Genomic DNA, 113,105 nt, shown 5'->3' with positions numbered 1-113,105 from the left:
ATATCGATGCGTTCGCGGCCGGTGAGCTTGAGCTGCTTGCGGTCCTGTCCGGCGCTGAACTGCAGTGGCAGCACGCCCATCCCCACCAGGTTGGAGCGGTGGATGCGCTCGAAGCTCTCCGCCAGCACCGCCTTGACCCCCAGCAGGTTGGTGCCCTTGGCGGCCCAGTCGCGGCTTGATCCGGTGCCGTATTCCTGCCCGGCGATCACCACCAGCGGCGTGCCTTCGTCGCGGTAGCGCATCGCCGCGTCGTAGATCGCCAGCTTCTCGCCGCTGGGCACATGCAGGGTGTTGCCGCCTTCTTCGCCGCCAAGCATTTCGTTGCGGATACGGATGTTGGCGAAGGTGCCGCGCATCATCACCTCATGGTTGCCGCGCCGCGAGCCGTAGGAGTTGAAGTCCTTCGGTTCCACACCCTTGGCCCGCAGGTAGCGCCCGGCGGGGCTGTCGGCCTTGATGTTGCCGGCGGGGGAGATGTGGTCGGTGGTCACCGAGTCGCCCAGCAGTGCCAGGATTCGTGCGCCATGGACATCGGCGATGCTCGGCGGTGGTCCGGAAATGCCTTCGAAGAACGGTGGATGCTGGATGTAGGTGGAATCGTCCTGCCAGACATAGGTCGCCGCCTGCGGCACCTCGATGGCCTGCCATTGCGCGTCGCCGGCAAAGACCTCGGCGTATTCCTTGTGGAACATCGCCGTGTCCACTTGCGCCACGGCGGCGGCGATTTCCTGCTGGCTCGGCCAGATGTCCCGCAGGTACACCGGCTGGCCATTGGCGTCGTTGCCCAGCGGGTCGCGGCTGAGGTCCAGGCGCACGCTGCCGGCCAGGGCATAGGCTACCACCAGCGGCGGCGAGGCCAGCCAGTTGGTCTTGACCAGCGGATGAACCCGACCCTCGAAGTTGCGGTTGCCCGAAAGCACCGACGCCACCACCAGGTCGGTCTGGGCAATGGCTTCCTCGATCGGCTCGGCCAATGGCCCGGAGTTGCCGATGCAGGTGGTGCAGCCGTAGCCCACCAGGTCGAAGCCCAGTTCATCGAGGTAGCGGGTCAGGCCGGCGGCGGCATAATAGTCGGTGACCACCTTGGAGCCGGGCGCCAGCGAGCTTTTCACCCACGGCTTGCGCTTGAGGCCCTTTTCCACGGCCTTTTTCGCCAGCAGGCCGGCGGCCATCATTACGCTGGGGTTGGAGGTGTTGGTGCAGGAGGTGATGGCGGCGATCACCACGGAGCCGTCTTTCAGTGGATGCTCGGCGCCGTCGAGGCTGAAGCGGGTCTCGCCCGGCTGGTCGCCCGTGGCGTTGGCGCGCCGTACGTTGAGGCCGAGGAAGTCGTCGAAGGCCTGGCTGACACCGGGCAGGGCGACCCGGTCCTGCGGCCGTTTCGGCCCGGCCAGGCTGGCCTGCACTTCACCCATGTCCAGCGCCAGGCTGTCGCTGAACAGCGGCTCCTGGCCCGGCAGGCGCCACAGGCCCTGGGCCTTGCAATAGGCTTCGACCAGCTCCACCGTCTCGCTCGGGCGGCCTGACAGGCGCAGGTACTCCAGGGTGACGTCGTCCACCGGGAAGAACCCGCAGGTCGCGCCGTATTCCGGGGCCATGTTGGCCAGGGTGGCGCGGTCGGCCAGCGGCAGGTCGGCCAGGCCGTCACCATAGAATTCGACGAATTTGCCCACCACGCCTTTCTTGCGCAGCATCTGCGTCACGGTCAGCACCAGGTCGGTGGCGGTGATGCCCTCGCGCAACTTGCCGGTGAGCTTGAAGCCGATCACTTCCGGAATCAGCATCGACACCGGCTGGCCCAGCATCGCCGCCTCGGCTTCGATCCCGCCCACGCCCCAGCCGAGCACGCCGAGACCGTTGATCATGGTGGTGTGGGAGTCGGTGCCCACCAGGGTGTCGGGGAAGGCGAAGGTGCGGCCGTCTTCGTCGCGGGTCCAGACGGTGCGGCCGAGGTATTCGAGGTTGACCTGGTGACAGATACCGGTGCCCGGCGGCACCACGCGGAAGTTGTCGAAGGCGTCCTGGCCCCAGCGCAGGAAGGCGTAGCGTTCGCCGTTGCGCTGCATCTCGATATCGACGTTCTCGGCGAAGGCGGCGGGGCTGGCGTAGCTGTCCACCATCACCGAGTGGTCGATCACCAGATCCACCGGCGACAGCGGATTGATCCGCTGCGGATCGCCGCCGGCCTGGGCCATGGCCGCACGCATGGCGGCGAGGTCGACCACCGCCGGCACGCCGGTGAAGTCCTGCATCAGTACCCGCGCCGGGCGGTACTGGATCTCGCGGTCGGAGCTGCGTTCCTTGAGCCAGTCGGCCAGGGCGCTGAGGTCGGCGCCGGTGACGGTCTCGCCGTCTTCCCAGCGCAGCAGATTCTCCAGCAGCACTTTCAGCGACATCGGCAGGCGCTGCAGGTCGCCTAGCTGACGGGCGGCCTCGCTGAGGCTGTAGTAATGGTAGTGACGGTCTTTCACCGTCAGGGTCTTGAGGGTTTTCAGGCTATCGAGCGAGGACATCTACCAACTCCTTCTGGGCCGGTAAGCGGCTTTCTTCGCTGCTGTTGCCGCTTCACCGCCTCTGTGACAGTCCGCACGGCACGGACCTGGCTGAACAGTCAGGTTAGTCCTGTTTCATACGCCTGACCCTGTACTGGACCGACGGGGCGTGTCGCCGGTTCCGAAAGTCCTTTATCATTCGCCGATTTTCCACCGGGGCGGCTTGCGCCCGGTCAAGGTTGGGGCGCCACCGCCGCCAGCCGTTCTGGAGTGAGTGATGAATACCCTGTTCATGCATTGCCGGCCCGGTTTCGAGGGTGAGGTCTGTTCCGAGATCAGCGAGCACGCCGCACGCCTGGGCGTTGCCGGTTATGCCAAGGCCAAGCCGCAGAGCGCCTGCGCCGAGTTCATCTGCAACGATGCCGAGGGCGCCGAGCGGCTGATGCGCGAACTGCGCTTCAAGGACCTGATCTTCCCGCGCCAGTGGGCCCGTGGCAGTTTCGTCGAATTGCCGGAAACCGACCGCATCAGCGTGCTGCTGGAACACCTGGCGGACTACCCGGTAGCCGGCAGCCTGTGGCTGGAAGTGATGGACAGCAACGACGGTAAGGAGCTCTCGACCTTCTGCCGCAAGTTCGAGGGGCCGCTGCGCAAGGCGCTGCTCAAGGCCGGACGCCTGCTGGACAATGGCCCCGGCGCACGCCTGCTGCTGACCTTCGTCAGTGGCCGGCGGGTGTTCCTCGGCGTCGCCGACGGCAACAACTCGGCCATGTGGCCGATGGGCATCCCGCGCCTCAAGTTCCCCCGCGAGGCCCCGAGCCGCTCGACCCTCAAGCTGGAAGAAGCCTGGCACCACTTCATTCCCCGCGAGCAGTGGGACCAGCGCCTGTCCGACGACATGACCGGCGTCGATCTGGGCGCCGCACCAGGCGGCTGGACCTACCAGCTGGTGAAGCGGGGCATGCTGGTGACGGCCATCGACAACGGGCCGATGGCCGAGAGCCTGATGGACACCGGGCTGATCCAGCACCTGATGGTCGATGGCTTCACCTGGAAGCCGAAGCAGACCGTGGACTGGATGGTCTGCGACATCGTCGAAAAGCCCGCCCGTACCGCGGCGATGATCGAGGAATGGCTGGGCGACGGGCATTGCCGTGAAGCCGTGGTCAACCTGAAGCTGCCGATGAAGCAGCGCTATGCCGAGGTCCGGCGTCTGCTGGACCGCATCGAGGAAGGCTTCAAGGCGCGCAAGGTGAAAGTCTCGATCGGCTGCAAGCAGCTTTATCACGACCGTGAGGAAGTGACCTGCCACCTGCGCCGTCTCGACCTGAAGTCGCGCTGAATTCGCTTACTAAATACGGAGTCCCGAATGACCGATTTCACTCCAGATGCCGTGCTCGACGCCACCGGCCTGAACTGTCCTGAGCCGGTGATGATGCTGCATCAAGCCGTGCGCGATATCGCCGCTGGCGGCCTGCTCAAGGTGATCGCCACCGATCCGTCCACCCGCCGCGACATTCCCAAGTTCTGTGTCTTCCTCGGCCATGAACTGGTGCAGCAGGAAGAAGAAGGCGGTACGTACCTGTACTGGATCCGCAAGAAGGCCGACTGACGCCCGGCCGGGAAGCGGTGCCCCGCGCCGCCTTCCCGGCATCGGTCGGACCCACACCGCTGTTTGTTACTCCGCGCTGTTTCTTCCAGTGACGCTTGCCTGACTGAGGTGCACGAAATCGGTGCGCCGACGCCAGCAGACGCTGAGCGATCCCTTGCCCTCCGGACCTCGCTTCCAGCTGGCCCACAGGTTGCTAGCGAAATGCCATTGCCTTTGACCGGAAACGTTTGCGAGAGCGTTTCCGGTTGCCAGGGGCCTCATGCGCGGGAGTGGGAAATGATCGGTCTGTTGTCGCCGGGTATGCGTTTGCTGGGGCGTTTTGGCTTTGCGCGCAAGTTTCAGGTGTTGTTCCTGCTGTTCATGCTGCCGCTGATGTTCAGTCTCTGGCTGATCGGGGCGGATTACCGCGCCCGGCTGGCGGTGATCGCGGGCGAGCAGTCGGGGGTTCGCCAGTTGCAGGCGGTCGATGAACTGGAGCGCGAGTTGTCGGCCCAGCGCTACCGTGCGGCGCGCTGGAAGGCGGTCGATATCCTGCGCGAACCCACCGCCGAAGCGCGTCAAGTCATGGGCGAGATCGATGCTGCCGTTCCGCGGATCGAGCAGGCGCTCAGGCAATTGGGCGATGTGCTGGACAAGGAGCAGGCCGGCGCCGACAGCCGGGCACGTCATGAAACCCTGCGGGCCTCGGTCACTGGTCTGGACACCCAGTCATTGCGCGGTGTCGGCTGGTGGCCCGATGGCTACGATCGCTTCACCACCACCCTCGGTCACCTGCAAGCCTTGCGCGAACAGATCGCCATGGACACCGGGCTGATCCTCGACCCGTGGCTGGATACTTATCTACTGATGCAGCTGTCGACCCAGCAGACCCCGGACCTGATCGAGCGCATCGGCCGCATGGCCAGTATCGGCCAGACCTCGCTGGTGTCCGGCCAGTTCAGCCTGCAAAGCCGGTTGCAGATGCGTGACCTGCGCAGCCGCATTGGCGATGCCCGCGAGCAGATGGTCAAGATCGCGGGGTCGCTGCAGACCCGTCTGCCCCCCGAGCTGCAGGGCTGGGCCGCGCGCTATGAGGCGACCCTCAAGGTGCTCGATGCCGAGTTGAACGTGCTGGACGAGGGGGTGTTCGGCAGCGCCATCGTACTCAAGCCCGCCGACTTCGAGCGCAATGTCGGGCACCTGCTGGACGAGATGGCCGCCTTGCGCGAGCAGTCGCTGCAGGCCCTGGACCAGCGCCTGGGCGACTACCATGACCAGTCCAACCGTGAATTCATTCCCGTGGGCGTGACTATTGGCGTTCTGCTGCTGGTCGCCCTGTACCTGTTCGCCTGCCTGCAGGCGTCGATCCGTCGTAGCGCCAGGGGCATCACCACCCTGGCCGAGTCGCTGCGTGACGGCAACCTGTGCGTCGAGGTGTCGGTGCAAGGGCGCGACGAACTGGCCGCCATCAGCCAGGCGTTGAACGTCGCGGTGGTGCAGTTGCGCGCCAGCCTGCTGGGGGTCAACCATGAAACCCGGCAACTGGGCTCGGCGGTGCTGGCGCTCAACAGCCAGTCCAACGACACCCTGCAGGATGTCGAGAAGCAGCAACAGCAGATCAGCCAGATTGCCGCCGCCGCCACGCAACTGGCGGCGACGTCCCAGGGCGTGGCCAAAAGCTGCGAGCAGGCCTCCGACAGCGCCCGCCACACCCGCCTGATCGCCGAAGACAGCAACCGCGACAGCCAGCGCACCACCGACAGCATTCAGCAGCTCAATCGTCGTCTGGGCGAGACCGCCGAGGCGCTGGGGCGGGTGAGCGAACAGGGGCAGCAGATCCAGTCGGTGGTCGATGCCATTCGCGGCATTGCCGAGCAGACCAACCTGCTGGCGCTCAACGCCGCCATCGAGGCGGCGCGGGCCGGGGATCAGGGGCGCGGATTCGCCGTGGTGGCCGATGAAGTCCGCAGCCTGTCGCAACGTACCCAGGCATCCACGGCGGAAATCGCCAGCACCGTCGAAAGCCTGCGCAGCACCGTGACCCAGGCCGTGAGCCTGATGCAGGCCGCGTGCGACCAGGCGGTCCATGACGCGCACTCGGTGACCGGGCTGGGCGGGCGCCTGGAGGAGATCGCCAGTGCCGTGCAGGGCGTGACCGATACCCTGGCGCAGATTCTCACTGCTGTGGAAGAGCAGGCGGCCACCGCCGATGAGGTGAGTGGCAATATCCAGCAGGTGGATCAGGCGGCCGGGCGTTTGCTGGACGGCGCCCGTGCGGTGAACCAGGCGGCGGATACCCTGAGCAAAGGCAGCCGGGCGCTGAACGACAACACTGCGCGGTTCAGTCTGTAAGGCCGCAGCGTGGCCCCTTGTGTCTGGTTAGCCCTTGTCCGCCCGGCGAATGTGCCGGCGGGTGCAACGCACCAGGCGGATCGACAGCATCAGCGCGGCGCAGGTCAGGCCGGCGATCAGGCCTTGCCACAAGCCGCTCGGGCCGCTGGCCGGGCCGAGCACCTCGGTCAGGCCGAGCAGGTAACCCACCGGCAGGCCGATGCCCCAGTAGGCGAACAGGGTCAGGATCATGGTCACCCGGGTGTCCTGGTAGCCGCGCAGGGCGCCGGCGCAGATCACCTGGATGGCGTCGGAGAACTGGTACAGCGCGGCGAACACGATGAGCATCGCGGCAATCTGGATCACCGCAGTGTCGGGGGTGTAGATCGCCGCGATCTGCTCGCGCAGCAACAGGATCAGGCTGGCCGAGAAGGTGGCGAACACCAGCGCCGTGCCCAGCCCGACGTTGGCGGCGAAGCGCGCCTGGTACGGATCGCCGGCGCCCACCGCCTGGCCGACCCGCACAGTCACGGCCATGCCCAGCGAATAGGGAATCATGAACAGCAGCGAGCTGATGTTCAGGGCGATCTGGTGCCCGGCCACCACGGTCGGGCCGAGGCTGCCGATCAGCAGGGCGATCACTGCGAAGATGCTCGACTCGGCGAACACCGCGATGCCGATCGGCAGGCCGACGCCCATCAGGCGCTTGATCACCGCCCATTGTGGCCGGTCGATCCGCACCAGCACGCGGCTGCCGGCGTAGGCCGGAGCCCAGCGGCTCCAGGCAGCCATGCTCAGGGCCATGAACCAGCCGACGATGCCGGTGGCCCAGCCGCAACCCACGCCGCCGAGGGCCGGCATGCCGAAGTGGCCGTAGATCAGCACCCAGTTCAGCGGGATATTCAACAGCAACCCGCACAGGCCGATGACCATGCTCGGCCGCGTGCGGCCCAGCCCGTCGCTGTAGCAGCGCAGCACGTAGTACAGGGCGATGCCGGGGAAACCGAAGGCGATGCCGTGCAGGTAACCCATGCTCGGGCCGATCAGTTGCGGGTCCACTTTCATCAGGTGCAGGATCGGCTCGGCGCTGAGCAGCAGGGCGCTGGACAGCAGCCCCACCACCAGCGCCAGCCACAGCGCCTGGCGCACCAGCGGGCCGATCTCGCCATGCTGGCCGGCGCCGAAGCGCTGCGCCACCTTGGGCGTGGTGGCCAGCAGGATGCCGGTCATCAGCAGGTACACCGGAATCCAGATCGAGTTGCCCAGTGCCACGGCGGCCAGATCCTCCGGGCTGACCCGCCCGGCCATCACCGCATCGACGAAGCCCATGGCGGTGGTTGCCAGTTGCGCGACGATGATCGGCGTCGCCAGGTGCAGCAGGCCGCGAACCTCGGCGCGGATGCGGGCAGGGCGGGAGAGGGTGGTTGTCGCGGAAAGGGTCACTAGGTGGTCGTCCGGTGGCAGTGGGCAGAAAACCGGGCAGTCTACGCCCTGACGCTTCGGTCAGGAAATAGCGAAGTCCTGTGGAAAGGTTTCTGGAACGGTCCGCCACTCTGGGCCTAAACTGCGCTCCCCCACAGGAGAGCGCCATGCTGATAGTTGCCGACGAAAATATCCCGTTGCTCGATGCCTTCTTTGCCGGCTTCGGCGAGATCCGCCGTTATCCGGGCCGGGCCATCGACCGCGACTGCGTGCGCGACGCCGATGTACTGCTGGTGCGCTCGGTGACCCAGGTCAGCCGCGCCTTGCTCGAAGGCAGCAAGGTGCGCTTCGTCGGCACCTGCACCATCGGCACCGACCATCTGGATCTGGCGTATTTCGCCGAGGCTGGCATCCAATGGTCCAGCGCGCCGGGCTGCAATGCCCGCGGCGTCGTGGACTACGTGCTGGGCAGCCTGCTGACCCTGGCCGAGCTGGATGGCGCCGACCTGGCCTCGCGCACCTACGGTGTGATCGGTGCCGGCGAGGTGGGCGGGCGATTGGTCAAGGTGCTGCGCGGGCTGGGCTGGAAGGTGCTGGTGTGCGACCCGCCCCGGCAGGCGGCGGACGGCGGGGAATACGTCAGCCTGGAGCAGATCCTTGCCGAATGCGATGCCATCAGTCTGCATACGCCGCTGACCCGTTCCGGCGAGCAGCCCACCTGGCACCTGCTGGACGCCCCACGCCTTGCACGCCTGCGCGAAGGCGCCTGGCTGATCAATGCCGCACGGGGACCGGTCATCGACAACCGGGCTTTGCGCGACCTGCTGCTGGCGCGGGAAGACGTCCTGGCGGTGCTCGACGTGTGGGAGGAGGAGCCTCGGGTAGACCTCGAACTGGCCGACCTGTGCGTCATCGCCACGCCGCATATCGCCGGTTACAGCCTCGATGGCCGTCAGCGCGGCACGGCGCAGATCTATCAGGCGTTCTGTGCCTGGAAAGGCGAGGCGGAGCGGGTGAAGCTGAGCGACCTGCTCCCGCGGCCGTGGTTGTCCGGCCTGCAACTGGACGGTGCTACGGATCCGGCCTGGGCCCTGGCGACCCTTTGCCGCACGGTATACGACCCGCGCCGCGACGACGCGGACTTCCGTCGCAGCCTGAGCGACGACCCGGCGCTGCAGAAAGCCAACTTCGACCTGCTGCGCAAGGGCTATCCGGTGCGGCGTGAAATCGAAGGCTTGCGGGTGGGGATCGAAGGCGAGTCGCCGATGTTGCGTCAAATCGCACTGGCGTTGGGCTGTGTCCTCGACAACTGAGGCATCCCGCACACAGAAAAAACCCGGCGCGGGCGCCGGGTTTCGAATAGGTCAGGGTCTTTCAGCCCTTCTTCGCCGGCTTCACCCGGCTGTTTTCCAGTTCGCGGCAGGCCTGCTGGATCATCTGCTCGGTGATCGGGATCTCGCGCCCTTGCGCGTCGATGATCGAACCGCAGGCCGGGACCGGCTGCGCTGAACGTTGTTGGGTCGTACCGCTGCTATGCTGCAGGCTCATTTCCTGTCTCCTCTTCAGGTGGCTAGCCCAGTTTAGATCCGCCTGATGACCAGGCTGTTACAGCTCCATCGCTGCCTCATCATGCGAACGGACAGTCCACCAGAAAGTTCAGCCCGGAACCAGACGTACTTTAGACCGATGCGGTCTATGGTCTGCGCCGAACCGTTGTAATAGACGCCCATGGCAGCTGATTCACCTCCGGTGTAGGCTGTTTCCGGACCCGACAGACGGCAGCCTGCATGCTCACTCTTCTTTCTTCCCGCCAGCGTCATGCCTTGCAACTGGCCTGGCGATTCGTTCGCCCCTATCGCACCCAGTCGCTGCTGGCTTTGCTGGCACTGATCGTCACGGCCGCTATCACTCTGTCCATGGGACAGGGCATCCGCCTGCTGGTGGACCAGGGCTTCGTGACCCGCTCCGCCGAGCTGCTGGGCCAGTCCATCGTGCTGTTTCTCGGCCTGGTGCTGGCGTTGGCGGTGGGCACGTTCACCCGGTTCTACCTGGTCTCGTGGATCGGCGAGCGGGTAGTGGCCGATATTCGCCAGCAGGTGTTCGACCACCTCATCGGCCTGCATCCGGGCTTTTTCGAGCACAACCGCAGCTCCGAGATCCAGTCGCGGCTGACCGCCGATACCACGTTGCTGCAATCGGTGATCGGCTCGTCGCTGTCGCTGTTCCTGCGTAACGCGCTGATGGTGCTGGGCGGCATCATCCTGCTGTTCGTCACCAACCCCAAGCTGACCAGTATCGTGGTGCTGGCGCTGCCGCTGGTGCTGGCGCCGATCCTGATTTTCGGCCGGCGGGTCCGCAGCCTGTCGCGGCAGAGCCAGGACCGTATCGCCGATGTCGGCAGCTACGTCGCCGAGACCCTCGGCCAGATCAAGACGGTGCAGGCCTACAACCACCAGCCACGGGATCGCCAGCGTTTCGGCGAGACGGTGGAGGCGGCGTTCGCCACTGCCCGCAAGCGCATCATCCAGCGTGCCTGGCTGATTACCCTGGTGATCGTGCTGGTGCTGGGAGCGGTGGGCGTGATGCTCTGGGTCGGCGGCATGGACGTCATCGCCGGGCGGATCTCCGGTGGTGAACTGGCGGCTTTCGTTTTCTACAGCCTGATCGTCGGCAGCGCCTTCGGCACTGTCAGCGAAGTGATCGGTGAATTGCAGCGCGCCGCCGGCGCAGCAGAGCGGATTGCCGAGTTGCTGGCGGCGCGCAGCGAAATCGTCGCGCCGGTGGAGGGTGGAATACGCTTGCCCGAGCGGGTGCGCGGCGAGCTGGTGTTGCAGGATGTGCACTTCGCCTACCCATCGCGTCCTGACCGTCCGGCGATCGATGGCATCGACCTCAGCATCGAGCCCGGCCAGACACTGGCGCTGGTCGGTCCTTCCGGCGCGGGCAAGTCCACGCTGTTCGACCTGCTGCTGCGCTTCTACGACCCGCAGCGGGGGCAGATCCTGCTCGATGGCCAGCCGCTGACCCGCCTCGATCCCCAGGACCTGCGCCGGCACTTCGCCCTGGTGGCGCAGAGCCCGGCACTGTTCTATGGCACCGTGGAAGACAACATCCGCTACGGCCGGGCCGACGCCAGCTTTTCCGAAGTCGAGGCGGCGGCGCGCAGTGCCCATGCCCATGAGTTCATCCTGCAGTTGCCTGCGGGCTACCAGACTCACCTGGGGGATGCCGGCCTGGGCCTTTCGGGTGGTCAGCGCCAGCGCCTGGCGATTGCCCGGGCCTTGCTGGTGGATGCGCCGATCCTGTTGCTGGACGAAGCCACCAGCGCCCTCGACGCCCAGAGCGAGCACCTGATCCAGCAGGCGCTGCCGGTATTGATGGCGGGGCGCACCACCCTGGTCATCGCCCACCGCCTGGCGACGGTGCAGCATGCGGACCGGATTGCGGTGATCGATCAGGGCCGGGTGGTGGCGGTGGGGACGCACCGGCAGTTGATTGCCGAGAGCCCGTTGTATGCGAGGTTGGCGGAGTTGCAGTTTGGAGGGGATTGAGGCAGGGCGGGGTGTTGCGGCGGGGCGCTCGGCGGGGGTTTTTCTGCGCCCTCAAGATCTTTCGGCATGCGCATGCACCCCCCACCTCAATTTCTGACACTTCTGTGACAAATCCAGTAACGACTGTCACATTTCTGTAGCAATCCCCTGAGAGTATCTCGTTCAACTGTTGCGTAAGTGCTCGATGCAGTTTCGCTGCCGTCGCCTGATGGCAGCTTTTTTTTGCCTGTGATTCGAGGACATGGATGTCTTTGGCCGGCTTGCCCGCCTTTTTATCCTTTGTTCCGAGATCCCGCCGATGCCCCTGCGTACCTCCCTGAGACTGCAAATCCTCGCGCTGCTCGCCGGCAGCCTGCTGGCGATGCTGCTGATCGCCCTGGTGTGCTTTCGCCTGTTGTCCGCCAGCGTCGACGGCTACAGCCAGTTGGTAGACGGGCCGTTACGGGCCTCGCAGCAGGTCGACGAAGCCAACCTGCAGTTCAAGATCCAGGTCCAGGAGTGGAAGAACGTGCTGCTGCGAGGCAAGCAGCCGGCTGACCTGGACAAGTACTGGCAGCAGTTCCAGAGCCAGGAACGCCAGGTACAGGACATCCTCGGTCAGCTGGTACGGGAAAACGCCGACGACACGGCATTGCACACCCGCCTGACACAACTCAAGGACAGCCACCGTCAGTTGGGCGAGGCCTACGCCCGTGGTCGCGACGCGTTTCTGGCCGCCGGTGCCGACCCCTCGGCCGGCGACCTGGCGGTAAAGGGTGTAGACCGCGCCACCAGCGAGCAGATGAGTGCGCTGGTCAGTCAGCTGCGGGCCGCTGCCTCGGGCCAGGCCACTGATATCAGCGAGCAGGCCCGCCGTACGGTCTGGCTGGGGCTGCTGGTGATGCTGGCGTCGGCGCTGGCCATCGGCGTGCTCAGCCTGTGGCGGGTCAACCGCAGCCTGATCGAGCCGATCCGGCGTCTGATCGAATACGTTGCCCACCTCAGTCAGGGCCGCTTCGATGCCCGCGTCGCCAGTGACCGTCAGGATGAACTGGGGCGTCTGGCCGTGGCCGCCAACACCCTGCGGGATTTTCTTGCCGACACCGTCGGCCGCCTGCAGGACAACGCCTTTGAGCTGGAAAGCGCCAGCGGCGACCTGCGCACCCTGGCCGGCGGCATGGCCCGTGGCACCGACGATCAGTTCCAGCGCACCGACCAGGTGGCGACGGCGATGCACGAAATGTCGGCCACCGCCCAGGAGGTGGCGCGTCACGCTGCCGAAGCGGCCCGCGCTGCCGACGATGCCGACCACAGCGCCCAGGCCGGCGAGCAGGTGATGCAGGCGACCATCGACACCATTGCAAGGGCCAACCGTGAAATCACTGGCACCGCCGCCGTGATCCGTCACCTGGAGCAGGACAGCGGGCGAATCGGCAAGGTGCTGGAGGTGATTCGCGGCATTGCCGAACAGACCAATCTGCTGGCACTCAACGCCGCCATCGAGGCGGCGCGTGCTGGCGAAGCGGGGCGCGGCTTTGCCGTGGTCGCCGACGAGGTGCGCAACCTGGCCCAGCGCACGGCGTCGTCCATTGCCGAGATCAACCAGATCATCAGTGCCGTGCAATCCGGTGCGGTAGAGGCGGTGAAGGCCATCGAAACCGGCCAGGCCTGCAGCGAGGAGGGCGCCGAGCAGGTGCAGCGTGCCGGTGAGATGTTGCAGCGCATCACCCTGGCGGTGGAAGAAATCCGCGACATGAACCGGCAGATCGCCACGGCAGCGGAAGAGCAGACCAGCGTGGCCGAGGATATTTCGCGCAACCTGGTGGAAATCACCCGCATCGCCACCGACAACCAGAGCGCGGTGCAACAGACCGAGCGGGCCGGTCACCGCCTGCATGAGCTATCGGGGCAATTGGGCGCGGTCACTTCGCGTCTGTCTGCTTGAACGATTAATCTTGGGGGAAATCCGCCACTTTCCGGCAAATCTGTCTGAAGTGATGGCGGAATCCCGCCAGAAAAACCCGACAATATGGGGTGCGACCATGGGTCTCGCCTATTAGCCCTTGGTCGCTTCAAAGTTGGCCCGCTTCGTGCTTTAAGGCCGCGGCGGGCGAGATCCCGCATTTAAGACCATGGGCTGCCACGGCAGCCACGGCGATAAGACCGCACCCCGCATCTCAGATACCCCAGCCACCCTCCAGCAGCCCTGACTGACTGGCCGCGGGTGAGCAAAACCATAAAACGAGGGCGTGCACACGGGCGCGGCGGTCCAGCCAGTTACTTCACTTCAATTGGATGAATTATGAAAAAAATCCTATTGGCGCTCCTGTGCCTGAGCGTCATTGGTTGCTCCAAGCCCAGTGAACCGGAGAAGACCGTCGACGTCCTGCTGATCGGTGGCGGCATCATGAGTGCCAGCCTCGGCACCTACCTGCACGAGCTGCAGCCCGACTGGTCGATCAACATCTACGAACGCATGGACCAGGTCGCCGAAGAGAGCTCCAACGCCTGGAACAACGCCGGTACCGGTCACTCCGCCTTCTGCGAGCTGAACTACACCAGCGAAGCCGCCGATGGCTCCATCGACATCAGCAAGGCCGTTGGCATCAACGAACAGTTCGAGATCTCCAAGCAGTTCTGGTCCTACCAGGTCGAGCAGAAGGTACTGAACAACCCGAGTTCGTTCATCAACAACGTGCCGCACATGAGCTTCGTCTGGGGCGACAAGAACGTCGAGTTCCTCAAGAAGCGCCACGCCGCCCTGCAGCACAGCTCGTTGTTCCGTGGCATGGAATTCTCCGAAGACCACGCGCAGATCGCCCAGTGGGTACCGATCGTGATGGAAGGCCGCGCCGCCGACCAGAAGATCGCCGCGACCCGCATGAACATCGGCACCGACGTCAACTTCGGCGAAATCACCCGCCAGCTGGTGGGCTCGCTGACCAAGAGCGACAAGGTCAGCCTGAACCTGCGCCACGAAGTGCGTGACATCAAGCGCAACGCCGACAACACCTGGACCGTGGTGGTTGCCGACCTGGCCAACAAAGGCGTGGAAACCAGCGTCAAGGCCAAGTTCGTGTTCATCGGTGCCGGTGGTGGCGCCCTGAAACTGCTGCAGAAATCCGGCATTCCGGAAGCCGAAGGCTATGCCGGCTTCCCGGTTGGCGGCCAGTTCCTGATGACCGACAACCAGGACATCGTGTCCCGCCACAAGGCCAAGCTGTACGGCAAGGCGTCGGTCGGCGCGCCGCCGATGTCGGTTCCGCACCTGGATACCCGCATCATCGACGGCAGGGAAGTGCTGCTGTTCGGCCCGTTCGCGACCTTCTCCACCAAGTTCCTGAAAAACGGTTCGCTGCTGGACATGTTCGCTGCGCTGAACACCCACAACATCGGCCCGATGACCCATGCCGGCATCGACAACATCGACCTCAGCACCTACCTGATGGGCCAGTTGATGCTCAGCTTCGACGACCGCATGGCGGCGCTGCGCGAGTACTTCCCGAACGCGAAGAACGAAGACTGGAAACTGCTGCAGGCCGGCCAGCGCGTCCAGATCATCAAGAAAGATCCGGTGCATGGCGGCATTCTGCAGTTCGGTACTGAAGTGGTGGCTTCCGAAGACGGTACCATCGCGGCCCTGCTGGGCGCATCGCCAGGTGCCTCGACGGCTGCACCGATCATGCTGACCGTGCTGGAAAAGACCTTCAAGGACCGCATCAAGACCCCAGAGTGGCAGGCCAGGTTGAAGGAGATCGTTCCGACCTATGGTCAGAAGCTCAACAACAACCTCGAACTGACCAACAAGACCCGTCAGTGGACCAGCGACCGCTTGGGCCTGACCTTCGTACCGGTCTTGCCGGAAGAGGGTGCTGAACCGGTAGCGGTTCAGTAAGCGTGTTGCGCAGGGCAAAGCACGTCTTTGCCCTGCAGTCCCTCATCGCTGGCCATGCTCGCTGTGGGAGCCGGCGTTGCCGGCGATGAGGCCAACCCCGTCAACCTGTGACGGGCCTTGCTGCACTATTCAGTGCTTCTTCTTCCCCAGGTGATTGCCCAGCGCACCACCTGCCGCGCCACCCACACCCGCACCGATCGCAGCGCCAGTGCTGCCACCCAGTTTGTCACCCAGCAGCGAACCGCCCGCAGCGCCCAGGCCACCGCCCACGGCTGCCTTGGTCTTGCTGCCCTTGTTCGCAGCGACGGCGCTGCCGGCCGCGCCGCCGACACCGGCACCGATGGCTGCGCCGGTCTTGCCACCGATCTGTTGACCGACCACGTTACCCAGGGCGCCGCCCAGGCCACCGCCGAGTGCGGAGGTGCCATCACCCGCGAAGGCGGAGTGTGCGAACAACAGGCCCAGAGTGACGGCGACGAAAGTCTTGCGCATGTGAAACAACCTCGAGAAAGAACGTGCTTGCGGGCACGCGAAACGGAGCAGGCCGGGCATTGATGCACGGGATGCTCCAGGAAAATGACGGGAAACATGCACGAAAAAGCCCGCGATCAGCGGGCTCTTGCGTTGAGTGATTTGGTCGGAGAGACAGGATTCGAACCTGCGGCCTTCTCGTCCCGAACGAGACGCGCTACCTGGCTGCGCTACACTCCGATGAAGAAAATTCTACTCAAAATATTTCGTTCGACAAGCCCCCTGGGGGGGCAGCTTCAAGCGGCAAGTTTCAAGCTGCAAGAAAGAGCGGGGCTGCGGTGCAATCCTGTCTTGCAGCTTGCAGCTTGCAGCTTGCAGCTTGCAGCTCAGAGTTCCTTGACGGTGCGGATCTGGTCTTTGTTGACGCGGGTGCGCTTGCCGTCCAGTTGTTCGAATTCGTAGAAGCCGGAGTCTTCGTCGTAGTGCGGGGTGTCGACGGCCTGGATTTCACGTCCGTCGTTCAGGGTGATCACGGTCGGCGATGCGCAGCCGGCCAGTGCACCGAGGCCGAGGGCGAGCAGGAAGGCGGGAAGGGTCCGTTGAATCATGGTGAATCTCCAATAAGTAGGGCCGTGTATAGGGCTTCAGACGCAAACCGTTACAGCAAGTTCCTTGCGATGTTGAGCGTAGCGGTTATTTGCGTCATTGACCGGGCTCAATGCCGGGCCGGCCTGGCCGCGCGGGTCGCCCTTCCCTGTGATATAACACCGCCCATTCCCATCCTCGAACGGACCCAATGCCATGAAAGCCAAGGCCGACGCCCCCTTCGTGCCGCTCAACATCGCCGTGCTGACGGTCAGCGACACCCGTACCCTGGAAACCGACACGTCTGGCCAGGTCTTCGTCGACCGCCTCAGCGAGGCCGGTCACAACCTGGCGGCGCGGGTGCTGCTCAAGGACGATCTGTACAAGATCCGCGCCCAGGTCGCGACCTGGATCGCCGATGACGTGGTGCAGGTGGTACTGATCACTGGCGGCACCGGCTTTACCGGTCGCGACAGCACGCCCGAGGCGGTCGCCTGCCTGCTGGACAAGCAGGTGGATGGGTTTGGCGAGCTGTTCCGGCAGATTTCCGTGGCCGACATCGGCACCTCCACCGTGCAGTCCCGCGCGCTGGCGGGCCTGGCCAACGGCACCCTGGTGTGCTGCCTGCCGGGCTCCACCAATGCGGTACGCACCGGCTGGGACGGCATCCTCGGCGAGCAACTGGACAACCGCCACCGCCCGTGCAATTTCGTTCCGCACCTGAAGCAGGCTGCGCCTTGTGAAAGCCGTGGCTGAGGCGCCGGCGGCCAGGCCGCTGATGCCGGTGGAAGCGGCCCTGGAGCGCTTGCTGGCGCTGGCCGAAGCGGCGCCGATCCGTGATGTCGAAGACGTCGCTCTGGCCGAGGCCGAAGGCCGGGTGCTCGCGGCGGACCTGCACGCCACCCTCGACCTGCCGCCCTGGCCGAACAGCGCCATGGATGGCTACGCCCTGCGCGTGGCCGACTGGCAGGGCGAGCCGCTGCCGGTGAGTCAGCGGATTTTCGCCGGGCAGTATCCCGAGCCACTGCAACCCGGCACCTGTGCACGGATCTTCACCGGCGCACCGGTTCCGCAAGGCGCCGACTGCGTCGAGATGCAGGAAAACGCCGAGGTGCAGGACGACCAGCGGGTGCGCTTCACCGAGACGCTGGCGGTCGGGCAGAACATCCGTCCGCAAGGCCAGGAAACCCGTGCCGGCGAGCGCGTGCTGGAGAAAGGCACCCGCCTGGGGCCGATCGAGCTTGGCCTGGCCGCGACCCTGGGGTATGCCAGCGTGCAGGTGGTTCGCCGGGTGCGGGTCGCCGTGCTGTCCACCGGTGACGAGCTGGTGGAGCCCGGCCTGCCGCTGGGGCCGGGGCAGATCTATAACAGCAACCGCCGACTGCTGAGCAGTTGGCTGCAGCGCCTGGGTTGCGAGGTGGTGGATGCCGGCATCCTGCCGGACAACCTCGAACTGACCCGCCAGTGCCTGGGCGGCTTGCAGGCGGTCGACCTGATCCTGTCCACCGGCGGTGTGTCGGTGGGCGAGGCGGATTATCTCGGCGCCGCGTTGCGCGAGGCGGGCGAGCTGGCATTGTGGAAACTGGCGATCAAGCCGGGCAAGCCGCTGACGGTGGGCCAGTACAATGGCGTGCCGGTGATCGGTCTGCCGGGCAATCCGGCCTCGACCCTGGTGACCTTCGGCCTGCTGACCCGGCCGTACCTGTTGCGCCGCCAGGGCGTGCAGGCAGTCAAGCCGCTGCAATTCGCCGTACCGGCCGGGTTCGACTGGCCGAAAGCCGGCAACCGCCGCGAATACCTGCGGGCCCGTCTGGAGCAGGGCCGGGCGCTGATCTACCGCAACCAGAGCTCCGGCGTGCTGCGCAGTGCGGCGTGGGCCGAGGGGTTGGTCGAGGTGCTGGAAGGCACTACGCCGATGCAGGGCGATACCGTGCAGTTCATTCCGTTGAGCGAGTTGCTTGGCTGAAAGGTGAGGGTGTCGCTGAGGGCCTCATCGCCGGCAACGCCGGCTCCCACAGGGGGGGAGCTGGCTTTGCCAGCCAGGGACGCCTCAGGAAGCCGGAATCACCCCTCCCGCGACATTCCCCATCGCTACAGGGCGGCTGGCCAGCCGCGCATGAATGCTTTCCAGTTGCGCCGCCGCCACGCTCCAGTCATGCCGTTCGCGCACGAACGTCCGCCCGGCTTCGGAAAGCTGGCGCATGCGCTGCGGCTGATTGAGCAGTTGGGTGATGATCAGTGCCAGATCGTCACCTTCATTGCCGCCCAGGTAGTGCTCGCCACACCGCACCTGCAACCCGGAAACCCCTTCCCGCGTCGTGACCACCGGCAGCCCCGCCGCCATGGCCTCCAGCAACTTGATCTTGCAACCGCCCGGCCGACGCATCGGTGCGAAGAACAGTGCCGAGTGGCGCTGCAGCTCACGCAGGTCCGGCAGGTAGCCGACCCACTCGATCCGTGGATCGTCCCAGCGCAGTTTCCAGTGCGCCGGCAGCGCGTGGCCGACGATGGCCAGGCGTATCGCCGGGTTGCTCTGCCAGACCTGCGGCATGATGTCTTCCAGCGCCCATTCGATGGCTTCCAGGTTGGTGCAGTGCTCGAAGTTGCCGACGAACAGCAGGCGCTGGCTGCGCGGGCAGGGCGCGATGTCCTGGTAGTGCTCGCAGTCCACGCCGTTGACCACGACCCGGGTTTCCCGGCCGGTCAGTTCGCTGAGTTGCTGGGCGTCGTAGGGACTCACCGCCAGCACGTCGCTGGCCTGGCGCAATACCCGGGTTTCCCAGCGCCGGTAGCGCCAGCCGTCGAAGCTGTTGAAGGGCCGCAGCCATAGCGGCAGACGGTCCTGGCAGGCGGCTCCCTTGCACCATTCGACCTGATGTTCGCTGACGATGAAGGGCAGGCCGCTGGCCTGCAGCGCCCGTTCGAATGGCTGGAAGCTGTAGCTGTGCTCGATCTGGATCACATCCCAGCGCTCGCGCAGCAGCGCTTCGAAACGGTGGCGCAGGTGCGGGGCGAGGCCGTTGATGCTGGCGCGCATCGGGTAGCTGGCGTTGATGGCCGCCAGCAGGTTGAGCGGGCTGTGCAGCGGTCGCCTGGGCACCACGATGAGCCGTTCCACCAGCGGCATCAATGCCTGTCGCGCGGGTTCGCTGAGGGGGACTTTGGACTGGGCCAGCAGGGTGATGCGATGACCTCGCTGCGCAAGGCCGCGCAACAGGTTGAACTGGCGGGTCTTGCTGCCGCTGGTGGTGGGCCAGGGCAGATAGGGCAATGTCCAGAGTACGCGCATGACGCTTCCTCGCTTGCCGGACGGGCGTGGGGGGTGGAACACGAGCGGCCGCTGCGTCTGCGGCCGCTGTCGGGGTTCGTCAATAAGTCGGCTTTCCGATTTTTTGCTCGAGTTTTTGCCAATTATTTGTCGAAGCATGGTCGCGGCCGGAGGATCTTTCCATGTCATTCGTAAGATTGCAGAACTTTAATTGCCGAATGTGCAGCAACTCCCTGTCAGGCGCGGTCGAGATGGGGAGTTGAAATCTGCTACGGGAGGGGAGCTTCGATGAGCGAGCGCAAGGCATTGCTGATTCTGCATGGCAAGCAGGCGATGAACGAGGACGTCCGCGCCGCGGTGCATGCCCTGCGCGAGCGAGGCTGGCAACTGGACGTGCGCCTGACCTGGGAGGGCGGCGACGCCCAGCGGCTGGTGGATGAAGCGCTGGCCGCCGGCTACCCGCAGCTGGTGGCCGGCGGTGGCGACGGTACCTTGCGTGAGGTAGCTCACGCGATGGCCCTTGCCCGGAGTGATGCCAGCCTGGTCCTGCTGCCACTGGGCACCGCCAACGACTTTGCCCGTTCCGCCGGCATTCCCCTGGAGCCCGAGGCGGCGCTGGCGCTGTTGGAGGCGCCGGCTACGTCGATCGATCTGGGAGAAGTGAGCGGCGAGGTATTTCTCAACATGGGCACCGGCGGTTTTGGCAGCCAGGTCACCGCGAACACCTCGGAAGACCTGAAGAAAGTCCTCGGCGGGGCAGCCTATCTGTTTACCGGCTTGACCCGTTTCAGCGAACTGAGCGCCGCCTCGGTCAGCCTGCAGGGGCCTGATTTCCATTGGGAAGGCGAGTTGCTGGCGCTGGGCATCGGCAACGGTCGCCAGGCGGGCGGCGGGCATGTGCTGTGCCCGGAAGCGCTAGTGGATGATGGTTTGCTGGATATCAGCATTCTTCCGGCGCCCCAGGAGGTGGTGGGGACGCTGCGGGATCTGCTCAGCGGTGGCCTGGGGCTGGACAGCCTGTTCGTGCGCACGCGCCTGCCCTGGGTCGAGATCAAGGGCTCGCAGGGGCTGGACATCAACCTCGATGGTGAGCCGCTGCAGGGTGACAGCCTGCGCTTCCGGGTACTGCCCGGTGCGCTGAACGTGCATATGCCGGCGGATTCGCCGTTGCTCAGTCGTCGAGGCTGATGATCTGCTCGCGCACGGCGTACAGAACCAGGCCCGCCACGTCGTAGATCTGCAGGCGTTTCATGATCTGCGAGCGGTGGGTTTCCACGGTCTTCACGCTCAGGCCCAGGCCGTTGGCGATCTCCCGGGTGGACTTGCCACGCACGATCAGGCGCAGGATTTCCAGCTGGCGCGCGGTGAGGCTGTGTTTCTCCACTGTTTCGTTTTTCTGCCCGCGCAGCAGCGCCTGGTTGATCACCGCGTGGGCGATGGCCGGGCTCAGGTAGCGCTCATCGGCGCTGAGGGCAGCCAGTGCCTGTTCCAGTTCGGTGGCGGTGGTGTCCTTGAGCAGGTAGCCGTGGGCCCCGGTTTCCAGCGCCTGCATGATCAGTTGCGGGTCGGTGTGCATCGACAGGATCAGCACCTTGCAGCGGCTGCCTTCGGCCTGCAGCTGGCTCAGGGCGTCGAGCCCGCCCATGGAGCGCATCGACAGGTCGAGCAGGACGATATCGGGGTCCAGTTCGTGGACCAGGCCGACCAGTTGGCTGCCGTCGCAGGCTTCGCCCACCACGGTGTAGCCGGGGATGTCGGAAACCAGGGCGCGAACGCCGGCACGGATCAGGGAATGGTCGTCAACCAGCAGCAATTTACAGGTCATGAAGTCTTACTTGATTGGGCGCGTTCACGCGCACGAGGAGGCCACGGGAACAGGGCGTCGATCCGCGTGCCCTGTCCGGGCTCGCTGTGGACCGTGAGGCTGCCGTTGAGCAGGTTGGCCCGCTCGGCCATGCCTGCCATGCCGCACTGGCCTTCCTCGCCAGGGTGAGAAGAGGGCAGGAAACCCTGGCCATCGTCGCTGATCGACAGCGACAGCCCCTCGGGCTGGCGCTGGAATCGAACGATCAGGTTCTGCGCCCGGGCATGGCGCAGCACGTTGGTTACCGCTTCCTGCGTGATACGGAAGGCGGCCATGGCCATGTCTTCCGGGATGCCGTCCAGGCGGCTTTTGCACTCGAGGCTCCAGCGCACCTCGGTATGTTCCAGGGTGCGCAGCAAATGCGCGCGCAGACTGGCTTCCAGCCCAAGGCTGTTGAGTTGACGGGGGGCAAGGCTGGTGGCGAGGTTGCGCACGTTGGACAAGGTGTCGTCCAGGGTGCTGCGCAAGGTGTCGCAAGGTTCTTCGAGGTCTGCGGGCAGACGCCGGCGCAACCATTCGGCCTGCAGTTTGGCGGCGGTCAGCAGTTGGCCGATATCGTCGTGCAGTTCCCGGCTCAGCCGCTGGCGTTCGCTTTCCTGCACCTTGAGCAGGCGGTCGGCCAGCTCCTGCGGGGTCATCACCAGACTGTCCCGGGGCTTGCGCGAGAGGTACAGCACCGCCAGCAGGGTGAGCGCCTGCACGACCAGCCAGCCGGCCGGCAGGGGGCGGGCGCTCAGGTAGCAGACCAGGCCGGCCACCAGCGACGCCAGGCACAGCACGGCTGCGGACCCGTGCAGCAGGGCCATGCCGCGAGAGCAGCGGGTGAAGGTCTTGAGGCTTGAATGCACGGGAAATGAAGCCACTGAAGTATCACTTTTCAAAGCCAGTCCGGGGTTGATTGAACGGCTTTTGAGAAAGGCCTTCAACAACTTTTATCATCGTGCGGCATCGGGCAGCCTGGCACTTGTTTAGTGCACGGAAAGTATCTTGTTCCAGCACTGGCAAAGTCGGCGAGCGGCTCGGCGGCGCATGGTATCACTTCGGTCGCCAATGGTCGCGCGCCGGTCAGATTGTCGGTACGGTCAGGTTTTACAGGGTGGTACGGGCGTCCCGTTCTGGCGCGAATTCTAGCACTTTGCTATTACGGCTGGCGAACATGAACTTTCATTAAAAGGTCGGATGTACTTCCCTGATGCCACTGAAGTATCGGTGAAAGATCCCTCTTAGTTGCTGCCTGATGCAGTTTACCGGCCCTGGAATATGTATGCCGCGAACACTTGCGGTTTGCCAATTAGTTGGTTCCCGGTTGTATGCAATTGTCATTGCCCCGGCGCTGGCGGCGGCTCTGCCACGCACCCTGCAGGCGAACAATCAAGGCCGGGTTCAAGCGTTTTCGACGGGCAGACCGTTCGCAGTGAGCACCTGGTCCAGATGCTGGAGCAACTCCAGTTGTTCTGCAGTGTCCAGGTTCAGCGTGCCGGTGAAGGGGTCGATCAGTTCCACCTGCCAGGCCAGCAGGCACAGGCATGCCTCCAGCGTGCCCAGCGCCGCGCTGTGCAGGCGACTGCGATGGCCGGCGGGTTCCAGGCGTTCGCACAACTGGCCGCAGAAGCCGGCAATCTGCGACTGCCGGCAAGCGCTGGCCTTGTCCCTGAGGGATCCGAGGGTCTGTATCAGGCAATCACTGGCATCGGCATCCTCGCCGATCAGTTGAAAGTGGTGCAGGCACTCCTGCGCGCAGCCGAGCAGCCGGTGGGCATCCTCCAGGAAATCGTGCAGCGCGCTCATATCCGGTGAGTCGTTCAGCATCATGGCGCTCCTGTCACGCAGGGGCGGGAAGGCCGGAGACAGACGGGCGGCACGTCACGAGTGGAGGCTGGCCACAGCGAAGAAATAGCGAACAAAGGCCTGACTCCATTCATGCATTGAGAATGGCGTCACATTAATGGCTAACGGATATCACGCAAATCAGGTCTCACCCGATTGTTGGTAAGGGTTTCCCTGATGGGGATTTCAGGTGCGACACCGTTGCGGGGTCGTTGTGCAGGAAGGACTGTGAGCGCAGTAAAGCATGATGCTAAAGTGATATCAACGCCCCGCGAAGCATTTTCTGCCAGGGGTCAAGCTGTGACGCCAGCGGCCGATATAAGGCCGATGCTTATTTACCTTTTGCAACAAGCCTGGGGGATTCAATGGCTGGCATTCTCGACACGGTAGACCAAAGGACACAATTGGTAGGTGAGAACCGCCTGGAAATCCTCATGTTTCGCCTCGCGGGCCGACAGTTGTTCGCCATCAACGTGTTCAAGGTGCAGGAAGTCCTGCAACTGCCCAAGCTGACCCTGATGCCGCAGCGCCACAGCTACGTCTGCGGCGTCGTCAACCTGCGCGGCCAGACCCTGCCGGTGATCGACCTGTCCCAGGCCATCGGCATGCGTCCGCTGGAGCCGGGGCCGAACAGTACCATCATCGTCACCGAGTACAACCGATCCGTGCAGGCGTTCCTGGTGGGTGGCGTCGACCGTATCGTCAACATGAACTGGGAAGCCATCATGCCGCCGCCGTCCAGCGCCGGCCGCCAACACTACCTGACCGCCATCAGCAAGGTGGACGACCAGTTGGTGGAGGTGATCGACGTGGAGAAGGTACTGGCGGAAATCGTGCCGTACAACGCCAAGGTGTCCCGTGAAAAACTCGCCGACCCTATCCTGGCACAGGCCCGTGGCCGCGAAGTGCTGCTGGTGGATGACTCCACCGTGGCCTTGGCCCAGTTGCGCGAGACCCTGTCCCAGCTGGGCGTGAAGCTGCACGTGGCCAGTGATGGGCTCAAGGCGTTGCGCATGCTCAAGGGCTGGGCGGATGCCGGCGAGGATGTCTGCGAGAAGCTGCTGATGGTCTTCACCGATGCCGAAATGCCGGAAATGGACGGCTACCGCCTGACCACCGAGATCCGCAGCGACGCCCGTCTGCGCGGGCTGTACGTGGTGCTGCACACCTCGCTGTCGGGCAGCTTCAACGAGTCGATGGTGAAGAAGGTCGGTTGCGACAACTTCCTCTCCAAATTCCAGCCGGACCGGTTGGTGGACGTGGTGCGCCAGCGTCTGGAACTGGACAACGCGGCGGTCTGATCCTGGCCCGCTGTCCGGCGACGTTTGCCGGGCAGCGGTGTAAGCTTGCTTTCTTTTGCCAGGGAGCATGCCTTCATGCGTTTGAGTGCGCTTTATCGTTACCCGCTCAAGTCGGCCCGTGGCGAGGCATTGCAGCAGTCTTCCTGTGGACTGTTGGGGCTGACGGGGGATCGCCGCTGGATGCTGGTGGCGGCCGAGAACAACCGCTTCCTGACCCAGCGCGCGTTTCCGCAGATGAGCCAGCTGTCGGCACTCTACGCCGCCGACGGCGGGCTGCTGCTCGATGCACCGGGCTTGCCGACCTTGCACGTTGCCATTCCCGCGCCCGATGAGGCGCTGCGCGGCGTCACCATCTGGCGCGACACGCTCCAGGTACCGGACGCCGGTGATGCGGCGGCGCAGTGGCTGAGCACCTTCATGGGACGCGATGTGCGTCTGGTCCATGTGCCCGAGAAACGCACCCGCTACCTGCCGTCCGGCTACGGCACCAACGACGATCGGGTGGCCTTCGCCGATGGTTTTCCGTTGCTGCTGATCGGCCAGGCGTCCCTCGAAGACCTGAGCCAGCGTGTCGGCCGCTCGATGGAGATGATGCGCTTTCGTCCCAACCTGGTGATCGAGGGCAGCGAAGCCTTTGCCGAGGATGGGTGGAAACGCATCCGCATCGGCGAGCAGACCTTCCGGGTGGTCAAGCCTTGCGGGCGCTGCATCCTGACCACCATCGACCCGGCCAGTGGCGAGCGCAGCCCCGACCGCGAGCCGTTTGCCACATTGATGAACTACCGGCAGAAGGAAGGCGAGGCCATGTTCGGCCAGAACCTGGTGGCCGATGGCGAGGCCGTGCTGGAAGTGGGCATGCCGGTCGAGATTCTGGAATGAAAACGGGGCGCTTCGAGCGCCCCGTTTTTTTGCATCACTGATCGTCGAAGTAGCGTTCGTGCCAGTCCACCAGCGGCTGCGGCGAGTTGAGCTTCTGCCCATAGATCACTGCATAAGACAGCACGTTCTGCACGTACTGGCGGGTTTCGTCGAACGGGATCGACTCGACCCAGACATCGAAGCTCAGGTGATCCGCGCCCCGCAGCCACTGGCGAACGCGGCCGGGGCCGGCGTTGTATGCTGCCGAGGCCAGCACACGGTTGCCATTGAACTGGCCATGGACCTGACTCAGGTAGGCGGCGCCGAGCTGGATGTTCTTGTCCGGATTCAGCACCTGGGCCGGCGAGGCCAGCGGGATGCTGAACTTGCGCGCGGTTTCCTTGGCGGTAGCCGGCATCAGTTGCATCAGGCCGCTGGCGCCGACGCTGGAACGCGCGTCGTCCATGAAGGCGCTTTCCTGGCGGGTGATGGCGAACACCCAGCTCGAGTGCAGGCCGCGCACCTTGGCTTCGCGCACCAGGGTGTCGCGGTGGGCCATCGGGAAGCGGATGTCCAGGTCGTCCCAGTACTGCGCCTGGCTGATGGTGCGGATGGCCGGGAAGTACCAGCGCATTTCATAGGCGATACGCGCCTGGGCGACCATCTCGTCGCGGTTGAAATGACGGCTGACGTGGTACCACTCGCGGCGACCGTCGACAATCTGCCCGCGGGCATGGAATTCCAGCGCCCGGCGTACACCCGGGGTGTTGCGCACCTTGTTCATCAATTGCTGGCTGATCACCAGCGGCTTGTTGTTCAGCTGGTAGGGCGTCTGCGCGCGGTCGGCGGCGAGGAAACCGTAGAAGTCGCGCTCACGGGCTACGGTCTTGTACAGCAGTGGAATCTGCGGATTCTGCGGCTGCGCCAGTTCCAGGCTGCGGGCCTGCCAGTAGCGCCAGCGGTTGGTGCTGGCCAGGTCTTGCGGCAGGCGTTTGCTCAGCTCGTAGGCTTCTTCCCAGCGACCCAGGCGCAACAGCAGGCGCATACGCCATTCGCTGACGGTGTTGTCGCGCAGTTGCGGGTCGTAGCGGGTCATCAGGTCCAGCGCCCGCGGGTCGTAGCGTCGGGCGAGGGTAAGGCCGATTTCGTTGGCGATCGCGACTTTCTCCTGGGCGGAGAAATGCATGCGGTTGGCGTAGTCGTCCAGCAGCGCCATGGCCCGCTCCGGGTCCTGGCGGGCCAGGCGGCGCAGGCCGAGGCTGACCACATCGGACATGGCCTCGTTGACCGGTGTGAAGCGCGACGGCTGGTTGAGCAGTTCCGGTTTTTGCGCCACGTCGATCAGCAGGCGGCCCTGGGCGCCCAGGGTCGGCAGGGTTTTGACCAGGTTGTTGGCCAGGGCGTAATTGCGCGTCTGGGCGGCGAGCTTGGTGCGTTGCCAGCGCTTCTCTTCGGTCAGCTGGCCCTGGGCGGCCCACTGGTCGAACAGCACATCGCAGGCGGCCGGTTGCGACTTGCCCACCAGCCAGAGCTTTTCCGCGGTGGCGTAGCCTTCGGCGCGCAGGCCATGGCTCAACTGGTACTGGCCGTTGAGGCAGTCCAGTTCGGTGAAATTCATCTTCGGGTCGTAGTACTTGACGAAGGGCTGCCAGTCGCCGCGTTCGGCCAGCCAGCGCAACCAGCGCAGCTTCATCCAGTTGGCCTGGGGCAGGTCGCCATTCTTGGCGAGGAAACGCTCGATCTCGGCGTTGCTCGCGGTTTTCAGGCGGGCGGTCAGCTCGTCGTAGGCCAGGTACGGCTCCAGCGGGTAGTCCTGGAGCGCTGCGGCGTAACGCTGATAAGGGCCGGAATCGCCTTTGGCCAGCGCGCGCTTGGCTTCGTCGTACATCTGGCGTTGTTGGGCGAGATCGGCGGCCTGCGCGGCGCCGGCCACGGAAGCCGAGAGGAGCAGGCAGGATACGAGGTTGAGCAGGCGGCGCATGATACTTCCAGACAGTTGACCAAAACGAGTGTCGGCGTCGCCAGCACTGTGGGTTCACGGGCTTAAGCTTAGCCGTTTGCCCGCGCCGGATGAAAGCATTGTGCTTGTATCCGGACGTAATGTCGGTCCGCTCCGGCGGACGGCCGTGCTTACTGTGTTGCCGGGTCAACTCAGGTAGAATGCGCGCCCGCTTTCTGGAGAAAAACATGACCCTGCTCAAATTCAGCGATGTGTCCCTTGCATTTGGCACCATGCCCCTGTTGGACAAGGTGTCCTGGCAGATCGCCCGTGGTGAGCGGGTCTGCATCATCGGTCGCAACGGCACCGGCAAGTCCAGCATGCTGCGCCTGGTCAAGGGCGACCAGAAGCCCGACGACGGCGAGATCTGGCGCGCGCCGGGTCTGAAGATCGGCGAACTGCCCCAGGAACTGCCGGTGGCCGATGGCCGTACCGTGTTCGATGTGGTTGCCGAGGGCCTTGAAGGCGTCGGGGCCTTGCTCGCCGAATACCACCACCTGAGCCAGAACATCCACAGCGATGCCGATCTGGAAAAGCTCATGCATGTCCAGCAGGACCTCGAAGCCCGTGACGGCTGGCGCCTGCAACAGCTGGTGGACAGCACCCTGAGCCGCCTGCAGCTGCCGGCGGACAAGGCCCTCGCCGAGCTGTCCGGTGGCTGGCGCCGTCGCGTGCTGCTGGCCCAGGCGCTGGTCTCCGAGCCCGATCTGCTGCTGCTCGACGAGCCTACCAACCACCTGGATATCGGCGCCATCGCCTGGCTGGAAGATGCCCTGAGCGGCTTCAACGGCGCGGTGCTGTTCATCACCCACGACCGTTCCTTCCTGCAGAACCTGGCCACGCGCATCCTCGAGCTGGACCGTGGCGGCCTGATCGACTGGAACGGCGACTACGCCAGCTTCCTGGTGCACAAGGAAGCTGCGCTGGCGGCCGAAGAAACCGCCAACGCCCTGTTCGACAAGCGCCTGGCCCAGGAAGAGGTGTGGATCCGCCAGGGTATCAAGGCGCGCCGTACCCGCAACGAAGGCCGCGTGCGCGCGCTGAAGGCCTTGCGGGTCGAGCGCAGCGAGCGTCGCGAGCGCCAGGGCAAGGCCAACATCCAGTTGGACGTGGCGGAGAAATCCGGCAAGCAGGTGATGGTCCTGGAGAACGTCAGCTTCGCCCATCCCGGCGGGCCGACCCTGGTCAAGGATTTTTCCATGGTTCTGCAGCGCGAGGACCGCATCGGTCTGCTGGGCGCCAACGGTACCGGCAAGACCACCTTGCTCAAGCTGATGCTGGGTGACCTGCAGCCGACCGGCGGCAAGGTCGAGTCCGGCACGCGCCTGGAAGTGGCCTACTTCGACCAGTTGCGCAACCAGCTCGATCTGGAAAAGACCGTGATCGACAACCTGTCCGAAGGCCGCGACTTCATCGAGATCGATGGCCAGAGCCGCCATGTGCTCAGCTACCTCGGTGACTTCCTGTTCAGCCCGCAGCGGGCGCGTACGCCGGTCAAGGCGCTGTCTGGCGGCGAGCGTGCACGGTTGCTGCTGGCCAAGCTGTTCAGCAAGCCGGCCAACCTGCTGGTGCTCGACGAACCGACCAACGACCTCGACGTTGAAACCCTGGAATTGCTGGAGGAAGTGCTGTCCGGCTTCAAGGGCACCGTGCTGATGGTCAGCCACGACCGGGCTTTCCTCGACAACGTGGTGACCAGCACCCTGGTCTTTGAAGGCGAGGGCAAGGTGCGTGAGTATGTTGGCGGTTATCAGGACTGGATCCGTCAGGGCGGCTCGCCGCGCCTGCTGGGTGTGAGCGAAAGCAAGTCCGGCAAGTCGGAACTGAACAGCGCCGTGGTTGCGGCACCCGTGGCGGAGCCTGCGCCAGCGCCGGTCGCGGCACCTGCGGAAAAGAAAAAGCTCAGCTACAAGCTGCAGCGCGAACTGGAAGCCTTGCCAGGCCAGATCGAGGCGCTGGAGGAGAAAATCGCTGCGGTGCAGCAGCAGGTTTCCGATCCGGGCTTCTATCAACAGCCAATCGGGCACACCAGCAAGGTGCTGGCTGACATGGAGCGGATGCAGGGCGAGCTGGATACGCTGGTAGAGCGCTGGGCCGAACTGGACGGCTGAGGCGGGACGGGGCCCGGCGCATTGGCGTCGGGCCCCCTTGCATTACTCGGGTTTCTTTTGCAGGCGGACTGCGAGTACGTCGCAGGGCGCCCCGTGCAGTACGTCGTTGGCGGTTGAACCCAGCAGCAGCGCCAGGCCGTGACGGCCATGGCTGCCCACCACGATCAGGTCGCACCGCTGGTCCTTGGCCAGCTGGTGAATTTCCTGGCGGGGCTGGCCGTAGGTCAGGTGCGAGTCACCGCGATTGATTTCCGGGTACTTGTTGAACAGGCGATCCATGCGCTCTTTGGCCTGGTCGAACTGTTGCTGTTGCAGTTGCGACAGGTCCATCGGCACGTCACCGCCGAAGGCCATGGCCATCGGCTCGACGATATGGACCAGCGATACCTTGGCGTTGCTCGGGCCGGCCAGTTCGCGCGCACGCTTGATGACCGGATCGCACTCTTCGGTCAGGTCGACGGCAACCAGGATGTGTTCGTAGGGCATGAGAGGTTCTCCTGACAATCGTAATAAATGAAGTATGGGTCCGTTTCAGGCTGATCGCATCCGGATGCGGCTAACCCGCTCATTGGTAAAGTCTTGATAGGAATAACAGATATGACGGTCTGGGTAGTAGTGTCAATCCTTGCGCTGATTCTCAGCCCCCTGGCCTGGCTGTTGCCGTCGCGGCGCATGAGCGGACGAATGGCCCTGCGCCTGGAGGCGCGGCGCATGGGGCTGGCCATGCAACTGGCGCCGCAGACGTGGCCGCACTGGCTGCCCGAAGAGCCGCCGGCCACCTGTGCGCAATATCATCAGGCGCGGCGCAAGGGCAGCAGTGACAGTTGGTGTTATTGGCAGACCGCACCGGGCACCTGGCTCAATCAGTGGCGCGAGCCGTGCGAGGATCCGCGGTTGCTGGAGCAATTGGGTCGCCTGCCTGCCAGCGTGTACAAGGCTGAGGCCAATGGGCAGATGATCGCCCTGTGTTGGGGTGAGCGCGAGGATGCTGCTGTGTTGCAGGATGTTGCTCAGGTGCTCAAGGCGCTGGCATAAACACTTGCGCTTGTAGGTGTAGATGTAGGTGTCGGTTTTGTGAGCTTATCCATTGGATTTGGCGACGCTGCCGGCCCCTTCCGCCTTTACGGCGGCCCCCTTTGTTCTTGGACAAAGGGGGGCAAAACCGCTGGCTCCCACATACGGCCCTACGCTTCGCTCCGGGTCCCCTCGCTCCGGTGTCCTCCAGGGGCCGCGCGGCCACGATTTGCTGCGCAAATCTAAGACTCGCGCTCTTCGGCGACGCCGAAGGGGGCTGCGCCCCAGCCCCTTCCGAACACCTCCGCTCGGCCTCCTGAGGTCGCGTGTTACGGGCGGGGTTCTCAACGACGGATCTTCGAGATTCAGATCTGATTTTGATGTCCCAAAGAGCTGGAGCTTTAGCTCTGGCTTTTGCTCTTCATGCGCGTCAGTTCAGACGCCGCCAATTGCGACTTCAGCCGGCCGAGTGGAGGTGCCAGCAGCGTCGCTGCATGGAATGGATAAGCTCGCGACACCGACACCGACAATCCGGGAAGATCCATAAAAAAGCCCGTCCGGATCGCCGGACGGGCTGCAGGGGCTGAAAAAAAGGCCAGGCAGGCCGGGAAGTTTTCAGTAGCTCGCAGTGTAGTGCGCGAATGCTTTTCGCGCAGGGTCAAAATCCTTTCTTTTTTCTCCGCCACGATGTTTAAACCCGCCGGATCCTTTCGCTGGCGGGGGCGTCTATCGCTTACGTGAATGATGGTGGATCACCGTCATTGCGGATTGCTCAACTACTGACCACAAATGACTGGAAAGTCGCATTTGTCCAGTGCTTGCGGGGGTTTGACAAAGCCTTTCATTTCGGTAACTGTGTGCACACCCCAATCAAACGGGCGTATGAATTGAGCGTTTGTATTGTCAGAAAGCTCGTACAGAATCCCGACTATCGCGCTGACGGTCAGGTCTGAAGCCAAGGCAACAGTGGTCAGCGTGTACAGTTCAGCTTCCATATCGTGGAGATCAGTTGATGATTTACGAAGGTAAAGCCATCACGGTTAAGGCTCTTGAAAGCGGCATCGTCGAACTGAAGTTCGACCTCAAGGGTGAGTCCGTCAACAAATTCAACCGTCTTACCCTGAACGAACTGCGTCAGGCGGTGGACACCCTCAAGGCCGACGCTTCGATCAAGGGCGTGATTGTCAGCAGTGGCAAGGACGTCTTCATCGTCGGCGCGGACATCACCGAATTCGTCGACAACTTCAAGCTGCCCGAGGCCGAACTGGTCGCCGGCAACCTGGAAGCCAACCGCATTTTCAATGACTTCGAAGACCTCGAGGTTCCGACCGTCGTCGCCATCAACGGTATCGCCCTGGGCGGCGGCCTGGAGATGTGCCTGGCGGCCGACTTCCGTGTCATGTCCAGCAGCGCCAAGATCGGCCTGCCCGAAGTCAAGCTGGGTATCTACCCGGGCTTCGGCGGCACCGTCCGTCTGCCGCGCCTGATCGGTGCCGACAACGCGGTCGAGTGGATCGCCTCCGGCAAGGAAAACCGTGCCGAAGACGCGCTGAAAGTGGGTGCCGTCGATGCGGTGGTCGCGCCCGAGAAACTGCAGGAAGCTGCCCTCGACCTGATCAAGCGCGCCATCAGCGGCGAGTTCGACCACAAGGCCAAGCGTCAGCCGAAGCTGGAAAAGCTCAAGCTCAATGCCATCGAGCAGATGATGGCCTTCGAAACCGCCAAGGGCTTCGTCGCCGGCCAGGCCGGCCCGAACTACCCGGCACCGGTCGAAGCGATCAAGACCATCCAGAAAGCCGCCAACTTCGCCCGTGACAAGGCGCTGGACGTCGAGGCCGCCGGCTTCGCCAAGCTGGCCAAGACCTCGGTTGCCGAAAGCCTGATCGGCCTGTTCCTGAACGACCAGGAACTCAAGCGCAAGGCCAAGGCTCATGACGAGATCGCGCACGACGTGAAGCAGGCCGCCGTACTCGGCGCCGGCATCATGGGTGGCGGCATCGCCTACCAGTCCGCCGTCAAGGGCACGCCGATCCTGATGAAGGACATCCGCGAGGAAGCCATCCAGCTCGGTCTGAACGAAGCCTCCAAGCTGCTCGGCAAGCGCGTCGAGAAAGGCCGCCTGACCCCGGCCAAGATGGCTGAGGCGCTGAATGCGATCCGTCCGACCCTGTCCTACGGCGACTTCGCCAATGTCGACATCGTGGTCGAAGCCGTGGTCGAGAACCCGAAAGTCAAGCAGGCCGTTCTGGCAGAAGTGGAAGGGCAGGTGAAGGAAGACGCGATCCTGGCGTCCAACACCTCGACCATCTCCATCAACCTGCTGGCCAAGGCACTGAAGCGTCCGGAAAACTTCGTCGGCATGCACTTCTTCAACCCGGTGCACATGATGCCGCTGGTGGAAGTGATCCGCGGCGAGAAGTCCAGCGATGTGGCGGTCGCCACCACCGTCGCCTACGCCAAGAAAATGGGCAAGAACCCGATCGTGGTCAACGATTGCCCGGGCTTCCTGGTCAACCGCGTGCTGTTCCCGTACTTCGGCGGCTTCGCCAAGCTGGTCAGCGCCGGTGTGGACTTCGTCCGCATCGACAAGGTCATGGAAAAGTTCGGCTGGCCGATGGGCCCGGCCTACCTGATGGACGTGGTCGGCATCGACACCGGCCACCACGGTCGCGACGTGATGGCCGAGGGCTTCCCGGATCGCATGAAGGACGATCGCCGTTCGGCTGTCGACGCACTGTACGAAGCCAACCGCCTGGGCCAGAAGAATGGCAAGGGCTTCTACGCCTACGAGACCGACAAGCGCGGCAAGCCGAAGAAAGTCGCCGACGCCTCGGTGCTCGAAGTGCTCAAGCCGGTCATTTTCGAACAACGCGAAGTCACTGACGAAGACATCATCAACTGGATGATGGTCCCGCTGTGCCTGGAGACCGTGCGCTGCCTGGAAGACGGCATCGTCGAAACCGCAGCCGAGGCCGACATGGGCCTGGTCTACGGTATCGGTTTCCCTCCGTTCCGCGGCGGTGCGCTGCGCTACATCGATTCGATCGGCGTAGCGGAATTCGTTGCCCTGGCAGACAAGTACGCCGACCTGGGTCCGCTGTACCACCCCACCGCGAAGCTGCGTGAAATGGCCAAGAACGGCCAGCGGTTCTTCGGTTAAGCGCCCAACGGTATAGAGCGAGAGTAAAGATATGAGCCTGAATCCAAGAGACGTGGTGATTGTCGACTTCGGTCGCACGCCCATGGGCCGCTCCAAGGGTGGCATGCACCGCAATACCCGCGCCGAAGACATGTCCGCGCACCTGATCAGCAAAGTGCTGGAACGCAACGCCAAGATCGACCCGGCTGAAGTCGAGGACGTGATCTGGGGCTGCGTCAACCAGACCCTGGAACAGGGCTGGAACATCGCGCGCATGGCGTCGCTGATGACCCAGATCCCGCACACTGCCGCCGGCCAGACTGTCAGCCGTCTGTGCGGCTCGTCGATGAGCGCGCTGCACACCGCCGCCCAGGCGATCATGACCGGCAACGGTGACGTCTTCGTCGTCGGTGGTGTCGAGCACATGGGCCACGTCAGCATGATGCACGGCGTCGATCCGAACCCGCACATGTCCCTGTACGCCGCCAAGGCGTCGGGCATGATGGGCCTGACCGCCGAGATGCTGGGCAAGATGCACGGCATCAGCCGCGAGCAACAGGATCTGTTCGGCCTGCGTTCCCACCAGCTCGCCCACAAGGCGACCGTGGAAGGCAAGTTCAAGGACGAAATCATCCCGATGCAGGGCTATGACGAGAACGGCTTCCTCAAGGTCTTCGACTACGATGAAACCATCCGTCCGGACACCACCCTGGAAAGCCTGGCTGCGCTGAAGCCGGCGTTCAACCCGAAAGGTGGCACCGTGACTGCGGGCACCTCTTCGCAGATCACCGATGGCGCTTCGTGCATGATCGTGATGTCGGCCCAGCGCGCCCAGGACCTGGGCATCCAGCCGCTGGCCGTGATCCGCTCGATGGCGGTGGCCGGTGTCGATCCGGCGATCATGGGCTACGGCCCGGTGCCGGCGACCCAGAAAGCGCTCAAGCGCGCTGGCCTGACCATCGCCGACATCGACTTCATCGAGCTCAACGAAGCCTTCGCCGCACAGGCCCTGCCCGTGCTGAAGGATCTGAAAGTGCTCGACAAGATGGACGAGAAGGTTAACCTGCACGGCGGCGCCATCGCACTGGGCCACCCGTTCGGTTGCTCGGGCGCACGGATCTCCGGCACCCTGCTCAACGTCATGAAGCAGAATGGCGGTACCTTCGGCGTGTCGACCATGTGCGTCGGTCTCGGCCAGGGCATCACCACGGTCTTCGAGCGCGTCTGATCGCGCGGTTGACCAAACCGGGGCCTGGTGCCCCGGTTTTTGTTTTTTCGGATTTTTTTCTCAAGAGGGTCAGCGGCATGCAGATACAACCAGGCGTATACCGGCATTACAAGGGGCCTGAGTACCGTGTCTTCGGCGTGGCGCGACACTCCGAAACGGAAGAGTGGGTGGTCTTTTACCAGGCGCTGTACGGCGAATTCGGACTCTGGGTGCGACCCCTTTCGATGTTTCTGGAGTCGGTCGAAGTTGACGGCGAGCAGGTCCCGCGCTTTGCTTTGGTCGAGGCCGAGGCGGCACTGTTTTCCCGTCCGGATGGCACGGCTGACTGAACGCCCGTGCTTGACCTCACTCTATAGCCACTATATATAGCGGTGCCGCGTCAGGTACCTGCCGTGTTTTTATTTTCAGTATTCAGGAATTTTCCGATCCATGGGCAAATCGCTGGTCATTGTGGAATCCCCGGCTAAGGCCAAGACCATCAACAAGTACCTGGGCAGCCAGTACGTGGTGAAGTCGAGTATCGGCCATATCCGAGACCTGCCCACCAGCGGTTCGGCCAGCGCCAGCAAGGAACCGGCCGCCAAGCGCGGCAAGACTGCCGGCGAAGGTCCGGTACTGTCGCCCAAGGAGAAGGCCCGCAAGCAACTGGTCGCACGCATGGGCGTCGATCCGGACCACGGCTGGAAAGCCAAGTACGAGATTCTCCCTGGCAAGGAGAAGGTCATCGACGAATTGCGTCGTCTGGCCAAGGATGCCGACACCATCTATCTCGCAACCGACTTGGACCGCGAAGGGGAGGCGATCGCCTGGCACCTGCGGGAAGCCATCGGCGGCGACGACAGCCGCTACAAGCGCGTGGTGTTCAACGAAATCACCAAGAAGGCCATTCAGGAAGCGTTCTCCCAGCCGGGCGATCTGGACATCGATCGGGTCAATGCCCAGCAGGCCCGACGCTTCCTCGACCGCGTGGTCGGCTACATGGTTTCGCCGCTGCTGTGGGCCAAGATCGCCCGCGGCCTGTCTGCTGGCCGTGTGCAGTCGGTGGCGGTGAAGCTGGTGGTGGAGCGCGAGCGGGAAATCCGTGCCTTCATCCCGGAAGAATACTGGGAAGTTCATGCCGACCTCGGCACCGCCAAGGACGCCAAGGTGCGCTTCGAGGTGGCCCGGGAGAACGGCGAGGCTTTCAAGCCGCTCAATGAAGCCCAGGCCATGGCGGCACTGGAGAAGCTCAAGGCGTCCAGCTACAGCGTAGCCAAGCGCGAAGACCGTCCGACCAGCAGCAAGCCGTCGGCCCCGTTCATCACGTCGACCCTGCAGCAGGCGGCGAGCAACCGTCTCGGCTTCGGCGTGAAGAAGACCATGATGATGGCGCAACGGCTCTACGAAGCCGGCTACATCACCTACATGCGTACCGACTCGACCAACCTGTCGACCGACGCGGTGGAGATGGCGCGCACCTATATCGAGAACGAGTTCGGCAAGAAGTACCTGCCGGACGCGCCTGTCGTGTATGGCAGCAAGGAAGGCGCCCAGGAGGCGCACGAGGCGATCCGTCCTTCCGACGTCAATACGCACCCGAGCAAGCTCAGCGGCATGGAACGTGACGCCGAGCGTCTGTACGAGCTGATCTGGCGCCAGTTCCTGGCATGCCAGATGCCGCCTGCGCAGTACCTGTCGACGACCGTCAGCGTAAACGCCGGTGATTTCGAGCTGCGCGCCAAGGGCCGTATCCTCAAGTTCGACGGTTACACCCGCGTGCTGCCGCAGCAGAGCAAGCCCGGCGACGATGACGTCCTGCCGGAAATGAACCAGGGCGAAGTGCTCAAGCTGATCCAGCTCGATCCAAGCCAGCATTTCACCAAGCCGCCGGCGCGCTATTCCGAAGCGAGCCTGGTCAAGGAGATGGAAAAGCGCGGTATCGGTCGTCCATCGACCTACGCGGCGATCATTTCCACCATCCAGGACCGTGGCTACGTCACCCTGCACAACCGTCGCTTCTACTCCGAGAAGATGGGCGACATCGTCACCGAGCGCCTGTCGGAGAGCTTCTCCAACCTGATGGACTACGGCTTCACCGCCGGCATGGAAGAGAATCTCGACGATGTGGCCCAGGGCGAGCGTGACTGGAAAAACGTGCTGGACGAGTTCTACGGCGACTTCAGCAAGAAGCTGCAGGTTGCCGAAGCGGCCGAGAACGGCATGCGTGCCAACCAGCCGACCCCGACCGACATTCCGTGCAAGGAATGCGGCCGTCCGATGATGATTCGCACCGCGTCCACTGGCGTTTTCCTGGGTTGCTCCGGCTACAGCCTGCCGCCGAAAGAGCGCTGCAAGGCCACGGTCAACCTGGTGCCGGGCGACGAGATCGCTGCCGACGACGAAGGCGAGTCCGAGTCCCGCGTGCTGCTTGGCAAGCACCGCTGCCCGATCTGTGCCACAGCGATGGATGCCTACCTGCTGGACGAGAAGCACAAGCTGCATATCTGCGGTAACAACCCGGATTGCACCGGCTACGAGATCGAGGAAGGCAACTACCGGATCAAGGGCTACGAAGGCCCAAGCCTGGAATGCGACAAGTGCGGCAGCGAAATGCAGCTCAAGACCGGCCGCTTCGGCAAGTTCTTCGGGTGCACCAACCCCGAGTGCAAGAACACCCGCAAGCTGCTCAAGAGCGGCGAGGCGGCGCCACCGAAGATGGACAAGGTGGACATGCCGGAGCTCAAGTGCGAGAAGGTCAACGACACCTACGTGCTGCGTGACGGTGCATCGGGCCTGTTCCTGGCGGCCAGCCAGTTCCCGAAAAACCGCGAAACCCGTGCGCCGCTGGTGCTCGAGATCGTTCCGCACAAGCACGAGATCGATCCGAAGTACCACTTCCTCTGCGATGCCCCGCAGAAGGACCCTGAAGGCCGTCCGGCGGTGATTCGCTACAGCCGCAAGACCAAGGAGCAGTACGTGCAGTCCGAGGTCGATGGCAAGCCGACGGGCTGGCGTGCCTTCTACGACGGCAAGGCATGGAAGGTCGAAGACAAGCGCTAAGCGCTGGTCGTTGCGATTGAGGGCCGTGCCTGGCGTTGCCAGGCACGGCCTTTTTCATGGTGCCTGCTGTGTGGGTCCTTGCTTACGGCAGAGGCTTCCCTGAAACTGGCAGACCCCGCCCCGCAGCCCTATCGGAGAGCGCCTCAATGGCCCAGGAACTCTATACCCGCACCAATCAGAAAATCTTCTTTGCCGGCCTGGCGCTCGAGGGTCTGGGCAAGGCTCAGGAAAGCCGCGCGATGAATGCTCAGGCGCTGGTTCAGGCAGAGCGCGAGTCGGCCCTGTTTCACCTGTACGGCGCGCTACTGGGGCTGTGCCATGAGATCGCTGGTTTCTATCGGCTGCCTCAGGCCACCGCGCCACGGGCCGAACTGCTGCTGACGCCTCAGGTCCTGGAAAGCATCGCCATTCCTGAAATGGCCGAACTGGTGGAGCTGGCGCAGCAGCCGGAAACCTGGCTGGCGCAGTTGTTGAAAGCTTATTCCGATTTGTTCAAACCGCCGGTCGCGGTGAAAGCGCCAAAAGGTGATGTCACGCAGCCACTTATCCAGGCGGTGAGTCTGGACGAGCCCGTGGCGGCGCCGCTTTCGCGGGAGGCGCTGGAGGAATGGCGGCAGAATCTGAAGAAACTCACCGTTCGCTTCCGCGAGGGGTTGAGTGAGTGCTGATCGTGGCCGGCGCTGTTACAATGCCGGCCTTTCCTGGAGACTATTCCCCTTATGCCCACGTCCTTTCTAGAAATTGTCGAATTGCCTGATGGCCGAATCGAGCTGCGCCGCGCCGAGGACGAAGGGTCGTTGGTAACCCTGAATTTTTCCGAAGATGCCAAGGCGTTCCTGCAAGGGCAGCACGTCGAGGTGGCGAAAGCCATGCTCAGCGTAGGTGTGCAGATGGCGGGACGTCTGGTGGACGGCGAGATCGAGCGCGAAGAGGGGCCGCGGGTTCTGCATTGATGATGCCCGGGCTTCCTCGCAAGGAGGAAGCCGAACCTCGGTGACGGCAATCAGCCCAGACGGATATTCAGGCTTTGCGCGTTTCCAGCGTGCGCGGCGCGGGTCAGTTGCTGCCGGGCGGAGGTGCTGACCGGGTTCAACCAACTCACCACGGTGTGGCTGCGGCCAAGCCGCAGGGCATCGCAGGCCAGTTGCAGCGCGCTTTGATTGCCACGCGGCTGAAGGATCAGGATACGTTCGCGGTTGAGTCCGGCATCACGCAGCCAGGCCTGGGTCAGGGTTGCGGGTGGGGCGATAAGGGTCAGCCAGCGCGCATCCTGTTCTTCGCTCAGTTCGCGCAGCATGGGCGCCAGCAGGTTATGGCAGTGCTCCAGCGCACCACGGAAAGACAGCTCGCTGAACGCCTCCGGCTCATTGGCGGGACGGTTCGCCTTGTCGGCTTTCAGCTTGGGCAGGACCGGTTGGGCCAGGAATGCCTCGAACAGGGGTAACTGTGCTTGCTGGGGTGCTTGGGTAAACTGCATGACGCCTCCTGGTTACCGGCGAATGACGCCGACGCTCAAGCCCTCGATCACCAGATCCTGTTCTTTCAGGTTGACCTCGATGGGGGCGAATTCGGGATTTTCCGCGATCAGCCAGACTTTGCTGCCTTCACGCTTGAAGCGCTTGACGGTCACCTCGTCGCCCAGGCGGGCAACGACGATCTGGCCATTGCGGGCTTCGCGGCTGGTGTGTACGGCAAGCAGGTCGCCGTCGAAGATACCGACGTCCTTCATGCTCATGCCGTGGACGCGCAACAGGTAGTCGGCGCGCGGATGGAAGAAGGCGGGGTTGATGGCGCAGGATTCCTCGATGTGTTGCTCGGCGAGGATCGGTGCACCGGCGGCAACGCGACCGATGATGGGCAGGGTGTCATCGTCCGGCCGGGCTTCGAAGCCGGGAATGCGGATGCCGCGGGAAGCACCCGGTGTCATTTCGATGGCTCCCTTGCGTGCCAGGGCCTTGAGGTGTTCCTCGGCGGCATTGGGCGACCTGAATCCCAGTTCCTGGGCGATTTCAGCGCGGGTGGGCGGGAAGCCGTTGTCTTCGAGGCAGCGTTTGATAAAAGCCAGAATCTCAGCTTGGCGGGGCGTCAGTTTTAGCATGTCGATGGCTCTGTCTTTTTATACAGTGACTGGGATTATATACAGTGTCCTTGCAGCTGCAAGCCTTAAGCGGCAAGTGGCAAGAAAAAGCACGGCGTGCGCGGATGGCCTCTGTGATCTAATAGCGCCCCTGACTTGACAGTCACGGTCATGAAACGTATGTTTCAAACAACTGTTTGTCAGGTGGAATTTTCATGGCCCAGTCGGAAACCGTTGAACGCATTCTCGATGCTGCCGAGCAGCTGTTCGCGGAAAAGGGATTCGCCGAAACTTCATTGCGGCTGATCACCAGCAAGGCCGGGGTCAACCTGGCGGCGGTCAACTATCACTTCGGTTCGAAAAAGGCGCTCATCCAGGCGGTGTTCTCCCGTTTCCTGGGGCCTTTCTGCCAGAGTCTGGAGCGTGAACTGGATCGTCGCCAGGCGCGTCCGGAGCAGAAACCCACGCTGGAAGAACTGCTGGAAATGCTGGTCGAGCAGGCGCTCGTTGTGCAGCCGCGCAGCGGCAATGACCTATCCATCTTCATGCGCCTGCTGGGGCTGGCTTTCAGCGAGAGCCAGGGCCACCTGCGCCGTTACCTCGAAGACATGTACGGCAAGGTGTTCCGCCGCTACATGCTGCTGGTCAACGAGGCGGCCCCGCGTATCCCGCCCATCGAGCTGTTCTGGCGCGTGCATTTCATGCTGGGGGCCGCAGCGTTCAGCATGTCCGGGATCAAGGCGCTGCGCGCCATCGCGGAAACCGACTTCGGTATCAACACCTCCATCGAGCAGGTCATGCGTCTGATGGTGCCGTTCCTCGCCGCCGGCATGCGCGCCGATACCGGTGTCACCGATGAAGCCATGGCTGCCGCGCAGTTGCGCCCGCGCAGCAAGTCGAGCACCGTGCCGGCGCCGGCCAAGGCCTGATTCGCGACTGGGCGCGCCGCCTGGCTTCGGCTAAGCTAGCGCCCCATGCCAATTCTCGATCTGCTGCACATTTCTCTCGCCGACCAACGCCTCTACGGGTTCTCCGCAGGTCGTCTGGTCGTGCGTCTGCCGGTGTCCACGGCGCTCAAGGGGCCTGGTGAAAACAACGGTTCCGGCTGTACGCCACGCGGCCTGCACCAGGTGCGGGCGAAGATCGGCGGCGGCCTGCCCCAGGGTGCCGTCCTGCGAGGCCGGCGCTGGACCGGCGAAACCTGGACGCCCGAGCTGCACGCACAGTTTCCCGCACGTGACTGGATCCTCTCGCGCATCCTCTGGCTCAGCGGGTGCGAGCCTGGCCACAATCGCCTGGGTTCGGTGGACACCTTCCGTCGCTACATTTACCTGCACGGCACACCGGACAGCGAACCCATGGGTGTGCCGTTGTCCCATGGCTGCGTGCGCCTGCGCAACGCCGACCTGATGACGCTGTTCGATCAGGTTCCGGCCCATTGCCCCGTGCGAATAGAAGAAGCTGCCTGCCCGCAGTGGGCCGGCATTTCCCTGGATTGAAGGATCATTTATGAGTGCCAGCCTGCAAGGCTCCCTGATGGTGGACATCGCCGGTACCTGGCTGACCGCCGAAGACCGCCACCTGCTGCGCCAGCCCGAGGTGGCCGGCCTGATCATCTTTGCCCGTAACATCGACAGCCCGCGCCAGGTGCGCGAGCTGACCGCGTCGATCCGCGCGATTCGCCCGGACCTGATCCTTGCCGTCGACCAGGAAGGCGGGCGCGTGCAGCGCCTGCGCCAGGGCTTCGTGCGCCTGCCGGCGATGCGTGCCATCGCTGATAACGAGAACGCCGAGTACCTGGCGCAACAGTGCGGCTGGCTGATGGCAACCGAGGTGCTGGCCGTCGGCCTGGATCTGAGCTTCGCGCCCGTGCTCGACCTTGATCACCAGCGCAGCGCGGTAGTCGGCAGTCGGGCCTTCGAGGGTGATCCGCAGCGGGCCACCGTGCTGGCCGGCGCTTTTATTCGTGGCATGAACGAGGCCGGGATGGCCGCCTGTGGCAAGCACTTCCCCGGACACGGTTGGGCCGAGGCCGATTCCCATGTCGCCATTCCCACCGACGAGCGCAGCCTGGAGCAGATCCGTGCCGCCGACCTGGTGCCGTTCACCCGCCTGAGCGGGCAATTGGCGGCGGTGATGCCGGCCCATGTGATCTATCCACGGATCGACAACCAGCCAGCAGGCTTCTCGCGTCGCTGGCTGCAGGACATCCTGCGTGGCGAACTGGGTTTCGACGGGGTGATTTTCAGTGATGACCTGTCAATGGCCGGCGCCCATGTGGTGGGTGATGCCGTCAGCCGCATCGAGGCGGCACTGAGCGCCGGTTGTGACATGGGGTTGGTGTGCAACGACCGTGCGGCTGCCGAGCTGGCCCTGAGCGCCGCGCAGCGAATGCAGGTCAAGCCGTCGCCGCGTATCGCGCGGATGCGCGGCCAGGGCTTTGCCCGCACCGATTACCGCCAGCAACCTCGCTGGCTGGAGGCCCTCGGTGCACTGAAGCAGGCCCAGTTGATCGACTGATCGCTACGCCTGGTCCGCCGCCTGATCGCGGCGGGCCATTCATTTGACCTTCTTGCTCTCCGGCAGCGGCGCGAACAGCGCTTCGATGTCGTCCTCCGCCAATTTCCACTGGCCCGCCTCGTTGCCTTCCAGTAGCCCTGCCGCCAGGGCGGCCTTGTCTTTCTGCAGCTTCTGGATCTTCTCTTCCACGGTTCCGCGGGTGATCAGCTTGTAGACGAACACCGGTTTGTCCTGGCCGATACGGTAGGCGCGGTCGGTGGCCTGGTTTTCCGTCGCCGGGTTCCACCAGGGGTCGTAGTGGATCACGGTGTCGGCCGCCGTCAGGTTCAGGCCGGTGCCGCCGGCCTTGAGGCTGATCAGGAACAGTGGCGTCTCGCCGTTCTGGAACTGCTGCACCGGCGTGCGGCGGTCCTTGGTGTCGCCGGTCAGCAGGCTGTAGCGCACCTTGCGTTTCTCCAGTTCTTCTTCGATCAGCGCAAGCATCGAGGTGAACTGGGAAAACAGCAGGATGCGCCGGCCTTCGCTGAGCAACTCGTCGAGCATGTCCATCAGGCTGCCGAGCTTGCCTTTGTCCGATTGCGGGCCTTTGACCACGGCGCCTGCGACCAGGCGCAGGTCGCAGCAGACCTGGCGCAGTTTCAGCAGGGCGTCGAGGATGACGATCTGGCTGCGCGCCGCGCCGCTGCGGGTGATTTCGGCGCGGACCTTGCTGTCCATGGCCACGCGCACGGTTTCGTAGGTGTCGCGCTGGGCGTCGCTGAGGTCGACCCAGTGGATGATTTCGCTCTTGGCCGGCAGTTCCGTGGCCACCTGTTCCTTGGTGCGGCGCAGCAGGAAGGGGCGAATGCGCCCGGCCAGGTGGCTCATGCGTTCACTGTCACCATGCTTTTCGATCGGGGTGCGGTAGTCGCGGGCGAAGCTCTTGCTGTCGCTGAGCCAGCCGGGCATGAGGAAGTGGAAGATCGACCAGAGTTCGCCCAGGTTGTTTTCCATCGGTGTGCCGGTCAGGCACAGACGCTGGTTGGCCTTGAGCTCGCGGGCCGACTGTGCGGCCTTGCTGCCGGCGTTCTTGATGTTCTGGGCTTCGTCGAGGATCAGCAGGTGCCAGTCGATCGGCGTGAAGTGCTCCAGGTCCCGGGGTAACAGGGCGTAGGTGGTCAGCACCAGATCGTAGTCGCCCAGGTTGGCGAACTGCTTGGTGCGGCCCGGGCCATGCAGGGCGAGCACGCGCAATTGCGGCGTGAAGCGCTCGGCTTCGTCCAGCCAGTTGGGGATCAGGCTGGTGGGCATGATCGCCAGGGCCGGGCGCGTCAGGCGGCCGGCATTTTTTTCCGCGAGCACATGGCTGAGGGTCTGCAGGGTCTTGCCCAGGCCCATGTCGTCGCCCAGCAGGCCGCCGACGTCGAGCTCGCGCAGTGTCTGCAGCCAGCTGAGTCCTTCGAGCTGATAGGGCCGCAGGGTCGCGTTCAGGCCCTGCGGTGCTTGCACCTCGGTAAACGCCGCGCTTTTCAGGCGGCTGGCGAAGTCGCGCAGGCGCTCGCCGCCAAGCCAGGTCAGCGGGATGTCTTCCAGGTTGCTCAGGCGTGCCGCGTCCGGCGCGGCGAGGCGCAAGGTGCGCCCGTCGCTGTCGCTCAGGTACAGCTCGCCCAGCGTCGCCATCAGCGGCTTGATCCGCGAATAGGGCAGGGCGACCCGCGCGGCAGGGCTGCCGTGGCGATGGCGGTTGAGGTCGATCAGCAGGTGCTCGTCATCGCCGCGCTTGGCCAGTTCGCTGGCCCGCAGCAGTTCGGGGTTGGCCCGCAGCAGGTGCAAAAGGATCGGCAGCAGGCTGTGGCGCTCGCCATTGACGACGATACCCAGTTCCAGGTCGAACCACTGGTGGGCGGCGTTCTCCGCGATATCGGCGTACCAGTCGTCGACTTCCTGCAGGTTGAAGGCGAAATCCGCATGGATTTCCAGCTCCCAGCCAGCTTCGCGCAATGCCGGGATGCCTTCGCGGGCGAACGCCAGCCACTGCTGGTCGGTGTCGAGCAGGAGCAGTTCGCCGGCGCTTTCCGGCAGTGCCTTGCTCTGCCGTGTGGCGACCTTGAAGCCCCAGCGCTGCAGGGTTTTCCTGAAGCCTTGCTCGGCGGCCTTGTCGCGCTGGATGTGCTGGGTGGTGCTGCCCACCAGGCGGGTTGGTGACTTGCCGTCGGTGCCGCTGGCGCGCAGGCCGTCGTAGTTGAAGGAGAGCGCGGCCCGGTGCTGCAACTGGCGTTGCATGCGTCCGGTTTTCGGGGCGTAGGCGCTGAATTCGTGGCTGCCCAGGATCAGGTGGGCAACGGGGCGGAGATGGTCGATCGTTTCTTCCTGCAATTTCGTCGGGGTGGGGACTTGCTTGTTCAGTGCGCTCAGGCGGTGGCTGAGTTGTGCCACCAGCGGCTCCGGCACATCCGGGGCACGGGTCAGTTGCAGGGCGACGTAAGGGTCCAGGTCGTGCTGCAGGACGCCGGCTTGAAACTCACGGCCACTGAAGTAATAGAGCGGTTGCAGGGGAAATACCGTACCCACGGGTTCGCCGCCCTCGTACCATGAGCCGCGATAATCGCCGGTGTCCATGCGCACCCAGCGGAATTCCGCGTGCCGCGGTGGGCCCGGCTGCACGGGGGGCATGTCGATGTCGTACATCAGTCGGCCGGTGTCCAGTGCCTGCTGGAACAGTTCGCCATCGTGTGGTTCGTCGAGCGGGAAAATCATCTGGTAGCGGATTGACTTGCGGTTGAGGCGCAAGAGAATTTCTCGATCCTGGGGTGTTACGTACTTTGGGGGCTCGTACAGCAAGTCGTAGGTGGATTGCAGTCGGGAGAGCTTGATGCGCCCGTTGGCCTGGATGGTGCCTTTCATCACCTGGAGGGAGGTAATGTCGTTTTCGTAGTCGATAAGGTAATAGACGCCACGACCCTGCCGGTCGGCTTTTGGCGCGGCGGTGTCCGCGGGGTGTTTCTCGAGGTCGTCCAGCCAGGCCTGCAATCTGCTAGGCAGCTGCCCGCCAGGCTTGGGCGAGGCGGGCTTGTAGTACCTGAGAAAATGGAAGATCCCTGCGGCGCAATGCTTGCAGCTGTATCCCACCGGGCAGCTGCAGACTGTATCCAGCCAGTAGCCATCCGGTCTCAAACGGACCGACATGGTCTGTCGATAGATATTGCCACCTGATCCCCGGCAGGTCGTGCTGATCGTGTCGCCTTCGGCTTGCGAAAGGTTTACCCGGTCCTGTGTGGCGTAGTGGAACCCGCGCTCCAGAACCCTGTCGCTGAATTCGAGTTTCCACTGATCGTTGGAGGCCAGCAGGTCGAGCGCCTCGGACATCGGCTATTGCTCCATCATGGCCGGATCAGGCGCGGCGGTAGCGGGGGTGCCGGCCTTGCGGATTTTCAGGATCAGCGCCAGGTGCCCGCCGTCCAGATACGTCAGTTCGGCATTCTTGACGTTGCTGTTGCCCTGCCTGAACTGTTCGCTCTGGATCACGCCGCCATTGGCGTCGAACTGGTTCACCCACAGGCTGGCCTCGACGCTGAGGAAGCGACCTTCGCTCAGGCTCAGATTGCCTTCGATGGGGAAGTGGCCGAACTGCTCCTGACCATCGCTCAGGGCGATCTTCGAGCCTTCTGCGCCGACGGTCTGTTGCCAGGCGCGGTGCAGCAGCACGGTGTACTGGCTGTCGGCGGCCAGGCGTTCGGCTTCTCCGGTGAGGATCGGCTGGCGAACGTCGTACGGTTCGACGGCTTTGGCGCCATCGCTCCAGTTCTCCGGAGCGAACTGGCTGGTGATGGCCGGCACGGCGTTTTGCCGGACGAGGATCATCTCGACCACGTACTGGTTGTCGGCGAAGGCAGCTGGCGCGATCAGCGCCAGCAGCAGGGTCAGGTTGCGAAGGGCACGCATGGATATTCCTTAGGCGGTTTGCGGTGTCAGGCGCTCGAACAGCGCTTCCAGTGTATTGAAGCGTTCATCGGGGCGCTCCATGGGCACCATGAACTTGAATTGGGTCGCGCCTTCGAACTTGTAGCGCTTGGGCTGGCCCTGGATCAATTTGATCAGCACCAGTGGATCGACCGGAGTTTCGGCTTCGAACTCGATCTTGCCGCCGTTGGGGCCGGCATCGACCTTCTTGATGCCGAGCTTTTCCGCGTGCAGCTTGAGTAGGGTCAGCCGTACCAGGTTCTTGGTCGGCTCGGGCAGAAGGCCGAAACGGTCGATCATTTCCACCTGCAGGTCCTTGAGGCCGTCCTCGTCCACCGCCGAGGCGATGCGCTTGTACAGGATAAGGCGGGCGTGGACGTCGGGCAGGTAGTCCTCGGGAATCAGCGCCGGCAGGCGCAGGTTGATCTCCGGCCCGCCGCCCAGCGGCTGGTCGAGGTTCGGCTGGGTACCTTTGCGGATGGCCTTGACCGCACGCTCGAGCATTTCCATGTACAGGGTGAAACCCACTGCCTGGATCTGGCCGCTCTGGCCTTCGCCGAGCAGCTCGCCGGCTCCGCGGATTTCCAGGTCGTTTGTGGCCAGGACGAAGCCGGCACCGAGGTCCTGGGTGTTGGCGATGGCTTCCAGGCGCTTTTCCGCGTCGGCGGTGATCTGCTGGCGCGGCGGCGTCAGCAGGTAGGCGTAGGCCTGGTGGTGGCTGCGCCCGACCCGGCCGCGCAACTGGTGCAACTGGGCCAGGCCGAACTTGTCGGCGCGTTCGATGACGATGGTGTTGGCGCTCGGCACGTCGATGCCGGTCTCGATGATGGTCGAGGCGATCAGCACGTTGAAGCGCTTGTGGTAGAAGTCGCTCATCACCTGTTCGAGTTCGCGTTCGCGCATCTGCCCGTGGCCGATGCCGATACGCGCCTCGGGCACCAGTTCTGCGAGGTCGGCGGCGCACTTCTCGATGCTCTTCACGTCGTTGTGCAGGTAATAGACCTGGCCGCCGCGCAGCAATTCGCGCAGCAGCGCCTCCTTGATGGTGCTCTTGTTCTGCTCCATGACGAAGGTGCGCACCGACAGCCGCCGGGCCGGCGGCGTGGCGATGATCGACAGGTCGCGCATGCCCGATACCGCCATGTTCAGCGTGCGCGGGATCGGCGTGGCGGTCAGGGTGAGGATGTCGACCTCGCTGCGCAGCGCCTTGAGCTGCTCTTTCTGGCGTACGCCGAACCGGTGCTCCTCGTCGATGATGACCAGGCCCAGGTCCTTGAACTTGACGTCGTCCTGCAACAGCTTGTGGGTGCCGATGACGATGTCGATCTTGCCTTCGGCCAGGTCCGCCATGGCGGTGCTGACTTCCTTGGCCGATTTGAAGCGGCTCATCACCTCGACCGTCACCGGCCAGTCGGCGAAGCGGTCGCGGAAACTGTTGTAGTGCTGCTGGGCGAGCAGGGTGGTGGGTACCAGGATCGCCACCTGGCGTCCGCTGTGCACGGCGATGAAGGCGGCACGCATGGCCACTTCGGTCTTGCCGAAGCCGACGTCGCCGCAGACCAGGCGGTCCATCGGCTTGGCCGCGAGCATGTCCTCGCGTACCGCTTCGATGGCGTTCTGCTGGTCCGGGGTTTCCTCGAACGGGAAGCCGGCGCTGAAGGTGGCGTAGTCGGCGGCCGGATCGGCGAAGGCATAACCCTTGCGCGCCGCGCGGCGGGCGTAGATGTCGAGCAGTTCGGCGGCAACGTCGCGAACCTGCTCGGCGGCCTTGCGCTTGGCCTTCTGCCAGGCTTCGGAGCCGAGCCGGTGCAGCGGGGCGAGCGCGTCGTCGCTGCCGGTGTAGCGGGCGATCAGGTGCAGGTTGGCCACCGGCACGTAGAGCTTGGCGCCCTCGGCGTATTCGAGGGTGAGGAACTCGGCGGCCTGATTGTCGATTTCCAGGGTCGCTAGGCCCAGGTAGCGGCCGACGCCGTGGTCGATGTGCACCACCGGCGCGCCTTCGCGCAGCTCGGTGAGGTTCTTGATCACCGCGTCGTTGCTGGCGTCGCTGCGCTTCTCGCGGCGCCGGCGCTGCATCACGCGCTGGCCGAACAGCGGGCTCTCGGCCACCAGGGCCACGGCCGGGTCGTCCAGCAGCAGGCCTTCGTCCAGCGGGGCGATGGTGATCGCCAGACGGTCCTTGCCTTCGATGAAGTCGTGCCAGCCCTCGACGGTCTGCGGCCGCAGTTTCAGGCGCTCGAGCAACTCCAGCAGGACTTCACGACGTCCGGCCGACTCTGCGGTGAACAGCACCCGGCCGGGGAACTGGTCGAGGAATGCCGACAGTGCCGCCAGTGGCTGGTTGGCCTTGGCTTCGATGGCCAGGTTGGGCAGGCCGCGCGCCGGGAAGCGCTCGCGGCCGGCGCCGCTGTCGATGTCCTCGCTGCTGGCGACGATGCGCGGCCAGCCTTTGAGGCGGGCGAAGCAGTCCTCCACCGGCAGGAACAGTTCGGCAGGCGGCAGCAGCGGGCGGGTCGGATCGATGCGGCGTTCTTCATAGCGCCCGCGCACGTCGTTCCAGAAATGCTCGGCGGCCTGTTCCACACCTGGCAGCGAGAACACCTGGGTGTCCTGGGGCAGGTAGTCGAACAGGGTCGAGGTTTCGTCGAAGAACAGTGGCAGGTAGTACTCGATGCCTGCGGGGATGATGCCGCTGGTCAGGTCCTGGAAGATCGCGCTGCGGCGGAAATCGACGTCGAAACGCTCGCGGAAACGTGCCTTGAAGCGGGTCACGGCATCTTTCTGCAGCGGGAATTCCCGGGCCGGCAGCAGGCGCACCGAGTCGACCTTGTCGATCGAGCGCTGGTTTTCCGGATCGAAGGTGCGCAGCGTCTCGATCTCGTCGTCGAACAGGTCGATCCGGTAGGGCAGCTTGCTGCCCATCGGGAACAGGTCGATCAGGGCGCCGCGCACGGCGAACTCGCCGTGTTCGTAGACGGTGTCGACGCAGCGGTAGCCGCTGGCTTCCAGGCGGGTGCGCATCTGATCGACATCGAGCTTCTGGCCCACGTCCAGCACCAGGCTGCTGCCCAGCAGGAAGCGGGTCGGCGCCAGGCGGTGCAGGGCGGTGGTGATCGGCACCACGAGAATGCCGTGGTCCAGCTCCGGCAGCCGGTACAGGCTGGAAATCCGCTGCGAGATGATGTCCTGGTGCGGCGAGAACAGGTCGTAGGGCAGGGTTTCCCAATCGGGGAAGGGCAGCACCGCCAGTTCCGGCGCAAAGAAGCGCAGTTCCTGCTCCAGGCGGTCGGCGCTCTGGCTGTCGGCGGTGAGCAGCAGGGTGAATCGCTTGGCGGCACTGGCGGCCTCGGCGATGGCCAGGCTCAGGGCGGCGCCAGGCAGGTTGCCCCAGGTTTGTTTGCCGGCGGTGGCCGGAAGGTGCGGTAAACGCAGAACTGGCACGGGAGGTCGAGCTCCAGACGTTGCGACAAAGAGGCGAATTGTAACGGGCAGAGGGCCACGCTGTCAGGCTGGAAGCGGGGAAAAAGGCCGGTCTTGCGTGCACGACAGGCGCTCATTGCCCGATGCGCTGTGCGGCGTCATAATGTAGCCCCTTTTTTCTGTCCCTACATGTGGAAGGTTCCCGTGACTCAGAAGCCCGACCAGTGTCTTGGTGAGTGGATCGATCGTGAAGCACTTGCAGAAGCGATGATCCCGCTTATCGGTCAGCTCTACCGCAATAACAACGTGGTGAGCTCGATCTATGGCCGCAGCCTGATCAACCGTTCGGTGATCGCGATCCTCAAGGCCCACCGCTTTGCTCGCCATCGCCAGACCGACGAAACCGAACTGTCCGTCCACGAGACATTCCCCCTGCTCAAGGCCATGAGCGAGCTGAAACTGGGCGCCGCTTCGGTCGACCTGGGCAAGCTGGCCAACAAGTTCAAGCTGGAAGGCAACGGCCGCAGCGTCGAGCAGTTCGTGCGCGAAGAGCTGGCTGAGGTGGTTGGTCAGCAGAACGCTTCCGCACGCAAAGGCACTGACGTTGTTCTGTACGGCTTCGGCCGTATCGGTCGCCTGCTGGCGCGCATCCTGATCGAGAAGACCGGTGGTGGCGACGGCCTGCGCCTGCGTGCCATCGTCGTGCGCAAGGGTGCGACCAACGATCTGGTCAAGCGTGCCAGCCTGCTGCGTCGTGACTCGGTTCACGGCCCGTTCGACGGCACCATCACCGTCGACGAAGAGAACAACACCATCACTGCCAACGGCAACCTGATCCAGGTGATCTACGCCAAGGCACCGAGCGAAGTCGACTACACCCAGTACGGTATCGAAAACGCACTGATCGTCGACAACACCGGCGTATGGCGTGATGCCGAGGGCCTGGGCCAGCACCTGGCCTGCCCGGGCGCTGCCCGCGTGATCCTCACCGCACCTGGCAAGGGCGCGCTGAAGAACATCGTTCACGGCATCAACCACGGCGATATCACTGCCGACGACAAGATCATTTCCGCCGCCTCCTGCACCACCAACGCCATCGTGCCGGTGCTCAAGGCCGTGAATGACCAGTACGGCATCGTCAACGGCCACGTCGAAACCGTTCACTCGTTCACCAACGACCAGAACCTGATCGACAACTTCCACAAGGGCAGCCGCCGCGGTCGTGCCGCGCCGCTGAACATGGTCATCACCGAGACCGGTGCGGCTACCGCTGCAGCCAAGGCCCTGCCTGTGCTGAAGGGCAAGCTGACCGGCAACGCCATCCGCGTTCCGACGCCGAACGTCTCCATGGCGATCCTCAACCTGAACCTGGAAAAGGCTACCACTCGCGAAGAGATCAACGAGTACCTGCGCCAGGCCGCCATGCATTCGGACCTGCACAAGCAGATCGACTACGTGAGCTCCCAGGAAGTGGTTTCCACCGACTTCGTCGGTTCTCGCCACGCCGGTGTGGTCGACGCCGAGGCGACCATCTGCAACGACAACCGCGTTGTCCTGTACGTCTGGTACGACAACGAATTCGGTTACAGCTGCCAGGTTGTGCGCGTGATGGAAGACATGGCCGGTGTGAACCCGCCTGCATTCCCACGCTAAGCTTGCGGGTGTGTTGAAAAGAACGGGAGCCTTCGGGTTCCCGTTTTTTTTTGAGGGTGTTTTATGTTCGAGGGCCTCATCGCTGGCTTGCCAGCGATAGGGCCTCAAGTCCAGCACAGGAGGGCCGGTTTGAAAGCAGTCCTTGGTATCCTCTGCAGCCTTGTCCTGGCGGGCTGCGGCGAGCCCGACCCAGTCGAGCGCATCAGCGGCCCCACCATGGGGAGCACCTATACCGTGCAGTACGTGCCGCCGCCTCAGGGGCCGGATGCCGATCAGGTCCGGCAGGACGTCGAAGGCATCCTTGCCGGCCTCGACGCGCATTTTTCCACCTACCGCAGCGACTCCCTCATTGCCCGCTTCAACCAACTTCCCGCCGGCAGTTGCCAGGCCATGCCCGACGATGTGCTCAAGCTGGTACGCCTGGGTGAAGTGCTGTGGCGGGAAAGCGGTGGAGCGTTCGACCTGAGTGTCGAGCCGCTGTTGAACCTGTGGGGCTTCGGTCCGCAGGCGCGGGAAGAGAAGGTGCCCGACCCGCAGCGCCTGGCCGAGGTCCGCCAGCGGGTGGGGCAGGGTCATTTGCGCATCGATGGCGAGCGACTGTGCAAGGACATCGCCCTGGAACTGGACTTCAACAGCATCGTCGCCGGTTACGGCGTCGATCGCATTGTCGAGCGCCTGCGGGCGCTGGGGGTCGATAACCTGTTGGTGGAAGTTACCGGCGAGCTCAAGGCCGTGGGGCGCAAGCCCGATGGCAGCGCCTGGCGCGTGGGACTGGAATTGCCCCGCGAAGACCGCCAGATCGCCGAGCAGATCCTCTCGGTCGATGGCCTGGGGGTCTCGACGTCGGGTGACTACCGCAACTATTTCGAGGAGAATGGCCAGCGTTTTTCCCACACCTTCGATGCCCGTATCGGCCGTCCGGTGGCCCATGGGCTTGCGGCAGTGACGGTGTTCGATGGCTCCGCCCTGGTGGTCGACGGATACTCCACCGTGCTGTTGATCCTCGGGCCGGAGCAGGGCTGGGAGTTCGCCGTGGCGCAGGATCTGGCTGCGGTTTTCGTGATGCGTGCCGATACCGGTTTTGTCGCCCGTGTGACCCCGGCCTTCGAGCGAATCGTCGGTAAGGGCGATGCGCTGAACGAGAAATGAGTGTCTTGCATGTAGTGCAGAGAAAAATAGCCTACGACGCGACCAAGGGTTAATGTGCGCGCCGTTCAAGCTTGATTAGACTGCACCCGAATTTTTTCATGACCCCCTTGGGGGCCGTGATGCCCCGGTCGCCGGCGTGGTGCCCGGGCCTGTTCTGAAGGAGTACGCATGGCTGTCTACAACTACGACGTAGTGGTGCTGGGTTCCGGCCCCGCAGGAGAAGGGGCGGCAATGAATGCCGCCAAAGCAGGACGCAAGGTTGCGATGGTCGATAGCCGTCGTCAGGTCGGCGGTAACTGCACCCATCTGGGCACCATCCCGTCCAAGGCCCTGCGTCACTCGGTGCGCCAGATCATGCAGTTCAACACCAACCCGATGTTCCGGGCCATTGGTGAGCCGCGCTGGTTCTCGTTCCCCGACGTTCTGAAAAGCGCCGAGAAAGTCATCTCCAAGCAGGTCGCCTCGCGCACCGGCTACTACGCCCGCAACCGTGTCGACGTATTCGTCGGTACCGGCAGCTTCGCCGACGAGCAGACCGTCGAAGTGGTCTGCGCCAATGGCGTGGTCGAGAAGCTGGTGGCCAAGCACATCATCATCGCCACCGGTTCGCGTCCGTATCGCCCGGCCGATATCGACTTCCACCATCCGCGCATCTACGACAGCGACACCATCCTCAGCCTCGGCCACACCCCGCGCAAGCTGATCGTCTACGGTGCCGGCGTGATCGGTTGCGAATACGCCTCGATCTTCAGCGGCCTGGGCGTATTGGTAGAACTGGTGGACAACCGTGGCCAGTTGCTCAGCTTCCTGGACTCGGAAATTTCCCAGGCCCTGAGCTACCACTTCAGCAACAACAACATCACCGTTCGCCACAACGAAGAGTACGAGCGGGTCGAGGGCCTGGACAACGGTGTGATCCTGCACCTGAAGTCGGGCAAGAAGATCAAGGCCGACGCCTTGCTGTGGTGCAACGGCCGTACCGGCAACACCGACAGGCTGGGCCTGGAGAACATCGGCATCAAGGTCAACAGCCGCGGCCAGATCGAGGTCGACGAGGCCTATCGCACCCAGGTGCCGAACATCTATGGCGCCGGCGACGTGATCGGCTGGCCGAGCCTGGCCAGTGCCGCCCATGACCAGGGTCGCTCGGCGGCCGGCAGCATCGTCGACAACGGCAGCTGGCGCTTCGTCAATGACGTGCCGACCGGGATCTACACCATTCCGGAGATCAGCTCGATCGGCAAGAACGAGCAGGAACTGACCCAGGCCAAGGTGCCCTACGAAGTGGGCAAGGCCTTCTTCAAGAGCATGGCCCGTGCGCAGATCGCCGGCGAGCCGCAAGGCATGCTGAAGATCCTGTTCCACCGCGAGACCCTGGAGATCCTCGGCGTGCACTGCTTCGGCTACCAGGCGTCGGAGATCGTGCACATCGGCCAGGCCATCATGGACCAGCCGGGTGAGCGCAATACGCTGAAGTACTTCGTCAACACCACCTTCAACTACCCGACCATGGCCGAGGCCTATCGGGTGGCTGCCTACGACGGCCTCAACCGGCTTTTTTGAGCGGCTCCGGCCGGTGGCCTGAGCCGGCCGGGGAGATCGATTTCAGCGATTCCCGAGGGTGGCAGTGGCCAAACCGGGAAAGTCTGTAATCAGGCTGTCCACGCCGAAGTCAGCGAGCCTGCGCATCAGCGCCGGTTCGTTGACTGTCCATACCGACACATGCAGCCCCTGGCGCTGGGCCTTGGCCAGGCGTTCGGGGCTGCAGTGCGTCCAGTTCAACGCCAATAGCTCGCAGCCATAGTTCTGCGCGACCTTCAGCGGGTCGAGCCAGGTATATTCCGCCACCAGTCCGCGAGAAACGTCCGGAACCAGTTCCTGGGCGGCGCCGAGGACTTCCCGCGAGCTGGAGGTGATGGTCACCTTGTCCAGCAGGCCGAAGCGCTGGGCCATTTCGCGGATCGCCAGCACCGTGGTGGCGGCCCGGGTGCGCGAGGCGCTCTTGACCTCCAGTTGCCAGTGCTCGAAGTCGCACTTCTCGAACAGCTCTTCCAGTCGCGGGATGGGGCAGGGTTGCACCCAGCCCGGCCCGCCGCTGCGTGCGTCGTAGGTCACAAGCTCGGCGGCGCTGTGTTCGACCACCTTGCCGCGACGGCCGGTGGTGCGCTTGAGCGTCGGGTCGTGAATGACCATCAGCTCGTTGTCGGCGGACAGGTGCAGGTCGAGTTCGCAGCGTCGGACGCCGTGTTGCAGGCACTGCTGGAAACTGCTCAGGGTGTTCTCGGGGGCTTCGCCCTTGGCGCCACGATGGCCGTAAATCTGGGTCACGTTTGTTCCTTCAAGAAAGACTGGGGACTGAAGCTCAGGAGGCCGGCGGATCGTTCTGTTCCAGGGCCTGGCGGCGTTGTTGCTGTTGTCGTTGCAGGATATAGCGCGCCAGCAACTGGCGCTGGGCGTCGCTGATGTCGACGAATTCGGTGCCGATGTCGTAGCGCCCGTCGGCGAGGGTGTCGCAGTGGGTGATCCGCGCCCGCAGCAGCAGGCCGGAGGCGCGAGGCATCAGGACCATCTTCACTGCCACCCGGCTGCCGGGCGCGAAGGCTTCGGTATGCTTGAACTCGGCGCCGCCTTCGGAAAGGGTCACCGGCTGCGGGGCGCCGATCTCGCCGATCAGGGTCTGTGCGACCACGGCACTGAGCAGGTCGATGCGTTTGTTCTGGGCCTTGAGGAAGGCCGCCAGGGTGCGATCCTTCTCGCTGAGCTGGCGCAGCAGGTGCTGGGATTCGAACTCGCTCAGGTGCAGTTCGCTGAGCAGATTGAACAGCGGAGAATCATCTTGCAACAAGTCCGTGCCCAGGGCGTCGGCCGCGCTCAGCGGGGTAATTTCCAGTGCGATACGGTCCTCGATACGGTAGTATTCGCGGCGATCTTCTTCATCTAGTGTCGACATGGCGAACCCATGGTAGCGGCGGTGGTCTGAGTGTAAATCCGCCGTCCAAGCCCCGCCACAAGGACGTTCCTCTTTCATCCGAACAAGCCCCGACATGTTCAGACCTCTTTTCGTATACATCGGCACGCGCTACACCCGTGCCAAGCGGCGCAATCACTTCGTTTCGTTCATTTCCCTGACCTCGATGATCGGCCTCGCCCTTGGCGTGGTGGTGATGATCGTGGTGCTGTCGGTGATGAATGGCTTCGATCACGAGATGCGTACCCGCGTGCTGGGCATGGTCCCCCATGCCACCCTGGAAACAGGCCAGCCCATCAATGACTGGCCGGCCCTTGCCGATAAAGTGAAGCAGAATGCATCGGTGCTGGAGGCTGCGCCCTTCACCCAGATGCAAGGGCTGCTGACCCACGAGGGCAAGGTACAGAAAGTCCTGCTCAACGGTATTGACCCGGTGCAGGAGCGCAAGGTTTCGATTATCGGCGACTTCATTCGCGAAGGCCGTCTCGAAGACCTCGCGCCCGGCGAGTTCGGCATCCTCATCGGCGACAAGGCGGCGGCCAGGCTGGGCGTCGGCATCGGCGACAAGGTGACGTTCGTCGCCCCCGAGGTGACGGTGACACCGGCCGGCATGTTCCCGCGCATGAAGCGTTTCACCGTGGTCGGCACCTTCCACGTCGGCGCCGGCGAGATCGATGGCTATCTCGGCCTGACCAACCTGTCCGACCTGTCGCGCCTGCACCGCTGGAAGGCCGACCAGGTCCAGGGGCTGCGGCTGAAGTTCGACGACCTGTTCCAGGCCCCGCGCAACGCCTACAACATCGCCCGCGAGCTGGGCGACCGCGAGTACTACACCCGCGACTGGACCCGCAGCTACGGCAACCTGTACCAGGCGATCCGCATGGAAAAGGCCATGATCGGCCTGCTGCTGTTGCTGATCGTCGCGGTGGCGGCGTTCAACATCATTTCCACCCTGGTCATGGTGGTGAACGACAAGCGCGGCGACATCGCCATCCTGCGTACCCTCGGTTCGACGCCTGGCCAGATCATGCGCATCTTCATGGTCCAGGGCACGGTGATCGGCGTGGTCGGCACGGCCATCGGCGCCGCGGTGGGCATTCTTGCCGCGCTCAATGTCAGCGCCGCCATCGCCGGGCTGGAGCGCCTGATCGGTCACAAATTCCTCAACGCCGATGTCTACTTCATCGATTACCTGCCGTCCCGGATCCTGGCCGAGGACGTGTGGATGGTCTGTGGTGCGGCGCTGGTCCTGAGTTTCCTCGCCACCCTGTATCCGGCCTGGCGTGCGGCACGCACCCAGCCTGCGGAGGCGCTTCGTTATGAGTGAGTTGGGCATGAGTGATAAAGCCGTACTGAGTTGCCGCAACCTGGGCAAGTCCTATGAGGAAGGCCCGGAGTCGGTGCAGGTGCTGTCGAACCTGCAACTGGAGCTGTTTCCCGGCGAGCGGGTGGCCATCGTCGGCAGTTCCGGCTCGGGCAAGAGTACCTTGCTCAACCTGCTGGGCGGTCTCGACACGCCGAGCCAGGGCAGCGTCTGGCTGGCCGGCGAGGAGCTGTCGGCCCTTGGCGAGCGCGCTCGCGGCCTGTTGCGCAACCGCGCCCTGGGCTTCGTCTACCAGTTCCATCACCTGCTGCCGGAATTCACCGCCCTGGAGAACGTGTGCATGCCGCTGCTGATCGGCCGCACCGCGATCCCGGAAGCCCGCGAGCGCGCTGAAGCGCTGCTCAAGCGTGTCGGCCTCGGCCACCGTCTGAGCCACAAGCCGGCCGAGCTGTCCGGCGGTGAACGCCAGCGTGTGGCGATCGCCCGGGCGCTGGTCAACCGGCCGGGCCTGGTGATGCTCGACGAGCCTACCGGCAACCTCGACCAGCACACCGCCCAGGGTATCCAGGACCTGATGCGCGAGCTGAGCACCTCGTCGCAGACCGCGTTCCTGGTGGTGACCCATGACCTGAACCTGGCGCGGCAGATGGACCGCGTGCTGCGCCTGGAAGAAGGCCGTCTGGTTCCGATCTGATTCGTGGAGGGCGCCCGTCGTTGCCGGGCGCTCTGGCCGTTATTCCTGCTGGGTGCATCCGTTCATGTTCAGACCCTTGTCAATTTTCATCGGCGCGCGCTACACCCGCGCCAAGCGCCGCAACCATTTCATCTCGTTCATCTCCATGACCTCGATGATCGGCCTGTCCCTGGGCGTGCTGGCGATGATCGTGGTGTTGTCGGTGATGAATGGCTTCCAGCGCGAGATGAGCTCGCGCATCCTCGGCATGGTGCCGCACGCAGCGATCCTCGGCGTCAAGCCGCTGGACGACTGGCAGTCGGTGGCTGCCGAGGCGCAGAAGAATCCGGCGGTGATCGCCTCGGCACCTCTCACCGAGATGGAGGGGATGCTGTCCTACAAAGGCTCGATGCAGCCGATCCAGATCAGCGGGATCGATCCGGCGCAGGAAGCCAGGGTGTCCATCGTCGCCAGCCACATCGTCCAGGGCAGCCTCGAAGACCTCAGACCGGGTGAGTTCGGCGTGGTCATCGGCGAAATCACGGCACGGCGCTTTCGGCTCAATGTCGGCGACAAGCTGACCCTGATCGTTCCCGAGGCCAGCAGCGAGCCGGGTGGCATCACCCCGCGCATGCAACGTCTGACCGTGGTCGGCATCTTCAAGGTCGGTGCCGAGCTGGACGGTTCCATGGGCATGATCCATGTCGCCGATGCGGCGCAGATGCAGCGCTGGGCGCCCGATCAGGTGCAGGGCGTGCGCTTGCGGCTCAAGGACCTGTACGCCGCACCGACGGTATCTGCGGCCATCGCCAAGGGGCTGGGCGACCAGTTCCGCGCCGATGACTGGACCCACACCCAGGGCAGCCTGTTCAGCGCAATGAAGATGGAAAAGACCATGATCGGCCTGTTGTTGCTGATGATCATTGCCGTGGCGGCGTTCAACATCATCGCCACGCTGATCATGGTGGTGAACGACAAGGGCGCGGACATCGCCATCCTGCGCACCATCGGTGCCACGCCAGGGCAGATCATGGGCGCCTTCATGGTCCAGGGCACGCTGATCGGTATCGTCGGGACCCTGATCGGCGGCGTGCTCGGGGTGATCCTGGCGCTCAATGTCAGTGACGTGGTGGGCTGGATCGAGCGGGTCAGCGGGCAGCACATCTTCACCTCCGACGTGTACTTCATCAGTTCGCTGCCGTCGGAACTGCAATGGGGCGATGTGGCGCTGATCTGCAGCGCCGGCCTGGTGATGAGCTTCCTGGCCACGATCTATCCGGCCTGGCGTGCTGCACAGGTCGAGCCGGCCATGGCCCTGCGTTACGAATAAGCGCCGGGTCAGGTGGCGGGCAGTTCGATGATGAAGCGGGTCCAGCCCGCCGCCGATTCGGCGCTGATCGTCCCGCCATGGGCGCGGACGATCGATCGGGTGATCGCCAGGCCCAGCCCGGCATGCTCGCTGCTGCCGGCCCGGCGTGCCGGGTCGGCACGGTAGAAACGGTCGAACAGGCGCGGCAGCAGCGCCGGATCGATCGGCTCGCCCTGGTTGGCTACCTGCAGACGGATCCTGCTGTCTGCTTCCTCGATTCCCACCTTGATTTCGCCACCGGCCGGGGTGAAGCGCAGGGCATTGTCCAGCAGGTTGGACAGCGCCCGGCGCAGCATGTGACGGTCGCCGGCGAACGCTGCCTGTCCCTCCCGGAGCAGGCGGACCTCGGCGTCTTCCGCCAGCGGTGCGTAGTATTCCAGCAGCGCATCCACTTCGCCGTGCAGCGCCAACGGCTCGCGGCCCGGCGTCAGCAGGCCGTGGTCGGCCTTGGCCAGGAACAGCATGTCGTTGACCATCTGTGCCATCCACTGCAGTTCTTCGAGATTGCCGTGCAGGGCCTCGCGGTACTCGTCAAGGCTGCGCGGGCGGGTCAGGGTGACCTGGGTGTGGGTCAGCAGGTTGGACAATGGCGTGCGCAGTTCGTGGGCGATATCGGCGGAAAACGCCGAGAGGCGCTGGAAGGCATCGTCCAGCCGCCCCAGCATGGCATTCATGGTGGTGGCCAGCTCGGCCAGCTCCACCGGCATCTGTGCGACCGGCAGACGGGTGGTCAGCGAGCGGGCCGAGACGCTGGCGGCGATCTCGCCCATCTGCCGCAACGGGCGCAGGCCGCTGCGCGCCGCCCACACCCCGAGTAGCGCGGTGGCCAGGGCGCAGAGGCCGACGGTCAGCCAGATCAACCGCTGCATGCGCTGGAGGAAGTGCTGGTGATGGGTGATGTCCAGCAGCAGCGTCAGTTGCAGGCCGGGCAGTTGCACGCCGAGGCTGCGGTAGTCGGCGTGCTCGGCGCGCAGGGTGTTCAGGCCGGGGCCGGTAGCAATATCGGGCAGCGCCGGACGGCTGTCGAACCAGATCTGCCCGTCGGTGCCGCGAATGCGCAGCGCCAGGTCGGACGAGTGGCTGAGTTCGTTGCGCAGTGCCGGCAGCCGCGAGGCGAGGGCGCTGCGGCTGTCCACGCCTTCGAGCAGGCGTTGCAGTACCGGCTGACGGCTGTTGAGCAGTTGCTGGTCGAGTTCGATGAAGTGGGTTTCGCTGGCGCGACTGAAGAGAATGCCCGCCAGCAGCGACACCACCGCCGTGCAGGCGGCGAACAGCAGGGCGAGGCGGGCCGCGAGAGACAGCCGCGGCATCACGCCGAACGCTCTTCGAGCACGTAGCCCATGCCGCGCACGGTATGGATCAGCTTGTTGTCATGGGCGTCGTCGATCTTCAGGCGCAGGCGGCGGATCGCCACTTCGATGACGTTGGTGTCGCTGTCGAAATTCATGTCCCACACCTGGGAGGCGATCAGCGACTTGGGCAGCACTTCGCCCTGGCGCCGCAGCAGCAATTCCAGCAGGGCGAACTCCTTGGCGGTCAGGTCCAGGCGCTGGCCGGCGCGCTCGACCCGACGGCGGATCAGGTCCAGGCGCAGGTCGGCCAGGCCGAGTGTGGTTTCCTGGGTGGGATTGCTGCCGCGGCGCAGCAGGGTGCGAACCCGGGCCAGCAGTTCGGAAAAGGCGAAGGGTTTGACCAGGTAGTCGTCGGCGCCCAGTTCCAGGCCATGGACGCGGTCTTCCACGGCGTCGCGGGCGGTCAGGAACAGCACCGGCACGTCCAGGCCCGCTTCGCGCACCGCCCGGAGAATCTGCCAGCCGTCGCGGCCGGGCAGCATTACATCGAGAATCAGCAGGTCGTAGTCGCTGGTCAGGGCCATGAACTGGCCGGTTTCACCGTCATTGGCAAGTTCAGTGCCGAACCCCGCCTCGCTGAGGCCCTGGCGCAGGTACTGGCCGGTCTTGGCCTGGTCTTCGACGATCAGCAGTTTCATGGCAATCCTGAGGGTGGTGGAACGACGACGTTATACCTTTCCTGCCGATGAGCAGGGCGAAGCTGACAAAGTTGTAATCTTTTCGTCAGGTGGACGCCAGCGCGGGCCTTTCACAATGGCGACGTGAAATCGATAACGAGGAACGCCCGAATGAAATCCCTGATGACCGCTGCCGTTCTTGCCCTGCTCAGCCTGCCTGCCATGGCCGCGCCGGACGGACACGGCTTCGCCTTCGGGCATCCGGCGCCGGCAGCCAAGGCGACCCGCACCGTCGAGGTGGTGCTGGGCGACATGTACTTCGAACCGCGCAACCTGACGGTCAAGGCCGGGGAAACCGTGCGCTTCGTGGTCATCAACAAAGGCCAGGTGGCCCATGAATTCAACCTGGGCGACGCGGCGATGCATGCGCAGCACCAGAAGGACATGCTCGCCATGGCCTCGATGGATCACGCCAGCATGGGGCACGGCGGCATGGATCATGGCGGCATGGGGCACGGTGCCGGCGGCATGCAGCATGATGACCCGAACATGGTCATGGTCGAGCCCGGCAAGCAGGGTGAGTTGACCTGGACCTTCAGTCAGTCGGCGCCCATCGAGTTCGCCTGCAACGTGCCGGGGCACTACCAGGCCGGGATGGTGGGCAAGCTGACCATCGCGCAATGACCCAAGCCGGGCTCAAACCCGATAGACTACGGCAATTTCGTCCTTCAGGTTTGAGCCATGCACCCCGCTGCAGAACATTCCCCGCTGGGTAAAGCCAGCGAATACATCGCCACCTACACGCCGTCGTTGCTGTTCCCGATCCCGCGTACCGCCAAATGGGCCGAGCTGGGCGTCAGCGCCGGGACACTGCCGTGGCAGGGCACGGATTTCTGGAACTGCTTCGAGTTGTCGTGGCTGCTGCCCTCGGGCAAGCCGGTGGTGGCCATCGGCGAGTTCGCGATTCCGGCGGATTCACCGAACATCATCGAGTCCAAGTCGTTCAAGCTGTACCTCAACTCCCTGAACCAGACCGCTTTCGACTCGCCGCAGGCGCTGCAGGCGTGCCTGGAGAAAGACCTCAGTGCAGCCGCCGGCAAGCCGGTGGGCGTGCGTATCCGCAGCCTCGGCGAGGTTGAGCAGGAGGGTGTCACCGGCCTGCCGGGCCAGTGCATCGACGAACTGGATGTGAGCATCAGCAACTACGAGCAGCCGCAGCCCGAACTGCTGCGCTGCAACCGCGACAAGGTGGTGGAGCAGACCCTGCACAGCCACCTGCTCAAATCCAACTGCCCGGTCACCGGACAGCCGGACTGGGGCAGCGTGGTAGTCGACTACCGTGGGCCGGAGCTGGATGCCGCCAGCCTGCTGACCTACCTGATCAGCTTCCGCCAGCACGCCGACTTCCATGAACAGTGCGTGGAGCGGATTTTCCTCGACCTCAAGCGCCTGCTCGATCCGCAGCACCTGACGGTGTATGCCCGTTACGTGCGCCGTGGCGGGCTGGATATCAACCCGTATCGCAGTCTCGGACCGATCAGTCCTGACAACCGCCGGCTGGTGCGCCAGTAACGAAAAAGCCCCGTTTCTCGACGGGGCTTTTGCATTTCTGGTGTTCTCAGATGCCCATGCTCTGCAGGCTCTGGACGATATTGCGCAAGGTGGCGGTGAGTCCCGGGTGATCGACTTCGAAGCGTTCCACGGCGAGGTTGACGCCGTCCACCAGGTTGTTGTCCTGGGTGGCCGCCTCCAGTTTGATCTGGGCATCGATCTGCTGCATCAATTCCTGAAGGTGCTCGCGCTCTTCCAGTGACAGCGGCGGGTTTTGCTCCAGTTGCTCGCGCAGGGTGTCGAGTTGCTGTTGCAGTTCGCGGGCAGGCATGGGTGATCTCCCTTTATCAGTAGGCACAGCCATGGACCTCGGCCTGTTGCGAAAGGTCCATGCCATGCCTGACAGAGTAATCCACGCCGCTGCGCTTTGCATGACCGGCATCAACGTGCGGCGATCAGGGTTTCTCGCCCTTGAGGCGGCGCTGGCTGATATCGGCGAGGCAGTCGGCCAGTTCCTGCAGGTGATCGATCACCGAATGCACCCCCAGGCGGAAGAGCTGCAGCGTCGCCTTGCCGCGCTTGTGTTCGCGCTGTTTGTCGTCCAGCGCCTGCCATTGGCTTTCCGACAGCCCGCACAGCGGCCCGCACGCGGCCAGGCCGATGGTCCACAGGCCGGCGTTGAGACCGGCCTGGAGCAGGCGCGGGTCGCCGCTGATCAGTACGCAGCCGTCGAGGTGACGGGCGTCGATGTCCATCAGCGCGCGCCAGCAGGCGTCCGGAGCGGGCCAGGGGCGTACGTCAGTGTGATCGGTGGCGCGCAGCCAGTCGGGCAGGGGGCTGCTCAGGTGTTTGCCGAAGGAGGCGGGCACCTCGTCGAGCCAGGCGCAGGGCACCTGGTGGCGGCGAAGCCAGTCGAGCACGTCGAGGGCGCCGGGGGTGGTCTGGACCGGCGTGTCCTTGCCGGTATCCAGGCCGCGGCCGCCGAAGTCGACCAGGCAACCACGGAGACCGAACAGCAGCGCGGTAAAAGCGGGTGCGTGAGGCATGGCAACATCCCTGAAATAGCAGAGACGTTACCGGTCGTTCGTGACCGTGTGGTGACATTCGTTTGACACGGCGGGCGCCAAGTTTTTGCGCTACACACCTTGTGAGGCTTTATACTTCTTCACTTTGGTGCGGAGCTGACCGGTTCCGCTTGCAGGTTCATCAGGAGAATAGTTATGCGTGGGATCGGTACGGGAGTGCTCGATCGTTTTGTCCGGGCCAGTGTCTGCGCCAGCGCGATGCTGCTGCCCTTCGTGGCCCAGGCCGCGACCGAGGAAGACCCTTGGGAAAGCATCAACCGGCCGATCTTCCGTTTCAACGACACGGTCGACACCTACGCGCTCAAGCCGGTCGCCCAGGGCTACCAGGCGGTGACCCCGCAGTTCCTGGAAGACGGCATCCACAACATCTTCCTCAACCTGGGCGATGTGACCAACCTGGCCAACAATATCCTCCAGCTCAAGCCGCATGCGGCGGGCGTGGATACGGCGCGGCTGATCGTCAACACCACCTTCGGCCTCGGCGGCTTCTTCGACGTCGGCACCAGGATGGGCCTGCAGCGCAACGATGAAGACTTCGGCCAGACCCTCGGCTACTGGGGTGTCGGCAGCGGTCCGTACGTGATGCTGCCATTGCTGGGCCCGAGCACCGTGCGCGACGCGCTCGGCAAGTACCCAGACACCTACACCGAGCCCTACCGCTACGTGAACCACGTACCGACGCGCAACACCACCCGTGGCGTCGATGTGGTCGATACCCGCGCCAGCCTGCTGCAGGCCGAGAAGATGATCCGTGGCGACAAGTACACCTTCATCCGCAACGCCTACCTGCAGAACCGCGAGTTCAAGGTCAAGGACGGCGAGGTCGAAGACGACTTCTGAGTTTTTGCTCACCTGTAGCGGTCATTTCCAGCTACAAGTTTCAAGCTGCAAGCTGCAAGAAAAAGCCGCGGTGCTGCCGATGGCTGTTTCTTGCAGCTTTTTTTGTTGGCGGCTGGCTCAACCAGCAGAGCAACAGGGCACCGCCGTCTGCTTTTTCTTGCAGCTTGCAGCTAGAAACTTGCCACTCCCCCCAACCTTTCCGTTGCGACAAAAACCGTTTTTATAACCTTCGGTGATTTGCACCGCGAGGCGCCGCACACGTCCTGCCGTGCATGCTTGAAACGCCCGGCGGATGGGAGTACCGTCTGCGCCTTACAGGGCACCTCTGCGGGTTGTCGATCGGCATTGTCCGACCTGCAACGCCGATGGACAGAGTGCTAGAAGAGAATCCAGTACGTGTGCTCCAGCCTGTCGAGCCACTTACGCCAACCTATTTCTGGCGCCGTTTGCCCACATGCAGAAAACCAGTGCAACGCTGCTGATAATCGATGATGACGACGTGGTGCGCGAGAGTCTCGCCGCCTATCTGGAAGACAGCGGTTTCAGTGTCCTGCAGGCGAGCAACGGCCAGCAGGGGCTCCATGTCTTCGAGCAGGATCGTCCCGACCTTGTGATCTGTGACCTGCGCATGCCGCAAATGGGCGGCCTGGAACTGATTCGACAAGTCACCGAACGTGCTCCCGACCTGCCGGTGATCGTGGTCTCCGGCGCGGGCGTCATGAACGATGCCGTCGAAGCCTTGCGCCTGGGCGCCGCCGATTACCTGATCAAGCCCCTGGAAGACCTCGCGGTGCTGGAGCATTCGGTACGTCGTGCGCTGGACCGCGCGCGGCTGGTGCTGGAAAACCAGCGCTACCGCGACAAGCTCGAAGCCGCCAACCGCGAGCTGGAAGCCAGCCTGCACCTGCTGCAGGAAGACCAGACCGCCGGGCGTCAGGTGCAGATGAACATGCTGCCGGACAGTCCGTGGAGCAGCGGGGGGTTCTCCTTCGAGCACCAGATCATTCCGTCCCTGTACCTGTCCGGCGATTTCGCCGACTACTTCCGGGTCGATGAGCGGCGCATCGCCTTTTACCTGGCGGACGTCTCCGGCCACGGCGCGTCCTCGGCGTTCGTCACCGTACTGCTGAAGTTCATGACCACCCGCCTGCTGTTCGAATTCAAGCGCAGCGGCACCCTGCGGGACTTCAAGCCGTCGGAAGTGCTCGGGCACATCAACCGCGGCCTGATCAACTGCAAGCTGGGCAAGCACGTGACCATGGTCGGTGGTGTCATCGACGAAGACACCGGTCTGCTGACTTATGCCATCGGTGGCCATCTGCCGCTGCCGGTGCTGTTCTCTCCGGGCCAGAGCCGTTACTTGGAAGGGCGCGGATTACCGGTCGGCCTGTTCGACGAAGCCACCTACCAGGACCACGTCCTGGAGTTGCCGTCGACGTTCAGCCTGACCCTGCTCTCTGATGGCATTCTGGACCTTTTGCCTGGCGAGACACTCAAAGATAAAGAAGCGGCCCTGCCTGAGATCGTCAGGGACGCGGGCGGCAGCCTGGATGGCCTGCGGCAACGATTCGGATTGGCTACGCTTGGGGAGATGCCGGATGATATCGCCCTATTGGTGTTGAGCAGGAACCTTCAATGAGTACTGGTAGAATCCAGTTCGCCGAGCAGAACGGCACCTTTGTTCTGAAGTTTGTCGGTGAAGTGCGTCTGACCCTGTGTTCGGCGCTGGATGCAACTATTGAGAAGATCTTCACCGCGCTGAATTTCTCGGCGATCGTCATCGATCTGACAGAAACCCAGAGCATCGACAGCACCACCCTCGGCCTGCTGGCCAAGCTGTCGATCCTGTCGCGGCAGAAGGTCGGCCTGCTGCCGACCGTGGTCACCACCCATGCCGACATCACTCGCCTGTTGCAGTCGATGGGCTTCGATCAGGTGTTCAACATCGTCGATCGCCCGATTCCGTGCCCCGAGTGCCTGACCGACCTGCCGTCCCAGGACCAGAACGAGGACGTGGTGCGGGCCAAGGTGCTGGAAGCGCACAAGATCCTCATGGGGTTGAACGACTCCAACCGGGAAGCCTTCCATGACCTGGTGAGTGCGCTCGAGCGCAGCTGACCGTGACTGCTTGCTGATCGCTTTTTGCTGACCTCATCGCTTGCCAGCGATGAGGCCTCAAGCATTTCCTCAGCCTGGGCTTTTGCGCGGAAACTCCGTCGCCTCGGACCCATCGGCATTCAACTGGAACACCCGCTCCGGTTGCCCTTGCTCGTTGAAAAACACCTGGCCCAGACCCGCGCTGTTCCACAGCCGCTCGCCCGCCTTGCTGCGGCTGGGTGTGCGCGGCACCACTTCCATCAGGCGCCTGCGAGTGAACCAGTTCAATGGCGAGCGGGGTGAGTACAGCCAGCGGTTGAGCCGATCGAAGACATCCAGCAATCGCCCGGGAAAGCGATTCTTGATGCCGCTGCTGGTGATCTGCCAAAGGTGCGGGTTGCCTTGGCGATGGCGGATCAGCACTTCGTAGACGAACGAGTAGTGCACGTCGCCGGACAGAATCACGTAATGCCCTGGCGTGCGCGAGTGGCGGAAGATATTCAGGATCACCTGGGCCGCACCCCGGTGGGCCATCCAGTTTTCGGCGTCCACCAGCAGCGGATAGCCGCACCAGGCGAAGATCTTCTGTACGGTCTCGATCAGCTTGACGCCGAAGATCGGCGCCGGCGAGACGATGATCGCCGAGGGATGGTCGAGCAGCTCCTGCTGCAGCTCGCAAAGCGCTTCCCAGTCCAGCAGGCCGGAGGGTTTGTGCAGGTTGCTTTCGCTGCGCCAGCGGCGGGTGCGGGTGTCCAGTACCAGCAGGGCGGGCGTGGTCGGCATCTGGAAATGCCAGTTCTGGAAACGCAGCAGATCCTGGATCAGTTCATCCTGCAGCAGGCTGTCCAGATGGCGGTCGTCGCCGACCCCGCCGAACAGCCGTTGGCACTTCTCCAGCGGCTCGGTGAACACATCCGGGTTGTTGCCCCAGGCCTGGCACAACAGGTACGCCAGCAGGGCGTTGCCGATGATTCGCCGCGAGAACGGGTGGCCATAGGCAGTTTCTTCCCATTGCGCCGAGAGGTTCCAGTCATCGGTGATGTCGTGGTCATCGAAGATCATCAGGTTCGGCAGGTGCGCGAGCACCCGTGCGACATCGTCGAGCCCGGCGACGAAGCCTTCCAGGCAGCCCTGTTCGAGGCGGTAGCGAGCCTGGCGCTCGGCCGTCAGCGGCGGCATGTCGGGTGCGATCAGCGACCAGGGAACTGGCGACCACACCAGCAGGTACATCGCCAGGGTTTCGGCGAAGGTCACCAGGTGGTTGTCGGCGTTGCTGCTGGTGAAGATCGGCTTGCGCACGCCGCCGAAGAAGCGCTCGCGCAAGGTTTCGTTGCTCTTGAGCGCCGGCAGCAGGTCGCCGCGGTGGTAGTAACTGGCCGGATGACCATAAAGCGCCGCGCTGTCGCGGATCACCGCGCCCTCCAGGCATTCCTCGAACAGGCCCAGGCGCGCGATCAGCGCATGGATGGCCCGCAGCATCGGCCCGGCGACATCGTCGGCATAGACCTGGTCGCCGCTCATCATCAGCAGTGCCGGACGCTGGTGGGGGGCGTGAGGGCTGGCCAGCAAACGGTCGGCGCAGAGCAGGCCGTCTTCGGCTGGGAAATGCGGTTTGCGGCACGATCCGTGAAGCAGGTGGTCCAGCCGCGCGCGCACCACGAAGTTAGGGCGGCTCGCGCCCTGATACAGCAAGTGCGGTGCCCAGTCCTCGATGCCCCGTCCGTCCAGACGCAGGTCGTAGTCGATTTGCGTGTCGCACGGAAGCGGGGTGTCCAGTGGCACATCGATCAGGTGAACGAAGGCATGACGCCCCACCGGCACGATCTGGCAGCAACGGGCATCCAGGGGCAGGACCAGACGATCGCTGTCCGGCACATGCAGGTGCAGTTCCGGCGTCAGCGGCCGGCTGGCGACCAGCCAGAACACCACGCGCGTTGCTTCAAGACGGCGGAGCAGGGGGCCGGCGAGGACCAGCGGCAAATCGGGAGAGTCGGACATTGAGGGCGGGAGCTGCGGCTGCTTGCCAGTAGTGGCGAAAGAGGCGGGACTTTCCGCGCTGAGGCGACTACTGGCAAACCGATATTTGTATCAAGCCTTTGCAGAAAGCAGGGCTTCGAGTTTTTCCTGGTCGCGGGCGAACAGGCGAATGCCCTCGGCGAGTTTTTCCGTGGCCATGGCATCTTCGTTGAAGGCCCAGCGGAAACGGCTTTCATTTAGTTCGATGCGTGGCTCGCCCTGAGCGCCCGGTGCCAGTTTGCGACTCAGCTGGCCCTGGTCTTCGCTGAGCTTCTGCAGCAGTTCCGGGCTGATGGTCAGGCGATCGCAGCCGGCCAGTTCTTCGATCTGGCCGATGTTGCGGAAGCTGGCGCCCATGACCACGGTGTCGTAGCCATTGGCCTTGTAGTAGTTGTAGATGCGGGTCACCGACTGCACGCCCGGGTCTTCGGCGCCCACGTACTCCTGGCCGGTGGATTTCTTGTACCAGTCGTAGATGCGGCCCACGAACGGCGAGATCAGGAACACCCCGGCATCGGCGCAGGCGGCGGCCTGGGCGAAGGAGAACAGCAGGGTCAGGTTGGTCTGGATGCCTTCCTTCTCCAGGGTCTCGGCAGCACGGATGCCCTCCCAGGTGGAGGCCAGCTTGATCAGTACGCGGTCGCGCCCGACACCGGCCTTGTCGTACAGCTCGATCAACTGGCGTGCCTTGGCCAGCAGGGCCGGCTCGTCGAAGGACAGGCGGGCGTCGACTTCAGTGGAAATACGACCGGGAATGGCCTTGAGGATGCCGCTGCCCACCGCGACGGCGAAGGCGTCGCAGGCCAGGTCGACATTGCCCTTGCTGCTGGCGATCACCTGCGCGAGCAGGTCGGCGTAGCCGGGCATGGCGGCGGCCTTGAGCAGCAGGGAAGGGTTGGTGGTGGCATCGACCGGCTTGAGGCGGCTGATCGCGTCGATATCGCCGGTGTCGGCGACGACCGTGGTGAACTGCTTGAGTTGTTCCAGCTTGGAAGTCATGAGCGTGCTCTGTCCTGTGCGGTGCGACGACATTACCCGAGCGCCGCCAGCGGCTCAAGGGCCGCACCGGTGGGCGTCGGGAGGTATGTCTTCGAGTGCAGCAGGCCGCCCCGGTTCCTAGGGTCTGTTCCCGTTTCATCACGAACCGCGTTGCTGGGCCAAATCTCGCCAGGTTAGGCGGAGGACGCAGGAAATGGTTGTTCCCTTTTCAAGTCCTCCAACACAGCCTGGCGAGATTTGGCACGCAACCCGAAGGGCCGGTGCCCGTTTTGCCGCGAGGCTGCGTTATTCGACGCTTATTTGGAATGACCAAACTGCGCGCCTCATGCCTTGCCTCGCGGCAAAACGGGTACCGGCGCGGTCGTGATGAAACGGGAACAGACCCTAGTGGCCCTTTAACAATTCAGCGGCTTGATCCAGCAGCCCGAGCGGATCGTTGGTCTTGTGCACGTCCACCGACAGCAACTGACGGAAGCGTCGCGCGCCCTTGAAGCCCTGGGCCAGGCCAAGAATATGCCGGGTGACATGGTGCATCGCGCCGCCAGCGGCCAGGTGGGCGGCGATGTACGGCTTGAGCTGCTCCACGGCTTCGCTGCGGGAAATCACCGGAGCGTCGCTGCCGAACAGGCGCTGGTCGACTTCGGCCAGCAGGTAAGGATTGTGGTAGGCCTCGCGGCCCAGCATCACGCCATCGAAGGTCTTCAGGTGTTCCTCGCACTCGTCGAGGGTCTTGATGCCGCCGTTGAGGATGATTTCCAGATCGGGGAAGTCCTGTTTCAACTGCGCGGCGACCTCGTAGCGCAGCGGCGGGATCTCGCGGTTCTCTTTCGGCGACAGCCCTTCGAGAATGGCGATTCGCGCATGCACGGTGAAGCTGCGGCAGCCGGCGTCACGCACCTGGCCGACGAAATCGCACAGCTCGGCATAGCTGTCGCGGCCATTGATGCCGATACGGTGCTTGACCGTCACCGGAATCTGCACGGCGTCGATCATCGCCTTCACGCAATCGGCCACGAGCGCCGGATGGCCCATCAGGCAGGCGCCGATCATGTTGTTCTGCACCCGGTCGCTGGGGCAGCCGACGTTCAGGTTCACTTCCTGATAACCCGCCGTCTCGGCCAGCTTCGCGCAGGCGGCCAGATCGGCCGGCACACTGCCGCCCAGTTGCAGGGCCAGCGGGTATTCGGCGGCGTCATGGCCGAGGAAGCGTGCGGTATCACCGTGCAGCAACGCGCCGGTGGTGACCATCTCGGTGTAGAGCAGCGCATGGCGCGACAGCAGGCGCAGGAAGAACCGGCAGCGGCGGTCTGTCCAGTCCATCATCGGGGCGACGGAAAACCGTCTGTTCACCGGACTGGAAGAAGGGCTCGGGTGTTCTGCGCAAGTGTCATGCATGCCTGGGATCTCGTCTGCTGCCGTCTTCGGGCGCGTCGCGCACCCTGAAAAAGGCGGCGGAGTTTATCAGGAAAGCGGGTGGGCGGTTTGCTGTGCCGATAAAAACGCCTGGGATACCCCGTTGACATATTCGCGTCTTTGGTTATCTTGGGATATACATTTGACATATCCCGCGAGGTCCGCCGTGGAACAAGGCGCTGTATTTCAGAGTAACCGCAGCCAGGCAGTCAGGCTGCCAAAGGCAGTTGCGCTGCCTGAGGAGGTAAAGCGCGTCGACGTGGTTGCAGTAGGGCGTACCAGGATCATTACACCTGCGGGGGAGTCCTGGGACAGTTGGTTCGATAGCGAGGGCGTGACACCCGACTTCATGGCTGATCGTGAACAGCCGGCGAATCAGGAGCGTGAGGGGTTCTGATGCTCAAGTTCATGCTCGATACCAATATCTGCATCTTTACCATCAAGAATCGGCCGCAGCAGGTCCGTGAGCGCTTCACGCGGCACCACGGTCAGATGTGCATCAGCACTGTTACCTTGATGGAGTTGACCTACGGTGCTGAAAAGTCCTCCAACCCGGAGCGCAATCTTGCGGATGTGGAAGGTTTTGCAGCACGCCTGGAGGTGCTCAGCTACGACCCGACGGCGGCCGCTCACACCGGTCAGCTTCGGGCTGAGCTGGCGCGTGCAGGTACTCCGATTGGCCCCTACGACCAGATGATTGCGGGGCATGCCCGCTCTCAGGGGCTGATTGTGGTTACCAACAATCTTCGTGAGTTTGATCGGGTTCCGGGATTGAGGGTTGTGGACTGGGTGACGAACGAATCCTGAGCACGCTACGTACAGTAGCGCGTTAAACCCGCGCCCAATGCAGGTTCCAGCTCCATGTACAGGTGATTGACCGCTCTTGTCACCCAAGCCCGGCCGCTTGCCGGTGCTCCGACAAGAACGTCACCAACTCCCGCCCATGTGAACTCAACCCCTCCCAGTCACGAAAACAGATCCGCAATTCCAGCGTCGCCCAGCGCTCTTCCAGCGGCAGGCAGCGCACCGGCAGTTCCTGTTCAAGGCGCCGGGCCAGGGTTTCCGGCAGCATGGCGATGCCGGCGCGTTGGGCGACCAGTTGGGCGATGGCTTCGAAGCCGGGGGCGCGGACACGGACTTTGAGGGGCATGGACAGGTTCATCGCCAGCTCTTCGACGAAGCGCTGCATGGCCCGTTCTCCTGGCAGGCAGACGAAGGGGTAGCCGAGGGCATCGCGCAGGCGCAGCGGGTCGCGTTCGGCAAGGGGATGGTCGAGCGGCACCAGCAGCACCAGGCGCTCGGTGCGAAACGGCAGGGAGACCACGCCTTCGTTGACCAGGTTGCCATCGTACACGCCGATCTCGCATTCGCCCGCCAGCACCATGCGCAGGATGTCGACGCTCTTGTGCTCCACCAGTTGCAGGTCGATTTCCGGGTAGTCGAACAGGAACGGGCCGAGCACCGTCGGCAGGATGGTGCTGTTGGTCACGGTGGACGCGGCCAGGTGCAGGCTGATGCGCTTCTGCCCGGCCAGTTCCTTGAGGGTGTCGTGCAATTTGTTCGCCTCGCCCAGCACACTGCGGGCAGACTCCAGCACCAGCCGGCCCGCCGGGGTCAGTTGCATGCCGTCTGCCCGGCGCAGGAACAGGGTCAGGCCGCTGCGTTCTTCGAACTGGCGCAGGCGGGTGCTGGCGGCGGATACCGCCACCGGGACACTTGCCGCCGCCTTGCTCAGGCTGCCGGTTTCGGCAATGGCGGCGATCAGGCGCAGGTCGGGCAAGTCGAAATGCATCGATGGCTTCTCCAATTCAGAAGGCCCTGTTCGCTAAAAAGCGATTCTGAAAGGGCTGGCTTTCTGTTCAGAATAAAGCCTGTCACATTTTGGTGCGCATCTCCATGACCTCCTTGCCTCCCCGGATTCAACGATACATCGACAACGGCAGCCTTTTCGCGGTGCTTTCGGCCCTCGGTTTCAGCATGAAGGCGATCTTCGTCAAGCTGGCCTATGCCGCCGGCCCGGTGGATGCGATTACCTTGCTGGCCCTGCGCATGGCATTGTCGTTGCCGCTGTTCCTGTGGCTGGTGTGGTTCAGTCGTGGCCAGGCCAGTGCGCCGCTGACCTGGAGCAGTGCCGGCCGGGTGTTGTTGCTCGGGTTGTTCGGCTACTACCTGGCGAGCCTGTTCGACTTCTACGGCCTGCAGTACATCAGCGCCGGCCTGGAACGGCTGATTCTGTTCACCTACCCGACGCTGGTGCTGATCTTCCAGGCCGTGGCCCTGCGCGAACGGCCGACACCGCGAGTGCTGGCGGCCATGGGTATCTGCTACCTCGGGCTGGGTGTCGCCTTCTTCCATGACATCAGTGTGTCTGGTGCGGGCAGCCAGGTGATCATCGGTTCAGTGTGGGTGTTCGCCAGCGCGGTGACCTACGCGCTGTACTACTCCGGCACTGGAGTGATGCTCAAGACCATGAGCTCGATGCGCCTGGCCGGGCTGGCCGGTACCGCGTCGTCGCTGATGGTGCTGGGGCACTACGTGCTGACCGGCGATTTCTCGCAGTTGGGCCAACTGCCGGCGGCGGTGTGGCTCTACGCGGTGTTGATGGCGGTGTTCTCGACGGTGCTGCCGATCTACTGGGTGTCCCTGGCGATCCAGCGCATGGGGCCGACCCAGACGGCGGCGGTGGGCAACCTCGGCCCGGTGCTCACGGTGCTGGCATCCTGGGCCTTGCTCAGCGAGGAAATTTCCACCTGGCAGATCGCCGGGCTGGCGCTGGTGCTGCTGGGCGTGTCGCGGCTCAAGCCGGGCAAGGCCAAGGCGCCCGGGCAACCGCAGGCCAAGGACGCCACGGCCTGACCATCGGCCAGGCTATGCCTGCTGCATGGCGTCCGGCTCGGCCACGCTGATACGGTTCCGGCCGTTGACCTTGGCGGCGTACAGCTGCTCGTCGGCAATTTCGAAGACCCGTGCGGCGTTTGCCGAATGCAGTGGCCACTGGGCCACGCCCAGGGAGATGGTCAGGTGGCCAACGGTCTCGAAGGGTGTTTCCTCCACCACCCGGCGCAGGCGTTCCGCCACCCGCGCCGCCGCCGCGGGGCTGGCGCCGGGCAGCAGCATGACGAACTCCTCGCCGCCGGAGCGGCAGATCACGTCGTTGTCCCGCGAGCAATTACGCATCAGCTCGGCCAGTGCCTGCAGTACTTCGTCGCCCACGGCGTGGCCATGGTTGTCATTGACCTGCTTGAAGTGATCGATGTCGATGGCGATGACCGAGAACGGGCGCTTTTCCGCTTGCCACAAGGTCACGGCCAGGTCCAGGCCGCGACGGTTGCGCAGGCCGGTGAGGGGATCGGTCTGGATGTCGTGGTGCAGCTTGCCCAGGCGCTCGTGCAGCAGGTTCAGGCCTATCAGCAGGGCGCGCTTGAGTTCCGAGGATTCGAAATACCAGGAGCGCACGGCCTGGATCTGCGCGCTGGTTTCCGGTTCGCTGATCTTTTTCGCGCCAGCGGCCAATTGCTTGAGCGGCTGGGCGATGATCCGCGAGAACCACCAGATCAGCAGGAAGCTGGCGATGGCCAGCGGGATGGTCTTGAAGATCACGCTGAGCAGCAGTTGGTTCATGCCTTCGAGGGTTGCGGCGGTGGAGCGCTGGGCGACGATGCCCCAATGTGCCGACGGCACGGTGGCAAAACCGGCGAGCATGTCCTCGCCCTGGCTGTTGGTGACCCGCTGGGTGCCGTTGTCGCGGCTGGCGAAGGTGTCGACCATCGTATTGGCGCCGACCAGGGTGCCGACCCGGTCGGCATCCGGGTGATAGAGCAGCCGGCGATTGCTGTCCACCACGTAGAGGTAGGAGCCGTTCTTGTAGTAGTGCTCGCCGAGCAGTTCGTTGAGGATGCTCTTGTGCTTGAGGTAGATGCTGCCGCCCACCAGGCCCAGGTAGTTGCCGGCCCTGTCGAAGATCGGCTGCGAGATGAAGATGATCAGGTTGTTCGCCGCCGAGATGTAGGGGCTGGAGATCATCGGGCGCCGTTCACGCAGGGCGGCGAGGGCGCCCTCTGATTGCAGCGTCTTGCCGAGGATCTGCAAGGTGTCCGGAGAGGTGGCCAGGACTACGCCCCCGGCATCGGTGATAACCACTGAGTTGAAGGTGTTGGTCTGCAGGCGCAGGCGGCTGGCTTCGCGGTGCAGGTGGGCGACATCGTCGAATTGCCCGGCCAGCAGGGGCGCGGCATAGGCCAGTTGCTGCTGGGAGGCCTGCAGGTAGGTCTCGGTGCTGGAGGCCAGCTTGGAGGCGTAGGCGTGATTGGCTTCCAGAGCGTTGTCGATGAGCAACTGGTACTGCACGCGGTAGCTGGCATAAAAGCTGTTGAGCAGGGTGACCAGTGCCGTGACCAGGGTCAGCAGCAGGATCAGGCTGCGCAGGTCCCAGCGGAAAAAGTTTCTGAACTGCACCGAATGGCCTCGAACTGGAATCTGGAAATCATCCCCGCCGCAACGATTGTCTGGCGCCGCGACAGGGCGAAGCGCGGCATGTTGCGCCTGTCGCCGGGCGTTGTCGCGCCAAGGGTAATGAGACTTTGGTCGAAAGGCCACAAGGGATACGTGGAATTGATTTTGACCGATCAGTCACGAAATGCCCGGCAATCTCAGGCTGCTCAGGCGCTTGCGGGATTTTGCCAGCTGTTTTGAGCGTGAGGCTCAAGGTGATCCGGAAGGCGCAAGCATGGACCGGTGCGGGGCTGGGAGAATATCATTCTGACATCAGCTTTGTGTGCCAGGGATGCGGTGACCGGTGATGCCGGAACATTGTCGGGCACCGGCATTTTTCAAGGTCCAACCGGCCGCTCGCAGGCCGGCATCTTTTGAGTAGAACATGACGTCACAGGACAACCGTTCCATCGAATTGTCGCTGGCTCAACTGGCCGCCCTCGATCGGGTGATGGCGATCGCCGAATTCACGCCTGACGGCACGTTGCTGCGGGTCAATCCCCATTACCTGAGGCTGATGGGCTACACGGCGCAGGAAATCCTCGGACGCCATCACAGCTTCTTCTGTCCCAGGCCACTGGCCGAGAGCCCGGCCTACGCCACCTTCTGGCCGCGCCTGCACGCCGGCAACGCCCATTCCGGCATCGTCGAGCGGATCCGCCGGGACGGCAGCAGTTGCTGGCTCGAAGCGACCTACACCCCGGTGTTCGATGGTGACGGCCAGGTGGTCCAGGTACTCAAGGTCGCCACTGACATCACCGCGCGGCTGGCCAAGGAACGGGTGCAGCAGGAGCGCCTGCGCATGCTGTCGCTGGTGGCGGATGCCAGTGACACGGCGGTGATGATCAGCGACAGCCAGCGGCGCATCGCCTACACCAACGCCGGTTTCGGCCGTATGTTTGGCTGGCGCGACGACGAGATCCGCGGCATGAGCCCGATGGCGCTGCTGGTGCCGGACAAGGACGAGCAGACCATCGCCGAGTACTACGCCGAGATGTACGCCGCCGGGGCCATTCAGCGCGAGGAAATCGTGGTCGGCAAGCAGGGCCAGCGCTACTGGGCGAAGGTGGTCAGCAACCCGATCTTCGACAGCGGCGGCCATCTGCAGCACACCGTGACGCTGTTCACCGACATCACCCAGGCGAAGATGCACGAAGCGCTGCAGCACCGGGTGCTGGAGTCGATGGCGCGGGAGCAGCCGCTGACCGAAGTGCTGGAACTGATCTGCATGGAGGTGGAGCGCATCGCTCCGGAGCTGGCGGCGTCGATCCTGAGCGTCGATGAAGAAGGGCGCCTGCACTCGCTGGCGGCGCCGAGCCTGCCGAGCGAATACAGCCGCCAGCTCAATGGCGTGAGCATCGGCCCGACCGTGGGTTCCTGCGGCACCGCCGCGTGGCGTAACGAGGCGGTGCTGGTGGACGATATCGCCAGCGATCCGCTGTGGGCCAATTATCAGAACCTGGCCAGTTCGCTGGGCTTTCGCAGTTGCTGGTCGACACCGATCCGCAACAGTCAGGGCGACCCTATCGGCACCTTCGCCTTCTACTTCCGTCAGCCGCGCAACGTCGCTTCGGCGCTGTTCCACCAGCGCCTGGTGGATGCGTGCGCGCACCTGTGCTCGCTGGCGCTGGAGCGGGAGAACTCGCGACAGCGGATCCGCCAGCTGGCCTACTACGATGCCCTGACCGGCCTGCCCAACCGCAGCCTGCTGCAGGCCAAGGCCGACCAGGCCATCGCCACCGCCGCGCGCAACAACGAGCAGGTGGCGGTGCTGTTCATCGATCTGGACCGCTTCAAGCAGGTCAACGATTCCCTCGGCCATCCGGCCGGCGATGAACTGCTGCGCAGCGTCGCCGCGAAGATGCGCCGGGAGCTGCGCGCCTCGGATATCGCCGGGCGCCTGTCGGGTGACGAGTTCGTGGTGATCCTGCCGCAATGCGACGGCGACCATGCCGCCGATGCGGTGGAGCGTATCCAGACCCTGCTGTGCCAGCCGATGACCATCGGCAACACCAACCTGTCGATATCTGCCAGCGTGGGCGTAGCCATGTACCCGTCCGATGGCTGCGACGTGGAAACTCTGTTGCACCGCGCCGACATGGCCATGTACCAGGCCAAGGGCAGCGGTCGCGGCTGCTTCAGCTTCTTCAGCAGCGAAATGAACACCCTGGCCCAGGAGCGTCTGGCGCTGGAGCATGCATTGCGCGAGGCATTGCAGAAAGAACAGATGCGCCTGCACTACCAGCCGCAGATCGAGATGGGTACCGGTCGTCTGTACGGTGTCGAGGCGTTGGCGCGCTGGACCCACCCGGAGTTGGGGGAGATTTCGCCGGCGCGGTTCATTCCGCTGGCGGAGGAGTGCGGCCTGGTGGCCGAACTGGGGCGCTGGGCGTTGCGCGAGGCCTGTCGCCAGTTGTCGGAATGGCGCGCCCGTGGCCTGGCGGTGCCGGCGGTGGCGGTGAACCTGTCGCCCACCAGCTTCCACAACCTCGACCTGCCGCTGATGATCGCCGACACCCTGCGCAGCAACCGGTTGGAGCCGGCCGACCTGACCCTGGAGCTGACCGAGAACATCCTGCTGGACACCAACCCCAGCACCATGAAGACCATCGAGGAAGTGCACGCCCAGGGCGTGCGCCTGTCGATGGACGATTTCGGTACCGGCTACTCCAGCCTCAGCTACCTGCGCCGCTTGCCGGTGTCGGAACTGAAACTTGACCGCAGCTTCGTCGCCGACCTGGAGCACGACGAAGCGGCGCGGGCCTTGAGCAATGCCATCCTCGGCATCGGCAAGAGCCTGCACCTGACCGTGGTGGCCGAAGGCATCGAGACCGAGTCGCAGAGTGTCTGGCTGGAAGAGCAGGGCTATCCGGTGGCTCAGGGCTACCTGTTCTCGCCACCGCTGGCGCCGGATGCATTGGCACAGTGGCTGGAGGAGCGGGTGGTGGTGGCAGAACCGTCGTAGGAGCAGGCCTTCTGCAAGAGCGCGAGGGCCCTGAGGTCAGGGCGTCTCGCGCTTCATCTGCATCACCAGGGTGAAGCGGTCGTCCGGGTGGACGGTTTCCGACACCACCACCAGCTTGCCCTGTTCATCCCGGTAATGCCGGGTGATCTTCAGCCCCGGCTCGCCCGCCGGGGCGTCCAGCTTGCCCGCCATTTCCGCCGTCAGCAGCACGGCACGCACCTGCTGGTCCACCACATCGATGCGCCGGCCATAATGCTGCTCGATCAGCGCCGCTACCAGTTCGTCCGGGTGTTCATGGGCCAGGTCGATGACGTCGGCGTAGGTCGCATCGGCATAGACATCAGTCCAGCACATCGGCGCCCGTTCGCGGTCTTCGTCGACGCGGATGCTGGAGATGCAGAAGTAATGTCCGCCTGGCTGCAGCCCGAGGCGCTCGGCCTCGGCGATGTCGGCGACGAAATGACGAACCTCCTGAATGGCCCGCACCTGGGTTTCCGCCAGGTGCACCAGGTCTTCCACTGACGCCAGCGAATGCCGGTAGCCACCGCTCGGCGCTGACGCTTCTACCCGCGTACCCACCCGCTTGCGCCGCGACACCATGCCCAGGTTCTGCAGCTGGGTGATGGCTGCGCGCACGGTATGACGGCTCACTTCGTACAAATCACAGAGTTCCAGTTCGGTAGGCAGCAATGAGCCCACCGGGTAGCCGCCGCTGGCGATCTTGTCTTTCAAATCCCTGGCTACCAGCGCGTAGCGAGCCTCGTTCATGCCGTTGGTCAGTCCTGAAACACCGAATGGATTGACAGTGTATCAGTCTCGGCGTATTCATATGTCCGTACATTTGAATATGTACGGACATAACAATCATTTCAGGACCACCCCATGTCTACCACTGTCTTTGACTCAGCCCTCTTCCGCGATATGTTCGGCACCGCCGAGATGCGTGCGGTGTTCTCCGACAAAGCGCTGATCGAGCGCTACATCGAAGTCGAAATCGCCCTGGCCCAAGCCGAAGCCCGTTGTGGCGTGATCCCCGCCGAGGCCGCCGTGCAGATCGCCGAGCTGGCCCGCTTTGAATCCCTCGACCTCGAGCACATGCAGCACGAGACCGAGATCGTCGGCTACCCGATCCTGCCGCTGGTGGAGCAACTGTCGACGCTGTGCGGCGAAGCCGGCCGCTACGTGCACTGGGGCGCCACCACCCAGGACATCATGGACACCGCCGTGGTCCTGCAGGTGCGTGCCGCGCTGGCCATCGTCGAGCGTGACATCCAGTCCGTGCGCGGGCTGCTCGCCGAGCTGGCGCTGCGCTACCGCGACACGCCGATGGCCGGCCGCACCCACTTGCAGCATGCGCTGCCGATCACCTTCGGCTACAAGGTCGCAGTCTGGCTGAGCATGTTCGACCGCCACGCCGAGCGTCTGGTGGAGCTGCGGCCGCGGGTCGAGATCGGGCAGTTCGCCGGTGCCGCCGGCACCCTGGCTTCGCTGGGCGACAAGGGCCTGGAAGTGCAGGAGGCGCTGATGGCCGAACTGGGCCTGGGCGTGCCGCAGGCCACCTGGCATGTGGCCCGCGACGGCCTGGCCGAAGCCCTGAATTTCCTTGGCCTGGTCACCGGCTCGCTGGGCAAGATCGCCCTCGACGTGATGATGATGATGACCAGCGAGCTGGGCGAGGTGTACGAGCCGTTCGTCAAGGGCCGTGGCGCCAGCAGCACCATGCCGCAGAAACGCAATCCGATTTCCTGCGAGCTGATGTACGCCGCCGCCAAAGGCGTGCGCCAGCAGGCCGGGCTGATGCTTGACGCGATGATCCAGGACTTCGAACGCTCCACCGGCCCGTGGCAGGCCGAGTGGGTCGCCATTCCGGAGGCCTTTGCCCTGTCGGCGGCGTCCCTGGGCCAGGCGAAGTTCATGCTTGCCGGCCTTGAAGTGCGCACCGAGCGCATGCGCCAGAACCTCGACATGACGCGCGGCCTGATCGTCGCCGAGGCGGTGATGATGGGCCTGGCCCCGGCGCTGGGCCGTCAGGTCGCCCACGACGTGGTCTACGCCGCCTGCCGCGTGGCCAACGATGACGGCATCAGCCTGCTGGACGCGCTGCTGGCCCGCCCGGACGTCACCGACCGCCTGGAACGCGCCGAGCTGGAGCGTCTCACCGACCCGGCCAACTACCTGGGCCTGGCGCCGCAGATGGTCGATCGCGCCCTGGCCCGCGAAGGCGCGGTCAAGCGCTGAACCCGTTCGCAGGGGATGCCGCCGTCCGGCGTTCCCTGTTCGTCTCGCTCTACCGATAAAGACAATAAGAGATCGCGAACATGACTGCTTCCACGAAAAAACCGCTGTACCGCGACCTGACCTTTCAGGTCGTCGCTGCCATGGTCCTGGGCATTGCCTTCGGCTTCATCGCTCCGGAGATCGCTGCCAGCTTCAAGATCCTCGGCGACATCTTCCTCAAGCTGATCAAGACCGCCGTCGCGCCGCTGGTGTTCTTCACCGTGGTCCATGGCATCGCCTCGGCCGGTGATATCAAGCGGGTCGGCAAGGTGGGCTGGCGCGCCCTGGTGTACTTCGAAGTGGTGTCCACCATCGCCCTGGCCATCGGCCTGGTCTGGGGCAACCTGCTGGACATCGGCTCCGGCATGCACGACGCCCACCCCAACAGCGCCACCGCCAGCGCCGCGGCTGCGGCCCTGGCCAAGGGCCACGCGCCGGGGTCGACCATGGAGTTCATCTACGGCATCTTCCCGGACAACTTCGTCGGCGCCTTCGCCGGTGGCCAGTTGCTCCAGGTGCTGGTGATTTCGGTGCTGTTCGGCTTCGCCTTGCTGGCGCTGAAACAGGAGCGTCGCGAAGTGATCGAGGATGGCCTGAACCGGGTGTCGGAGTGCTTCTTCGAGTTCATCAACCTGATCATGAAGTTCGCCCCGCTGGGTGCCTTCGGCTCGGTGGCCTACGCGGTCGGCAGCAACGGCACTGCGGTGCTGATGTCGCTGGCCAACCTGGTGCTGATGTTCTACGTCGCGGTGTTCCTGTTCATCACCATCGTGCTGGGCGCGGTGTGCCGGTTGTCGGGCTTCAGCCTGTGGCGCTTCCTCAAGTACATCAAGGATGAGGTGTTTATCGTCCTCGGCACCGCCTCGTCGGAAAGCGCACTGCCGCGTCTGCTGCTGAAACTGGAGAAACTCGGCTGCTCGAAGCAGAGCGTTGGCCTGGTGCTGCCCACCGGCTATGCGTTCAACCTCGACGGCACCTCGATCTATATGTCGCTGTGCGTGCTGTTCATCGCCAACGCCTACGGCGTGCCGCTGACCTGGGAGCAGCAGTTGGGCATGGTGGCAATCATGCTGGTGACGTCCAAGGGCGCGGCAGCAGTGTCCGGTGGCAGCTTCGTGGTGTTCGCCGCCACCGTCACCGCCATCGGCGTGCTGCCGGTGGAAGGGCTGGCGCTGCTGTTCGGTGTGTACCGCTTCATGTCCATGGCCATTGCCACCTGCAACACCATCGGCAACAGCGTCGCCACCGTGGTGGTGGCGAAGTGGGCCGGGGAGTTTTCGGAGCAGACGGCAAAGGAGGAATATGAGCGGGTGCTGGGCAGGCGCGCCGCTCCGGCAGTCTGAGTGATGGCTGAGGCCGCATCGCCGGCAACGCCGGCTCCCACAACGTTTGGTGTACACCGACACTGTGGGAGATTCTATGGTTTTCGGGAAGCCCATTAGCTGACTTTTGGTCGGTATTCGCCCTGTCCTTTCAACAGGGCGAATACCACGCGAGCAAGCTTGCGAGCGAGCATCACCAAGGCTTGGGTAGTGCGGAATCCTTTGCTTATGTATCCCTCATAAACCTCTTTCCAAGCAGCAGTGCGACGGGCCGACATTGCAGCGTTGTGCAACAGGCGACGAGCTTCAGGATCACCGCGCTTGGACAAACTGCGACGTCCATCTTTCTGGCCCGACTTGGAGACCCGGAGGTCCAGTCCCAGAAATGCGATAAAGGCATCCGAGTTTCGAAAGTCTCCTCGCTGAAAGGCGGTGAGCAAACGAGCGCCAGTCAACAAACCGATACCTTCAACTTTCATGCAACGCTCCAATTGCTCCGCCAATCCGGCCTCTTTCAACTGGTTATTGATGGTTTTTTCAATGAGCGCTTCTAATCGCGCCATGGCTTTAAGCTGGCCCCCTATTGCCCTCTTGAGCAGGGGTTCATTGGCCCAGCTCTGTTTGAGGCTGACGCGCGCCTGGACCACTGCAGCACGACGGCGGAAAAGGCTGATAATGCGACGATAGAGCGTGCAGGGCGGGCTCCACGGACGTAGCTCCTGGCCCTCGTTCTTGAGATACCGAGCAAGCAGCCGGGCATCCAGCGCGTCGGTCTTGGCGCGGATATTCACGCCTTTGCGGTAGTGGCTCAGTTCATAGCCACCCACCATGTAAATCGTGCAGCCGAACTCATGAGCGAGATCAGCGAACATCAAGTGATAGATATTGGTCGCTTCGATGGCGACAGCTACTTTTCCCGGCAACGCTTTGAGCCAATTCTTGATGGATGTCTTGTTATTGGGAATGGTCTCCAGCTCATCGGACTCGGCGTGGTAAATCACCAACTCATCTTTGGCGACGTCCACACCCACAATCGGCTGTAAAACAGTAACTGGCATTGCCATTGGGCTTTCTTCCCGGATATGGTTTGAGGGCTTGAAGGGCCACCCAGAGGCGCAGGCTTGTATCTTTCGTCGGTTGTGAGCCAGAAGGATTCTTTATCGGCGCTTGGGTGAAAGGAGGAGGGGCGAGATCTCCCACGGTCTGTACTGCGCGAACAGTCAGAAGCTGGCTTTGTCCCTTCTCCTCCCTTCAAGTCCTACCATACAAGCTGGCGTTGCCTGCGATGAGGCCTTGAGCAACTACCAGAGTGCCAGGGTATAGCTCAGGATCAACCGGTTCTCGTCCAGGTCATTGCCGAAGTTCGTCGAGCGCACCGTCGCGTTGCGCCATTTCACCCCCACATTCTTCAGCGGTCCGCTCTGGATCACGTAGCCGATGTCCATGTCCCGCTCCCATTCCTTGCCCTCCGGCCGCCCGGCGCCGAGATCGATGTTGTCGCCGCGCAGGTAGCGGGTCATGAAGGTCAGGCCGGGAATGCCGACGCTGGCGAAGTTGAAGTCGTAGCGCGCCTGCCAGGAGCGCTCGTCCTTGTTGGCGAAGTCGCCGATCTGCACGAAGTTCACCAGATACGCATCGGCGCCATTGAGGTAGGCGAAGCCGGTGTCGCCGCTCATGCGCTGGTAACCCAGGCCGAAGGCATGGCCCTTGAGGCCGTAGGTGAACATCGCGCCCAGCGCCTTGTTGTCGATGTTGCTGCCGCTGTCATCCAGCGAGCGGGCGAAGCGCAGGTCGCTCTTGAGCGTCTGGCCGCCGCCCAGCGCCCAGTTGTGGGTGAGGCCGAGCAGGTGCTGGCGGTACAGGCCGTCGAGGCCGCCATAGCTGTAGCTGGTGCTGAGGCTGTCGTTCCATTTGTACAGGGCGCTGCCGAAGTCGAAGCGGTCGCTGGCGCTCCGGCGCACTACGATGTTTTTCGCCGCGCCAGTGGTGACGCCAATATCTTCGTAGTCCTGGGAGTCGCGCTGGTTGACCTGGCGCAGCCGGCCCAGGTCGAGGGTCAGGTTGCTGACCTCCTGCACGGTCACCTGGCCGCCCTGGAACACCTGCGGCAGCAGGCGCGAGTCGTTGGGCATCAGCACCGGCAGCTTGGGAATCAGGGTGCCGAGCCTGAGCACGCTGTGGGAGGCGCGGACCTTGGCGGTGATGCCGAGGTCGCTGTAGCTGTCCTGGGCGCGTTTGGGCGCTTCTCGGTCCCGTTGCAGCAGGCCGCTGCCAGCGCGGTCGGGGCTGGAGTCAAGCTTGAGGCCGAGCAGGCCGATGGCATCGACGCCGAAGCCGAGCGTGCCCTCGGTGAAGCCGGACTCGTAGCGCAGGATGAAGCCCTGGGCCCATTCGTCGATCTTCGATTGCGCGGCGCCGTCCTGGCGGAAGTCGCGGTTGAAGTAGAAGTTGCGGGCTTCGATGCCGGCCTTGCTGTCGTCGAGGAAAGCGGCGTTGGCGTTGCAGCAGAGGATGGCCAGAGCCAGTGGGGTCAAGGTGCGGAGCATGTTCGGTTTCTCTTGTTATTAGTGGTTGGACGCGGCTGCGGCACCGAGGCCGGTCTGGGCGCGGACGAACTGGTCGTCGAAGGCATCGCGCTCACGGGCGGCGCGGGCGCTGCGGTCCAGCAGCGAGACGACGATGGTCACGGCGAACGCCAGCGGCATGGAGAACAGCGCCGGGTGGTCGTAGGGGTAGATTGCCTTGGCGTTGCCCAGCACCGTCACCCACACCGCCGGCGACAGGATCACCAGCACCAGGGCGCTGACCAGTCCGGCGAAGCCCCCGGCCAGGGCGCCGCGGGTGGTCAGCGGCTTCCAGTACATGGCCATGATCAGTACCGGGAAGTTGGTCGAGGCGGCGATGCCGAAGGTCAGGCCGACCAGGAAGGCAATGTTCTGGTGCTCGAACAGAAAGCCCAGGAAGATCGCGATCACGCCCAGGCCGATGGTGGCGAAGCGAGTGACGCGCATTTCCTGCTGCTCGGTCGCGGTGCCCTTTTTCAGCACGGTGGCGTAGAGGTCATGGGAAATCGCCGAGGCACCGGCCAGGGCCAAGCCCGAGACCACCGCCAGGATGGTGGCGAAGGCCACCGCCGAGAGGAACCCGAGGAACAGGTTGCCGCCCACCGCCTTGGCCAGGTGCATGGCGACCATGTTGCCGCCGCCGATCAGCGCTGCCTTGGTGTCACCACCGACGTAGAACTGCGGATCGGTGCCGACGATGACGATGGCCGCGTAGCCCAGCACCATCACCACCAGGAAGAAGAAACCGATGAAGCCGGTGGCGTAGAACACCGATTTGCGCGCTTCCTTGGCGTTGGGCACGGTGAAGAAACGCATCAGGATGTGCGGCAGGCCGGCGATGCCGAACACCAGGCCGAGGGACAGCGAGGCGGCGTTGACCGGGTCGGCCAGCATCGAGCCTGGGCCCATGATGTTCCAGCCGGTGGCGTGGGCGTCCACGGCGCGGGCGGCGAGGGTTTCGAAGCTGAAGCCGAACTCGGCCATCGCCAGCAGCGCCAGGGTGGTGCCGCCGACCAGCAGCAACACCGCCTTGATGATCTGCACCCAGGTGGTGGCGATCATGCCGCCGAAGATCACGTACACCAGCATCAGCGCGCCCACCACCATCACCGCCGTGCGGTAGTCGAGGCCGAACAGCAGCTTGATCAACTGGCCTGCACCGACCATCTGCACCACCAGGTAGCAGCACACCACGGTCAGCGAGCCGAAGGCGGCGAAGGTGCGGATGCGGGTCTGGTCGAGGCGGTAGGAAACGATGTCGGCGAAGGTGAAGCGGCCCAGGTTGCGCAGGCGCTCGGCCATCAGGAAGGTGATGATCGGCCAGCCGACGAAGAACGCCACGGTGTAGATGAAACCGTCGTAGCCCTTGGCGAACACCAGGCTGGAAAGGCCCAGCAGCGTGGCCGCGGACATGTAGTCACCGGCGATCGCCAGACCGTTCTGGAAACCGCTGATGCCGCCGCCGGCCGTGTAGAAGTCGGAAGTGGACTGGGTCTGGCGGGCGGCCCACCAGGTGATCGCCAGGGTGCCGAGGACGAAGACGAAGAACATGCCGATGGCATGCAGGTTGACCGGCTGTTTCTCCGCCACGATGGGCGCGGCGAAGGCCAGAGTCGGGGTGAGCAACAGCGCGCCGAGGGTGAGCAGGCGATGGTTCATTTCAGTTCCTCCAGCAGGTCGGCGCTCATGGCGTCGAAGCGGGTATTGGCGTTGCGCACGTACCAGCCCGTGAGCAGCCACGACAGCACGATCAGCGCCGCTGCCAGCGGAATGCCGAGGGTCAGTTGCCGGCCTTCTGCCAATGGTGCGTGCAGCCACTGAGGCTGGAAGGCCACCACCGCCATGAACAGGTAATAGGCGCCAAGCACCAGGGCGCTGAGGGACCAGGACAGCCGCGAGCGGCTGCGCACCAGTTGCTGGAATTTCGGATTGGCGCGGATCCGCGCACATCGCTGGGAGTGGGACAGCTCTGCTTCGGTCATGGGTGGGGCTCCTTGGTTTTTCTTGTGGTTTTGTCGAGGGTGCACGGCACCGTGGCGACGGGCAGGCCCGTCACCGGTCAAACGGAAAGCGTTGAAGCGCGTCAGCGCGCGGTCAGGCGCGACGGGGCGGATCGTCGGGGATCGGTGAAATGAGGCGAGCGCGGTGAACGGCAGGGACGAGACCCTGTGAGGCAGATTTCGACATGTGTGGCACCCGGCGGCTGATTGTTAGCTCTTGATGTTTGCCGTTTCCCTGTCGAGGGGATACGGCGCAGATGGCTCCGGGGCGTTTATATATCAAACCTGTTCGAATATGGAAGTGTTACCTGTTTTGTATAGTATTTATACTATATATTTTCCGTCTTTCTTATGGGTTTTCTGGCTGATTCCGGCTGCTGAATGGGTTAGTTACCAGATCCCGTCTGCTACAATGCATGCAGCCGTTGCGTCAGGTGTTCGGCTTCGTTCTGCAAGGCTGCGCAGAACGCCTCGACGAACCCCGATGACGGGCGAAATTCCGGACGGATCAGCATGACCCGGTAGGGGATCGATACCGTCAGCCGTCGTACCTGCAAACCCCGGCCGGCTTCCTGCAGGGCACTCAGCGGGTTGATGATCGCCACGCCCAGGCCTTCGCGAACCATGGCGCACACCGAGGCGGCGTTGGTGGTCTCGATCACCGTGTGCCGCTCCACGTTCGCCTGGCGGAAGTGTTCATCGAGTTGCTGGCGGTAGATGTCGCGCCCGGCGAGGTTGATGAAGTCGATCCCCTGGAAGTCCTCCATCGCCAGCCGTTCACGGGCCAGCAGAGCGTGCCCGTCGGGCAGCACGCAGAGCATGTCGGCACTGAGCAACAGTTCGCCGCGAGTGCCGCGTGGGACTTGCTCGCCTTCGGTGAGGCCGAGGTCGTGGCGCTGGGCGCTGAGGGATTCTTCCAGCAGCGGCGATTCCTGGGCGCTAATGCACAGGCTGATACCGGCCTGCTGGTGCTGGAACTGCTTGCACACCCGCGGCAGCAAAGTCTGCGAGAACAACGGCAGGCAGGTCAGTTGCAACTGGCCGTGCTCGAAGCGGCGGATCGACTGCATCAGGCTGTTGATCCGTTCCAGGCCGACGTAGGCGCGCTCCACCTCTTCCAGCAGCATCAGTGCCTGGGCAGTGGGCAGCAGGCGGCCGCCCTGGCGGTCGAACAGTTTCAGCCCGCTGAGGCTTTCGAGCCGAGCCAGTTCGCGGCTCAGGGTCGGCTGCGAGGTGAACAGCAGGCGCGCCGCGCCGGTGACGCTGCCCGCCAGCATGATGGCGCGGAACACTTCGATATGGCGGACGGACAGGCTCATGGTACGGGGCTCGTCGGGAAGAGAATCCATATCAGAACTGAATGGACTGATAAAGAATAGATATTTTTCTGAATGGCCGGCCTTGGGCATCATGCTGTCATCTCATTCGCCCAAGGATTTCCGCGTCATGACCGTTGCATTCGACCAGCAGACCCTGGCCGCCGCCGCGCAGCAATTCCCCACGCCGTTCTGGACCTACGATGCCGCGATCATCCGCGACCGCATCGCCCGGCTGGGCTGCTTCGACGTGATTCGTTTCGCCCAGAAGGCCAGTTCCAACCTGCATATCCTGCGCTTGATGCGCGAGCACGGCGTGCGTGTGGATGCGGTGTCCCTGGGTGAGCTGGAGCGTGCGCTGCTGGCCGGCTACAGCCCGGAAGGCGACCCGGCGGGCGTGGTTCTGACCTGCGACCTGCTGGACCAGCCGACCCTGCGCCGGGTGGTGGAACTCAAGGTCGAGGTCAACTGCGGCTCCATCGACATGCTGCGCCAGCTTGGCGAGCACTCGCCGGGCCACCGTGTCTGGCTGCGCATCAACCCGGGCTTCGGCTACGGCCACAGCCGCAAGACCAACACCGGCGGCGAGAACAGCAAGCACGGCATCTGGCATGACGAACTGGGCGACGCGCTGGCGGTGATCCGCGCCAAGGGCCTGCACCTGGTGGGCCTGCACATGCACATTGGCTCGGGTGTGGATTATGACCACCTGGCCCAGGTGGGCGGGGCGATGGTCGAGGCGATCAAGTCGCTGGACCACGATATCGAGGCGTTCTCCATTGGTGGCGGTCTGTCCACGCCGTACCGCGAGGGTGACGTGGCGGTGGATGTCGAGCGTTACGCCAGCACCTGGCAGAGTGCCAAAAACGAGATCGAAGCCTTCCTTGCCCATCCGGTGCGCATGGAGATCGAGCCAGGACGTTTCCTGGTGGCCGAATCGGGTCGCCTGGTCACCGAGGTGCGTGCGGTGAAGCGTGCGGGCAGCCGTCAGTTCGTGCTGGTGGATGCTGGCTTCAATGACCTGATGCGTCCGGCGATGTACGGTGCCTATCACCATATGAGCCTGCTTGATGCGGCGGATCGCCCACAGGTGGAGTGCGTGGTGGGTGGTCCGCTGTGCGAGTCCGGCGACGTCTTCACCCAGGACGACCAGGGCCTGGTGCCGCGCCTGCTGCCGCAGCCGCAGGTCGGCGACCTGCTGGTGATGCACGACACCGGCGCCTACGGTGCGTCGATGTCGTCCAACTACAACAGTCGTCCGCTGCTGGCCGAGGTGCTGCTGGACAATGGCGCGGTGCGGTTGATCCGCCGGGCGCAGCCGTTGGCGGATCTGCTGGCGTTGGAACAGGGGCTCTGAGCACGGCCTTGTGGGAGCTGGCCGAGCGGCGGTCCGCTTGCCAGCGATGAGGCCGACGCAGGTCACAATGTTGCCTGAAATGACGCCATCGTCGGCAAGGCCGACTCCCACAGGTGTTGAGCCGGCCGTGGATGCTGCGGCTGGCTCGGAACCCTGTGGGAGCTGGCCTTGTCGGGGCGCCGAACCGCAGCGATGAGGCCGACGCAGGCGACGATGTTGCCCGTTCAGAACACCCAGTCAGCCGCCTTCACCAACCGGCAGAACGGCCCCGCCAGCGTGGCGTTGTGATGCGCCACGATCGCCTCGGCACTCAGCAGGGGCGTGTCGGAGCAGGTATGGCCGTCTTCGATCAACACCGCGTCCACCCCCAGATCCCGCGCTGCCCGGCAGGTGCTGTCGACGCAGTACTGCGTCTTCATTCCAGTGATCACCAGCCCGCTGCTCCCGGCTTCCTTCAACGTTTCAAGCAAACCGGTGCCGATGAAGGCACTGGGGCGCTGCTTCTCGAAGATCGTTTCGCTGCCATCCAGTTCCAGTTCGGGGATCAGCTGCGTCAGCGCACTGTTCGGCGCCAGCGGTGATCCGGTCGGGCCGACATGACGGGCGAGGAACACCGGCGCGCCGGCCGCACGGGCCTTGGCCAGCAGGCTGTTGATCGTGTGCAGCAGCGCATCGCCACGCCAGGGTTTGTCCGGGCCGTGAAACAGGCCGACCTGCAGATCGAGAATCAAGAGTGCATGCATGGGTGTCGCTCCTTGAGATGAGCCAGCGACACCGGGACCACGAAAAAGGCCCCGTCCATCGCTGGCGGGGCCTTTCGGGTTGGGTTCAGACGCTCACGAACACCCGCACGGCCCGCCGGTGGCGGTGCTGGTGGTGGTGGTCGAGGCGTTGCGGGAAAGAGTCATGGGCAGACACTAGCGTTGCTGGCGGGGTGATGGCAAGTCGCGTGTGCAGTTTCCTCCAGCAACCACGTCTCGAAGGCGTCCAGCGCGGGTGTCCTTTCACCGGGGCGCGTCACCAGCACATAACGTTCGCTCAACCCCGCCACCACGGGCCATGGCGCCTGCAGCCGGCCCAGTTGCAGGTCGTCCTCGACATACAAGCGCGGCACCAGCGCCATGCCGATCCCGGCCTTGGCGGCTTCGATCAGCAGCGAGAAGCGGTCGTAGCGTGGGCCGGCCGTCGGGGTCGGCAGGTCGATGCCCGCCAGCCGGGCATATTCGGCCCAGCGCCCGGCCTGTTCGTATTTGTGCAGCAAGGGGGTGTCGGCGGCGCTCCGTGCGGCGAGGTCCGGGTGGCAGACGGCGAGCAATGGTTCTTCGAACAACGGCTGCACCTGAAGCATCGCCCAGGCTGGATGCTCGAAATTGATCGCCGCATGCAAACCGCTAGCGGCCAGGTCAAACGGTTCGGTCCGTTCACGCAGGTTGACCTGAATCTGCGGATGGCGCTGGTGAAAGCGCGCCATGCGCGGGATCAACCAGCGGCTGGCGAGGGTGGGGATCACGCCGATTTCCAGGGCTGCGTCGCGGCGGGTATCGGCGAGCAACTGGCGGGTCTTGTGCTCGATCAGCTCGAGGGCCTCGCGGATGTCGGCAGCGTAGCGGGCGCCGGGGCCGGACAATTCCACACGGTTGCCGACCCGGTGGAACAGGCGCACGCCGAGCTGGCTTTCCAGCTTGGCGATCTGCCGGCTGATGGCGCCTTCGGTCAGGGACAGTTCCTGGGCGGCGCGGGCGAAACTCTGGTGGCGGGCGGCGGCTTCGAGGGCGAGCAGGGCGGTGGTGCTGGGCAAGCGGCGGGTCACGTACAGCCATCCTTGGAACGTGGGGGCGACAGGATGACGCATGGTCACGCTGCCTTGCAAAAAATTCGGTAACACTTGCCGGCACCGGTCCCTAGCATGGGCGCTCTGTTAACGACGGAGATCGCAGGACATGAAGACCACCGACCGTGCATTGCTCTGGGCAGGCGTACTGATTCCTTTCTGGCTGTTGTTCGGCGTGTGGCTGACCGCCAGCCAGTATCCCGGCTACAGCCATGCGGACTTCGCCATGAGCCGCCTGGGCGAGCTGGGCGCGGCGACCCACGGCTTTTCCGCCTGGGTCAACAACTTCCCGCTGGGCGTGCTGTTCGTTCTGCTGGCACTCGGGCTGTGGCGGCGTTTCGCCGGCTCCCGGCTGGCGAAGGCTAGCGCGCTGCTGGTACTGATTCACGGTTTGGCCAGCATCGGAGCCGGTGTATTTCCCTGCGACCAGGGCTGTGCGCCGCTACAGCCATCCACCTCCCAGCAGATCCACAACCTGTCCGGGCTGGTGATGTTCGCCTCGCTGACCCTCGCCAGCCTGCTGTGGGTCGTGCTCGGCAGGCGGCTGCTGGGCTCGCGGGTATTCTCGTGGTTCTCGGGGGGGTGCACGGTGCTGGCGCTGGTCACCGTGGGGCTGATGGGCCAGGCGCTGGAAAGCGGTCACGGCTTTGGCCTGTACCAGCGCCTCAACTATGGCACGGCGGTGGTCTGGCTGGCGCTGCTGGCCTGGCTCAGCCTGCGCCAAGGCGCAGCGCCAGTGCAGACAGCGTGACCAGCAGCACCGGAAGCGTCAGCAGGCTGCCGACCTTGAAGTAGTAACCCCAGGTGATACGGATATCGCGCCGGGCCAGCACGTGCAGCCAGAGCAGGGTGGCGAGGCTGCCGATCGGCGTGATCTTCGGGCCCAGGTCACAGCCGATGATGTTGGCGTAGATCATCGCCTCGCGTATCACCCCGCTGGCCTCGGCACCGTGGATCGACAGCGCGCCCACCAGTACGCTGGGCAGGTTGTTCATCACCGACGACAGCAGCGCCGCCAGCAATCCTGTGCCGAGGGTGGCCGCCCACAGACCATGGCCGGCGAGCAGGTCGAGCAGGCCGCTGAGTTGCTGGGTCAGCCCGGCGTTGCGCAGGCCGTAGACCACCAGGTACATGCCCAGGGAAAACACCACGATGTGCCAGGGCGCATGGCGCATGACCTTGCGCGTGGAGATCACCTTGCCGCGCCCGGCCACCAGCAACAGCACCAGCGCGCACACCCCCGACACCAGGCTCACCGGAATCCCCAGCGGCTCCAGTGCGAACAGCGCCAGCAGCAGGAACACCAGCACCAGCCAGCCGGCGTAGAAGGTGTGCACGTCGCGGATGGCGTCACGAGGCGCTTTCAGGGTCGGTTCGAAGTGGCGCGGGATGTCCTTGCGGAAGAACCACCAGAGCACGCCCAGGGTGGCGGCGATGCTCGCCAGGTTCACTGGCCACATCACCGAAGCGTACTCGCCGAAGCCGATACCGAAGAAATCGGCCGAAACGATGTTCACCAGGTTCGACACCACCAGCGGCAGGCTGGCGGTGTCGGCGATGAAACCGGCGGCCATGACGAAGGCCAGGGTCGCTGCGGGCGAGAAGCGCAAGGCCTGGAGCATCGCCACCACGATCGGGGTGAGGATCAGCGCCGCACCGTCGTTGGCGAACAGCGCCGATACTGCCGCGCCTAGCAGGATCATCAGGGTGAACAGGCGTCCGCCCCGGCCCTTGCTCCAGCGCGCCATGTGCAGCGCGGCCCATTCGAAGAACCCGGCCTCGTCCAGCAGCAGGCTGATGATGATCAGGGCGATGAAGGTGGCGGTGGCGTTCCAGACGATGGCCCATACCGCCGGGATGTCTCCCGGGTGAACTACACCGGCCAGCAGCGCCAGCACTGCGCCGCCGCTGGCGCTCCAGCCGATGCTCAGGCCTCGGGGTTGCCAGATCACCAGCACCAGGGTGAGGACGAAAATCGAAGCGGCGATCAGCATGGGGCGAACTCGGCGATAGGGTGGAAGGACGCAAGGCTGCTCAATCTAGCCGTGATTGACGCATCCGCAAAGTGACAGTCACCGGGGCGACATGCCATCATGTGTAACACTATTACATTGCATCAAGAGAACGCCCGCCCCATGTCCGCTCCGCCGTCCACCCGTCTTCACTCGATCGATGCCCTGCGCGGGCTGGTGATCGTCTTCATGCTGCTCGACCACGTTCGCGAGACTTTCTACCTGCACATGCAGGTCGGCGACCCGATGGACGTCACCCAGACCGACCCGGCGCTGTTCTTCAGCCGCACCCTGGCGCACCTGTGTGCGCCGGTGTTCATTCTGCTGACGGGGCTGTCGGCTTTTCTCTATGGCGAGAAATACCAGGGCAAGGCGGCGGTGTCGGCGTTTCTGTTCAAGCGCGGGCTGTTCCTGGTCGTGCTGGAGTTCACTCTGGTCAATTTCGCCTGGACCTTCCAGTTGCCACCCAGCGTGATCTACCTGCAGGTGATCTGGGCCATCGGCCTGAGCATGCTGGCGCTCAGTGCTTTGCTGTGGTTGCCGCGCGCCTGGCTGATCGTCCTGGGTGTGGTGCTGGTGGCCGGTCACAACCTGCTGGACGGGTTGCATTTCCCGGTTGGTCACTGGGCCCATGTGCCGTGGGCGGTGCTGCATGACCGTGGCTGGATCGAGGTATCGGAAGGGCTGCGCTTGCGCACCTCGTATCCGTTGCTGCCGTGGATCGGCGTGATTGCCCTGGGCTTTGCCATTGGCCCGTGGTTTGGTCGCGACAGTGATGCGGGCCAGCGTCGCCAGCGTCTGCTGGCGACCGCCGTTGGGGCGCTGGGCGTGTTCCTGGTGCTGCGCCTGCTCAACGGCTACGGCGAAAAACCGTGGTTCAGCGGCGAGACGGCGGTGCAGACGCTGATGAGCTTCTTCAACATCACCAAATATCCGCCGTCGCTGGTGTTCCTCGCCCTGACCCTGGGTATCGGCCTGTTGTTGCTGGTGCTGTTCGAGCGTCGCAACGACGGACGCATGGTGCGCTGGCTGGCCGTGTTCGGCGCGGCACCGATGTTCTTCTATCTGCTGCACCTGTATGTGCTGAAGCTGCTGTACCTGGCCAGCGTGGCGATCTGGGGCACCAACCACGGGCCGTATTTCGGCTTCGATTCGGTGCTGGCGGTGTGGCTGGCGGCGGCGTTGCTGGCGGTGGCGTTGTACCTGCCGGTGTGCTGGTTCGCGCGGTTGAAGGCGCGGCGGCGGGATATCGCGTGGTTGAAGTATTTGTAAGCGTGAAGTGCTTTGAAAGCCGTCGAGGGTGTCAAGCAGAGCAACGTTTGCCCTGCGGCTGCCTGGCTGGATGAGTAGCCACCGAATCTGAAAAAACCTACTCGTAACTCAGAATTGGCCTGCTGACTCTCAAGCAGGCTCCCCGCAAATATCCGCCCTTGGCCTCGGGAGTGATTTCCCCGGGCCCTTCCGGGAAACCAAGGGCGCAGCTCAATGTTATTCACACGCAACCGTTCGATGTGCCTGCTTGCTGCTTGCGCGGGCCTGGTGCTGTTGACCGCCTCGGCGCACGCCGTGATCACCCGCCTCGACCCCAACCCCCACTACACGGCAGGCGAGCAACTGGATGAGCTCAATGGCGTGGCCATCTACTACAACGGTGGGGTCAATAGCGTACAGGGGCGTCATCTGAGCCCGGATGGCTATAACCTCGGTCTGCGCTATCAGTGCGTCGAATTCGTCAAACGCTACTACTTCGTGCGCCATGGTCATCGCATGCCCGACACCTATGGTCATGCGAAGGACTTCTTCGATCCGGCACTCGTCGACGGTGGACTGAATGCCCAGCGTGGCATGCTGCAATTTCGCAACGGCAGTTCTACACCACCGCAAGCGGACGACCTGCTGGTGTTTGCGCCGACCCTGCTGAATCGCTATGGGCATGTTGCGGTGATTGCCAGGGTCGATGAGGGCCGTCTGCAGATTGCTCAGCAGAACCCGGGGCCTTTTGGCCGTTCAAGAGAAGAATTGCCGCTACTGGAGCGAGGTGGGCGATGGACCATTGGGCAATCCCAGGTGCTGGGGTGGCTGAGGCTTTCCCCTCCGGATGTGGCGCTCACCGCTCCGGGGCGGTCCTGAGAGCAATCGGATAAGCCTGATTAGGCGTTTCCCATCAGGCGCAACCGCCTTTATTCCTGAATCAGCCAGAAAAATCCTACCTCTCTCTAGGAATGCGCCTGCTGACGAGCAAGGTGCGCCCAGCAAGTATCTGGCCCTTCTTCCAGGGAGCACTTTCCTGGAGCCTTCTCGATAAAAGCAGAGGACGCAGATTCATGGCTCTGGGGCATCTGATTTGCCAGGGCGACAAAACCACGTGTGGTGGTCAGGTTCTGGGCGGCCAGCGCGGCTTCGTTATCAACGGCAGGGCTCAGGCTCGCGAGGGCGACCCCGTGACGTGCGGTGTGACCGGCAAGACCTATCAGATCGTGGGCGGCGTCTCGCATTTCAGCAATGACGGTCCGCTTGTCGCCGGGAGCCTCGACAGCTTTTCCAGTTGTCCGTGTCGGGCCGGATTGATTCCCTCGGACTTCATTTTTTCCTATGAGTCCACCAACGGTGCCATGGCGCTGGCGCAGGCTAAGTCCCGAAGCGCTGAGCCGACCGGCCAGTCCGATCTGGCGTCGGCTGACCCGTACGCTTCCGACCCGCGAGCGTCTGCGCTGGCCTCGACCCAGGCCAGTCGTTCAGCCTTTCCAGCGGCGGCTTCCCCCATAATCCCAGCAGAAGACGACGAGCCCGCCGAGCCCGGTTTCTACATCGTGCCCAAGTCCATCGACCGACGTGAGCTGGAGACTGAACTGTTCGGTGATTCCCCTTCGCCGGAAGTGCTGCACAAGTTCCATGGCCTGAACGGCAGTCTTGGCGATGCCATCGTGAAGGCAGGACAACTGGTCGTTCTCAGTGATCCGCGTAACTCCATGTGCATGCGGGAAGAGGCGCATTTGATGCAGGCTGCCGAGGAGGTGGCCGCAGCGTTGACGGAACTGACGCCGGAAGATGCCGTCTTTCCTGGCTGATACCTCGCTGTGGGCAGGGGTCAGTACTGCGGTGATGGAGCGGTATTTCAAAGATCTCCAGCAGAATATGGAGGCGTTCCAGGAACTTCATCAAGACAGCTATCGCCGAGACGGGCACTTGGGCAGCAAGCGGTTTATCGAAGAGCGCAGGCGGCTTCTCAGTGAGCTCGATGCGAAGCTATTAAATTCGCGATGGCTCCGAAGTAAAACCACGCTGGGCGATCATCCGAAGCTCAAGAAGGCGCTGAAGGTTTCAACCAAAAGTCTGGTGCACCAATGGAATAAGGCTGGCGGTCCAGGACCTATTCCGGGGTACGCGAAGCATATTCAGGCCATGAGTAATGCAACCAAGTACATGAAGACAGGAGGGTTTATTGCCATCGCGATTGGTGGGGCGGCGTCTGGGCCTGTCATTTATGAGGTGTGTACCAGCGGTTCGGTTGAAGAGTGCCAGAAGGCTTGGATGGTCGAGGGTGGAAAGTTTTCGGGAGCGACTTTCACTGGATTGGGTTTTGGAAAACTGGGAGGAATCACTGCTTCCGGTGTCTGCGGGTTGCTTGGAATGGAAAAAACCGGTCGTTTTTTGTGCGCAATAGTTGGTGTAGGAAGTGGTGCAGCACTGGGAACCACTCAAGGAGAAAAGATGGGAGGCTACATTGGGGAAGTAATATATGATCACTATCTCTATGATTGACATAGATACGTGGCCGATAAACGTGGCGGCTAATTTTTTTGGTGGAGGATTTTTAGTCGCTTTAGGCTGTCTGTTAGGGCAGGTCTATATCGGTCAAAAATATCTTGGGCAGATGCTCAAAGCCTTTGAGAGAAGCCTCGAAGCCAAGATGTGGGCGGCGATCTTAAATCAAGGGGTATTCGGTCGTTTGTTGTTGGTGAGTATTCTTGCTGGTTTCATAGTGCTGTCAAAATTTTATATTAAAAGAGGTGAGGTCTCTGCTCAGGATATTAATGACCTGCCCCGTGACTTAAAGCGTATTTTTTTGATCGATGGAATCCTGATGTGGGTTTCCGCAACAGTCTTGATTGTCATGATTGTCCTAGTGAACCTCAGAAGCGGCGGTTAGCGACCGGAGAGCCTCAGCGCCCTCAAGATCGAGCGCCGCCCGCGCGGCGCATCGCTGGCAAGCCAGCTTGTGTCTTCAAGGCCTCTTAAACTCAGAAGGGTGAGAGCGGTGGATGGCAGACTGAATGCCAGCGGTGCTTAAAGCACGAGTGGGAGCCAAGTCGCCATCCACCTCTCACTCTGACCAGAAGCCCGAACAGTTGGATGAGCGGCAAAACTCGAAATCACAAGCTAGGGATAGGTCAGAGCGCTCTCACTTCTTGAGTGTAAGAGGGCTTGGCGATGATTTCCTACTTTGTTGGTCTCGATGTTTCGAAAGCGACTGTGGATGTGGGGTTTCTTCCTGCGAATTACCCGCAGTTCCAGATCAGTAACGACTCTGATGGCTTCGCTCAGCTGATTGCATGCCTGAACGGGCTTGAAGTCGAGCGAGTACTGCTTGAGGCCACCGGTGGTTATGAGAGGGCTTTGCTCAAGGCCCTGCAGCTAAGCGGTCTTAATGTGGTTCGCGTCAATCCCAAGCGCGCTCGTGACTATGCCAGATCCATGAACAAGCTTGCCAAGACCGACAAAATCGACGCTCGGATGCTGGCGAAGTTTGCCCGAGATATCGAGGACTTGCCGCCGGTTGAGCCTAACCAGGCTCGGGATGAGCTGGGGGAGTTGATCAAGCTGCGAGGCAATCTGGTCAAGGATCGAGACAGCAACAAGCGCCGGATACAACAAACCACTCAGGCCATAGCTATATCCACCTACACCGATCTCATCGCTTATCTGAACCAGAAAATCAAAGCACTGGATGAGGCGATTGAGAAGGCCTCGAACGCCCTGAATCAGGAGAAAGCCAGTCAGTTGAGATCGGTGAAAGGGATTGGAGTCATTGCGTGCGGCACGCTCATGGCATCGCTGCCTGAGCTCGGAGCCGTGACAGGGCGCAAGATCGCGGCCCTGGTAGGGTTAGCCCCTTACAACAACGACAGCGGCAAGAAGAGCGGCCCCAGATCGATCGAAGGCGGGCGCTATGCAGTGCGCCGTGTGCTCTATATGTCGACCTGGTCAATGGTTCGCCACGATCCGGAAGTCAAAGCCGAATATGAGGCTCTGCGAGCGCGAGGCAAACTTGCCAAGGTCGTTATTGTGGCCTGCATGCGCAAGATCCTGGTACGTCTTAACGCGATGCTGCGAGACGGCACGAAGTGGAAAGAACCGAAATCTCAGATACCCGCAACCTGACAGCAAGCGAGGGCTGATTTACTGAAAAGCGGGCTTCGCCAGCGAAACCGCAATGCGGTATCGCTGGCGAAGCCATGCCTGAAGGGGGCGTTTGAAAAAAATCCTTAAAGACAGTTGCTCCCACATTGGTTGCATGGTTGATCGCCTTGTGTGTACTACGCGATATCGAGTCGAACCCAATAGCCTCCCGCAATAGATCGCCAAGCACCCAAGGCTGGCAACTCAAATCCCACAGGCCATGGCGCGTTGCAACAAATGTGGGAGCTGGCGTTGCCAGCGATGCGCCGCGCGGGCGGCGCTCGATCTCGAGCACGCCGAAAAACTCCCGCCTGGCACCTCGTGACCTGCAAAGAAATCTCATGCAAAAAGGGCCGCAATAGCGGCCCTCTTCCTTCACATCCAGCGACGCCTCAAAACGCCAACTTATACCCAATCAACAACAACATCCCCGCCAGGCAAGGCCGCAGCACGCTGTCCGAGATCCGCCCGGTCAGGTGGCTGCCGATATAGATCCCCGGCAGCGAACCCAGCAGCAGATACCCCAGCAACGACCAGTCCATATTGCCCATGCTCGCATGGCCGAGGCCTGCCACCAGGGTCAGCGGCACGGCGTGGGCGATTTCGGTGCCCACCAGGCGGCGGGTGACCAGGAAGGGGTAGAGCAGGAACAGCGCCACGGTGCCCAGTGCACCGGCGCCGATGGAGGTCAGCGAGACCATCACGCCCAGCACTACGCCGGTGATCACGGTCAGCACGTTGAGGGTCGGGCCGCTCAGGTGATAACGGTCGCTGGCATGCTTGCTGGCGAAGGCCTGCAGGCGCGATTTGAACAGGATTGCCAGCGCGGTCAGGATCAGCACCACCGCCAGGCCCTGCTTGATGATGGCGTTCAGCGCCGCCGTGTCGGTGTGCAAGGTGCTGAGGAACCACAGGGTTGCCGCTGCCGCCGGTACGCTGCCCAGGGTCAGCCAGCCGGTGATCTTCCAGTCGATGTTCTTCTGCTTGCTGTGAACCCACACGCCACTGGCCTTGGTGATGGCTGCGTAGAGCAGGTCGGTGCCGACCGCTGTGGCCGGGTTGATGCCGAACCAGAGCAGGATGGGGGTCATCAGCGAACCGCCACCCACGCCGGTCATGCCGACGATGAAACCGACTACGAGACCCGCAATGGTGAAACCGAAAGAACCGACATCCATACGTTACCTGACACGCTCTTGAATCGAAGGGCGCGCGCAGCATAACCACTTTTTTTATACCTAAATATATCCATATCGAATTAGCTTATAACCGATATCGATTCGGTCTATGCAATTCGGCTTGCGAGGCTATGTGCAGGGTGCATTGATTTGACCGATTACCGGCCAATTTCGCTGATTTGCCCGGAAAGGGCCCGGAAAGGGCGGAGGCGTCACGCGGCCCCGACGGGGGCCGCGATTTGCAGGTGAAGCAGGGGGAAAGGCTCGCCCTGGCCGTCCCGTTCGGAACGTCCGGTGACCACGAAGCCCTGGTGCAGGTAGAAACCGGTCGCCTGCGGATTCTGTTCATTCACATCCACTTCGCGTACGCCCAGTTCGGCGATGGCGCAGGCCAGCAGCGTCTTGCCGACGCCCGCACCGCGGTGGGCCGGATCGATGAACAGCATTTCCAGCTTGCGCCCGTGAGCACCGGCGAAGCCCAGCAGCTTGCCTTGTTCATCGCAGGCGGCGCGCAGTTCCACGGCGGCCAGGTAGTCGTTGAGGATCAGCGGTCGCAAGCGTTGGATATGCGCCTCGGGCAGAAAGTCATGGGTCGCGCGGACCGACGCTTCCCAGAGTTCGGTCAGCGCCGGGTATTCCTCGGCGGTGACCGCTGTGAGGGTCAGGTTCATGGGATAGAGGGTTCCTTTCGGCTGTGGAAAACCGCCGATTTTACGCATTCTTTATGCGGACTGCGCTGCCTCGATCTCGTCCCTTTACTCACCCTGAACGGAGAATTTCCCTACGCGGCAAGGTGTCGCTGAACGGAGATTTCTCATGAGCATTCTGGACGGGGTGTCACTGCTGCTGGCGGTGGCGTTGTTTGTCTATCTGATGGTCGCGCTGCTGCGCGCCGATCGCGGCTAGGAGCAGCCATGCACAGTCAAGATTACGCATTGCTGCTGGCGTTCTTCGCCCTGGTGCTGTTGCCCGCGCCCTGGCTTGGGCGTTTCTACTACAAGGTGATGGAAGGCCAGCGCACCTGGCTGACGCCGCTGCTCGGGCCGGTGGAGCGGGTCTGCTACCGCCTGGCCGGGGTGGACGCCAGCCAGGAGCAGAACTGGAAGCAGTACGCCCTGGCGCTGCTGGTGTTCAACCTCTTTGGCTTTCTGTTGCTGTTCGCGGTACTGCTGCTGCAGGGCTACCTGCCGCTGAACCCGCAACAACTGCCGGGCCAGGAGTGGTCGCTGGCGTTCAACACGGCGGTCAGCTTCATGACCAACACCAACTGGCAGTCCTACAGCGGCGAGGCGTCCCTCAGCTACCTGAGCCAGATGCTCGGCCTGACCGTGCAGAACTTCGTCAGCGCCGCCACCGGCCTGGCGGTCCTGGTCGCCCTGTGCCGCGGCATCGCCCGCCGTTCGGCCGGGACCCTCGGCAACTTCTGGACCGACATGACCCGCGCCACTCTCTACGGCTTGCTGCCGCTGTGCCTGGTGCTGGCCCTGCTGCTGGTCTGGCAGGGCGTGCCGCAGACCTTCAGCGACTACGTCCACGCCATCACCCTGCAAGGCGCTGACCAGGTCATTCCCCTCGGCCCGGTCGCCAGCCAGATCGCCATCAAGCAACTGGGCACCAACGGCGGTGGCTTCTTCGGCGTCAACTCGGCGCACCCGTTCGAGAACCCTACGGCCTGGAGCAACCTGTTCGAGGTGGTGTCGATCATCCTCATCCCGGTGGCGCTGGTGTTCACCTTCGGTCACTACGTCAAGGACCTGCGCCAGAGCCGGGCGATCATCGCCGGCATGCTCGCGCTATTCCTGATCGGCGGGGCCACTGCGCTGTGGTCGGAGTACCAGCCCAACCCGGCGTTGGCCAACCCGCAGGTGGAGCAGAGCGCGCCCATGGAAGGCAAGGAAAGCCGCTTCGGCACCACCGGCAGCGTGCTGTGGACGGTGACCACCACCGCTGCCTCCAATGGCTCGGTGAACGCCATGCACGACAGCCTCAACCCGCTCACCGGCATGGTCGCGCTGGTCAACATGATGGTCGGCGAAGTGATCTTCGGCGGCGTCGGCGCCGGGCTCTACGGCATGTTGCTGAACGTGCTGATAGCGGTGTTCCTCGCCGGCCTGATGATCGGTCGCACCCCGGAATACCTCGGCAAGAAACTCCAGGCCCGGGAAGTGCAACTGCTGGTGGCGACCCTGCTGGTGATGCCGGTGGGCGTGCTGGTGCTCGGCGCCCTGGCCACCTTGCCGGGGCCGGCGGCCAGCGTCAGCAACCCTGGCGCCCACGGTTTCAGCCAGTTGCTCTACGCCTACACCTCGGCCAGCGCCAACAACGGTTCGGCCTTCGCCGGGCTGGGCGCCAACACCACTTTCCACAACCTGATGATCGGCCTGGGCATGCTGATCGGCCGCTTCGGCTACATCCTGCCGGTGCTGGCGCTGGCCGGCAGCCTGGCGCTGAAGAAGACCGCGCCAATCGGCCTGAACAGCTTCCCGACCCACGGTCCGCTGTTCGTCACCCTGCTGGTGGTCACCATTCTGCTGGTCGGTGGCCTGACCTTCCTGCCGGCCCTGGCCCTGGGGCCGGTCGCCGAATTCCTGAGCATGGGCTTCTGAGGAGCGAAACATGAACATGTTGATTCCCGACGTGAACGCGGCCAGCGCCACCAGCGCCCGCACCTCGTTCGCAGCCCTCTGGCGCCCGGCGCTGCTGCAGGCCTTCGTCAAGCTCGACCCGCGTCAGCTCAAGCGCGCCCCGGTGATGCTGGTGGTGGAACTCACCGCCATTTTCACCACCCTGCTGTGCCTGTTGCCGGACAGCGGCGTACCCACCGCGGTGTCGGTGCAGATCGCCCTGTGGCTGTGGTTCACCGTGCTCTTCGCCAACTTCGCCGAAGCCCTGGCCGAAGGCCGTGGCAAGGCCCGCGCCGACAGCCTCAAGGCCGGCAACCAGGGCCTCAACGCACGGCGCCGGACCAGCGCCGGCACCTTCGAGGTGGTCGCGGCCACGGCGCTGCGCAAGGGCGATGTGGTGCGGGTCGAAGCCGGCGAGATGATCCCCGGCGACGGCGAGGTGATCGAAGGCATCGCCGCGGTCAACGAGGCGGCCATCACCGGCGAGTCCGCGCCGGTGATCCGCGAGTCCGGCGGTGACCGCTCGGCCGTCACCGGCAGCACCCGCCTGGTGTCGGACTGGCTGCTGGTACGCATCACCAGCAACCCCGGCGAGTCCACCCTTGACCGCATGATCGCCCTGGTGGAAGGCGCCAGGCGGCAGAAGACCCCCAACGAAATCGCCCTCGACATCCTGCTGATCGGCCTGACCCTGATCTTCCTGGTCGTGGTGGTGACCCTGCAACCGTTCGCCCACTTCGCCGGCGGGGCGATTCCCACGGTGTTCCTGGTGGCGCTGCTGGTCACGCTGATCCCCACCACCATCGGCGGCCTGCTCTCGGCCATCGGCATCGCCGGCATGGACCGCCTGGTGCGGCTCAATGTGATCGCCCGCTCCGGGCGGGCGGTGGAGGCGGCTGGCGACGTGCATGTGCTGATGCTCGACAAGACCGGCACCATCACCTTCGGCAACCGCCGCTGCAGCGCCGTACTCGCCGCACCGGGTGTCAGTGGCCGGGAACTGGCGGAGGGCGCCTTGCTCGCCTCGCTGGCGGACGACACCGCCGAAGGCAAGTCCATCGTCGACTACCTGCGCCAGTTGCACGACTTCGTCGAGCCTTCGGTGACACAACTGGTGCCGGTGCCGTTCAGCGCCGAGACCCGCCTGTCTGGCGTCGACTTCAATGCCCGCCGCTATCGCAAGGGTGCGGTGGATTCGGTGCTGGCCTTCGTCGGCATGCAGCGCCTGGAAATGCCGCCGGCCCTGGCCCGGGAAGTGGACAAGATCGCCCAGAGTGGCGGCACGCCGCTGCTGGTCTGCGTGGACAAGCGCCTGCTTGGCGCCATCCACCTCAAGGACGTGGTCAAGCCGGGCATCCGCGAACGCTTCGCCGAGTTGCGCAAGCTGGGCATCCGTACCGTCATGGTCACCGGCGACAACCCGTTGACCGCTGCGGCCATCGCCGCCGAGGCCGGTGTCGATGACGTGCTGGCCGAAGCCACGCCGGAGAAGAAACTGGCGCGCATCCGCCAGGAACAGGACGAAGGTCGCCTGGTGGCCATGTGCGGTGACGGCGCCAACGACGCCCCGGCGCTGGCCCAGGCCGATGTCGGCATGGCCATGAACGACGGCACCCAGGCCGCGCGCGAGGCGGCCAACATGGTCGATCTGGACAGCGACCCGACGAAGTTGCTGGACGTGGTCCAGGTCGGCAAGGAGCTGCTGGTGACCCGTGGCGCGCTCACCACCTTCTCCATCGCCAACGACGTCGCCAAGTACTTCGCCATCCTTCCGGCGCTGTTCGCCGCGATCTATCCGCAACTGGGCGTGCTCAACCTGATGCAACTGGCCAGCCCGCAGAGTGCCATCGTCTCGGCCATCGTGTTCAACGCGCTGATCATCGTTGTGCTGATCCCGCTGGCGTTGCGCGGGGTGCGGGTCAAGGCTGCCAGTGCCGCCCACCTGCTGCGTCGCAACCTGCTGATCTATGGCCTCGGCGGCCTGTTAGTACCGTTCGCCGGGATCAAGCTGATCGACCTGCTGCTCACCGCCCTGCACCTGGTCTGAACCCGAGGAATCCCACATGAACACTCATCTTCGTCCGGCCCTGAGCCTGTTGCTGCTGATGACCCTGGTCACCGGCGTCGGTTATCCGCTGGTGGTCACCGTTATCGCCCAGGTGTCCTTCCCCGAGCAGGCCAACGGCAGCCTGCTGCGCGACGAGCAGGGCCAGGTCCGCGGCTCGGCCCTGATCGCCCAACCGTTCAGCGGCGACGCCTGGTTCCACTCGCGGCCATCGGCCGCCGACTACGCCACCGTGTCCAGCGGCGCGAGCAACCTGGCGCCGAGCAACCCGGCGCTGGCCAAACGTGTCGGCGAGACGGCCGGTGCGCTCTACGATGCCGCGTCGGGGCCGGTGCCCCAGGCTCTGCTGACCACCTCTGGCAGCGGTCTCGACCCGCACCTGCCTCCCGCCGCCGTGGCGTATCAGTTGCCACGGGTGGTGGCGGCGCGACAAATCCCGCCACAGACGTTGCAAGGCCTGGTGGAGCAGGCCACCCTGCAACCACTGATAGGGCCGGCGGTGGTCAATATTCTCGCCCTGAACGCCGCCCTCGACCGGCTTGCGCCACTTGCCAGATAAGGACACAGCGTGACCCACAGTGAATCGCAGCGCGCCGACGCGCTGCTGGCCGAACTGCCGCGCGCCGGGCGCGGCCGGCTCAAGGTATTTCTCGGCGCAGCACCCGGCGTAGGCAAGACCTACGCCATGCTGCAGGCCGCCCACACCCGTCTGCGCCATGGCGTGCGGGTGCTTGCCGGGGTGGTCGAAACCCATGGTCGCAGTGAGACCGAGGCGCTGCTCGGCGGCATCCCGCAGCAGCCGTTGCTGCGCTCCGAGTACCGTGGCGTGATGCTCGAAGAGATGGACCTCGACGGCCTGCTCAAGGCCGCGCCGCAACTGGCACTGGTGGACGAACTGGCCCACAGCAACGCTCCCGGCAGCCGTCACGCCAAGCGCTGGCAGGACGTGCAGGAACTGCTGGCGGCGGGCATCGACGTCTACACCACGGTCAACGTCCAGCACCTGGAAAGCCTTAACGACCATGTCCGTGGCATCACCGGAGTACAGGTGCGCGAGACGCTGCCGGACTGGGTGCTGCAGGAAGCCTTCGAACTGGTGCTGATCGACCTGCCGCCCCGGGAACTGCTGGAGCGCCTGCGCGACGGCAAGGTCTACGTGCCGGAGCAGGCGCGGGCGGCCATCGACGCCTTCTTCACCCAGACCAACCTCACCGCGCTGCGCGAGCTGGCGATGCAGACCGCCGCCGCCCAGGTCGATGCCGATCTTGCCCATGGCTACCGCCGTCTCGGCCAGGACGCCCCGGCCCTGCGCGGGCGCCTGCTGGTGGGGGTAGACGGCGATGCCCAGGCCGAGCGGCTGGTGCGGCATGCCAGCCGGGTCGCCCAGCGCCGCCATCTGCCATGGAGCCTGGTGCATGTGGACAACGGCACCCTGCGCGACGAAACCGCCCGCCAGCGCCTGCAGGCGGCGCAGCAACTGGCCGAGCGCCTGGGAGGTGAAGTGGTGCTGCTGCGCGCCGGCGAAGTGGCGCGCACGCTGATCCAGCATGCCGCCGAACGCCGCGCCAGCCTGGTCCTGGTGGGGCAGTCGCGGGACCGTCTGCGCCGGCGCTTCTTCGGCGCCGGGGTGGCGACCCGCCTGTTGCGTGAATCCCATGGCCTGGAAATCAACGTCCTCGACCGTGACGAGCAGCCTGCGCCGGCGCGTGTCCGGGCGCCGCAGGAGTGGGTCTGGCGTCACTACGCCCTGGCGCTGCTGGCGACGGTACTGGCCTCGGGACTTGCCTGGGCGGTGGCACGGGTCATGGACTTGCCCAACATCTCGCTGGTGTTCCTCGCCGCGGTACTGCTGGTGGCGGTGCGCAGCAGCATTGGCCCGGCGCTGGCCTGTGCGGTGTTGTCGTTCCTGGCCTACGACTTCCTGTTCATCCCGCCGAATTTCTCGTTCACCATCCAGCGTGAAGAGGATGTGCTGACCTCGCTGTTCTTCCTGCTCATGGCGGTGCTCACCGGCAACCTCGCCGCGCGCCAGCGCCGGCAGCTCAAGGCGCTGCGCGAGACCCAGGAGCAGACCAGCCAGTTGCTCGATCTGTCGCGCAAACTGACCGCCGCCACCGACCGCCAGGCGGTGTTCAACGCTGCCGGCCAGCACCTGGAAGGCTGGCCGGATGTGCAGGCCTGCCTGCTGGAGCGTGATGGCGAAGGCCGCCTGCAGGTGGCCAGCGGCGGCGTGCTGCAGTTCAGCGACAACGAACGCGCTGCTGCCGAATGGGCCTGGCAGCACGATCAGGCGGCGGGGCAGGGCAGCGACACGCTGCCCAACGGTCGCTGGTGGTGGTGGCCGCTGTCGGTGGACGAAGGCCCGCTGGCGTTGCTGGGCGTGCGCGCCCGCGAAGACCACGAACTCACCCCGCAACGGCGGCGCCTGCTCAAGTCCCTCGGCCAGCCGCTGGCCCAGGCCCTGGCCCGTGCGCGGCTGGCCGACCAATTGGAAGCGGCGCGCCTGCATGGCGAGACCGAGCAACTGCGCAGCGCCTTGCTCGCCTCGGTGTCCCACGACCTGCGCACCCCCCTGACCGCCATGCGCGGCAGCATCGACAGCCTGCTGGCCCTGGGCGACGCCATTCCCGCCGACGATCGCCGCGAGTTGCTGGAAGGCACCCGCGACGAAGCCGAACGCCTCGACCGCTACATCCAGAACCTGCTGGACATGACCCGCCTCGGTCACGGCGGACTCAAGCTGGCCCGCGACTGGGTGGCGCCGGCGGACATCGTCGGCAGCGCGGTCAATCGCCTGCGTGCGGTACTGGCGCCGCTGCGGCTGCACACCGAGGTGCCCGCCGAGCTGCCGCTGCTGTATGTCCATGCGGCATTGATCGAGCAGGCGCTGATCAACGTGCTGGAAAACGCCGCACGCTTCTCCCCGGTCGAGGGGCGACTGGAGCTGCGGGTGGCGGTCGAGGCTGAACAGTTGTGCTTCGCCGTCGCCGACGAAGGCCCGGGAATCGCCCCGCAGGACCGCGAGCGCATTTTCGACATGTTCTATACCGCCGCCCGTGGCGATCGCGGCGGGCAAGGCACGGGGCTGGGGCTCGCCATCTGCCAGGGCATGATCGGTGCCCATGGCGGGCATATCCGCGTCGATGACGGCCTGAATGGCCGTGGTACCTGCATCACTCTATGCTTGCCGCTTCCGACCCAACCTGAACTGGACAGCGAGACCCCATGAGCCAGACCGCGACCCTGCTGGTCATCGACGACGAACCGCAGATCCGCAAATTCCTCCGTATCAGCCTCGCCTCGCAGGGCTACAAGGTACTGGAAGCCGGCACCGGCGCCGAAGGATTGAGCCAGGCCGCGCTGGCTCGTCCGGACCTGGTGGTGCTCGACCTCGGCCTGCCGGACATGGATGGCCAGCAGGTGCTGCAGGCGTTGCGCGAGTGGAGCACGGTGCCGGTGCTGGTGCTGTCGGTACGGGCCAGCGAGGCGCAGAAGGTCCAGGCGCTGGACAGCGGCGCCAACGACTACGTGACCAAGCCGTTCGGCATCCAGGAATTCCTAGCGCGGGTGCGGGCGCTGCTGCGTCAGGTGCCGCAGGCGACGACGCCCGAGGCCGCGCTGAGTTTCGGTTCGCTGACCGTGGACCTGGCGTACCGGCGGGTGACCCTCGACGGCGAGGAAGTGGCCCTGACCCGCAAGGAATATGCGTTGCTGGCGCAACTGGCGCGGTATCCGGGGCGGGTCATCACCCAGCAGCAGTTGCTCAAGGATATCTGGGGCCCGACCCATGTCGATGACAGCCACTACCTGCGCATCGTCGTGGCCCATGTGCGGCAGAAGCTCGGCGACGACCCGACGGCGCCGCGGTTCATCGTCACCGAGCCCGGAGTGGGGTATCGGTTGATCGGACAGGACCAATGACTGCCTCATCGCTGGCAAGCGGAGCGCCGCCCGGCCAGCTCTCATCAAACAAATCCCAACCCATTGATTTTTAATCATAAAAATCAAGCCGCGACCAGCTGCAATCCCAATTTCCGGGCTTTGCGTTGCAAAGCCCGGAGCTGGCGATCCTGGCTTCTGGCTTCGAATTCAGCCAGCCCTTGCTCCACATAGGCCTTCTTTTTGGTCAGCATCAAGTAGATCAGTCGTGCGAGCTGATGCGCCGTTGCGTTGATCGCACAGCTCGTATCCATGCGCGTCAGCCTTGCTCTGTGCGAAGCGCCGATAAACCCTTTGTCGTTTCGTGCGTTTGAAGCGGCTTGCTTCAAGGCTTGCCCCGCATGGTTGTGAATCTTGGGTCCAGCGCCGGATAAGGATTTTCCGCCCGATATGCGCGTAGGCGGAGCAAGGCCGAGCCAGGAACAAAAGTGCTGTGACGACGGGAAGCGGGAAAGATCAGCGCCGACTTCACTGGCAATGACTAGCGCAGTGTCGACACCAATGGTCGGAATGGCGGTCAGATCCACGCCCATCACCCGGCATAGTGCTTGATGCAATTGAGTTTGCTGTGCCGCTGTGCGATGCGGGCTACGCAAAGTCTTTTGGGGCTTGGGTGGGGAAACATCCAATACCGGCATCTGGTCTATCACCTCGACAATAGCTTCGTCGCATTCGGCGATCTGTTTTTCCAGAAAGTCGTAAAGCGCCAACTCCAGCTTCAATGCCGTCAGGTGCTCCTTGCGCCAATTGCCGAGCAAGCTACGCGCTATGGTTTCCTGGCTTGCCTTGATGCGTGGGTCGCTCAAGCTGGCGAGTACGTACGGATCGCGCTCACCCTTATTGATAGCACGCAGGATTTTCATCCCAGTGACGCCGGAAATGTCGCTGATGACATTGGCCAGTTGAATATTCATCTGGGCCAAGGCTTTCTGGATCCGGTTCAGGGTCTTCGCTTGATCACGAACCTTGTGACTTCGCTGCCTGAACAAGGATCGCGCGACACATGTCAGGTCATCGGGTCGGAAAGCACTGCGCAGGAGCCCATAAGACATCAACTGCAAGATCCATTGGCAATCCATCACGTCAGACTTACGGCCTGTAATCTGTCGGGTTGACCGTGCATTGACGAGACGAACATCAAAACCTCGCGCATCGAGGATTTCGTAAATGGGGATCCAGTAAACGCCTGTCGACTCCATGGCTACGACCTTGATATTCAAGCTCTCCAGCCAGTCGGCAAGCTTATGAAGGTCGTCAGTGAAGGTCGCGAACTTGCGGACGGGCTTGTCATGCCTGTCATCAACTGCAACGAAGTGCTCCCGGCTGCCGATATCAATCCCGGCACAGTCGGTGTGGACAAGGGTGAGGTGTTGCTTGGAGGGCTTGCGTGCCATGGTCAATCCTCGCAGGATAAGGGGCGCGCGGGGCACACGGTGGCGAAAGGGGTTCACTCTCTCATACGTGGTCACAGCTGATTTTTCAGCTGATGCCGACAGGGACTTCACGCCGATACCGTGGCGGACCACTCTCCCACTCGGGTGTGCTGACACACACCAGTGCTGGTTACGGTCTCTGTCCCGCGCGTACTGAACCTAACAAAGCAAAAGGCGGTTGGCCCTATCGGGCCAACCGCCTTTTGTCTTTAGATGTAAGCGGCACCGCGTAACTGGCGTCGTACGCTTCATGTTTGCTGCGCGACAGCGCGGCGCCGGGGCGGCGGGCGGACTCCCACAGGGTGCTGAGGGCGCTCAGAACCTGTGGGAGCTGGCCTTGCCAGCGATGAGGCCCGCCAGAACACCCGCGAACCCAAGCCGCTCAGCGCCGCTCCGCCTCATGGTTATCCAGCGTATCCCGTGCAATCTCGCGCCCCAGGGCGATCAGTTCCGGTGCCTTGTAGAACTCGAAGAACCGGCACACCCGCTTCGGCACGTTGATCAGCACATCCGGCGGATAACCGGCGATCTTGTACTGCGCCAGCGAGGTCTGCATCACCTCGAAGCTCTGGTTGATCAGGTCCAGCAACGACGCCGGGCCGACATTGTCGACGATGAACGAGCCGGTCGCCGACTTTGGCGCCCCCTCGCGTTCAGGCGCCGCCGACGGCTGTTGCGCCTTGGGACTTGCAGCGTCCGCCAGCCACGGGTTGGGTACCGGCCCGGCCTCGATCCCCCGTTCCTGCTCCAGCTCCTTTTCCAGCCCCAGCAGCGCCTCGGCCTGCCTGCGGCGGAACGGCAGGCGCGAGCCCACCGAACTGATGAGGTGATTGAAGCGCAGCTTGAACGCCGCCGGGCGCTCGATCACCGGCAACTGATACTGCTTCTGGTTGGTGGAGTTGAGGTTGACGGCGATGATCAGGTCGCTGTGGCTGGACACCACGGGGATGATCGGCAGCGGGTTGAGGATGCCGCCGTCCACCAGGGTGCGGTTGCCCTGGACCACCGGCGTGAACAGGCTGGGAATCGCCGCCGAGGCGCGCATGGCCTGGTGCAGGCAGCCTTCCTGGAACCAGATTTCCTGCTGGTTGGTGAGGTCGGTGGCCACCGCGGTGTAAGGAATGCGCAACTGCTCGATATTGATTTCGCCGACGATCTTGCGGATCTGCCCGAAGACCTTTTCCCCACGGATCGCGCCGAGACGGAAGCTGACGTCCACCAGGCGCAGGACATCGAGGTAATCCAGGCTTTCGATCCAGTGGCGGTACTCGTCGAGTTTGCCGGCGGCATAGATCCCGCCGATCACCGCGCCCATGGAGCAGCCGGCAACGCAGGAGATCTCGTAGCCGCGCCGTTCGATCTCCTCGATCACGCCGATATGCGCATACCCCCGGGCACCACCCGAGCCCAACACCAGTGCCACGCGCTTTTTCATGACTGCGCCCCCGCGTTGATCACCACTTCGATGGGCTGAGAATGCGCCTGTTTGCCGCTGCGCTTCAATCACCGTCTGCGCTGGGCTACGCTGAGCAGGGCACTTTTACTTACGTGCACCGTCGAACATGCCGACAAGACTTTTTTCCTTTTCGAGGTAACACCGATGAAAGCCCTGATCTCCCTGTCCCTGATTGTGCTGGCCCTGGCGGGCTGTGCGGGCAAGACGGCCTATCGCGATAGCTGCGGCAGCCAGCTCGATGCCGCCTGGAAGGAGCTTGACCTGGCCAAGGCCGAGGGCTTCGCCGGCACCGTCAGTTACTCCAAGGCCCTGTCGCTGCTGACCGGCGCCAAGACCCAGCAGCAGTTCGAAGCGTTCGAAGGCTGCACTAAAAAAGCGGAGAAGGCCCGTTTCTATATCCGTGAGTCCCGCGCCGGACGCTGAGTGAGGTAAGGCCCATGTCTCGGATGTTCGATCACGTCGTCGCTCAGGTCCTGGGCCTTCACGTTCGCTTGCTGGCCTGCCAGGCGCGCCTGGCGGCAAACACCGACAGCGAGGCGCTGCACGACCTGCGCATTGCCGTGCGGCGCTTGCGCAGCCTGCTGCGGCCATTGCGCGGTCTGCCGGGTGTGGAACAACTGGAAAGCGCGGCCAAGGCGGTGGGAGAAATGACAACACCGTTGCGCGACCGCGAGGTGCTCGCCGGGCAACTGTTCGAGCGTCAGCAGCCGGAAGCAGCGCGCCGGCGCCTGGCGGGCGAGGGCGCGACCTTCGCCGCCGTGGCGGCGAGTACCCAGTTGCAGAAACTGCTGGCGATCATCGATGCCTTTCCGACGTTCTGGCGCGCCATCGAGCAGCAGCACCTGGCGCCGAAGCTGGACAAGCGCATCGAGAAGCGCCTCCACAAGCAGTGGAAGAACATCGTCGAAGCCATGCACGACCCGGCCCACGACCGCCATCGCCTGCGGTTGCTGATCAAGCGTTCGCGCTATGGTGCCGAGGCCTATCCGCAACTGGACCGGCTCAAGCGGCCGATGCGTGCCGCACTCAAGCGCGCCCAGGGCGATCTGGGCAACTGGCACGACCTGTTGCAGTGGCTGACCCAGGCCGAGAAGCAGCCCGACCTGGCGCCGCTGGTGCCGTACTGGCGGGCGCAACTGGCGGACGCCGAACGCCAGGCCGACAAGACGCTGGCGAAGCTGTTGGCCCACATCGACAAGCGTTAATCCGCTGAAATGGCACTTATGCGGCCTGTCCTGCGTGAAATCTCCTCTTAAGATCGTGGGACATTTCCGTAGGGCGAGGTCCCCATGAATTTTTCCCAACTGCTCACCGCCGTCCGCCAGCGTCCGCAGGAGGTGGTGATCCCGGCCGAATGGGCTCAGGGTCGCGCCTGTTTTGGTGGTCTGATGGCGGCGCTGGTGTATGAAGCCATGCACGCCCGGGTCTCCCCGGAGCGGCCGGTGCGTTCGCTGGCGATTACCTTCGTTGGTCCGGCCGAGCCCGATGTGCCGATCAGCTTCGAAGTGGAACTGCTGCGCGAGGGCAAGGCGGTCAGTTCGCTGCTCGGTCGTGCGATCCAGAACGGCCGCACGGTGACCCTGGTGCAAGGCAGTTTCGGCGCCGGGCGCAATTCGGTGATCGATATCCCGGCCTTGCCGGCGGTGGAGATGAAGAGCCTGGAAGAATCCAGTCCGGAGATGCCCTACATTCCGGGCGTGACCCCGGAATACATCCGTTACCTGTCGATGCGCTGGGGGATCGGTGCAATGCCGTTCAGCAACCGGCCGCTGCGCGAGATGGGCGGCTGGATGCGTCTGCGTGATGCGGTGGAAGAGCCGGTAACCGAGGCCCATCTGCTGGCGCTGG

General features: G+C 63.9%; 100 protein-coding genes, 1 tRNA gene and 1 pseudogene (2 of these 102 only partly in view). 59 read left to right on the top strand and 43 right to left on the bottom strand.

The window, feature by feature from the left end; genetic code table 11:
- Positions 1–2,513, bottom strand: partial view of an aconitate hydratase AcnA gene (gene acnA / locus AC05QJ_RS22910; RefSeq protein ID WP_476743546.1) — the 5' portion only. Its footprint begins 181 nt before the window's first position; the window shows 2,513 of its 2,694 coding nt (coding positions 1–2,513); it begins with the start codon at positions 2,511–2,513; its stop codon lies off the left edge, out of view.
- A 256-nt stretch (positions 2,514–2,769) separates the two neighbouring features.
- On the opposite strand from acnA, the gene rlmM reads away from it, so the two are divergent.
- The 3 genes from rlmM (at position 2,770) to AC05QJ_RS22895 (ending at position 6,435) form a co-directional block, all read left to right on the top strand.
- Positions 2,770–3,834, top strand: coding sequence for a 23S rRNA (cytidine(2498)-2'-O)-methyltransferase RlmM (gene rlmM / locus AC05QJ_RS22905; RefSeq protein ID WP_476743545.1), 1,065 nt, complete (start codon positions 2,770–2,772; stop codon positions 3,832–3,834).
- Positions 3,835–3,861: 27 nt separating this feature from the next.
- The gene (tusA, locus tag AC05QJ_RS22900; RefSeq protein WP_476743544.1) at positions 3,862–4,104 is read left to right on the top strand and encodes a sulfurtransferase TusA; all 243 of its coding nucleotides are present in this window, start codon (positions 3,862–3,864) and stop codon (positions 4,102–4,104) included.
- Between the two features lie 201 nt (positions 4,105–4,305).
- Positions 4,306–6,435 carry a methyl-accepting chemotaxis protein gene (locus AC05QJ_RS22895; protein ID WP_476743543.1) on the top strand — a complete coding sequence of 710 codons (2,130 nt, stop codon included), beginning with the start codon at positions 4,306–4,308 and terminating at the stop codon, positions 6,433–6,435.
- A gap of 27 nt (positions 6,436–6,462) precedes the next feature.
- On the opposite strand, the gene AC05QJ_RS22890 is transcribed toward AC05QJ_RS22895, so the two are convergent.
- Complete coding sequence (locus AC05QJ_RS22890; RefSeq protein ID WP_476743542.1) at positions 6,463–7,857, bottom strand: MATE family efflux transporter; 1,395 nt, start codon at positions 7,855–7,857, stop codon at positions 6,463–6,465.
- Positions 7,858–8,003: 146 nt separating this feature from the next.
- On the opposite strand from AC05QJ_RS22890, the gene pdxB reads away from it, so the two are divergent.
- Positions 8,004–9,149 carry a 4-phosphoerythronate dehydrogenase PdxB gene (gene pdxB / locus AC05QJ_RS22885; protein ID WP_476743541.1) on the top strand — a complete coding sequence of 382 codons (1,146 nt, stop codon included), beginning with the start codon at positions 8,004–8,006 and terminating at the stop codon, positions 9,147–9,149.
- 61 nt (positions 9,150–9,210) lie between these two features.
- Here the strand turns inward: pdxB and AC05QJ_RS22880 are convergent, their stop codons facing one another.
- Positions 9,211–9,384, bottom strand: a complete 174-nt coding sequence (locus AC05QJ_RS22880; RefSeq protein ID WP_476743540.1) for a PA1571 family protein — start codon at positions 9,382–9,384, stop codon at positions 9,211–9,213.
- Positions 9,385–9,623: 239 nt separating this feature from the next.
- On the opposite strand from AC05QJ_RS22880, the gene AC05QJ_RS22875 reads away from it, so the two are divergent.
- The 4 genes and pseudogenes from AC05QJ_RS22875 (at position 9,624) to AC05QJ_RS22860 (ending at position 15,261) form a co-directional block, all read left to right on the top strand.
- Positions 9,624–11,387 (top strand): ABC transporter transmembrane domain-containing protein, encoded by a 1,764-nt coding sequence (locus AC05QJ_RS22875; RefSeq protein ID WP_476743539.1) that lies wholly within the window; start codon positions 9,624–9,626, stop codon positions 11,385–11,387.
- A 241-nt stretch (positions 11,388–11,628) separates the two neighbouring features.
- Positions 11,629–12,378: pseudogene (locus AC05QJ_RS22870) on the top strand (methyl-accepting chemotaxis protein); the annotation flags it as partial.
- A 165-nt stretch (positions 12,379–12,543) separates the two neighbouring features.
- Entirely contained in the window at positions 12,544–13,311 is a 768-nt protein-coding gene (locus AC05QJ_RS22865; RefSeq protein WP_476747996.1) for a methyl-accepting chemotaxis protein, read from the top strand.
- Between the two features lie 357 nt (positions 13,312–13,668).
- Positions 13,669–15,261 carry a malate:quinone oxidoreductase gene (locus tag AC05QJ_RS22860; protein WP_476743538.1) on the top strand — a complete coding sequence of 531 codons (1,593 nt, stop codon included), beginning with the start codon at positions 13,669–13,671 and terminating at the stop codon, positions 15,259–15,261.
- A gap of 129 nt (positions 15,262–15,390) precedes the next feature.
- Here the strand turns inward: AC05QJ_RS22860 and AC05QJ_RS22855 are convergent, their stop codons facing one another.
- The 3 genes from AC05QJ_RS22855 to AC05QJ_RS22845 all read right to left on the bottom strand — a co-directional run bounded on the left by AC05QJ_RS22855 (position 15,391) and on the right by AC05QJ_RS22845 (position 16,340).
- Positions 15,391–15,753: a glycine zipper domain-containing protein gene (locus AC05QJ_RS22855; RefSeq protein ID WP_476743537.1), complete on the bottom strand. Its 363-nt coding sequence runs from the start codon at positions 15,751–15,753 to the stop codon at positions 15,391–15,393.
- Between the two features lie 142 nt (positions 15,754–15,895).
- Positions 15,896–15,972 (bottom strand) — tRNA-Pro (locus AC05QJ_RS22850).
- 146 nt (positions 15,973–16,118) lie between these two features.
- On the bottom strand, positions 16,119–16,340 hold the full coding sequence (locus tag AC05QJ_RS22845) for a YgdI/YgdR family lipoprotein (protein ID WP_476743536.1): 222 nt from the start codon (positions 16,338–16,340) through the stop codon (positions 16,119–16,121).
- Between the two features lie 193 nt (positions 16,341–16,533).
- Here AC05QJ_RS22845 and moaB point away from each other — a divergent pair, with 193 nt between their 5' ends.
- Both moaB and AC05QJ_RS22835 read left to right on the top strand, forming a co-directional pair.
- Entirely contained in the window at positions 16,534–17,073 is a 540-nt protein-coding gene (gene moaB / locus AC05QJ_RS22840) for a molybdenum cofactor biosynthesis protein B (RefSeq protein ID WP_476743535.1), read from the top strand.
- A gap of 22 nt (positions 17,074–17,095) precedes the next feature.
- Positions 17,096–18,283, top strand: a complete 1,188-nt coding sequence (locus AC05QJ_RS22835; protein ID WP_476747995.1) for a molybdopterin molybdotransferase MoeA — start codon at positions 17,096–17,098, stop codon at positions 18,281–18,283.
- Positions 18,284–18,367: 84 nt separating this feature from the next.
- Here the strand turns inward: AC05QJ_RS22835 and AC05QJ_RS22830 are convergent, their stop codons facing one another.
- Entirely contained in the window at positions 18,368–19,606 is a 1,239-nt protein-coding gene (locus tag AC05QJ_RS22830; RefSeq protein ID WP_476743534.1) for a glycosyltransferase family 4 protein, read from the bottom strand.
- Positions 19,607–19,873: 267 nt separating this feature from the next.
- Here AC05QJ_RS22830 and yegS point away from each other — a divergent pair, with 267 nt between their 5' ends.
- Positions 19,874–20,773, top strand: coding sequence for a lipid kinase YegS (gene yegS / locus AC05QJ_RS22825; RefSeq protein ID WP_476743533.1), 900 nt, complete (start codon positions 19,874–19,876; stop codon positions 20,771–20,773).
- Here yegS and AC05QJ_RS22820 read toward each other — a convergent pair.
- From AC05QJ_RS22820 to AC05QJ_RS22810, 3 genes are all read right to left on the bottom strand, one after another.
- The gene (locus AC05QJ_RS22820; RefSeq protein ID WP_476743532.1) at positions 20,757–21,410 is read right to left on the bottom strand and encodes a response regulator; all 654 of its coding nucleotides are present in this window, start codon (positions 21,408–21,410) and stop codon (positions 20,757–20,759) included. The two genes, yegS and AC05QJ_RS22820, sit on opposite strands and share 17 nt — an antisense overlap.
- Positions 21,407–22,297, bottom strand: a complete 891-nt coding sequence (locus AC05QJ_RS22815) for a sensor histidine kinase (RefSeq protein ID WP_476747994.1) — start codon at positions 22,295–22,297, stop codon at positions 21,407–21,409. Before AC05QJ_RS22815 ends, AC05QJ_RS22820 begins: the two co-directional genes overlap by 4 nt.
- Before the next feature lie 535 nt (positions 22,298–22,832).
- Positions 22,833–23,261, bottom strand: a complete 429-nt coding sequence (locus tag AC05QJ_RS22810) for a histidine kinase (protein WP_476743531.1) — start codon at positions 23,259–23,261, stop codon at positions 22,833–22,835.
- Between the two features lie 380 nt (positions 23,262–23,641).
- Here AC05QJ_RS22810 and AC05QJ_RS22805 point away from each other — a divergent pair, with 380 nt between their 5' ends.
- Together AC05QJ_RS22805 and AC05QJ_RS22800 are read left to right on the top strand one after the other, a co-directional pair.
- Entirely contained in the window at positions 23,642–24,577 is a 936-nt protein-coding gene (locus tag AC05QJ_RS22805; RefSeq protein ID WP_476743530.1) for a chemotaxis protein CheV, read from the top strand.
- A 75-nt stretch (positions 24,578–24,652) separates the two neighbouring features.
- The gene (locus AC05QJ_RS22800; protein WP_476743529.1) at positions 24,653–25,456 is read left to right on the top strand and encodes an MOSC domain-containing protein; all 804 of its coding nucleotides are present in this window, start codon (positions 24,653–24,655) and stop codon (positions 25,454–25,456) included.
- Between the two features lie 34 nt (positions 25,457–25,490).
- On the opposite strand, the gene AC05QJ_RS22795 is transcribed toward AC05QJ_RS22800, so the two are convergent.
- Entirely contained in the window at positions 25,491–27,416 is a 1,926-nt protein-coding gene (locus tag AC05QJ_RS22795; protein ID WP_476743528.1) for a transglycosylase SLT domain-containing protein, read from the bottom strand.
- Between the two features lie 206 nt (positions 27,417–27,622).
- Here AC05QJ_RS22795 and AC05QJ_RS22790 point away from each other — a divergent pair, with 206 nt between their 5' ends.
- A complete protein-coding gene (locus AC05QJ_RS22790) occupies positions 27,623–29,545 on the top strand; it encodes an ATP-binding cassette domain-containing protein (protein ID WP_476743527.1) in 1,923 nt (640 codons plus the stop codon).
- A 42-nt stretch (positions 29,546–29,587) separates the two neighbouring features.
- Here the strand turns inward: AC05QJ_RS22790 and AC05QJ_RS22785 are convergent, their stop codons facing one another.
- Positions 29,588–30,031 carry a universal stress protein gene (locus AC05QJ_RS22785; protein WP_476743526.1) on the bottom strand — a complete coding sequence of 148 codons (444 nt, stop codon included), beginning with the start codon at positions 30,029–30,031 and terminating at the stop codon, positions 29,588–29,590.
- A gap of 111 nt (positions 30,032–30,142) precedes the next feature.
- Between AC05QJ_RS22785 and AC05QJ_RS22780 the strand changes: the two genes are divergently transcribed.
- Positions 30,143–30,580, top strand: a complete 438-nt coding sequence (locus AC05QJ_RS22780) for a hypothetical protein (RefSeq protein WP_476743525.1) — start codon at positions 30,143–30,145, stop codon at positions 30,578–30,580.
- Positions 30,581–30,960: 380 nt separating this feature from the next.
- On the opposite strand, the gene AC05QJ_RS22775 is transcribed toward AC05QJ_RS22780, so the two are convergent.
- Together AC05QJ_RS22775 and AC05QJ_RS22770 are read right to left on the bottom strand one after the other, a co-directional pair.
- Entirely contained in the window at positions 30,961–31,245 is a 285-nt protein-coding gene (locus AC05QJ_RS22775) for a hypothetical protein (protein ID WP_476743524.1), read from the bottom strand.
- Positions 31,246–31,335: 90 nt separating this feature from the next.
- Positions 31,336–31,554, bottom strand: a complete 219-nt coding sequence (locus tag AC05QJ_RS22770) for a hypothetical protein (protein ID WP_476743523.1) — start codon at positions 31,552–31,554, stop codon at positions 31,336–31,338.
- A 17-nt stretch (positions 31,555–31,571) separates the two neighbouring features.
- Between AC05QJ_RS22770 and fadB the strand changes: the two genes are divergently transcribed.
- The 6 genes from fadB (at position 31,572) to AC05QJ_RS22740 (ending at position 38,918) form a co-directional block, all read left to right on the top strand.
- Entirely contained in the window at positions 31,572–33,719 is a 2,148-nt protein-coding gene (gene fadB, locus AC05QJ_RS22765; protein WP_476743522.1) for a fatty acid oxidation complex subunit alpha FadB, read from the top strand.
- Positions 33,720–33,750: 31 nt separating this feature from the next.
- Positions 33,751–34,926, top strand: coding sequence for an acetyl-CoA C-acyltransferase FadA (gene fadA, locus AC05QJ_RS22760; RefSeq protein WP_476743521.1), 1,176 nt, complete (start codon positions 33,751–33,753; stop codon positions 34,924–34,926).
- Between the two features lie 77 nt (positions 34,927–35,003).
- Positions 35,004–35,255, top strand: a complete 252-nt coding sequence (locus AC05QJ_RS22755; protein WP_476743520.1) for a DUF1653 domain-containing protein — start codon at positions 35,004–35,006, stop codon at positions 35,253–35,255.
- A 100-nt stretch (positions 35,256–35,355) separates the two neighbouring features.
- Complete coding sequence (gene topA, locus AC05QJ_RS22750) at positions 35,356–37,965, top strand: type I DNA topoisomerase (protein ID WP_476743519.1); 2,610 nt, start codon at positions 35,356–35,358, stop codon at positions 37,963–37,965.
- Between the two features lie 146 nt (positions 37,966–38,111).
- Positions 38,112–38,633, top strand: coding sequence for a DUF6586 family protein (locus tag AC05QJ_RS22745; protein WP_476743518.1), 522 nt, complete (start codon positions 38,112–38,114; stop codon positions 38,631–38,633).
- A 51-nt stretch (positions 38,634–38,684) separates the two neighbouring features.
- Entirely contained in the window at positions 38,685–38,918 is a 234-nt protein-coding gene (locus tag AC05QJ_RS22740; RefSeq protein WP_476743517.1) for a hypothetical protein, read from the top strand.
- 50 nt (positions 38,919–38,968) lie between these two features.
- Here AC05QJ_RS22740 and sulA read toward each other — a convergent pair whose 3' ends face one another.
- Both sulA and lexA read right to left on the bottom strand, forming a co-directional pair.
- Positions 38,969–39,442, bottom strand: a complete 474-nt coding sequence (gene sulA / locus AC05QJ_RS22735) for an SOS-induced cell division inhibitor SulA (RefSeq protein ID WP_476743516.1) — start codon at positions 39,440–39,442, stop codon at positions 38,969–38,971.
- 12 nt (positions 39,443–39,454) lie between these two features.
- Positions 39,455–40,063, bottom strand: a complete 609-nt coding sequence (gene lexA / locus AC05QJ_RS22730; RefSeq protein WP_476743515.1) for a transcriptional repressor LexA — start codon at positions 40,061–40,063, stop codon at positions 39,455–39,457.
- 194 nt (positions 40,064–40,257) lie between these two features.
- Between lexA and AC05QJ_RS22725 the strand changes: the two genes are divergently transcribed.
- From AC05QJ_RS22725 to nagZ, 3 genes are read left to right on the top strand one after another with little or no spacing between them, the layout of a single operon-like run.
- Positions 40,258–40,971 (top strand): TetR/AcrR family transcriptional regulator, encoded by a 714-nt coding sequence (locus AC05QJ_RS22725; protein WP_476743514.1) that lies wholly within the window; start codon positions 40,258–40,260, stop codon positions 40,969–40,971.
- Between the two features lie 45 nt (positions 40,972–41,016).
- Positions 41,017–41,541, top strand: a complete 525-nt coding sequence (locus AC05QJ_RS22720; protein WP_476743513.1) for a L,D-transpeptidase family protein — start codon at positions 41,017–41,019, stop codon at positions 41,539–41,541.
- Between the two features lie 22 nt (positions 41,542–41,563).
- On the top strand, positions 41,564–42,562 hold the full coding sequence (nagZ, locus tag AC05QJ_RS22715; RefSeq protein WP_476747993.1) for a beta-N-acetylhexosaminidase: 999 nt from the start codon (positions 41,564–41,566) through the stop codon (positions 42,560–42,562).
- Positions 42,563–42,601: 39 nt separating this feature from the next.
- On the opposite strand, the gene AC05QJ_RS22710 is transcribed toward nagZ, so the two are convergent.
- From AC05QJ_RS22710 to mfd, 3 genes are read right to left on the bottom strand one after another with little or no spacing between them, the layout of a single operon-like run.
- The gene (locus tag AC05QJ_RS22710; protein ID WP_476743512.1) at positions 42,602–45,907 is read right to left on the bottom strand and encodes a DEAD/DEAH box helicase; all 3,306 of its coding nucleotides are present in this window, start codon (positions 45,905–45,907) and stop codon (positions 42,602–42,604) included.
- A gap of 3 nt (positions 45,908–45,910) precedes the next feature.
- Complete coding sequence (locus tag AC05QJ_RS22705) at positions 45,911–46,483, bottom strand: CsiV family protein (RefSeq protein WP_476743511.1); 573 nt, start codon at positions 46,481–46,483, stop codon at positions 45,911–45,913.
- Between the two features lie 9 nt (positions 46,484–46,492).
- A complete protein-coding gene (gene mfd / locus AC05QJ_RS22700; protein ID WP_476743510.1) occupies positions 46,493–49,942 on the bottom strand; it encodes a transcription-repair coupling factor in 3,450 nt (1,149 codons plus the stop codon).
- A gap of 168 nt (positions 49,943–50,110) precedes the next feature.
- Between mfd and AC05QJ_RS22695 the strand changes: the two genes are divergently transcribed.
- From AC05QJ_RS22695 to sthA, 3 genes are all read left to right on the top strand, one after another.
- Positions 50,111–51,574, top strand: a complete 1,464-nt coding sequence (locus AC05QJ_RS22695; protein WP_476743509.1) for a glyceraldehyde-3-phosphate dehydrogenase — start codon at positions 50,111–50,113, stop codon at positions 51,572–51,574.
- Positions 51,575–51,790: 216 nt separating this feature from the next.
- Positions 51,791–52,723: an FAD:protein FMN transferase gene (locus AC05QJ_RS22690; RefSeq protein WP_476747992.1), complete on the top strand. Its 933-nt coding sequence runs from the start codon at positions 51,791–51,793 to the stop codon at positions 52,721–52,723.
- 168 nt (positions 52,724–52,891) lie between these two features.
- Complete coding sequence (gene sthA / locus AC05QJ_RS22685) at positions 52,892–54,286, top strand: Si-specific NAD(P)(+) transhydrogenase (protein WP_476743508.1); 1,395 nt, start codon at positions 52,892–52,894, stop codon at positions 54,284–54,286.
- A 42-nt stretch (positions 54,287–54,328) separates the two neighbouring features.
- On the opposite strand, the gene AC05QJ_RS22680 is transcribed toward sthA, so the two are convergent.
- Together AC05QJ_RS22680 and AC05QJ_RS22675 are read right to left on the bottom strand one after the other, a co-directional pair.
- On the bottom strand, positions 54,329–55,051 hold the full coding sequence (locus AC05QJ_RS22680) for a glycerophosphodiester phosphodiesterase (RefSeq protein ID WP_476743507.1): 723 nt from the start codon (positions 55,049–55,051) through the stop codon (positions 54,329–54,331).
- A gap of 34 nt (positions 55,052–55,085) precedes the next feature.
- Positions 55,086–55,673, bottom strand: coding sequence for a PilZ domain-containing protein (locus AC05QJ_RS22675; RefSeq protein WP_476743506.1), 588 nt, complete (start codon positions 55,671–55,673; stop codon positions 55,086–55,088).
- Between the two features lie 94 nt (positions 55,674–55,767).
- On the opposite strand from AC05QJ_RS22675, the gene AC05QJ_RS22670 reads away from it, so the two are divergent.
- The 3 genes from AC05QJ_RS22670 to AC05QJ_RS22660 all read left to right on the top strand — a co-directional run bounded on the left by AC05QJ_RS22670 (position 55,768) and on the right by AC05QJ_RS22660 (position 59,018).
- Positions 55,768–57,018, top strand: coding sequence for a lipoprotein-releasing ABC transporter permease subunit (locus AC05QJ_RS22670; protein ID WP_476743505.1), 1,251 nt, complete (start codon positions 55,768–55,770; stop codon positions 57,016–57,018).
- 7 nt (positions 57,019–57,025) lie between these two features.
- Positions 57,026–57,709 (top strand): lipoprotein-releasing ABC transporter ATP-binding protein LolD, encoded by a 684-nt coding sequence (lolD, locus tag AC05QJ_RS22665; protein WP_476743504.1) that lies wholly within the window; start codon positions 57,026–57,028, stop codon positions 57,707–57,709.
- A 64-nt stretch (positions 57,710–57,773) separates the two neighbouring features.
- Positions 57,774–59,018 carry a lipoprotein-releasing ABC transporter permease subunit gene (locus AC05QJ_RS22660; RefSeq protein WP_476743503.1) on the top strand — a complete coding sequence of 415 codons (1,245 nt, stop codon included), beginning with the start codon at positions 57,774–57,776 and terminating at the stop codon, positions 59,016–59,018.
- Between the two features lie 8 nt (positions 59,019–59,026).
- On the opposite strand, the gene AC05QJ_RS22655 is transcribed toward AC05QJ_RS22660, so the two are convergent.
- Positions 59,027–60,370 carry a heavy metal sensor histidine kinase gene (locus AC05QJ_RS22655; RefSeq protein WP_476743502.1) on the bottom strand — a complete coding sequence of 448 codons (1,344 nt, stop codon included), beginning with the start codon at positions 60,368–60,370 and terminating at the stop codon, positions 59,027–59,029.
- Complete coding sequence (locus tag AC05QJ_RS22650) at positions 60,367–61,047, bottom strand: heavy metal response regulator transcription factor (protein WP_476743501.1); 681 nt, start codon at positions 61,045–61,047, stop codon at positions 60,367–60,369. The genes AC05QJ_RS22655 and AC05QJ_RS22650 overlap by 4 nt, the downstream gene beginning before the upstream one ends.
- A 150-nt stretch (positions 61,048–61,197) precedes the next feature.
- Here AC05QJ_RS22650 and AC05QJ_RS22645 point away from each other — a divergent pair, with 150 nt between their 5' ends.
- The gene (locus AC05QJ_RS22645) at positions 61,198–61,710 is read left to right on the top strand and encodes a cupredoxin domain-containing protein (protein WP_476743500.1); all 513 of its coding nucleotides are present in this window, start codon (positions 61,198–61,200) and stop codon (positions 61,708–61,710) included.
- Between the two features lie 57 nt (positions 61,711–61,767).
- Positions 61,768–62,598, top strand: a complete 831-nt coding sequence (queF, locus tag AC05QJ_RS22640) for an NADPH-dependent 7-cyano-7-deazaguanine reductase QueF (RefSeq protein WP_476743499.1) — start codon at positions 61,768–61,770, stop codon at positions 62,596–62,598.
- A 46-nt stretch (positions 62,599–62,644) separates the two neighbouring features.
- On the opposite strand, the gene AC05QJ_RS22635 is transcribed toward queF, so the two are convergent.
- Both AC05QJ_RS22635 and AC05QJ_RS22630 read right to left on the bottom strand, forming a co-directional pair.
- Positions 62,645–62,908 carry a DUF4404 family protein gene (locus tag AC05QJ_RS22635; RefSeq protein ID WP_476743498.1) on the bottom strand — a complete coding sequence of 88 codons (264 nt, stop codon included), beginning with the start codon at positions 62,906–62,908 and terminating at the stop codon, positions 62,645–62,647.
- 124 nt (positions 62,909–63,032) lie between these two features.
- A complete protein-coding gene (locus tag AC05QJ_RS22630; protein WP_476743497.1) occupies positions 63,033–63,623 on the bottom strand; it encodes a phosphonoacetaldehyde phosphonohydrolase-related protein in 591 nt (196 codons plus the stop codon).
- Between the two features lie 174 nt (positions 63,624–63,797).
- Here AC05QJ_RS22630 and AC05QJ_RS22625 point away from each other — a divergent pair, with 174 nt between their 5' ends.
- The 3 genes from AC05QJ_RS22625 (at position 63,798) to rssC (ending at position 66,620) form a co-directional block, all read left to right on the top strand.
- Entirely contained in the window at positions 63,798–64,502 is a 705-nt protein-coding gene (locus tag AC05QJ_RS22625) for an MlaA family lipoprotein (RefSeq protein WP_476743496.1), read from the top strand.
- A gap of 454 nt (positions 64,503–64,956) precedes the next feature.
- Positions 64,957–66,141: a two-component system response regulator RssB gene (gene rssB / locus AC05QJ_RS22620; RefSeq protein WP_476743495.1), complete on the top strand. Its 1,185-nt coding sequence runs from the start codon at positions 64,957–64,959 to the stop codon at positions 66,139–66,141.
- Positions 66,138–66,620: an anti-sigma factor antagonist RssC gene (gene rssC, locus AC05QJ_RS22615; protein ID WP_476743494.1), complete on the top strand. Its 483-nt coding sequence runs from the start codon at positions 66,138–66,140 to the stop codon at positions 66,618–66,620. The genes rssB and rssC overlap by 4 nt, the downstream gene beginning before the upstream one ends.
- Positions 66,621–66,689: 69 nt before the next feature.
- Here rssC and AC05QJ_RS22610 read toward each other — a convergent pair whose 3' ends face one another.
- The 3 genes from AC05QJ_RS22610 to dusA all read right to left on the bottom strand — a co-directional run bounded on the left by AC05QJ_RS22610 (position 66,690) and on the right by dusA (position 71,009).
- Complete coding sequence (locus AC05QJ_RS22610; RefSeq protein ID WP_476743493.1) at positions 66,690–68,597, bottom strand: alkaline phosphatase D family protein; 1,908 nt, start codon at positions 68,595–68,597, stop codon at positions 66,690–66,692.
- Positions 68,598–68,687: 90 nt separating this feature from the next.
- The gene (gene tal, locus AC05QJ_RS22605; RefSeq protein ID WP_476743492.1) at positions 68,688–69,614 is read right to left on the bottom strand and encodes a transaldolase; all 927 of its coding nucleotides are present in this window, start codon (positions 69,612–69,614) and stop codon (positions 68,688–68,690) included.
- Between the two features lie 384 nt (positions 69,615–69,998).
- A complete protein-coding gene (gene dusA, locus AC05QJ_RS22600) occupies positions 69,999–71,009 on the bottom strand; it encodes a tRNA dihydrouridine(20/20a) synthase DusA (RefSeq protein WP_476743491.1) in 1,011 nt (336 codons plus the stop codon).
- Positions 71,010–71,193: 184 nt separating this feature from the next.
- Here dusA and vapB point away from each other — a divergent pair, with 184 nt between their 5' ends.
- Both vapB and vapC read left to right on the top strand, forming a co-directional pair.
- On the top strand, positions 71,194–71,424 hold the full coding sequence (gene vapB, locus AC05QJ_RS22595; RefSeq protein ID WP_476747991.1) for a type II toxin-antitoxin system VapB family antitoxin: 231 nt from the start codon (positions 71,194–71,196) through the stop codon (positions 71,422–71,424).
- Entirely contained in the window at positions 71,424–71,834 is a 411-nt protein-coding gene (gene vapC / locus AC05QJ_RS22590) for a type II toxin-antitoxin system tRNA(fMet)-specific endonuclease VapC (protein ID WP_476743490.1), read from the top strand. Before vapB ends, vapC begins: the two co-directional genes overlap by 1 nt.
- 79 nt (positions 71,835–71,913) lie before the next feature.
- Here the strand turns inward: vapC and AC05QJ_RS22585 are convergent, their stop codons facing one another.
- Positions 71,914–72,819, bottom strand: a complete 906-nt coding sequence (locus tag AC05QJ_RS22585) for a LysR substrate-binding domain-containing protein (protein ID WP_476743489.1) — start codon at positions 72,817–72,819, stop codon at positions 71,914–71,916.
- 104 nt (positions 72,820–72,923) lie between these two features.
- On the opposite strand from AC05QJ_RS22585, the gene AC05QJ_RS22580 reads away from it, so the two are divergent.
- Positions 72,924–73,883, top strand: a complete 960-nt coding sequence (locus tag AC05QJ_RS22580) for a DMT family transporter (protein ID WP_476743488.1) — start codon at positions 72,924–72,926, stop codon at positions 73,881–73,883.
- A 12-nt stretch (positions 73,884–73,895) separates the two neighbouring features.
- Here AC05QJ_RS22580 and AC05QJ_RS22575 read toward each other — a convergent pair whose 3' ends face one another.
- Complete coding sequence (locus tag AC05QJ_RS22575) at positions 73,896–75,482, bottom strand: sensor domain-containing diguanylate cyclase (RefSeq protein ID WP_476743487.1); 1,587 nt, start codon at positions 75,480–75,482, stop codon at positions 73,896–73,898.
- Positions 75,483–75,485: 3 nt separating this feature from the next.
- On the opposite strand from AC05QJ_RS22575, the gene AC05QJ_RS22570 reads away from it, so the two are divergent.
- A complete protein-coding gene (locus AC05QJ_RS22570; protein ID WP_476743486.1) occupies positions 75,486–75,719 on the top strand; it encodes a hypothetical protein in 234 nt (77 codons plus the stop codon).
- Positions 75,720–75,903: 184 nt separating this feature from the next.
- Positions 75,904–78,483 carry a sensor domain-containing protein gene (locus AC05QJ_RS22565; protein WP_476743485.1) on the top strand — a complete coding sequence of 860 codons (2,580 nt, stop codon included), beginning with the start codon at positions 75,904–75,906 and terminating at the stop codon, positions 78,481–78,483.
- A 36-nt stretch (positions 78,484–78,519) separates the two neighbouring features.
- On the opposite strand, the gene AC05QJ_RS22560 is transcribed toward AC05QJ_RS22565, so the two are convergent.
- Positions 78,520–79,251, bottom strand: coding sequence for a GntR family transcriptional regulator (locus tag AC05QJ_RS22560; RefSeq protein ID WP_476743484.1), 732 nt, complete (start codon positions 79,249–79,251; stop codon positions 78,520–78,522).
- A gap of 114 nt (positions 79,252–79,365) precedes the next feature.
- Between AC05QJ_RS22560 and AC05QJ_RS22555 the strand changes: the two genes are divergently transcribed.
- Both AC05QJ_RS22555 and AC05QJ_RS22550 read left to right on the top strand, forming a co-directional pair.
- Entirely contained in the window at positions 79,366–80,721 is a 1,356-nt protein-coding gene (locus AC05QJ_RS22555) for a class-II fumarase/aspartase family protein (RefSeq protein WP_476743483.1), read from the top strand.
- Between the two features lie 80 nt (positions 80,722–80,801).
- Entirely contained in the window at positions 80,802–82,103 is a 1,302-nt protein-coding gene (locus AC05QJ_RS22550) for a cation:dicarboxylate symporter family transporter (RefSeq protein ID WP_476743482.1), read from the top strand.
- Between the two features lie 95 nt (positions 82,104–82,198).
- Here the strand turns inward: AC05QJ_RS22550 and AC05QJ_RS22545 are convergent, their stop codons facing one another.
- From AC05QJ_RS22545 to AC05QJ_RS22525, 5 genes are all read right to left on the bottom strand, one after another.
- Positions 82,199–83,146: an IS110 family transposase gene (locus tag AC05QJ_RS22545; RefSeq protein WP_476742354.1), complete on the bottom strand. Its 948-nt coding sequence runs from the start codon at positions 83,144–83,146 to the stop codon at positions 82,199–82,201.
- Positions 83,147–83,383: 237 nt separating this feature from the next.
- On the bottom strand, positions 83,384–84,628 hold the full coding sequence (locus AC05QJ_RS22540; RefSeq protein WP_476743481.1) for an OprD family porin: 1,245 nt from the start codon (positions 84,626–84,628) through the stop codon (positions 83,384–83,386).
- An 18-nt stretch (positions 84,629–84,646) separates the two neighbouring features.
- The gene (locus tag AC05QJ_RS22535; protein WP_476743480.1) at positions 84,647–86,305 is read right to left on the bottom strand and encodes a cation acetate symporter; all 1,659 of its coding nucleotides are present in this window, start codon (positions 86,303–86,305) and stop codon (positions 84,647–84,649) included.
- The gene (locus AC05QJ_RS22530) at positions 86,302–86,628 is read right to left on the bottom strand and encodes a DUF485 domain-containing protein (protein ID WP_476743479.1); all 327 of its coding nucleotides are present in this window, start codon (positions 86,626–86,628) and stop codon (positions 86,302–86,304) included. The genes AC05QJ_RS22535 and AC05QJ_RS22530 overlap by 4 nt, the downstream gene beginning before the upstream one ends.
- Before the next feature lie 425 nt (positions 86,629–87,053).
- On the bottom strand, positions 87,054–87,965 hold the full coding sequence (locus tag AC05QJ_RS22525; RefSeq protein ID WP_476743478.1) for a LysR family transcriptional regulator: 912 nt from the start codon (positions 87,963–87,965) through the stop codon (positions 87,054–87,056).
- Positions 87,966–88,092: 127 nt separating this feature from the next.
- Between AC05QJ_RS22525 and lysA the strand changes: the two genes are divergently transcribed.
- On the top strand, positions 88,093–89,319 hold the full coding sequence (lysA, locus tag AC05QJ_RS22520) for a diaminopimelate decarboxylase (protein ID WP_476743477.1): 1,227 nt from the start codon (positions 88,093–88,095) through the stop codon (positions 89,317–89,319).
- A 224-nt stretch (positions 89,320–89,543) separates the two neighbouring features.
- Here the strand turns inward: lysA and AC05QJ_RS22515 are convergent, their stop codons facing one another.
- Both AC05QJ_RS22515 and AC05QJ_RS22510 read right to left on the bottom strand, forming a co-directional pair.
- Positions 89,544–90,062 carry a cysteine hydrolase family protein gene (locus AC05QJ_RS22515; RefSeq protein ID WP_476743476.1) on the bottom strand — a complete coding sequence of 173 codons (519 nt, stop codon included), beginning with the start codon at positions 90,060–90,062 and terminating at the stop codon, positions 89,544–89,546.
- 161 nt (positions 90,063–90,223) lie between these two features.
- The gene (locus AC05QJ_RS22510; RefSeq protein WP_476743475.1) at positions 90,224–91,129 is read right to left on the bottom strand and encodes a LysR substrate-binding domain-containing protein; all 906 of its coding nucleotides are present in this window, start codon (positions 91,127–91,129) and stop codon (positions 90,224–90,226) included.
- A gap of 130 nt (positions 91,130–91,259) precedes the next feature.
- Between AC05QJ_RS22510 and AC05QJ_RS22505 the strand changes: the two genes are divergently transcribed.
- Complete coding sequence (locus AC05QJ_RS22505) at positions 91,260–91,901, top strand: DUF998 domain-containing protein (RefSeq protein ID WP_476743474.1); 642 nt, start codon at positions 91,260–91,262, stop codon at positions 91,899–91,901.
- Here the strand turns inward: AC05QJ_RS22505 and AC05QJ_RS22500 are convergent.
- Complete coding sequence (locus AC05QJ_RS22500) at positions 91,861–93,144, bottom strand: arsenic transporter (protein ID WP_476743473.1); 1,284 nt, start codon at positions 93,142–93,144, stop codon at positions 91,861–91,863. The genes AC05QJ_RS22505 and AC05QJ_RS22500 overlap by 41 nt on opposite strands.
- A 141-nt stretch (positions 93,145–93,285) precedes the next feature.
- On the opposite strand from AC05QJ_RS22500, the gene AC05QJ_RS22495 reads away from it, so the two are divergent.
- From AC05QJ_RS22495 to AC05QJ_RS22470, 6 genes are all read left to right on the top strand, one after another.
- Entirely contained in the window at positions 93,286–94,434 is a 1,149-nt protein-coding gene (locus tag AC05QJ_RS22495; protein ID WP_476743472.1) for an acetyltransferase domain-containing protein, read from the top strand.
- 213 nt (positions 94,435–94,647) lie between these two features.
- Positions 94,648–95,292, top strand: coding sequence for a CHAP domain-containing protein (locus tag AC05QJ_RS22490; protein ID WP_476743471.1), 645 nt, complete (start codon positions 94,648–94,650; stop codon positions 95,290–95,292).
- A gap of 194 nt (positions 95,293–95,486) precedes the next feature.
- Complete coding sequence (locus AC05QJ_RS22485) at positions 95,487–96,230, top strand: PAAR domain-containing protein (RefSeq protein ID WP_476743470.1); 744 nt, start codon at positions 95,487–95,489, stop codon at positions 96,228–96,230.
- Entirely contained in the window at positions 96,211–96,924 is a 714-nt protein-coding gene (locus AC05QJ_RS22480) for a hypothetical protein (protein WP_476743469.1), read from the top strand. Before AC05QJ_RS22485 ends, AC05QJ_RS22480 begins: the two co-directional genes overlap by 20 nt.
- Entirely contained in the window at positions 96,902–97,312 is a 411-nt protein-coding gene (locus AC05QJ_RS22475) for a hypothetical protein (protein WP_476743468.1), read from the top strand. The genes AC05QJ_RS22480 and AC05QJ_RS22475 overlap by 23 nt, the downstream gene beginning before the upstream one ends.
- Before the next feature lie 281 nt (positions 97,313–97,593).
- Entirely contained in the window at positions 97,594–98,544 is a 951-nt protein-coding gene (locus AC05QJ_RS22470; protein WP_476742461.1) for an IS110 family transposase, read from the top strand.
- A 410-nt stretch (positions 98,545–98,954) separates the two neighbouring features.
- Here the strand turns inward: AC05QJ_RS22470 and AC05QJ_RS22465 are convergent, their stop codons facing one another.
- Complete coding sequence (locus AC05QJ_RS22465; protein WP_476743467.1) at positions 98,955–99,740, bottom strand: sulfite exporter TauE/SafE family protein; 786 nt, start codon at positions 99,738–99,740, stop codon at positions 98,955–98,957.
- A 212-nt stretch (positions 99,741–99,952) separates the two neighbouring features.
- Positions 99,953–100,411 (bottom strand): GNAT family N-acetyltransferase, encoded by a 459-nt coding sequence (locus tag AC05QJ_RS22460; protein WP_476743466.1) that lies wholly within the window; start codon positions 100,409–100,411, stop codon positions 99,953–99,955.
- A 145-nt stretch (positions 100,412–100,556) separates the two neighbouring features.
- Between AC05QJ_RS22460 and kdpF the strand changes: the two genes are divergently transcribed.
- From kdpF to AC05QJ_RS22430, 6 genes are read left to right on the top strand one after another with little or no spacing between them, the layout of a single operon-like run.
- Positions 100,557–100,646: a K(+)-transporting ATPase subunit F gene (gene kdpF / locus AC05QJ_RS22455; RefSeq protein ID WP_476743465.1), complete on the top strand. Its 90-nt coding sequence runs from the start codon at positions 100,557–100,559 to the stop codon at positions 100,644–100,646.
- Between the two features lie 8 nt (positions 100,647–100,654).
- Entirely contained in the window at positions 100,655–102,346 is a 1,692-nt protein-coding gene (gene kdpA, locus AC05QJ_RS22450) for a potassium-transporting ATPase subunit KdpA (RefSeq protein ID WP_476743464.1), read from the top strand.
- A gap of 10 nt (positions 102,347–102,356) precedes the next feature.
- Positions 102,357–104,411: a potassium-transporting ATPase subunit KdpB gene (kdpB, locus tag AC05QJ_RS22445; protein ID WP_476743463.1), complete on the top strand. Its 2,055-nt coding sequence runs from the start codon at positions 102,357–102,359 to the stop codon at positions 104,409–104,411.
- Between the two features lie 16 nt (positions 104,412–104,427).
- Positions 104,428–104,988: a potassium-transporting ATPase subunit KdpC gene (gene kdpC, locus AC05QJ_RS22440; protein WP_476743462.1), complete on the top strand. Its 561-nt coding sequence runs from the start codon at positions 104,428–104,430 to the stop codon at positions 104,986–104,988.
- 9 nt (positions 104,989–104,997) lie between these two features.
- Positions 104,998–107,658 carry a DUF4118 domain-containing protein gene (locus AC05QJ_RS22435; protein WP_476743461.1) on the top strand — a complete coding sequence of 887 codons (2,661 nt, stop codon included), beginning with the start codon at positions 104,998–105,000 and terminating at the stop codon, positions 107,656–107,658.
- On the top strand, positions 107,655–108,350 hold the full coding sequence (locus AC05QJ_RS22430; RefSeq protein WP_476743460.1) for a response regulator: 696 nt from the start codon (positions 107,655–107,657) through the stop codon (positions 108,348–108,350). The genes AC05QJ_RS22435 and AC05QJ_RS22430 overlap by 4 nt, the downstream gene beginning before the upstream one ends.
- 83 nt (positions 108,351–108,433) lie before the next feature.
- On the opposite strand, the gene AC05QJ_RS22425 is transcribed toward AC05QJ_RS22430, so the two are convergent.
- On the bottom strand, positions 108,434–109,762 hold the full coding sequence (locus AC05QJ_RS22425) for an IS110 family RNA-guided transposase (protein WP_476743459.1): 1,329 nt from the start codon (positions 109,760–109,762) through the stop codon (positions 108,434–108,436).
- Between the two features lie 421 nt (positions 109,763–110,183).
- Positions 110,184–111,236 carry a patatin-like phospholipase family protein gene (locus tag AC05QJ_RS22420; RefSeq protein ID WP_476743458.1) on the bottom strand — a complete coding sequence of 351 codons (1,053 nt, stop codon included), beginning with the start codon at positions 111,234–111,236 and terminating at the stop codon, positions 110,184–110,186.
- Positions 111,237–111,401: 165 nt separating this feature from the next.
- Here AC05QJ_RS22420 and AC05QJ_RS22415 point away from each other — a divergent pair, with 165 nt between their 5' ends.
- The 3 genes from AC05QJ_RS22415 to AC05QJ_RS22405 form a co-directional block, all read left to right on the top strand.
- A complete protein-coding gene (locus tag AC05QJ_RS22415; RefSeq protein WP_476743457.1) occupies positions 111,402–111,680 on the top strand; it encodes a hypothetical protein in 279 nt (92 codons plus the stop codon).
- Positions 111,681–111,694: 14 nt separating this feature from the next.
- Positions 111,695–112,462: a CHAD domain-containing protein gene (locus AC05QJ_RS22410; RefSeq protein WP_476743456.1), complete on the top strand. Its 768-nt coding sequence runs from the start codon at positions 111,695–111,697 to the stop codon at positions 112,460–112,462.
- Positions 112,463–112,546: 84 nt separating this feature from the next.
- Positions 112,547–113,105, top strand: partial view of an acyl-CoA thioesterase gene (locus AC05QJ_RS22405; protein WP_476743455.1) — the 5' portion only. The gene runs 239 nt beyond the window's last position; 559 of the gene's 798 nt are visible here — the first part of the coding sequence; its start codon is at positions 112,547–112,549; the stop codon falls past the right edge of the window.

The organism is Pseudomonas sp. TUM25319 (genome assembly GCF_056388475.1).
Note: the sequence above shows the minus strand (reverse complement) of the source record. Positions and strands in the feature narration are given on the sequence as shown.

Bases quoted from the DNA above. Each gene is read 5' to 3' on its own strand.
- AC05QJ_RS22880 (WP_476743540.1), bottom strand. From the start codon at position 9,384: ATGAGCCTGCAGCATAGCAGCGGTACGACCCAACAACGTTCAGCGCAG.
- sthA (WP_476743508.1), top strand. From the start codon at position 52,892: ATGGCTGTCTACAACTACGACGTAGTGGTGCTGGGTTCCGGCCCCGCA.
- sulA (WP_476743516.1), bottom strand. From the start codon at position 39,442: ATGCAGTTTACCCAAGCACCCCAGCAAGCACAGTTACCCCTGTTCGAG.
- AC05QJ_RS22535 (WP_476743480.1), bottom strand. From the start codon at position 86,305: ATGAACCATCGCCTGCTCACCCTCGGCGCGCTGTTGCTCACCCCGACT.
- AC05QJ_RS22740 (WP_476743517.1), top strand. From the start codon at position 38,685: ATGCCCACGTCCTTTCTAGAAATTGTCGAATTGCCTGATGGCCGAATC.
- AC05QJ_RS22500 (WP_476743473.1), bottom strand. From the start codon at position 93,144: ATGCTGATCGCCGCTTCGATTTTCGTCCTCACCCTGGTGCTGGTGATC.
- AC05QJ_RS22570 (WP_476743486.1), top strand. From the start codon at position 75,486: ATGGCCTCGAACTGGAATCTGGAAATCATCCCCGCCGCAACGATTGTC.
- AC05QJ_RS22465 (WP_476743467.1), bottom strand. From the start codon at position 99,740: ATGGATGTCGGTTCTTTCGGTTTCACCATTGCGGGTCTCGTAGTCGGT.
- AC05QJ_RS22720 (WP_476743513.1), top strand. From the start codon at position 41,017: ATGCCAATTCTCGATCTGCTGCACATTTCTCTCGCCGACCAACGCCTC.
- AC05QJ_RS22705 (WP_476743511.1), bottom strand. From the start codon at position 46,483: ATGCGTGCCCTTCGCAACCTGACCCTGCTGCTGGCGCTGATCGCGCCA.
- AC05QJ_RS22460 (WP_476743466.1), bottom strand. From the start codon at position 100,411: ATGAACCTGACCCTCACAGCGGTCACCGCCGAGGAATACCCGGCGCTG.
- AC05QJ_RS22650 (WP_476743501.1), bottom strand. From the start codon at position 61,047: ATGAAACTGCTGATCGTCGAAGACCAGGCCAAGACCGGCCAGTACCTG.
- AC05QJ_RS22610 (WP_476743493.1), bottom strand. From the start codon at position 68,597: ATGTCCGACTCTCCCGATTTGCCGCTGGTCCTCGCCGGCCCCCTGCTC.
- AC05QJ_RS22540 (WP_476743481.1), bottom strand. From the start codon at position 84,628: ATGCTCCGCACCTTGACCCCACTGGCTCTGGCCATCCTCTGCTGCAAC.
- queF (WP_476743499.1), top strand. From the start codon at position 61,768: ATGCACCCCGCTGCAGAACATTCCCCGCTGGGTAAAGCCAGCGAATAC.
- AC05QJ_RS22480 (WP_476743469.1), top strand. From the start codon at position 96,211: ATGCCGTCTTTCCTGGCTGATACCTCGCTGTGGGCAGGGGTCAGTACT.
- AC05QJ_RS22430 (WP_476743460.1), top strand. From the start codon at position 107,655: ATGAGCCAGACCGCGACCCTGCTGGTCATCGACGACGAACCGCAGATC.
- AC05QJ_RS22725 (WP_476743514.1), top strand. From the start codon at position 40,258: ATGGCCCAGTCGGAAACCGTTGAACGCATTCTCGATGCTGCCGAGCAG.
- AC05QJ_RS22785 (WP_476743526.1), bottom strand. From the start codon at position 30,031: ATGCCCTACGAACACATCCTGGTTGCCGTCGACCTGACCGAAGAGTGC.
- AC05QJ_RS22810 (WP_476743531.1), bottom strand. From the start codon at position 23,261: ATGATGCTGAACGACTCACCGGATATGAGCGCGCTGCACGATTTCCTG.
- topA (WP_476743519.1), top strand. From the start codon at position 35,356: ATGGGCAAATCGCTGGTCATTGTGGAATCCCCGGCTAAGGCCAAGACC.
- AC05QJ_RS22475 (WP_476743468.1), top strand. From the start codon at position 96,902: ATGATCACTATCTCTATGATTGACATAGATACGTGGCCGATAAACGTG.
- AC05QJ_RS22625 (WP_476743496.1), top strand. From the start codon at position 63,798: ATGCGTGGGATCGGTACGGGAGTGCTCGATCGTTTTGTCCGGGCCAGT.
- rlmM (WP_476743545.1), top strand. From the start codon at position 2,770: ATGAATACCCTGTTCATGCATTGCCGGCCCGGTTTCGAGGGTGAGGTC.
- AC05QJ_RS22645 (WP_476743500.1), top strand. From the start codon at position 61,198: ATGAAATCCCTGATGACCGCTGCCGTTCTTGCCCTGCTCAGCCTGCCT.
- AC05QJ_RS22875 (WP_476743539.1), top strand. From the start codon at position 9,624: ATGCTCACTCTTCTTTCTTCCCGCCAGCGTCATGCCTTGCAACTGGCC.
- AC05QJ_RS22675 (WP_476743506.1), bottom strand. From the start codon at position 55,673: ATGTCGACACTAGATGAAGAAGATCGCCGCGAATACTACCGTATCGAG.
- kdpA (WP_476743464.1), top strand. From the start codon at position 100,655: ATGCACAGTCAAGATTACGCATTGCTGCTGGCGTTCTTCGCCCTGGTG.
- lexA (WP_476743515.1), bottom strand. From the start codon at position 40,063: ATGCTAAAACTGACGCCCCGCCAAGCTGAGATTCTGGCTTTTATCAAA.
- AC05QJ_RS22860 (WP_476743538.1), top strand. From the start codon at position 13,669: ATGAAAAAAATCCTATTGGCGCTCCTGTGCCTGAGCGTCATTGGTTGC.
- rssC (WP_476743494.1), top strand. From the start codon at position 66,138: ATGAGTACTGGTAGAATCCAGTTCGCCGAGCAGAACGGCACCTTTGTT.
- AC05QJ_RS22830 (WP_476743534.1), bottom strand. From the start codon at position 19,606: ATGCGCGTACTCTGGACATTGCCCTATCTGCCCTGGCCCACCACCAGC.
- AC05QJ_RS22505 (WP_476743474.1), top strand. From the start codon at position 91,260: ATGAAGACCACCGACCGTGCATTGCTCTGGGCAGGCGTACTGATTCCT.
- AC05QJ_RS22865 (WP_476747996.1), top strand. From the start codon at position 12,544: ATGGCCCGTGGCACCGACGATCAGTTCCAGCGCACCGACCAGGTGGCG.
- rssB (WP_476743495.1), top strand. From the start codon at position 64,957: ATGCAGAAAACCAGTGCAACGCTGCTGATAATCGATGATGACGACGTG.
- kdpB (WP_476743463.1), top strand. From the start codon at position 102,357: ATGAACATGTTGATTCCCGACGTGAACGCGGCCAGCGCCACCAGCGCC.
- yegS (WP_476743533.1), top strand. From the start codon at position 19,874: ATGAGCGAGCGCAAGGCATTGCTGATTCTGCATGGCAAGCAGGCGATG.
- AC05QJ_RS22485 (WP_476743470.1), top strand. From the start codon at position 95,487: ATGGCTCTGGGGCATCTGATTTGCCAGGGCGACAAAACCACGTGTGGT.
- AC05QJ_RS22755 (WP_476743520.1), top strand. From the start codon at position 35,004: ATGCAGATACAACCAGGCGTATACCGGCATTACAAGGGGCCTGAGTAC.
- moaB (WP_476743535.1), top strand. From the start codon at position 16,534: ATGAAAGCCAAGGCCGACGCCCCCTTCGTGCCGCTCAACATCGCCGTG.
- AC05QJ_RS22780 (WP_476743525.1), top strand. From the start codon at position 30,143: ATGACGGTCTGGGTAGTAGTGTCAATCCTTGCGCTGATTCTCAGCCCC.
- fadA (WP_476743521.1), top strand. From the start codon at position 33,751: ATGAGCCTGAATCCAAGAGACGTGGTGATTGTCGACTTCGGTCGCACG.
- AC05QJ_RS22770 (WP_476743523.1), bottom strand. From the start codon at position 31,554: ATGGAAGCTGAACTGTACACGCTGACCACTGTTGCCTTGGCTTCAGAC.
- AC05QJ_RS22515 (WP_476743476.1), bottom strand. From the start codon at position 90,062: ATGCATGCACTCTTGATTCTCGATCTGCAGGTCGGCCTGTTTCACGGC.
- AC05QJ_RS22560 (WP_476743484.1), bottom strand. From the start codon at position 79,251: ATGAACGAGGCTCGCTACGCGCTGGTAGCCAGGGATTTGAAAGACAAG.
- AC05QJ_RS22670 (WP_476743505.1), top strand. From the start codon at position 55,768: ATGTTCAGACCTCTTTTCGTATACATCGGCACGCGCTACACCCGTGCC.
- kdpC (WP_476743462.1), top strand. From the start codon at position 104,428: ATGAACACTCATCTTCGTCCGGCCCTGAGCCTGTTGCTGCTGATGACC.
- vapC (WP_476743490.1), top strand. From the start codon at position 71,424: ATGCTCAAGTTCATGCTCGATACCAATATCTGCATCTTTACCATCAAG.
- AC05QJ_RS22690 (WP_476747992.1), top strand. From the start codon at position 51,791: ATGGGGAGCACCTATACCGTGCAGTACGTGCCGCCGCCTCAGGGGCCG.
- AC05QJ_RS22490 (WP_476743471.1), top strand. From the start codon at position 94,648: ATGTTATTCACACGCAACCGTTCGATGTGCCTGCTTGCTGCTTGCGCG.
- AC05QJ_RS22630 (WP_476743497.1), bottom strand. From the start codon at position 63,623: ATGCCTCACGCACCCGCTTTTACCGCGCTGCTGTTCGGTCTCCGTGGT.
- AC05QJ_RS22805 (WP_476743530.1), top strand. From the start codon at position 23,642: ATGGCTGGCATTCTCGACACGGTAGACCAAAGGACACAATTGGTAGGT.
- AC05QJ_RS22580 (WP_476743488.1), top strand. From the start codon at position 72,924: ATGACCTCCTTGCCTCCCCGGATTCAACGATACATCGACAACGGCAGC.
- AC05QJ_RS22635 (WP_476743498.1), bottom strand. From the start codon at position 62,908: ATGCCTGCCCGCGAACTGCAACAGCAACTCGACACCCTGCGCGAGCAA.
- tusA (WP_476743544.1), top strand. From the start codon at position 3,862: ATGACCGATTTCACTCCAGATGCCGTGCTCGACGCCACCGGCCTGAAC.
- AC05QJ_RS22565 (WP_476743485.1), top strand. From the start codon at position 75,904: ATGACGTCACAGGACAACCGTTCCATCGAATTGTCGCTGGCTCAACTG.
- AC05QJ_RS22695 (WP_476743509.1), top strand. From the start codon at position 50,111: ATGTGGAAGGTTCCCGTGACTCAGAAGCCCGACCAGTGTCTTGGTGAG.
- fadB (WP_476743522.1), top strand. From the start codon at position 31,572: ATGATTTACGAAGGTAAAGCCATCACGGTTAAGGCTCTTGAAAGCGGC.
- AC05QJ_RS22410 (WP_476743456.1), top strand. From the start codon at position 111,695: ATGTCTCGGATGTTCGATCACGTCGTCGCTCAGGTCCTGGGCCTTCAC.
- tal (WP_476743492.1), bottom strand. From the start codon at position 69,614: ATGACTTCCAAGCTGGAACAACTCAAGCAGTTCACCACGGTCGTCGCC.
- AC05QJ_RS22495 (WP_476743472.1), top strand. From the start codon at position 93,286: ATGTCCGCTCCGCCGTCCACCCGTCTTCACTCGATCGATGCCCTGCGC.
- AC05QJ_RS22660 (WP_476743503.1), top strand. From the start codon at position 57,774: ATGTTCAGACCCTTGTCAATTTTCATCGGCGCGCGCTACACCCGCGCC.
- AC05QJ_RS22895 (WP_476743543.1), top strand. From the start codon at position 4,306: ATGCCATTGCCTTTGACCGGAAACGTTTGCGAGAGCGTTTCCGGTTGC.
- pdxB (WP_476743541.1), top strand. From the start codon at position 8,004: ATGCTGATAGTTGCCGACGAAAATATCCCGTTGCTCGATGCCTTCTTT.
- AC05QJ_RS22425 (WP_476743459.1), bottom strand. From the start codon at position 109,762: ATGGCACGCAAGCCCTCCAAGCAACACCTCACCCTTGTCCACACCGAC.
- AC05QJ_RS22420 (WP_476743458.1), bottom strand. From the start codon at position 111,236: ATGAAAAAGCGCGTGGCACTGGTGTTGGGCTCGGGTGGTGCCCGGGGG.
- AC05QJ_RS22790 (WP_476743527.1), top strand. From the start codon at position 27,623: ATGACCCTGCTCAAATTCAGCGATGTGTCCCTTGCATTTGGCACCATG.
- AC05QJ_RS22710 (WP_476743512.1), bottom strand. From the start codon at position 45,907: ATGTCCGAGGCGCTCGACCTGCTGGCCTCCAACGATCAGTGGAAACTC.
- AC05QJ_RS22530 (WP_476743479.1), bottom strand. From the start codon at position 86,628: ATGACCGAAGCAGAGCTGTCCCACTCCCAGCGATGTGCGCGGATCCGC.
- AC05QJ_RS22545 (WP_476742354.1), bottom strand. From the start codon at position 83,146: ATGGCAATGCCAGTTACTGTTTTACAGCCGATTGTGGGTGTGGACGTC.
- kdpF (WP_476743465.1), top strand. From the start codon at position 100,557: ATGAGCATTCTGGACGGGGTGTCACTGCTGCTGGCGGTGGCGTTGTTT.
- AC05QJ_RS22470 (WP_476742461.1), top strand. From the start codon at position 97,594: ATGATTTCCTACTTTGTTGGTCTCGATGTTTCGAAAGCGACTGTGGAT.
- AC05QJ_RS22835 (WP_476747995.1), top strand. From the start codon at position 17,096: ATGCCGGTGGAAGCGGCCCTGGAGCGCTTGCTGGCGCTGGCCGAAGCG.
- AC05QJ_RS22820 (WP_476743532.1), bottom strand. From the start codon at position 21,410: ATGACCTGTAAATTGCTGCTGGTTGACGACCATTCCCTGATCCGTGCC.
- lysA (WP_476743477.1), top strand. From the start codon at position 88,093: ATGACCGTTGCATTCGACCAGCAGACCCTGGCCGCCGCCGCGCAGCAA.
- AC05QJ_RS22855 (WP_476743537.1), bottom strand. From the start codon at position 15,753: ATGCGCAAGACTTTCGTCGCCGTCACTCTGGGCCTGTTGTTCGCACAC.
- lolD (WP_476743504.1), top strand. From the start codon at position 57,026: ATGAGTGATAAAGCCGTACTGAGTTGCCGCAACCTGGGCAAGTCCTAT.
- AC05QJ_RS22845 (WP_476743536.1), bottom strand. From the start codon at position 16,340: ATGATTCAACGGACCCTTCCCGCCTTCCTGCTCGCCCTCGGCCTCGGT.
- AC05QJ_RS22585 (WP_476743489.1), bottom strand. From the start codon at position 72,819: ATGCATTTCGACTTGCCCGACCTGCGCCTGATCGCCGCCATTGCCGAA.
- AC05QJ_RS22415 (WP_476743457.1), top strand. From the start codon at position 111,402: ATGAAAGCCCTGATCTCCCTGTCCCTGATTGTGCTGGCCCTGGCGGGC.
- AC05QJ_RS22745 (WP_476743518.1), top strand. From the start codon at position 38,112: ATGGCCCAGGAACTCTATACCCGCACCAATCAGAAAATCTTCTTTGCC.
- AC05QJ_RS22550 (WP_476743482.1), top strand. From the start codon at position 80,802: ATGACTGCTTCCACGAAAAAACCGCTGTACCGCGACCTGACCTTTCAG.
- AC05QJ_RS22795 (WP_476743528.1), bottom strand. From the start codon at position 27,416: ATGCGCCGCCTGCTCAACCTCGTATCCTGCCTGCTCCTCTCGGCTTCC.
- dusA (WP_476743491.1), bottom strand. From the start codon at position 71,009: ATGCATGACACTTGCGCAGAACACCCGAGCCCTTCTTCCAGTCCGGTG.
- AC05QJ_RS22525 (WP_476743478.1), bottom strand. From the start codon at position 87,965: ATGAGCCTGTCCGTCCGCCATATCGAAGTGTTCCGCGCCATCATGCTG.
- AC05QJ_RS22800 (WP_476743529.1), top strand. From the start codon at position 24,653: ATGCGTTTGAGTGCGCTTTATCGTTACCCGCTCAAGTCGGCCCGTGGC.
- AC05QJ_RS22555 (WP_476743483.1), top strand. From the start codon at position 79,366: ATGTCTACCACTGTCTTTGACTCAGCCCTCTTCCGCGATATGTTCGGC.